Source organism: Bacillus mobilis, assembly GCF_001884045.1.
Taxonomy (GTDB): Bacteria; Bacillota; Bacilli; order Bacillales; family Bacillaceae_G; genus Bacillus_A; species Bacillus_A mobilis.
In genome coordinates this window covers 115343-230364 of record NZ_MACF01000071.1, presented here as the reverse complement: position 1 = coordinate 230364, position 115022 = coordinate 115343, and the positions used below count along the sequence as shown (strand labels likewise).

Sequence of the window (115022 nt, the reverse complement as noted above, 5' to 3'; positions counted from 1 at the left end):
TCAATTCCGCTTGGATTCCTTGCAGCATATTTAGGAACCGTGTTATCTAGTAAGAAAGAAGATGCAGCGAAATTTGATGAGATTCTTGTGAAATCTAATACTGGTCATGGTATTAGTGATGCATCTTCCCATTAAAAAGAGAAGGGCTTTTCGATATATAAGAAAAGCTCTTTTTTTCTTGTAAATATTACTGTATTGTAAGTAGGATTTTGTCTTAATTTTGTGGAATGAAAATAAGCAGGGAGAAAATTAAATCATCATGGCACCAGCGCAGCTTTTGTGAAAAATAAGTTGTTATGGAAGGTGGAAGAAATGATGAAAACGAAACAGACTGATGAATTGTTAGCAAAAGATGAGCAATATGTTTGGCACGGAATGCGTCCCTTTAGTCCAAGTAGTACAATGGTAGGGGCAAAAGCAGAAGGGTGCTGGGTTGAAGATATACAAGGGAAACGATATTTAGATGGTATGAGTGGCCTTTGGTGTGTGAATAGTGGATATGGCAGAAAAGAGCTTGCAGAGGCGGCTTATAAGCAATTACAGACATTATCATACTTTCCGATGTCACAATCGCATGAACCTGCTATAAAGCTTGCTGAAAAATTAAATGAGTGGCTTGGAGGAGAGTATGTTATTTTCTTCTCTAATAGTGGTTCGGAAGCGAACGAAACAGCTTTTAAAATAGCAAGGCAATACTATGCGCAAAAAGGTGAGCCGCATCGTTATAAATTTATGTCACGTTACCGTGGATATCATGGAAATACAATGGCTACGATGGCAGCGACGGGACAAGCGCAGCGTAGATATCAATATGAGCCATTTGCTTCAGGATTTTTACATGTAACACCGCCAGATTGTTATCGTATGCCTGGAATAGAAGCAGAGGACATTTATGATGTAGAATGTGTAAAAGAAGTAAATCGCGTTATGACATGGGAATTAAGTGAAACGATTGCAGCTTTTATTATGGAACCAATTATTACGGGCGGAGGCATTTTAATGCCACCACAAGACTATATGAAAGCCGTTCATGAGACGTGTCAAAAACACGGTGCACTACTCATTAGCGATGAAGTAATTTGCGGTTTCGGACGTACAGGGAAGGCATTTGGATTTATGAATTATGATGTGAAGCCAGATATTATTACGATGGCAAAAGGGATTACGAGCGCATATTTACCATTATCAGCGACAGCTGTGAAAAAAGAAATATATGAAGCATTTAAAGGGAATGGAGAATATGAATTCTTCCGTCATATTAATACATTTGGTGGAAATCCTGCAGCTTGTGCATTAGCACTTAAAAACTTAGAGATTATGGAAAATGAAAATTTAATTGAGCGTTCTGCACAAATGGGCTCGCTTTTATTAGAGCAATTAAAAGAAGAAATTGGAGAACATCCACTTGTTGGGAATATTAGAGGGAAAGGTCTACTAGTTGGAATCGAACTAGTAAATGATAAAGAGACGAAAGAGCCAATTGATAACGACAAAATTGCAAGTGTTGTAAATGCTTGTAAAGAAAAAGGTTTAATTATAGGACGAAACGGTATGACAACAGCAGGATATAATAATGTCTTAACATTGGCACCGCCGCTCGTTATATCAAGTGAAGAAATTGCTTTCGTTGTTGGTACGTTGAAGACAGCGATGGAACGTATTTAATGAATGAAGCGAGCTTGTAGATTACAGCTCGCTTTTGTTTAGTAGGAGGGGCTTTTATGGAGAAACATGATCTGAGTCAACATTATCACATCGGATATTATGAAGATGGATATGATTTAGAAGTGACGGCGTACAAAAGAATAAATGAACCAGTTTGGGATGCTTATATTCCGCATTATGAGGCAGAGGATTTTTATAAAAAAGTGGAGAAAATGAAGCTAGGTGAATATATAGATGATTACGGCATTATGGTGTATTCATTTAGTGATAATATTGACGATGAAGAAGCACGAATTATGTTTGAAAAATGGTTAAAAAAGAACGAGATTGTGTAAAGATAAATGTAAAAAGAGATTGCTATCTTATAAGATAGCAATCTCTTTTTATATATAAAATTTATTTACTTGCTTTCATTGCTTTATCTTTTGCACCAAAAGTGTATTTTAACATTGGTGGTGTAATCATTGTAGTTAAAATAACGACGATAACGATAGCTGTAAAGTAATCTTGTGCTAGTAGACCTGAAGAAAGTCCTGTTCCAGCGATGATAAGTGCAACTTCACCACGAGAAACCATGCCAGAACCGATAATGGCAGAAGACTTAGCGTCAAATCCAGTCATTCGTGCACCCAATCCACAACCAATTAGTTTCGTTAATACAGCGATTACTGTTAATGCTAGGATGAACCAAATTTGATTGCCAATACCGTCAAATGTAATATTCATACCGATACTAACGAAGAACACTGGAACGAACATAGCGTAAGCGATTGGTTCTACTTTCTTTTCTACTTCATGTTTGTAGTTCGTTTGAGAAATCGCGATACCAGCTGCGAAAGCACCGATAATACCAGCAATTCCTAATAATTCGCCGAAATATGCGAATGAGAAACAGATGATAAGAGCCGCGCTCACGATAGACTCAGATACGCGTAGTGGTGATAACCAGCGCATAATCGCAGGAACACCTTTCCATCCGATTAAAATAATAGAAGCGAAGAATACAACTTTCTTCAAGATAATCATTGTTAAGTTAACATCATCTGTACCTAAGAAGCTCATTGCAAATGCTAATAGAATAACGACAAGAATGTCATCAAATACAGCTGCGCCTAGCATAGTTGTACTTTCACGTGTTTTCATCTTTCCTAAATCGCGAAGTGTTTGTACGGAAATACTAACACTTGTCGCACATAGAAGTAATCCTAAAAATACAGCATTTCCTTGTTCCATTCCGATAACAAGACCAGAAACGTAACCACCTATGAATGGAAGAAGGATACCTCCAAGTGCAACTGCTAAAGAAGAATTACGATTTGCATTTAATTCCTCTAAGTCTGTTTCAAGTCCTGCCATAAACATTAAAAGAATAACACCGACATTACTTAATTGTGTTAGAAGCTCTGAATTTTCAATCCAACCTAATATAGCTGGACCGATAACGATACCGACAATTAATTTACCTAGTACAGAAGGTTGACCTAGTCTAACACTAAGATCACCAGCGAGCTTTGTACTTAATAAAATAAGTGCAATTTGAAAGAAAAATTCGAAATCCATCGGATCCTCTCCTCATCATTTTTATTTTTATCATACGATTTCTCGGAATTTGCCTAATGAAAATATGTAAAACCCATTAAACAAAGGGTCTGATTACAAGTTCTTTTGAACTCGTAATTTGAACCTGTAATTAATATATAATAAAATGTATGAAAAATCAATGAAAAAATAGCAGATTTTCATGATAGGATTCGATTTAGGTATGGAGAGAATCACTATATAATAAGAAGAAATAAGGATATATTTTTTATGAATTGGAGAAGGGAATATGTTATTAAATAAACGTTTTACAATTGGAGAAATGGCAAAAATGCATAATATAGCAGAATCTACATTACGTTATTATGATGAAAAAGGTATTTTTCATCCGTCTACTGTAGATCCGCAAACGAATTATCGTTATTACACAATCGATCAATTTTCACTATTAGATACGATTAAGTTTTTACGCCAATTAAATATTCCATTAAAGGAAATTAAGAAATATATTGATGAAAGAAATCCAGCATACGCACTCAATTTACTGGAGAAACAACAAGAAATGATGTTGAAAAAACAAAGAGAAATTGAGTATGCTTTGGCGAAAATGGAGCATAGAATTCATTTAATTAAGGAAGCAACAAAAGTAAAAGCTGAACAAATGGTAATTAAAGAGATCCCGCAGCGAAAGATAACAGCCATTGCTGTTGCTCCGAATACGACGGATGATATGTTTGAGTACTACATCCATTCGTTGCAAAAAAATATGAGGCAAATGGATGATAGCTTATTTTCTGGAGATATCGGTGTAACAGTTGCGAAAAAAGGATTAATGCAAAATGAGTTTCAAGCATATAGTAGTGTTTTTATTCTTTTAGATTACATGCCTTTTCAAGTACATAGCTCAGATGAAATTAAAGAAGGTATGTTTGCCTGTGTATATCATCACGGCCCATATGAAGAAACGGATGAAACATATAAGAAATTAATGAAATATATTGATCAAGAGGGATACGAAGTAAGTGGAGATGCGATTGAGATTGCATTAATTGATTGGTCTGTAACAGAAAATCCAGAGGAGCAAGTAACTGAAATTCAAATTCCTATCATGAAAAAACAAAGCAATAAGATGTAGAACTCGTATCATTACAAATTGACATCAAACAGAATAATTAAGTTACCTATTTTTCAAATTCTCTATTGACCTTCAAGTAACTTTAAGGTTTAAACTGTGAACAGAGCATTGAAAAAAGGAGCATTTATATGATGGAAACAACAGAGAAGTTAAGAGAAAAACCGATAAAAAGTTTATTTATTTCATATTTAATACCGGCCGTTCTTGGAATGGTATTAATGTCAGTTAATATTGTGATTGATGCGGTTATGATTAGTAGAGGAGTTGGTGCAAACGGTTTAGCAGGAGTAAATGTGGCTATTCCAGCCTTTTCAATTTTCTTCTCTATTTCATTATGGATTGGAATGGGTGGGGCAACTTTATACTCCATTGCACTAGGTGAAAATAAAGTAGAAAGAGCAAGGTCTATTTTTACGCAATCCATGACGGTAGCAGTAATGATCGTAGGTGTGTTAGCAGCGATTTGCTTATGGAGAATAGAAGATATAGCATACTTATTCGGTGCAAACGAAGTGATTTTACCGTATGCGTTAGACTATTTACACGTATTATTAACGTTTGGAATGATATACGTGTTAGAAAATATTTTAAGTACATTTATACGAAATGATGGAAATCCTAATTTAGCGATGGCAGGTCTAGTTGTAACGGCTGTATTAAATATAGTGTTTGACTATATCTTTATTTTTATCTTTGGATGGGGCGTAACAGGTGCTGCTTCAGCGACTATTCTTTCGGCAGCTATCGGTTTCCTTGTATTATTAACGCACTTCTTTAGAAAAAGTAGTATTTTAAAGTGGACGAAATTCCATTTTGAATGGGATACAGTTAAACAAATTATGATAATCGGTTTCCCGAGCTTTACAGCAGAAAGTACAGTAGCGATTGTAACGATTGGTTTTAATATCGCATTCGTTCAATATGCTGGAGAAGTAGGAGTCGCTTCTTATGCGATGGTAAATAGTATTCATGCGATGACATTACTATTATTCTTCGGTGTTGGAGCAGCATTACAACCAATCGCTAGTTTCCATTATGGCGCAAATTTATCAGAGAGATTGCGCGAAGGATTAAAGTTCGCTGTAAAAATTGCGGTAGTACTCGGTGGTATTGCAATAATTGTCGGATTATTCTTCGGGAAATATATTATTGGTCTATTTGATGTCCAATCTCCAGAGTTGTTGGAGTTAACATTAACGGGTATTAGCTTGTTCTTTATCCAATATGTATTTTTAGGCTATAACATTGTGTATGGAGAGTACTTCCAATCCGTGCGACAAACGAGAAAATCAGTGCTGATTATAATGAGCCGAGGGTTACTATTTATTATTCCATTATTATGGATTATGCCAAAATTATTTGGGATAAATGGAATTTGGCTCGTTATGCCAGTAGCTGAAGTATTGACAGCGATTATCGTATTTACGATGAATCGTATGAAGCATCCTGTTCCATTAAATATGGCGGGAGAGAAAGAAGCGATATAATGAAGAAAGTCCCCTTGAGCAAGTAAGGGGACTTTTTTTATGCTTTTAAACTAATCGCAAAAGATCCATCTGTTTCTTGAACAGACGCGAAAGCAACGCTTTTAATATTAGTGATGCCCTTTTCTTTTAATTCTTTATATAACCATTCTTCGTCCTTATGAATTAACTTTAAGTTATCGTATTGAATTTGCGAATCAACGATAAGGGCAATTGGTAATCCGGCATACGTAACATCTATGTTCAAATCTTTTGGAGTTAATGGTACAAGCTCACGCTTTGGTAAAATACTAATGGCTCCGTTTGCTTCTAAAATAGCGTATTCAATTTCGTGAACACTTGGATATCCTGCGACGCGAAGGTTAGAAAGTAGTTCAGCAATTGGATATCTACTTTTTTGTAAGTTCTCAAAAATAATGTCACCATGTTTAATTAAAATGATAGGATGTCCGAGAATGAAACGATTTAGTTTGTTTAGTAAGCTTAATTTTGTAAGAAGTAAATGCAAACATGTAATAACGACCATACCGAGAAAGGCTTGCAAAGCACCAGAGACTGGTATGGCCTGAAAAGCTAAATAAGATAAAAAGATAATAGCACCAAAATCATGAGGAGTTAGTTGGGCTAAAGCTGATTTACCGAGCATCTTAAGTGATAGTAAAAATAAGATAAAAAAGAACGATACGTTACATAAAAAGAGAAGCAATAGAGACACTCCTTCGTGCAAAGTTGTACTTACTTTTCCCGAAAGGAATATAAATATTACTTCCCAGAGGATAAATTAGGGTGAACTGGAATTTGTCTGTATACAAACAAATAAATGGATATTATCATGAAAGAAGCAAAGAACTTAGGAGAATATGGATATGAAAAAGAAGAAAATAATTAAGTATATGATAGGAATTATAATGGTTTGCGCCGTTTATGCGGGATTTTTACAATATAACATTTATAAGCATGGGCAAATGAATGCCACCTACGATGCGGATTATATAATTGTATTAGGATCGAAAGTCAACGGAACGAAACCATCATACTCATTGCAATATCGTATTGATAAAGCAGCTGAATATTTACAATCACATGAGAAGACAACTGCGATTGTATCTGGAGGGAAAGGAAAAGGGGAAGATATTTCAGAAGCATTAGCAATGAAAAATGGATTAATGAAACTAAAAATTGCAGAAGACCGCATTATAATGGAAGATAAATCAACGAGTACAGATGAGAATATTAAATTCTCAAAACCGTTAATTCCGAGCGATATGAAAAAAGGAATGATCGTAACAAACGATTTTCATATGTTCAGAGCGAAAAAAATAGCAGCAAAACAAGGGTTACAATTAGAAGGTCTTCCGGCCGAAACACCGAAGCGAATTGTCATTCCATCGAATATACGAGAGTATTTAGCCATTACGCAATATTGGTTTATGAATCGAATATAGAGAAAGTAATCCCGCCTGGAAATCTAGGCGGGATTATTTTTGATGAAAATCTTACAAAAGTGTCATGTTTGTGAAAGGTAAAGCGATAGTTTCTAGAATGGATTCCTGACATAATGAAGATAACAAAAACAATAGAGGTGAATCGGATGAAAGGAAATAATATATTATCTTCACTATGTTACTTTAGTATCTTTTTTGCACCATTTTTACTGCCAATTATCGTGTACTTCGTTGCGGAGGATGAAGTGAAATACCACGCGAAAAAAGCATTTTGGTCCCATATTTTCCCGTATGCGATTTTATTTGGTGGCTTAGCAGTATTCGGCATATATGGCTTAAGCTTCAATCAATCTGATGGTGCTGGAATTGGCATGATGATCACATATGCGGTGTTCATTCTTGTAGGGATTTATTACTTCATTTGGAATATCGTAAAAGGTATTAAAGTTTTGAAAACAGCGTAGTAAAATAAGAAATAATTCGATGTGAGTTTGTCGTTATTTGTCGATAAGTCGATATTCCTTGTCGAATCGTCGATATATTTGAAAAATCGCCGATATAATTTCATTTACCGTATTAATAGACGTTTTAAAAAGAGCAATTCAAAAAGAATTGCTCTTTTTGTGCTTATAAGTTGTGAATATTGAAAAAGATATGTTAATTTTTCATTATGAAGAGAAAAAAGGAGTGTTTTTCATGAATGAGATTATACATAAAATGGAGCAACACGTTTCAGTTCGTAAATATAAAGAAGAATCAATTCCGAAAGATGTAGTAGACAGAATGGTACAAGCTGCGCAGCATGCCGCTTCCTCGCATTTTGTACAGGCCTATTCTGTTATATATGTAACAGATCAAGACTTAAAGGCTAAACTAGCAGAGTTATCCGGAAATCGTCACGTGAAAGACTGCGCAGCATTCTTTGTTTGTTGTGCAGATTTAAAGCGACTTGAAATAGCGTGTGAACAGCATAGTACAGAGATAAAGCATGAAGGAGTGGAAGACTTTATCGTTGCAACGGTAGATGCTTCGCTTTTCGCACAAAACTTAGCGTTAGCAGCAGAATCGTTAGGATACGGCATTTGTTATATTGGTGGTATTCGTAATAATCCGAGAGAAGTAAGTGAATTGCTTCATTTACCAGATAAAGTATATCCTGTATTCGGAATGACAGTTGGTGTACCAGATGAAGATCATGGAGTGAAACCACGTTTACCAGTAGCAGCAATCCTTCATGAAAATGGATATGATGAAAAGAAATATGATGAATTATTAAACGAATACGATGAAACGATGAGTTCGTATTACAAAGAAAGATCATCAAATAAGAAGAACGTAACATGGACGGAATCAATGAGTTCGTTTATGGCTAAAGAAAAAAGAATGCATATGAAAGAATTTTTAAGTGAAAAAGGATTTAATAAGAAATGAGTAAAAGGCAGACCTGTATGCAGGTCTGCCTTTTTTGGAGGAGAAATATGATTGTCTTCGAATAAGTATAGGGGGAGGAGATAATATGAAAAAAGCATTAATCTTTTTATTTGATGGATTTGCAGAATTTGAAGTGAATATAGCGAGTTTATTTTTAATAAGTAAGGAATTCGAAATAATAACAGCAACAATAGACGGCAAAACAGTTACAGGAGAAGGTGGTTTTTTGTGTCAACCACATGTCTCTATCGAGCTTATTGAAGTAGCGGACTATGAAGTGCTTATCGTACCAGGAGGACATATTTTTGACCATTTAGAAAATGAAAAGTTGTTATCTATCGTGAACGAATTACATAAGCAAAATAAATGGATAGCGGGTATTTGTGCAGGGACATCTTTACTACATGCAGCAGGAGTACTTAATAAGAAGAAATTCTCAACATCATTAACACCAGATGAAAAACAATTAGCGCATTTACATGAATGGGAATATAAACAAAATAAAGATGTAACCGTTGATGGGAAAATCATAACAGCGGTAGGATCTGCGTACGTGGAATTTGCTGCTGAAATAATGAAGCAGCTCAATTTATTTAATGAAGCTGAAGCGAAGGAGAACTTGCAATACTTTAAAAATGTAACAGAGCTGTGTGATGAAACGTTAGTATAAGTGAATAGTTTGATTGTTAATACCTAAGTTCAGAATGTAGATTCCACTTTCTGAACTTAGGTATTTTATTTGCTATTATATATGTAGAAATAAAAATTAAGAATTTTTTACAAAAGTGATAGAAAATGAGAATGAAATAACAATAGTAAGTAAAGGCAGCTGCTAAAGGGGAATTGAGGAAGGAAGATGCTTATGATTTTCAATTCTGAAGAGGATTTAATTATAGCTATGAAAAAACATGATCAAGATGCTTTGAAAGAAGTGATTGATCAGTATGGAAAATTAATTTTGTACATTATTCATAAATCATTAAGTACTCCTATTGAAAAACAATTTGTGGATGATTGTTATAATGATGTATTTACTGTCATTTGGTTTAATATCGACCAATTTGATATAGAAAAGGGAAACTTAAAATCTTGGATGATTGGTATTACTAAATTAAAGGCATTGGAATATAAAAAGAAAGTATATAAAGAGAATAAAATCGCTCAAGACGTAGAAATAGATACAGGTATTCATGATAGGTATGAAATAGAAAAAGAAGAAGAGATTATGGAAATCGTCCAAGATGTAAATAAGAAAGATCGATATATCTTTTTAAAGAGGTATGTTGATGGATATTCCATTGACGATATTGCGAAAGAATTAAAAGTAACGGCGGATTATATATACAATAGAATTTCTCGTGGGAAGAAAAAGCTTCAAAAATTGTGGAAAGGGAGTGTGTAATATGGATAAAAGATTATTGTCTATGTTAAATGAGCTCCAATATTCAGAGGAAGAAATTACACGTTTAGAGAAAGAAGCGAATGAGTCTATAAATATAGATAAGTATTATGTGAAAAACGGGGAATTATTGAAGAAATTAACGATGCAAATATTGGAAGAATCAGTTCGGAAAGAGTTACAAGAAGGAGAAGAAATCGAATGTGAAATATTAGTGGATGAGGGGAGCCTTGTAAATTCTAAAGTTATACCGAATATATTCACTGCAGGTGCTACTTTTTATTATTACATTGTTTTAACAAATACAAGATTACGAATTATATCGTTAGATTGCTACTTTAAAAAAATAAATGAGTACAATGTGCTAATAAGCTCAATTCAAGCAGTTTCGCGACATAAAAAAATGAAGAATGTATATGGAATTAATATAAATAATAATTTTATACAATTAGGAAGTAAAGAGTATAATCAAGAATTAACAATTTTAATTGAAAAACTAAAACAATGTGGAGTGAAAGAAGAGAGATATAAAGAATTTGAAAAACGTTGGATGATTTTTTTCAATGTCTTTGTAATAGCAATGGGTGGTCTTTTAGTTTTAAAATATTTAATGTGAAAATAAAGGGCGGCATAATAGCCGCTTTTTATCGTTTAAGTCTATATGTTTTTGTACAATCTAAAGCATCTTTTATCTTGAAAAGCTTACTTATAACAAATGTAAACTCTCAATAAGAAGATACATACCCGTACAACTTAAAAGGATATACGTAAATATTTTGAAAATCCGTTGATTAAGCCATTTGAAAATAATTTGACCTATATACAAACCTAGAAATACGATTGGAATAGCATAAAAACTTGATTCCCAAATTGTTTTGTTTGTGCCAGTAAAGAGTATTTGAGTTAGTAGACTAATGAAATATATAAACAGATAAAAGGCTAATGTAGTTGCTCGTAACTTCTCCTTTTTCGTATCAGTTCCTGTAAAATAAAGTAACAGGGGTGGTCCTGGCATACCGATACTTGTCGTTAAAAGACCAGATAATCCGCCAACTATAAAATCTCTAGATTTTGTTGATTTAATCTTAAAGTTGCATATTAGCATCAACGTTAATAGTAAGAGCAGGATGCTAATTGCTAATTTAAATGTGTTGATGTTAATAGAAGTGAAAATTAAAATACCAAAAGGAACACCAACTATACTTCCGAAAATTAATCTTTTCAGTAGAATAAAATCAATGTCTGTTCTTATTTTCCAAATGAGTGATATGGAAATAATTAATGATAAAATAATATTTATTTGTATAGCTTCTTGTGGTAGAAATAGCATGAGTAAGAAAGGTGTTGCCATAATAGAAAAGCCAAAACCGGTACTTGTTTGTAAAATAGAAGCTACTAATATAATACATATGAAAGTGAATATAATCTCCAAAATAACCCTCCTACATAATCAAATCCAATACATATTTTAACATAAAGTGAAACTTAAATCAGTGGGGGCTTACTGTCCTTTAAAACGGGAAAAAAGCGGCTAAATAACCGCTTTTTATGATGCATTTAATATTCCAATGATGACCCTGTAGCCTTAAAATATTTTTCTCGTGAAGGCGTCATTACCCGGATTGCTAATAAACAGGAAAGGAGAAGAATGAGTAATGAACTAATGATTACAGTAATTTGAACGGAAAGAAATTGTGCGGATGCCCCAATTGCTAAAATGAAAAAGATTTGGATGAAATTTTTTATAGAATCAAATACGCTATCAATGCGTCCTATCATATGAACTGGGATGTTATTTTGATAAAATGTGATAAAGCCAGTACCAGCAAATGATGAAGAAATGCCCAGTAAAATGAAACCGCCTGCCGCAATTATAAATGAATTTGAAAAGGCGAAAATTACATAGCCTATTGCTGTAAAAATCATACCGAATCCGATGCAATATTGAATCGGTAATCGTTTAGCAAAGAGAGAAACAAGAAATGAACCAAAAATATATGCAGCACCAGTTATACTAACAAGCATGCTATATTCCATGTCGGATAAAAACAGTACTTGTTTTGTGAATACAACTTCTTGTGAATCGAGCGCCATAGAAACAAGCATAGTGGCTTGAAATAAAACGAATATGAGAATGATGTAAGTTTCCGTTCGAGCGAATGAAAAAACTTGTTTCCAATCACTTCGTAATGTTTGTACGAAAGTATTTGCAACTTCTTCGTTTTGCTTTGTTTGTAGTGTAATGTTTGGTAAGAAATAAATGAGAATAGTAGAAAGTAGAAAGGAAAGTGAGTTGCAGTAAATTACAAAGGATGCTGAGTACGTGGTGAGAAGTATTCCAGCAAGGGCTGGACCGATAATAAAAGCCCCGCTTGTACAAAAGTTATTCCAAGCGTTGAATTGAGCGCGTTCTTCAGCTCGTATGAGCATTGTTCTATAAGAAAATGATGCTGGATCGAAAAATGATGTAGCGATGCGAGTTAAAAAGATAAAAATATAAATGGCCCAAATAGAATCAAATAGTGGAATACAGCCAATGAGAGCTGCCCGAATTATATCTGTGATGAGCATAATGGACCGTTTGTTTAATCGATCTACTATGCTACCAGACCATATTTTTGTAACAACGGTCGCAATTGGACCTACAATCCATAATCCTGCTACAGCAGCAGGGGAGTTTGTGCTATTTAACACCATTACGTTTAGGGCGATGAGATACATAAAATCACCTAAACGAGAAATTCCTGTTCCCGACAATAATAATAATTTATTTTTCATGAGCAGCTGGACCTTTCTTTCATTGTTTTTTAATCTTGCAGGAAATAGCGTATTCCTCTTCGGAGTTTGATTGACGAGCGGTTTTGTTTTCCCAGCGTAATAAAACTTGTGAAACTTCCCACGTAAGCTGCTGTAATTCCTCTGGAGTTAAAAATAAATGAGATACAATATGACTACCTGTATTCGTTCCTTCTGTGCCGCTTTCTTCAATATAGAAATGAGCGGCTTTTGCTTTATAATATTTTTCAATAATTCCCCGTTTTTCTTTCGTTTCTACTAATTCAAGTAACCCTCCATCATATAAAATTTGAACGTGATAATGTACGCTACCAGCAGATTTATTTAGTTTAGTAGCTACTTGTTTTGCAGTGAGTGCTTCGTCTTTTAACAGGTGAAGAATTTGAATGCGGGTTGCATTAGAAATGAGCTTCTGCTGCTCAGCTGAAATGGTAAGTCTATCGTCAAACATTACGACATCTCCTTTCTTATAATCTAAATTTATTTTACGTTCTAAAAAATTAGAACGTAAGGAAAATAAATCGCCTTTTTCCTTTATATTTCGACATAAATAAAAATAGCATGTACATAAACATGCTATTAAGTGATAGTGGATTCTTTATTCAGTTTCCCGCGATAAAATAAGTAAAGCCATATAAAACTAACAAAAATACAGCATATAGCCAACAAGGTACCGATAACTTGCGGAGAAAGAACTTCTAGAAGCACTCCTGTAAAAAACATAGATAACTGAATAAGAGATCCATAAATGGAATAATGGAATGAAAAAACTTTACCCATCATATTTTCCTTCGTGTAAGTTTGAAGTAATGTCGTATCAAGTGGAACGATGACTCCTCCTGCTATGCGCATACAGAGCAATGTAATAATACCGACAATAAGCTGATCGGATAAAATGAATGCGAGAAAGAAAATTCCTTGTAGGAAGTAGGCCCAGCCAAATGCTTTTTTTATTCTTTCTTTATTATGATATATATATATAGATTAACGAGGAGACTACCCATCATAAGCCCAGCCCCTTGAACCGTATATAAAATTCCGATATTCGTGTGAAAAATTTTTTCGGCATAGATTGTTAGAAGTAGCTGATAAGCACCTCCAATCATGCCCCATGAAATGCCGACAAGAATTAAGGTTAAAATAATTTTAGTTTGTAATATGTATGTATAACCATCTTTTATATCAGTAAAAAATGCTTTTTTTGTGTTACAAGTATCATGAGAAGGGACGCTCATATTATAAATAAAATAGGCTGAAATAAAGTATGACAGGCTATTTACTAAAAAAGCGAACTCAATATGTAAAGATTGTGCAAGGATTCCGCCTAAAGAAGCCCCCATAATAGACATAAAACCATTCATTATACTAGAAAGAGAGTTAGCAGTTACGAAATGATCTTGGTGTACGATATTTTTTAAGGTTACTTGTTTAGCCGGCTCAAATAAACAAGAAAGTACAGCTAAACATATATTAGAAATGAAAATAATCTCAATTTTATATAGTGCAAATAAATAAGTGAGGACGATTATGCCTCGTAAAATATCGGTAAAAATCAGAATCTTCTTTTTAGAAAAACGATCTACAACGCCGCCAATGAAAGGGCTAAGAAGAAGTTGAGGTAAACCTTTACTTATAAAAGTTAGTGCGATCATAAACGGAGATTTCGTTATGCTATAGACGAAGGTTACTAAAGCTACAGTATGAAACCAATCTCCAAGTACATTTAACGTTTGACCGTAAAATAGTTTTTTGAAGTTATTATTTGTTTTTAGAAGTGCGGAATAAGAAACTGACATAAAAAGATTAATCTTTATGTAATAAGGATGCCTGAACTTGTTTTTTCCACTCACTTACATACACTTTCTCCGCTGTAGGAAGTCCAACAGGTAATTGTGCAATCAATTCTAAACTATTTCCGTCAGGATCGTTAAAGTATACGGCGGCATGCGCTAATTCTGGAAAAACAATCGGTTCAATTGGTTCTATTCCGAAATCTTTTCGTGCTGAAATGCCTTTTTGATTTAGCCAATGAATCGCATTTTCTAAATTATGTAAGCTTACTTGAAAGGCGATGTGTCGTAAAGAGGGATGATAATTAACTTTGTATTCTGTGCCTTCCCAAAGGCCGAGCCAACTTTCATTTTCTTTAATCCAAAAGAAAGCAATATCATCTCCTCTTTTGTATAATTTCAGTCCAAGTGATTCATAAAAAGGTATTGATATCTCTAGGTTGCGGACAGGTAAATGTGCTTCGTAAAGACCTTTAATCATTGTAATCCTCCTTAGTAAAGTATTTCTTAATTTCATAGTAAACGTTTTTTTATTAGTTGAAATCGCAAAAAAGAGGGATATTCATTCATACGAAAGTATGAAAAAACAGCTCAAATATGAGCTGTTTTCGTATAGTTTTTCGTTCATTTGTTAAGGATAGGATATATTAGTATCCGTATCCGCCGCCACCCCAACAGCTACATCCGATGATGATTAGAAGGATGAATAGTACGATAAGCAAAGCAAATCCACCGCCGAAACCAGCGCAACTTCCACCATAGCTCATATGTTTTCCTCCTTTTGAGTAAGTTAATCTATATAATTCATGGACTACTATATACAATATGTTTTTTGTATGGAAAAGGAGCCAGTCTCTTTTGGAATTAGACAAACGCCTGTATGGTTATTTTGATTGTATGTTGGGCTAGTGATATGTGAATGAATTATTATATAATTTGCGATTTGTTCATAAAAAATATAAAAATTGTAAAAAAAACCATTTTTATATTTTTTTATGAGAGGATTTGTACTATAATTTTACAAGTAATATTATGGGAAAAGGGAGTTTTAGTAAAGAGATGGAGATGGGAAAATTATACAATAAAATAGAAAACAAAAAGAAAGAGCTAATTCAACTTGTTGCCAGGCATGGATTGGAACATGATAAAGTTTTGTTATTTAGCCGAGATTTAGATATACTTATTAATAAGTTTATGAATGTAAAAGATAAAGTACATAAATAAATAATTTATAGTTTTTTATATTAAGATATTTTGCGAAAAAGGAGAGAACAGTATTTGGAACACTTACAAGAAGAGTTATATAAGCAAATAAAAGAAGAAAAAGGTATCGTTACAATATTTTTAAAGAGTGGCGTTAGAATAGTAGGAGAAGTTGTTGCGATAGATAAATTCACTATTTTAATGTTAGTTGATGGAAAACAACAACTGATTTATAAGCAGGCTGTATCAACGATAATGAAATAAGACACTCAAATTGAGTGTCTTTTCATTATCGTTTGCAAGCTTCCACGTCAATGCCGGCAGCGAGTAGTTTCTTTTCTCCATCTTGTTCAATCATTTTTTGTAATTTAGATAGGAAAGAATCAAAGTTTGTATGCTTTGCTACTTGGAATGTCATTTTATGCTCAATTGGAAGCCACGTATCAATATCAGCTTCGTTATGTTGAATTTTCACCTCAAGCTTATCAAGTGCGTTAGCTACTTTTGCTTCGTACGTTTCTTTCGCTTCAAACTCCATCCATAAATCATATAATTCCTGACCGAGAGAACCTTCTAATGTTCGTTTAATATTTAAAATGGCTTCTTGCTCATTTTTTTGTTTTTGTAATTGTAATTCATGACTATTCATTGTATCAAAAGCAGGAATATCACCAGCTTCAGCTTCGACTAGGTCGTGAATAATAACCATTTTAAGTAATTTTTCAATGCTTACTTTTTGATCTAAATAAGGCTCAACTAAAATGGCCATTAGAGACATGCGCCACGTATGTTCAGCAACGCTTTCTTGACGTCCGTTAGAAAGCCAGCTATGTCGCATTTCATATTTTAGTTTTTCTGCTAGTGCAATGACTTGTAAAATGTTATGTTCCATCGTGATCCTCCTCATATTTCCATACTATAATTCTAATATGGAAATGAAATGTGTCAATTTTATGAGTATATTGCGATAAATAGATGATAAGCGTATAATAAACATTATATGTGAAAACGCATTATTAAAATAAAAAAATGTTTTATAAAAATGAAAAGGGAAGGGCAGGAATATGGGAGACGAAAATCAAGGATTTGCTAGACCACAAAGAAGAAAAAGGAAGTTTGACATTTCTAGCCCAGTTGGCATTATAGTAGGTTTTGCCATAGTAATAGCGGCAATTATGATTGGCGGCGGCGGAATAAAAGCTTTTAAAAACTTTTTAGATGTTTCATCTATTTTAATTGTCATAGGGGGAACTACAGCGACAATTGTTGTGGCGTATCGATTTGGAGAAATAAAAAAATATACGAAAAGTATTTTTACTGTTTTACATAGAAAAGAAGAAGATTTAGAACAGTTAACGGATTTGTTTGTTGATTTTTCGAAAAAGTCTAAAAAACACGGATTACTTTCTTTGGAAGTTGATGGAGAGCAAGTAGACAATCCTTTTATTCAAAAAGGAATTCAACTTATGTTAAGTGGTTATGATGAAGAGGAATTAAAAGAAGTATTAATGAAAGATGTTGAAACAGAAGTGTATGAGTTAAGAAAGGGAGCGACATTATTAGATAAAATTGGTGATTTTGCTCCAGCTTGGGGCATGATAGGGACTTTAATAGGTCTTATTATTATGCTTCAAAACTTGCAAGACACATCGCAAATTGGTACAGGGATGGCAGTTGCGATGTTAACGACATTGTATGGATCAGTACTTGCAAATATGATTGCAATCCCTCTTGCTGAAAAAGTGTATCGTGGTATTGAAGATTTATATACAGAGAAGAAGTTTGTTATTGAAGCAATTTCAGAATTGTATCGTGGACAAATTCCTTCTAAATTAAAGTTGAAACTAGATACATATGTATATGAAACAAAGATGAAAAAAGTAAAACGAGCAGCCTAATATTGCAAGGAGTGTTATGGTTATGATGAAACGACCGCAAAAGGGATCGCCTCGTTGGATGACGACTTTTACAGATTTAACGATGTTATTATTAACTTTCTTTGTATTACTAGTTGCTACATCAAAGCAAGATACAGTAAAATTATCAAAGATGCTTGAAAAGTTTAGTGACGTGGAGCAAGTTGATGCAAAAGTAATGGGAAATACAATACCAGATATTTCACATGAAAAAAATGATGAAAAAATGATCTCAAAAAAGCGAATGGATGACTTGTACAAAAAGTTAAAAGCATATGTAGATAGTAACGGTATTAGTCAAGTGAATGTATACCGAGAAGATACGGGAGTGAGCGTCGTTATAGTAGATAATTTAATATTTGATACGGGTGATGCGAACGTTAAACCTGAAGCAAAAGAGATCATTAGTCAATTAGTCGGATTTTTTCAATCTGTACCAAACCCGATTGTTGTGGAAGGGCATACAGATAGTAGACCGATCCATAACGAGAAGTTCCCTTCTAATTGGGAATTATCTTCAGCGAGGGCGGCTAATATGATTCACCACTTAATTGAAGTGTATAATGTGGAGGATAAAAGGTTAGCTGCGGTAGGATATGCAGACACAAAACCAGTCGTACCAAATGATTCACCGCAAAATTGGGAGAAAAACCGTCGCGTTGTCATTTATATTAAAGAATAGTATATTTTTATTTTAGTAATAAAATAATAAAAATACAGAAATTCTTTTAAAAAAATATTAAATTTTATCGTTTTATTTTGTATAATGAGTGAGAATGATAAGGTGAAATATTAAGATATATTTATACATAGAAGGAGAGAACCAAATAGAATGGCACATAAAATTTTAGTTGTAGACGATGCAATGTTTATGCGAACGATGATTAAAAACTTATTAAAAAGTAATTCTGAATTTGAGGTTATCGGAGAAGCAGAGAATGGAGTAGAAGCGATTCAAAAATATAAAGAACTTCAACCTGATATTGTAACATTAGATATTACTATGCCAGAAATGGACGGACTTGAAGCGTTAAAAGAAATTATGAAAATTGATTCAAGTGCAAAGGTTGTTATTTGTTCAGCAATGGGACAACAAGGTATGGTATTAGATGCAATTAAGGGTGGAGCAAAAGACTTTATTGTAAAGCCATTCCAAGCAGATCGTGTAATCGAAGCTTTAACAAAAGTAGCAAACAGCTAATATAAAAGGGGCGCCACAAGGAATCAAAACAGTGATAACGGATAGATGTGTGGCCCCCTTTTTTCTCGTTTTAAAACACTAAATTGTTATACATAAATGAAATGTTTGTTAGACAGGTAGGGGATGAAAATGCAAACAGATCTGTTAAATATATTTTTTGAAGAATCGGAAGAACATTTGCAGTCGCTAAATGAAAATGTGCTAATTTTAGAACAGAATCCTGCTGATATGGGTGTAGTAGGGGAGATATTCCGCTCAGCTCACACATTCAAAGGTATGTCTGCGAGTATGGAATTTACGGAAATGGCGGATTTAACGCATAAAATGGAAAACGTTTTAGATGAAATTCGTCATGGGAATATAGTAGTACATGCGAATATTATTGATGTGATTTTTGAGTGTATTGATAATTTAGAGAAAATGGTTGCAGATGTGCAACAAGGCGGAATGGGTAATATTGATGTAGTTTCAACGAAACAAAAATTAGAAGCGCTATTGAACGGAAATGTAGAAACTAGTGCGGAACATGTAGAGCAAGAGTCTATAAGCATAGATGATACAGTTTCGCATGAAGTGCATATAACCGTTGAACAGCAAGCTATTTTAAAAGCAGTACGTGCCATTATGTGTATTGAAGCACTGCAAAATATAGGTGATATACAAAAAACGGTTCCTAGTATTGAAGAAATCGAAGCAGATGCTTTCGGATTTGAGTTCACAGTATTTATGAATACGGATCGTAGTGTAGAAGAATTGAAACAGGTAGTCCTTCACGTTTCTGAAATTGAAAAAGTAGTAGTGAAACAAGGAGAATCTTTACAGGAAGTAGATTCGAAGTTTGCTACAGAAGAAGTTGTGCAAGTAGAAGAAATGATCCAATCGGATGTAGTTACGCAGGTCGAAGCCCCTATGGAGGCAGCGAAGCAACCAGCAAGTGCTACACCAACGAAAAGCGCTGCAAAAACGAAAAATGCTAAAGGTGAGAATCGTTCCATTCGTGTTCAATTAGAGAAAATCGAACGATTAATGAACATGTTTGAAGAAAGTGTAATTGAACGTGGGCGTATTGATGAATTGGCACAAACGATTCAAAACAAGGAGTTAATTGAGCATTTAAATCGATTAGGTGATATTTCGAAAGATATTCAAAATGTACTATTAAATATGCGTATGGTACCGATAGAAACTGTTTTCAATCGATTCCCTCGTATGGTACGTATGTTAGCGAAAGATTTAGGAAAAAAAATCGATTTACAAATTACAGGTGAAGACACTGAAGTAGATAAAATTGTAATTGATGAAATCGGTGATCCGCTTGTTCATTTAATTCGTAATGCGATTGATCATGGGGTTGAAACTGTTGAACAACGTCGTGATGCAGGAAAAAATGAGACAGGTACGATTAAATTAGAAGCTTTTCATAGTGGAAATCATGTCGTTATTCAAATTACGGATGACGGAAATGGTATTCATAAAGGAAAAGTATTAGAAAAAGCGATTAAAAATGGCGTTGTAACAGAATCTGAGGCAAATAAATTAACGGATCGTGAAGTGTATGACCTCATTTTCCAACCAGGATTTAGTACAGCTGAAGTAGTATCGGATCTTTCAGGACGTGGCGTTGGATTAGATGTTGTAAAACATACAATTCATAGTCTAGGTGGGCATTTGATTATTGATTCAGAGGAAGGAAAAGGAAGTACATTTAGAATTGAACTTCCGTTAACGTTATCTATTATTCAATCCATGCTTGTTCAAACAAATGACACGCGCTATGCTCTACCTCTTGGTAACATTGTCGAAGCGATTCGAATTAAGAGAGAAGACATCCAATCCGTACAAGGAAAAGACGTGTTAAACTATCGTGATCAAATTATTGAAGTGAAGCATTTAAGTACTGTATTTGGTGAAAAAACAGTAGATGAGGCGTTTGGGTCATATGATAGTCAAATGGTTCCTGTGTTAATTGTTCGTAATACACATCGTAGCTATGGACTAATTGTAAACACAATTATCGGTCAAAGAGAAATAGTCTTAAAGTCATTAGGCGACTTCTTTGCAGATAGTTCGAACTATTTCTCTGGCGCGACGATTCTCGGCGATGGACGAGTGGTCCTCATTTTAAACCCAGAAGGTTTATAATAGGAATGAAGGAAAGCTCCCCACTTGTAAACAATTGGGGAGCTTTTTGTTAACTATGCAAATATAAGAAAATTAATATATAAATGGAAATAAATACATATTCACGATTAGTGTAGGAAGTTTGCTAAAATAGAATGAGTTAAAGTGTATTCATTTGATAGAAAAACAAAAATGAGGAGGCAGGGAAAATGCCTGAGCAACACACAAAAGGGGATACGAGCACAATTGTGCTAGATAAAGAAAAGGAGCTTTTAACGCCTCAAGAATGTGATATTCTTGGCGAAATCGCAAATATATCATTTGGCTCAGCTTCGACAGTATTATCAACAATTTTAAATAGGCAAGTAAGTATAACTGCTCCTCATGTAGAGTTAGTGGATTTATATGATACAAGTGATGTTGAGGTTCCTCATGTTGTATTAAACATTCATTTTACAAAAGGGTTAGATATGGAGAATTTACTTGTCCTTCAGCAAGATGTTGCTTTATCGATTGCTGATTTAATGATGATGGGGACAGGTGAAGTGGAAGAAGGGAAAGAACTTGGCGAATTAGAGCTAAGTGCTGTACAAGAAGCGATGAACCAAATGATGGGATTCGCAGCGACGTCTATGTCGGAATTCTTCCAAGATACAGTAGACATGTCTCCGCCGACAATTAAAGTTGTAAAGCTATCAGAAGAGATGGAGAAAATCTCTGGAATAACTGGAAATAATACGATTGTTAAAGTGTCATTTGACCTTAAAATAGATAATCTAGTAAACTCTAAACTTGTACAAATTGTTCCAGTTGAACATACGAAACAGATGATAAATAAATTACTACAATTGTCTGGTGAAGAGCAAGACGAGCCGGCAGAAGTAGTGGAAGCTGAGATTGTAGAAGAACATGTTGAAAAAGAGCAGTTAACGCAAGAAGAGAAAGATGTACTTGGGGAAATTGCGAACATTTCTATCGGTTCAGCCTCAACTGTATTATCAACGCTTTTAAATCAACCGGTTACGATTAGTACACCAAATGTAGAAGCGATTAATGTGCGTCATTATGACGGAGTACCAGTTCCTTTTGTTATTTTAAATGTCGATTTTGTTGAAGGCTTAAAAAATGAGAACGTGTTCGTATTTACGAAAGATGTTGCTTTGACAATGGTAGATTTAATGATGATGGGAACAGGGGAGATCGACCCTGAGAAAGAGCTTAGCGAATTAGAACTGAGCGGTATTAAAGAAATCATGAACCAAATGATGGGGCATGCTGCAACAGCAATGTCAGAAATGTTTAAAGAGAAAATGGACATGACGCCGCCAGACGTTAAATTTGTTACATTAAAAGAAGAGATGGAATATTTGGGAGAAGCAATGGAAGTGGATGAGCTTGTCCAAATAACGTTTAATCTTGAAATCGGCGACTTGCTTCAATCAAAAATGTATCAAATTTTACCAATTTCAGAAGCGAAAGAAATGGTAAGACGACTGCTATATCCAATGGTGGAAGCAGAAGAAGAGATTGTTGAGGAAGAAATAGAAGAAGAGGTTGTAGAACCTGTTGTACAACCGATTGAATTTAAAGAAGTGAAACAAATTGAGCCAGTGTATATGGATACATCCATTCTACAAAATGTAGAAATGAACGTGAAATTTGTATTTGGAAGTACAGTGAAAACAATTCAAGATATATTAAGTTTACAAGAAAATGAAGCCGTTGTTTTAGATGAAGATATTGATGAACCAATTCGAATTTATGTAAATGATGTATTGGTGGCATATGGTGAACTTGTAAATGTAGATGGATTTTTCGGAGTGAAAGTGACGAAATCACTATAAGGCATTGAAATAGGAGTTTGAACAGGCGGATGAAAAACGTAAAGTTTTTTCTAATTTGCTGGCTATGCATACATGTGTGCTTGCTCTTCCCGCTGCAAAGTCAGGCGGAAGAGCAAAATGTGCCAGAGAAAAATATAAATGAAGTGAATGTGCAAGAAGAAAATAAGGAAGTTCAAGATCAGCCAGAGCAAGTGGAAATGAAGCAAGATAAAGAGGAACAACAAGAAGAAAAAAATGAACAAGAAACCGAAAAAAAGATAGAGACGGATCAAGTGGTTATTACAGTAAATAAGCAAGAATTACAGGTTGGCGAAGAAGTGCAGATTATTGTAGAGCCAAAAGAGCAAAATGTTCAAAGTATAAAAGGTATGTTACAGTTACCAAAAAACAGCAATCCATATGAGCAAGAAAGAATGATATCTTTTAACTATGAAGAAGAAACGAAGCGATGGGTTGCTAATTATAAGGTCGGGATTTTTGATTTGCAAGGTGATTGGAACCTGCAGCTCGTTCAAAGTTATAAAGAAAATGAAAAAGAAGAGCTCTTAGAAAATGAAGTGAAAGTTCCTCTTATTCGTATAAATAATGAAACACCAACAATAGATAAAGAGTTGCCGAAGTTGCATAAAGTTACTGTTGACGAGGCGAAGGATAACGTAATTGAACGAAAACAAGGCGATCCTATACGTGTACGGGTGAAGGCGGCAGATGCAGAATCGGTTGTGAAAGAAGTTCGTGTTACATTAAAAGGGACAGATAATAAAGAGATTACAATTTTATTAGATTACAATAAGCGTGATATGGAATGGCAAAAAGTATTTGAAATAACGGATGCATTGCCAATTGGCACATACGAACTAGTTGTAGAGGTAGTGGATGCGGCCGGCAATAAACTGGTCGAGGCAAGTGAGTATATCGTTTCTGTTTTGGAGAAAAAAACAGAAGAGGATAAAAAAGTAGAAGAACGAGAGAATGAAGATAAATTAGAAGAGAAGAAAGAACCTGAGAAGCAGGAAGACTCAAAAGAAGAGGTTCCGCTACAGGAAGAAAAACCGCCAGTTGTCCAAATTCCGAAGCAAGAAGAGAAAATAAATGATTTTATAAAAGAGCCGCTGAAAGAGAAAGAAGATATTACTTACTTTATAAAAGAGCCACTGAAGGATCATAAGGAAGTAAGTAATGGAAAGGCTCAAAAAGAGAAAATAAGTAGAAATGACAATGGAGTCGTTTCGAAAAAGAAAGAACAAATAGAAGAACCGCAAAAGAAAAAGGAAGAAAATAGTGAACAAGGGGTACAAGCTTCTAATGTGTTTGCGATTATGTCAGGTTTATTCGTACTGTTTTTAGTTTTAAAGAGTAATAAAGAATGGGGCTAATTATTTCACCGTAGTGGAGGCGCTTAAATGGAAATTAAACGTACGACAATTGAAAATAAGACGCTACAACCATTAAAACAGCCTGCAGCTATTTCAGAACATGAGATTCAGAAAGAACGAAAACGTAGTAACCTAGTGTTTACTGGGCATTCCAAAATCATTATGAAAAATAATGAAATCGGAATTTTACTTGCTAGCTTAGGTGACGGAAAGATTGTGAAAGAAATGCTTTCTAAAGAGATGGATACAGTGTTACAGCTTTTTAAAAAGTTACACGTGTTATCTGGAGAAGGAAAGCAAACTGAAAAAGTATATGAACAAATAATGAGAAGCTTGCAAGGGCTTGTGAAACAGGCACATATAAAAGAACTGCCTTTATTAGATGGAACGTATGATTTCGCTGAAGTACAACTATCATTTGGTAGAAAGGTACATATTCCGTTACTAGATGTAAGTGCACTCCTTTCTAACGTGGAGAGTGATTCGTCGGAAGGCAATATAAATTTAATGGTAACGGTTATTACTGCGTATATAACGAAATTATCTAATGAAACCATTTTAATTAGTGTCACGGATCGCACGGCTAAAGAGCGGGATGCAAGTGTATGGCGAGCACTTGCAGAAATGAATATGACACAATTATCACAGGCGTTGAAACAAACGATGCAAGAACATAAATGGTCCATGACGTTTCTGTTCCTCTTTATATGGATTGTTTGTATTATTTTAATTCGAGTTATATAAAAAAATGAATGGAACCCCCGAATCATGGACATGATTCGGGGGTTTGTATGTTTATAAGAGCGTCAACAAGGGAAAGGTATTTGCTAATTTTTCCGACAATAGTGTAAAATTACACTATTGTCGGAATATAATCAAAAAAGGGGGCGAAACTGTGAGGAAGTTAATCGTTATGATTCTAATAGTTTGTTTATACTGCTTTCCTTTTGTCTATTTTTCGATGTATCAAGACTTTGCTAACGGATCTATGATTGGGTATGTAATCATGGTGATAGGAACTTCGATTCTTGCTTTTTTCTCTAAACTTTTTAGCAATACAATTCCTTTTATTATAGGCAATATACTATCTATAATTATTTCATTTTATTTTCTATACAAGATGGAGATTGAGTTAGGGGTAAGCTGGCATCGGGGTTATTTTAAACCGTTTACGCCGTATCAATTATTACTATTAGTTAGTTTTTTGAATGTAATCCCGCAATTCTTCGTTATGATTTTGGTGAAAAAATACAAAAAAACAGGATGAATTTACCCTGTTTTTTCTATATTTTTTCGTAAAAGAATGTATCAAAGCGCTGAAGATTGAATCGTTCGGGTGTTAAAATTTGTTCTGTGCTACCAACAAATAGCACCCCGCCTTTTCGTAAAGAACGACTAAACTTTTCGTAAAGCTTAGTTCTTGCTTCTTCTGTGAAGTAAATCATTACGTTACGACAAATAATCAAATCGTAATTTGTATCGAACGACTGCATTAACAGGTCATGTTGTTTGAACGTGACGTTTTGCTTTATGTTTTGATGCAATGAATATATATCATCCTCTTTTGTGAAATGACGCTCTTTCAAATCGCTAGGTAATTCTTTTAAAGAACGTTCCGTATATTGGCCGCGTTTTGCAGTCTCTAAAATATGAAAATCAAGATCTGTTGCTAGTATTTCATAGCGAAATGGAGATAGATGTTTCGATAAAATTAAAGAGAGTGTATATGGCTCTTCACCGGCAGCGCAAGCGGCACTCCATACTTTTAATTTTCCATTATTTTGTTCGAGTAATTTTGGCAGTGCTTTCGATTCTAGTGTTTGCCAACGTTCTTTATTTCTAAAAAACTCTGAAACGTTAATTGTAATATAGTCAATGAAACTTAAAAATAAGCTTTGATCGACACGTAAAGTATTTAAGAAAGTAGTGTAGTTTTCAAAGCCTTTTCTTGAAATGAAAGCATCGATTCTACGTCGCATTCTATCTTGTTTATACGAAGCGATATCCATATTGAATTGTTGTTTAAAACTCGCGATAAAATGATCATAATCTTGTTCAATTATCATATTTACAATGGGCACAATAACGATATTGTGCCGCCCCCTTTACATCATACGAATTTTTTGTTCAAAGCTTTTTTTCATTTGCTTTTCATGTAAACCTGGTAAATCGTAAATGACAGCATCAATCCCAGCTTCTTTTGCAATATCAACGGGAATGACAGATGTATGTTTGTCTCCGTTATAAAAACAGAGAACTAAATCGGTATCTTCAATAATTTGTTTAACAAAAAACATATAATCTGATCGGTAAATAGAGTCGGAAGGATGATCAAAAGCAACATACTCGGCTCCGTGTTTTTTTAAATAATCAACGATTTCTTGAAATTCATCTGTTACTGCTTGTAACGGTTGTAGCGTGTAAAGGCATAAATTTTGAGCGAGTCTTTCGTTTTCGACGAAAAAACGAAGTACCTCATTTTCAATAGATTTATAACATAATATGTAAATTTTATGTTTGTGAGCATAGTCAGTTAAAAATTTTTTAATCTCTTCTTGATCTAATGCTGTTAATTGATTTGAACCACAAAGAAAAATATTCATAGAATTGTGCCACCTCATGCTAAATTGTAACATATCTTCTATAAAAAATAACTGCAAAATATTAGTGTTCAGAGTATAATTATAAATAACTAGATTTTACGATTAACTTTAGGAAGAAATAAAAAAATAAATAGGTGATATATATGCTGCGTTCTATCTCGCATAATCCAATTTTATCGCATATACCGCCTGCTACTCAAATGCCGAAAGAAGCAAATGTCAGGACAGGACTTGCATTTTCGGATAATTTGCATGCAGATCCGAAAAAAGATAAATTGTTAGAACAAATGGAAGCGTTTGTTGATAATATTGGAGAAATTAAAGAGAAAATTGAAATGGAATTAACACTTGATAACGTAATGGAATACAAAAATACAGTAAAATCATTTTTGAATTTTTACGTTGATAATGTATTGCAATATAAAGATGTCATGTCTCGTCATCCGCGTTATGGATATTCACAAAAAATGACGATTGTGAAGCAGGCGGAAATGGGATTAAATGAGTTAGAAGATGTTATGAATTTAATTAATACAAAAACGGGACATTTAGAAATGTTAAATCAAATTGGAGAAATCCACGGTTTAATTGTAAATTTAGTCTTGTAAAAGGGAAGGAAGCTATATGTATATACAATTATATGAAAAGCTCGTTATTATTCAAAAAGCATATGAAAACATTCAAGCGCTTGGAGAACAAATATATGAGAATTTAAAACATAAAAATGTAAATGCGGTTCAAAAACTGCAAGTAGAGCAATTGCAATACATTGATGGTTTAAAAAAGTTATCAAATTCATTTGAAGAAATGGTTGTTCAATTTTGTAAAGAACAAGGAGTGGAATCATTTCGCGTAAGTGCGTTATTTTTGTATTTTTCTCAAGAAGAAATTGAAAAAATAGAAAAATTACAAAAAAACTTAACTGAATTAGAAGAGAATGTAAAAATGATTCTTTTGAAAAATCAATATTACTTAAACGTACTATTAAAAACTACAGAAAGTATTGTGGATTCTGTTTCTGAATATAACTTAGAACGAAACAATAATTCGCAAATCTTTATGAACGAACTATTGTAAAGGGGAAGTGAAGCATTATGAGATTATCTGATTATAATACCCCGTTATCGGGCATGTTAGCGGCACAAATGGGATTACAAACGACGAAACAAAACTTGTCTAACATTCATACACCTGGATATGTACGTCAAGCGGTAAATTTCGGTTCTGTTGGAGCAAGTAATGGGCATACGCCGGAACAAAGAATAGGATACGGTGTACAAACGTTAGGTGTTGATCGTATTACAGATGAAGTGAAAACGAAACAGTTTAACGACCAATTATCTCAGCTTGCTTACTATAATTATAAGAATTCTGTTTTATCACGAGTAGAGTCTATGGTAGGAACGACAGGGAAAAATTCAATATCTAGTTTAATGGATGGATTCTTTAATGCTTTTCGGGAAGTTGCAAAAAATCCGGATCAATCAAACTATTATGATACGCTAATTTCTGAAACTGGAAAGTTTACAAGTCAGGTAAATAAACTTGCGAAAAACTTAGATTCAGTAGAAGCGCAGACGACAGAAGATATTGAAGCACATGTTAATGAATTTAATCGTCTTGCTGCTAGTTTAGCAGAGGCAAATAAAAAAATTGGGCAAGCTGGTACACAAGTACCGAATCAACTTTTAGACGAACGTGACCGCATCGTTACAGAAATGTCAAAGTACGCCAATATAGAAGTATCTTATGAATCTATGAATCCTAATATCGCAAGTGTTAGAATGAATGGCGTTTTAACAGTAAATGGACAAGATACATATCCGCTCCAATTAAATAAAACGAAAGAGCCAATGTCAGTTGAAATATATGGTTCGGAAATCCCTTTAACTAGTGGTGCAATAAAATCAGCGGTTGATACGAAAGGGCAGATTGCTAGTTATAAGAAAAATCTTGAAGACTTAATGAGTTCAATGAAAAATGAAGTAAATACAGTGATGGGAAAAGAATTCTTCGTTGGGGATTATGCGAAAGAGTTGAAGCTAAATCCAGAATTTGTGAATGATTTTTCGAAAATGAAAATATCTGCTGAAACTGCAAATAAACTGGCAGGAATTACAGATGACAATTATAAAGAAGGTCTTTCCTATAAAAAAGCATTGGACCAATTCATCGTCAAGGTAGCATCTGATAAAAGTGAAGTGAATGGTTATCAAAAAATTCATGGAGATTTATTAGAAGGTATTCAGCAAGAAAAGATGAGTGTCGAAGGCGTGAACATGGAAGAGGAAATGGTAAATTTAATGGCCTTCCAAAAATACTTCGTAGCAAACTCTAAAGCTATTTCTACGATGAATGAAGTGTTTGATAGTCTGTTTTCGATTATCCGATAGGGAATAGTAATTGATTCAAAATAAGTAAGGAGGAGATAGAAATGAGAGTATCTACATTTCAAAATGCAAATTGGGCAAAGAATCAGCTAATGGATTTAAATGTGCAGCAGCAATATCATCGAAATCAAGTAACTTCAGGGAAGAAAAATCTTCTTATGAGCGAAGATCCACTTGCAGCAAGTAAATCATTCGCGATTCAACATTCGTTGGCGAATATTGAACAAATGCAAAAAGATATAGCGGATTCTAAAAATGTACTAAGTCAGACAGAAACTACATTATCAGGTATTGTGAAATCTTTAACGAGAGCAGATCAATTAACAATACAAGCGTTAAATGGACCAAATGGTGAAAAAGAATTAAAGGCAATCGGTGCCGAAATCGATCAAATTTTAAAACAAGTTGTATATTTAGCGAATACGAAAGAGCAAGGTCGCTATCTGTTTGGTGGAGATAGTGCAGAGAAACCTCCATTTGCAGATGATGGAACATACCAGGGCGGCGAAAAAGATGTAATGTGGAAGCTGAATGATGGTTATGAAATTAAAGCGTTTCGTAATGGCGAGAACTTACTAACCCCTGTTATTCAAACGTTAGTAAAGATGAAAGACGCGATGCAAAGTGGTGATCAAAAGGCGTTACAGCCGTTTTTAGCGGAAAATAAGAAAAACTTGGATGGTGTTATTAATCGTACAACAGAAGTAGGAGCAACGATGAACACTGTAGATACGTTTAAGACAATTTTAAGCGAGCAAAATCTAGCGCTTCAAGAAAATCGTAAAGAAATTGAAGATGTTGATTTAGCTGTAGCAATTTCTGATTTGGCGTATATTAATGCGACGTATGAAGCGACGCTTAAAGCGGTTAGCACGATGAGTAAAACGAGTATTTTAGACTACATGTAAAAAAATAAGGAGTGAGAAATATGGCAGGAACGTTAACAGGTATTGGCGGTAGACAACAGATTTGGAACCTCGGAAATAACATGATTGATACTTCTAATTTCGTTGAATTAGAAATGAATGCGCTAGATATGAGGAAAACGCCGTATACAAATGAAAAGAATAGCCTTTCACAAGATAAACTTTTATATACAAGTTTAAAATCGGAATTTAGTTCTTTCACGCAAACATTTAAAAATTTAGCAGCCTTTAAAGGAAATGAAAAAAAGGTAACAACATCACAAGACGGATATATTAATGTAAAAGCAGATGGCGGGGCTATTGCGGGAACTTTTAACATAAAAATTAATCAACTTGCACAGCGTCATCAGATTGCATCTAATGAAATAACGGATATAAATGCGAAGCTTCCAAGAAATGAAACGATAAAACTAGGTGAAAAAGAAATAAAAGTAACAACTGATATGACATATAAAGATTTAATTAATAAAATTAATGATGGAGATTATGGTGTATCAGCATATACACTTGGTAAGAAAATTTTTATGTCCTCTACGAAAGAAGGGGCAGCGAATAATATTAAATTGGAACAAACACCGTCAAATGTGCTTACAGATTTGTTTTATTCGAAAGTGGAAGGTTCTACGGAAGTGAAATTAAACACGATTAATGAAGCGTTAGATGCAATATATAGTATCAATGGTGTCGAAGAACAAAGCGCAAGCAACACAATTGAAACACTTCCTGGTGTGAAGGTTGAGCTTTTAAAAGTAACAGATCCGATAGTTGAAAATAAGTCTAGTGGTGGAGCGGATTCAGATGTAAAAGCTGCAGATCAAAAAGGACTAGAACTGAAGTTTACAGTAAGTGACTCAAACGTAACCGATGCATCAAATATTATTAAAAAGATGGTAGCGGATTATAATAAAGCTGTTTCTACAATAGATATCTTTGCTGGAAAAGGCGGAGCTTTCCAAGGGCAAACGATTATGCAAAGTGTACGCCAAGCGATGAATAATGTCGTAACATTTTCTCAAGATGGTAATTATTTATTCTCATTTGGTATTCAATTAAAACAAGATGGAACGATGGAAGTTAATGATGAAGCATTAACGAAAGCGTTAAAAGAAAAGCCAGATGCAGCGAAGCAATTTTTCTTTAGTTCTAACGGTTTAGGAAAAATGATGGAAGAACCACTTGATAAATTATTCGGTGATAAAGGTATAGTTGGCGAACGTGTAAAAAACATTGATTCACGTGTAAGTGATTTAGATAAGAAGATAAAAGACATTGAGTCACAAAACTTACAAAAGCAAGATGAAATCGTGAAGAAGTATCAAAAGTTAGAAAGTACATTAGCGGCGTTAGATAGCCAATTAAAAACAATTAAAGCAATGACAAAACAAAAAAGTGATGATTAATGAAAGTTGAGGAAGTGATCGTATGCAAGCATGGCAACGTTATATGCAAAATGATATTATGACGAGTAATCCGATTAAAAATACAATTTTTATTTATGAAAGATGTATTGTAGAGTTTCGTAATTTAGAAGAACTTTTACATACTTTTAAACTACAAGAAGGGGATGCACTTCTTGAAAAGTTGGAACGTATTTTTGAAGAATTAAAGCTTCAATTAAATCCTGAGATTACGAAAGATTTATATGATAGTCTTTATGGTTTATATGACTGGATTAGCGTTCAAATTCAAACGATGAAAGTAACACGTGAAGCGAAAGATATTGATGCGATTGTGAAAGTGTTACAAGATTTAATAGACGGTTACCGCGGAGCGCTTGAAAATGAACAATGATATTTATCGAGCATTTGTCGGCTGTTTTAATGAAATCGGTGAATTGCAAGTGTCAGATGGAGAGTTTGCTGAGAAGAGCGCGATGTTAAATCGTTGGATGATGACATTGGATGAAGAAACGCGCTCGAAAGTTGCGGCAGAAGTAAGCCCATTCATCATTAAGGCAGCACAGCATATTCGTGATAAGCAAAAGATTTTGGAAGAAATGATTATGACAAATGATGGGCGAATGAAAGCAAATTCATTTTACGGTAAATATTAATACTAATGTGCGGGAACGGATTCCTCTTTTTGAAAGGGGGTCCATTCCTTCATGTAAATAAAGAATTCCGCTGGTTGAGGTTTCATTTTATGGCTGTAAAAAATAGAAGTAATCTAAATAATATAAAAATAGGGTTCAGTTCGTCGTAAATATATTGAAATGTTATATAGATTCCTACGCGTATACAGTTTTTTTATATTCTTTTTATATTTTTGTATTTTTCTAAAGACAACAATGTAAAAATGGAATAAAATATGTAAGGGTACATAATAGTAAATATTTTAATAAATACATATAGGAAATTAAATAATGAAGTGAAACTTCCATCAGTGGATCATTATGTTCAAAATGATAAGTTAAAAAGGAAGGGTGTGGAGTATGCCAGATTTAGTGAGTGATGTAAGCCATTATATGAATTATTTAGTGACGAAACGAAATACCGTTTCTAGTAATATTGCAAATGCGAATACACCTGGCTATAAAGCACAAGACGTTACATTTGCTGAGCAAATGAATAAAAGTAGTGCATTATATAAGCGTAATGCTGCAGATTTAAACAGCAATCCAGATTTATATCAAACGAATAAAATGCACTTACCGACAGTAAATGCGAAAAATACGTATGCAAAGATTCAAACGAAATCAATGCAAACGAATAAAGATGGAAATAGTGTGGATGTAACGACGGAAATGCTAGATTTAATGAAAGCAAACCAATTATATGGTGTTTCAATTAACGCGATTAATACACAATACGCAATTAACCAAGCAGCGCGTGGACGTTAATAGTAGAAGGAGAGACAACGATGTTTCAGGCAATTAATGCAAGTGGATCAGGGCTGACAACAGCGAGAAAATGGATGGAAGTTACTTCAAATAATATTGTAAATGCAAATACAACGGCAGCTCCGGGGGCAGATTTGTATGAGCGCCGTAGTGTAGTACTTGAATCAAATAATAGCTTTGCAAATATGTTAAACAGTGCACCTACTAACGGAGTGAAAATAAAAAGTATTGAAGCGGACAAAACTGAAAACTTAGTGTATGATCCGACGCATCCGCATGCTAATGAAGAAGGATATGTACGTTATCCGAATGTAGATGTGACTGCTGAAATGACGAATGTAATGGTTGCTCAAAAAATGTACGAAGCAAATACAAGTGTATTAAATGCGAATAAAAAAATGCTTGATAAAGATTTAGAAATCGGCCGAGGATAAAGGGGGAATAGGGGAAGATGAAAATCCAACCAATGTTACATACACAGCCATTTGGCGCGATTCAGTCAATTGGTGCACCGAAAACTTCAGAAACACCTGTAGTCGAGGGGAAAAAGTTTATCGATTTATTGGAAGATATGAATCAAACGCAAAACAATGCGCAAACAGCGGTATATGATTTATTAACAAAAGGGGTAGGAGAAACACATGACGTTTTAATTCAGCAAAAGAAAGCTGAGTCTCAAATGAAAACGGCTGCTCTTGTACGTGATAATCTTATTGAAAATTATAAGTCACTAATTAATATGCAAATTTAGGAAAATGGACGGGTGTGTTTAAATGGAAAAGTTAAAAAATGTTTTCCAATCGTTAAAGACGTGGCATAAGTTAGTCATTGGTGCTGCGCTTTTAGCAATTGTAACAGGAGCACTTTTATACTTCACCTTGCCAGATAAATATGTTGTTGTATATCAAAATTTAAATGATGCAGACAAGCAAGAGATTACAGCAGAATTATCGAAGCTAGGTGTCGATTACCAATTAGCAGCCGATGGTTCGATTCGTGTGCAAAAGAATGATGCTCCATGGGTTCGAAAAGAAATGAATGGAATGGGATTACCGTTTAATTCAAAAAGCGGTGAGGAAATTTTATTAGAAAGCTCGCTCGGTTCAAGTGAGCAAGATAAAAAAATGAAGCAAATTGTCGGTACGAAAAAGCAATTAGAGCAAGATATTGTAAGAAACTTTGCGGCAATAGAAACGGCAAATGTTCAAATTACATTACCTGAAAAAGAGACAATTTTTGATGAAGAAAAAGCAAAGGGGACAGCGGCGATTACAGTTGGTGTGAAACGTGGTCAACTATTAACGGCTGATCAAGTTGCGGGTGTACAGCAAATGATTAGTGCGGCAGTTCCTGGTGTAAAAGCCGAAGAAGTGAGTGTTATAGATAGCAAAAAAGGTGTGATCTCAAAAGGGGCAGATGAAGCGCATTCTAGTAGTTCTTCTTCTTATGAGAAAGAAGTAGAGATGCAACACCAAATTGAAGGTAAATTAAAGCAAGATATCGATGCAACGTTAATGACGATGTTTAAGCCGAATGAATATAAAGTGAATACGAAAGTATCTGTGAACTACGACGAAGTTACACGTCAGTCTGAAAAATATGGTGATAAAGGTGTACTTCGTAGTAAACAAGAGCAAGAGGAAAGTTCTACTGCGCAAGAAGGAGCAGATGCGAAGCAAGGTGCTGGCATTACGGCAAACGGCGAAGTGCCAAACTACGGTACGAACAATAATCAAAATGGCAAAATCGTCTACGATAATAAAAATGGTAACAAAATCGAAAACTATGAAATAGATAAAACAGTTGAAACGATTAAGAAACATCCAGAATTAACGAAAACAAATGTTGTTGTATGGGTAGATAATGATACGTTAGTAAAACGAAGAATTGATATGACAACTTTCAAAGAAGCAATTGGTACAGCAGCTGGACTTCAAGCTGATCAAAATGGAAACTTTACAAATGGTCAAGTTAATGTGGTAACAGTTCAGTTTGATCAACCGAAAGAAGAGAAGAAGAAAGAGCCAGAAGCAAGTGGTATGAACTGGTGGTTAATCGGTGGAATTACAGGAGGCGTGTTAGCGCTCGTTGGTCTATTATGGTTCTTCTTAGCAAGACGTAAGAGAAAGAAAGAAGAAGAGGAATATGAAGAATACTTAGCAGAAGAGGAAGTTGCTGCAAGTAGTGAAAGTATTATGGAAATTCCTGAAGAGAAAATAGTACCAGAGCCAAAAGCAAGACCTGAACCAGAAGAACCGAAAGAACCGACGTTAGATGAACAAGTACAGGATGCTACGAAGGAACATGTAGAAGGTACTGCAAAAGTAATTAAAAAATGGTTAAACGGACAGTAAGGGAGGAACAACGATGTTAGATGAAATCTCCTCCAAAGAAAAAGCTGCCATCCTCATTCGTACATTAAATGAAGAGGTGGCAGCGAAAGTCATTGAATATATGACGGCTGAGGAAAAAGAAGTGTTACTTCGTGAAATCGCGAAGTTTCGTGTATATAAACCAGAAACGTTAGAGAATGTACTAGGGGAATTCTTATATGAACTTAATGTAAAAGAATTGAACTTAATCACTCCAGATAAAGAGTACATTCGACGCATATTTAAAAATATGCCAGAAGATGAGCTTGAAAAATTATTGGAAGACCTTTGGTATAACAAAGATAATCCATTTGAATTCTTAAATTCGCTTACAGATTTAGAGCCACTTCTTACAGTGCTTAATGATGAATCACCACAAACAATTGCAATTATTGCTTCTTATATTAAACCACAACTTGCTTCGCAGTTAATTGAGAGATTGCCAGATCATAAGCGAGTAGAAACGGTAATGGGTATTGCGAAACTAGAGCAAGTTGACGGTGAACTCATTAATCAAATTGGTGAGTTATTAAAAGCAAAATTAAATAATATGGCATTTAGTGCAATTAATAAAACAGATGGCTTAAAAACAATCGTGAACATTTTAAATAACGTTTCACGAGGCGTTGAAAAAACAGTCTTTCAAAAGCTGGATGAAGTTGATTATGAGTTATCTGAAAAAATTAAAGAAAATATGTTTGTCTTTGAAGACTTACTTGGTCTTGAAGATCTTGCACTTCGCCGTGTATTAGAGGAAATTACAGATAACGGTGTCATTGCGAAAGCACTTAAAATTGCAAAAGAAGAAATTAAAGAGAAATTATTTACATGTATGTCTTCAAACCGTAAAGAGATGATTCTAGAAGAATTAGATGGCTTAGGACCGCTTAAGATGACGGATGCTGAGAAAGCGCAGCAAACAATTACAGGTACGGTGAAAAAGCTAGAGAAAGAAGGAAGAATTATCGTTCAAAGAGGTGAAGATGATGTCCTTATTTAAAAACAGAATTCCGAAGAATTCTGTTTCTTTTTCTGAAGAAACGTATGAATTACAATTTCCAAAACCAAAAGTAGCTCACGTAGAAGAAGAAATCCAAGTGGATCATGAAGAACTTCTTGCGCAGCAACAATCGTTACATACGGAAATGACTCAGCTAAGGAAAGAACAACAAATGTTAGAACAAGAGCGTCAGCAGTTATTACAGGATCAGGAAGAATTTCAAATGCATGTTCAGCAGCAGATGAAAGAGATAGAATCGGCACATATGCAGTTTCAAAAAGATCAACAAGAAACAGCATACGAATGGACGGAATTGTTATGGGATCAATCTTTTCAACTAGCAGAAAAAATTGTGAATCAAGCAGTAGATGCTAGATTACTTGATGTGTTACCTATATTAACGGGCATCGTTCAAACATTGCCTACTTCGTTTGAAAAACTAGTTATTACCGTACATCCAGAAACTTTTGAACGTATTCAAGAAGAGAAGGAAAATACGAAAGAGTATTGGTTACTACAATTAGTAGAATGGAAATACGATTTCTCCTTACAGTTCGGTGAATTTGTTCTAGAAGAAGAGAAAGAGTTCTTTGAATTTAAATTTGCACCTATATTTGCGAAGCTTCGCCAGAAATGGGAAGAAGAGAAGTTGTTTGAGGAGCAAAATGTATGAATCGACTGTTAATGAATGAAAACCAAAAATGGAATACATTTATTGAAACGCCGTTTTATACGAAAGTCGGTAAAGTTCATAGTGTACAAGAGCAGTTTTTCGTAGCAAAAGGGCCAAAGGCGAAAATCGGAGATGTTTGTCTCGTTGGAGAACATAGCGTTTTATGTGAAGTAATTGCGATTGAAAAAGAAAACAATATGTTACTCCCATTTGAACAGACAGAAAAGGTATGTTACGGAGATTCCGTTACATTAATTGATGAAGATGTTGTTATCCCTCGTGGAAATCATTTACTCGGAAAAGTGTTAAGTGCAAATGGCGAAGTATTAAATGAGAACGCTGAAAACATTCCATTGCAAAAAATAAAGTTAGATGCTCCGCCTATTCATGCATTTGAACGGGAAGAGATTACAGATGTATTTGAAACCGGAATTAAATCCATTGATTCTATGCTAACAATTGGCATCGGTCAAAAGATTGGTATTTTCGCTGGATCAGGTGTTGGTAAATCTACTTTACTCGGAATGATTGCCAAAAATGCAAAAGCTGATATAAACGTTATTAGTTTAGTAGGAGAGCGTGGCCGAGAAGTAAAAGACTTTATTCGAAAAGAATTAGGTGAGGAAGGCATGAAAAAAAGCGTCGTTGTCGTAGCGACTTCAGATGAAAGTCACCTTATGCAACTTCGCGCAGCTAAGCTTGCAACATCCATCGCTGAATACTTCCGAGACCAAGGCAATAACGTATTACTTATGATGGACTCTGTTACTCGTTTTGCTGATGCACGTAGAAGTGTTGATATTGCCGTTAAAGAGTTACCGATTGGTGGTAAAACACTCTTAATGGAAAGTTATATGAAGAAGCTGTTAGAGCGATCCGGGAAAACGCAAAAGGGGTCTATAACAGGTATTTATACTGTGCTCGTTGATGGAGACGATTTAAACGGTCCTGTACCAGATTTAGCACGTGGTATTTTAGATGGACATATTGTATTAAAACGTGAGCTTGCAACACTCAGTCATTACCCTGCTATTTCAGTGCTAGATTCAGTTAGTAGGATTATGGAAGAAATCGTTTCGCCAACTCATTGGCAACTGGCAAATGAAATGAGAAAAATTTTATCTATTTATAAAGAAAATGAATTATATTTCAAATTAGGAACGATTCAAGAAAATGAAGAAAATGCTTATGTTTTTGAATGCAAAAATAAAGTAGAAGGTATAAATTCATTTTTAAAACAAGGTCGATCAGATCGTTTCCAATTTGATGATATCGTTCAAGCAGTGCACCACATTGTATAAGACCTCGCGCCCTGCAGGTCTTATTTTTTTGTTTTTTAATATTTCACAGATTTTTTTGTAAAAAAACTATATAATAGAAAAAGAGAGCGTTATAATAGGAAGGGGCTATGAAAACAGGTGGATAAGCAGCAGTACGACACGATAAAATTGCAAATAAATCAAGAAAAAGAACAGATTTTGAAAGAAGTGTATGAATTAACAGCTGAAAAAAGAAAAATAGAACAAAAAAAAGAATATGATTTATATGTTGTGAAGTCGCGTAGTAAAGTCGTACAAACTGGGCAACGTATTATGGCTGGTATGCTTTCCTCACATACGTTTTCACCTGAAAGAATAGAAGAATGGAATCGGAAAATTAAAAAAACAGAAGATTTTATTCGAAAAAATGAAAGCCTTTTAGAACAAGTAAAAGAAAAAGAACGTGTCATTGATGAGATGTATCAAGAAGATTGTAGAAAGCTTGCAAAAGTAAGAGAAAAGCAGGAAGAAAAAATGCTTCTTGATTTGAAAATGTGTATGAATGGATGAGGTGAATGTAGTGATACAGTCTGTATTACCGGTGCAACAGAGTTTACCTCCGCAAAAAGAAAAAGGGCTAGAAGTACAATCCAAAAGTGAAGATTCTTCATTCGATCGTGCGATGAGGATGGAAAATAAACAGCAGCCGAAAACGGAGAAAACAAAGCGAGAAGATGCACCAGAAGATAGAAAAGAAAACATTCTTTCTAAAAAAACGGCAACGAAAGAAGAGCCTAATGTAAAGAAAGAAGAAAAAAAAGAGACAGAACAGTTATTATTAGCTGTATCTGAGCAAATGGTTGCAATTGAACAATTACGTGTGCAGCCAGAATTGTTATATCAATACATACAAAAAATACAAGAGCTATATAAAGAATATGGAAATATAAAACTTAACGAATTACCCGCAGGTGAATTACAACAATTACAAGAGCTTCTTTCCAATATGAATATCAAAAATGCTATATGTTTAGAAGATACAATGCAAATGGTATTAGATAAAGTGACGATGCCGGAGCAAACGATGCAAGTATTGAAAGTTGTAGAAACAGAGACTTGTAATATTGCAAAGAAACATGAAGAGTCTAAAGATGTAGATCTTCCGACAGCTGAGAGCGATGATGTAAAGATAGAGCTGCCAGAAGGTGATGTATTAAACGATTCAAATTCTGCGGGTGCGGAGTTATTAAATAAATCAACGAGTACCGATCAAATAGGAAAATCCAATAGCGGCGCTGAGAAAGTTTCATTGCCTGACTTAGGAAAGAAAATGGAAGCACAAGTAGAGGCACTACAAAAGTTTGTAGTGAAACAAGAACGTGTTTTATTTCAGTTAAATCCAGAAAAACTTGGTACTTTAACAGTGTTTATGAAAAAACATGGAGATCAAATTGATGTTCACGTAGAAATGGAAAAACACGATGCGAAAAAACGTGTGGAAATCATTTTTGATGAATTGAGACTAAAGTTAAAAGAAAAAGAAATTAATATTCAAATTAGCTATTCAGATAAAGATGAGAATCGTAAAGAACAGCGAGAACAAGAGCAAAGGCAAAAGCAGCAATTAACAAGTACGAAACATGAGAAACAAGAATCAAAAGAATTTGCGGGATTATTGGAGGAATAAAGCGTGCCAACAGTTGGATTAAATACAACGAGTACAAATCATATTCCGTTGCAAGCAGGAGCACAGAATAGGAACGCATCTGTTAATGGTGCACAACCGGCAGTAGGGCAAGCAAATGCAGTTTCAGCAGGAGAACAAAAGACTCCTGGTGTAATGGGGAAAGATGATTTTCTAAAATTGTTTTTAGCGAGTTTTCAACATCAAGATCCATTTAATGCGATGGACATGAATCAAATGATGAACCAAACAGCACAATTATCTCTTATGGAACAAGTACAGAATATGACGAAAGCAGTAGACTCTTTAAAAACGACAATGTATTCGACAGCGCTTGATGGTGGAATGAAGTTTTTAGGGAAGTATGTAAGAGGTGTTGACGGTGATGGCAAAAAAGTCACTGGCCAAGTAGAGACAGTTCGCCTCGCAGAAAATAATGAGGTACAGCTCGTTATTGATAATAAAGTTGTATCTCTTCGTTTCGTTGAGAGAGTGTCTGATAAGCCAATTGGAGAAACAAATCCAGAAGATGCAAAGAAGGATGATCCAAAAGTAACTGAAGAAGAAAAAACTACAAATTTATAAGGAGTGTCCATACGTTATGATTAAAGCGTTATATACAAGTATTACAGGAATGAATGCAACACAAAATGCATTAAGTGTAACTTCAAATAATATTGCCAATGCACAAACGGTTGGTTATAAAAAACAAAAAGCTATGTTTGATGATTTACTATATAACAATTCTATCGGTTCAAAAGGTGACAATAAATATGCTGGAACGAATCCGAAAAGTATCGGTAACGGTGTAAAAATGAGCGGAACGGTTACAGACTATAGTGATGGAACGATTACGTTAACTGGTGGTAAAACACAAGCGGCAATGGAAGGGAATGGTTTCTTCGTAGTAGGTGATTCGGCAGGCGGAAATATGGAATTTACTCGTAAAGGTACGTTTGGAATATCTTCAGATTACTATATTACGAACACAGAAGGTCAATACGTATTTGCGTACCCTGCAAACCAAGCAACAGGTGAAGTTGATTTATCTGGCATTCCAGGACCGTTACAAATCCCGATGGGAACTGCAATTGGTGGTATTCAAACAACGAAGGGTACAATTAAAGGGAATATCCCGGTGAATGAAAGTAAAATTACGCAAGATTTACCGTTTTATGATGATGCCGGTAATACATGGACGATGCGTGTAGAATTTACGAAAACGAATGACCACGAGTATACGTATAAAGTGCAAAGACGTAATGACTCGGCAAAAGATCCTAAGTTTGAAGAAGTTACAGGGGCAGGTTCAACAGGTACTTTGAAATTTAATAAAGTTGGAAATCCAGATCCGGTACAACAAGGAGCAGCTATCCCGTTTAACGGCGGAACGATAAATTTAGATTTTAGTCAATTAACAAACCATCCGACAGATAAAACATTATCAGTAACAGATGTAGACGGTAGAGCAGCAGCAACTGTTAAAGATTGCTTTATTGCTGACGGTGGATACGTAATGGTAAAATACTCTGATGGAAGTATGAAGTCAGCTGGCCAATTAGCTGTTGCGATGTTCCCGAACGAAGGTGGACTAATGAAAACGGGTAATGGTAACTATACAGCGACGAATACAACAGGTATTTTAGCACTTGGCGCATCTGGTCAAAATGGCGCAGGTAAAGTACGTGGTGGTGCACAAGAAGGTGCAAACGTAGATTTATCTGTAGAATTCGTTGACTTAATGTTATACCAACGCGGATTCCAAGGAAATGCGAAAGTAATTAAAGTATCAGATGAAGTATTAAATGAAGTTGTAAACTTAATTCGATAATATATAATAAAGAAAAATTGTAAAGTAGTAGAAAGGGTTTTTTATTCGTATGACAAGACAAGAGCGGATTTTACAATTGCCTTTTTTCGAAAATAAACGTGAACTTGCCGAGCAAGTGTTAAAAATGGAACGAGAAGAGCATGTATATTTACCAGATCAATTTGAAATTAAGCAAGTCCCTCCGTACTCATTTGGTGAAAAACAAGCAATCATCGGCCGTATTCACGAATTTTATTTCGTAAGTGTTGGTAGCGATGAGGTTTGGAAGTATCAACTGTTTAAAGATGAAATGAAGTGTCGTGAGTTTTTTGTTACGTTGCCGGATATTGCGGATCAGCAGATAGCGTTTTGGTTCAATAACATCGAGTTACTAAAAAGTACTTAAAAGACTTTAAAAGCTCTTTTTAGGTTTTGAGAGAGGGCCTGACATTGTGTGGTAGCGGTCAGTGCCTAATAGAGTCTCGACCGGTGTGTAAGACCAGAGATATGGAGAGTTGCTAGGATAGTTGAAGAAGAGGTAAGCGAAGTGTAGTGGCGCTTAGTACTTAATAGATTCTTGACTGGTATGTAAGGCCGGAGATATCGAGTGGTTCTAAAGCGGTTGACGATAGGATTTATCCTAGTCTAGAAGCAGTGGTATAAAATACGTTTATATACAATTAGACTGAATTTCTATAAAAGGAGAGGTGAGGAGGATGGCGCAGAATAAGTATCGCGTTACATTCATTTCGCCGAGTGAGGTTGAGCAGCGGACTGTAATGGCGGCGAGTAGTTTGCCGGATTTAATTCGTAAAGTAGAGAGTATTATTGCAGATTCGAACGGTTATTTTGTAAATGATAAAAAAAATAATTGCTATTTTAAAGTGATTAAAGAAAATGTTACGTTTATTCAATATGAGTTACTATTTTCGGATAAAGAAATTCATATTGAAAAATTAAAACATATAGCACCGGCAGTATTAAAACGATTATTTGAAAAAATAAATGATCCGGAACTATATGCTCTTGCGCTACTGGATGTTGATATAGCGACGAAAGAATATGTGCTAGAAGTAATGAACGCAGAGTTAAGAATAAGAGTAGAAACAGAGCTTTCGAAAAAATGGGAAGCGATGCCGACAGAAATTGTAGGAGCCCAAGAAGTGTTATTAGAGGCACTTGCTTCGTTTATACAAGATTAATTGCTAGAAATGAATCGTTCGACTATCTATATTTTTCAGATAGGTAGTTGACTTTTTCGTTTTAATAAAGCTTAATAATTAGATATACGGAAATAATGAAAGGGGAGCGACACCTTTATGTCACAAGCACAAAGTATTTTATTAGAAAGCGGAACAAATGAATTAGAGATTGTTACATATACTGTTGGTGAAAACCTATTTAGTATTAACGTAATGAAAGTACGTGAAATCATTAATCCATTCCCTGTTACAACTGTGCCAGAATCTCATCATGCAGTTGAAGGTGTTGTTCAAGTCCGCGGTGAAATTTTACCTGTTATTAACTTAGCGACAGCTCTTAATTTAAAATCGACAAAGCCACTTGATCAAACGAAATTTATCATTTCAGAGTTAAACCAAATGAAAGTTATTTTCCGTGTGGATGAAGTGCATCGTATTCAACGTATTTCATGGGAACAAATTGATGAGCCAGCATCATTGTCTATGGGATTAGAAGAAACGACATCTGGTATTGTAAAACTAGATGGAAAAATCATCTTACTATTAGATTATGAAAAGATTGTTTGCGAAATTAGCAACACTGGTTATGATAATAAATCACTTGCAGGATTAGAGCAAAAAACAGATCGTGCTGAAAAAGTGATTTATATTGCGGAAGATTCAGCAATGCTTCGTCAAATTTTAGAAGAAACATTATCATCAGCTGGATATACGAAAATGAACTTCTTCAGCAATGGTGCAGAAGCGTTAGCGCAAATTGAGAAGTTAGCGAAAGAGCAAGGGGAAAAAATGTTTGAACATATTCACTTGCTCATTACGGATATTGAAATGCCAAAAATGGATGGACACCATTTAACGAAAGTAATTAAAGATGGTGAAGTAACGCATCGTTTACCAATCGTTATTTTCTCTTCATTAATTACAAATGAATTATTCCATAAAGGCGAAGCGGTAGGGGCAAATGCTCAAGTAAGTAAGCCAGATATTCAAGAGTTAATCGGCTTAGTAGATAAGTTAGTGCTTTAAAAGCTTCTTTTTAGCTGGAATAGAGTAACTAGCCATGCGTGGTGGCGGTCGGTGCTTAATAGAGCCCCATCCGATGTCAAGACCAGAGATATGGAGCTGGTTTTAGGCAAATGGGACAAGAGAGCGGCCAAGATAGTTTTAGAAGAGTTGGAGTATAACTCTACTCTGTTTATAGGAATAGAGTAACTAGCCATGTATGTAGCGGTCAGTGCTTAATAGGGTCCCATACGATGTGAGACCAGAGATATGGAGTAGTTTTAGGTAAGTGGAAGAAGTGAGACTTTGATTGAGGATTTGCAGATTCTATTTACAACTCTATTCTTTTAGTGGAGAGAAGGGAACTAGCCATGTGTAGTATTGGTTAGTTCCTTTTTATTGTTCTATACTCTGTATAGGTAAAAAGATGGAATGTTTTTGGAGTGTTTGTGGTTGTATGTATGAAAAATCTTCATTTGAAGATTTTTGATTTGAAAATATAAGAAAACGTATCTTTGGATTATTTTAGTAATATTTCGTGGTAACGCAAACTTTTTCGGTGAAAATATATTCGAAATACCATATAATATAATTAAATGTGATTAATATGCAATTATACATATTAATTGAAAAATCCTTTTTTCTATTACTATACTTTCTATACGTTTTTGTATGTTTATTATTTGACAGATAATTTCGAAATGTTATAATATGGATATGTAAAAATTGCTATTTTCTGAAAAGACATGGGAGTCAGATGAGAATTGCGAAAGGATGAGGGGGAGTGGCACAGATTATGTATCACCACACAGCAATCAATGTATTAAGTCTCTTACAAAACATGTCAAATAATAAAATGAACGATACACAACTAGAAGCGGAATTTAAAAAAATAGAAAAACAATTCCAAGTAAAGTATGAAGAACTAGTTGATTTACATAATAGAATGGTATTATTTCAAATAGATATAGAAAAACATGGCGGGATACGAGCGTATGAAAAATCAGCGATTACATGGCTGAAGTCAGAGCTAGAGTTACTGTATGAAGTGTATCAATTTTGCCAACGTCACGGTTTAAACATTATCAATATTTCAAAATACGTTAGTAAAAATGAACTAAATCTGTTCCCGAAAACAGAAAGTCAATTACAAAATACGTATTACAAATTGAAAAAACATGAAATACCGTTTGAAAATGTTGAAAAACAAAAACCTGGACGAAAGCGAAAATATACACCTGTAAAAGAAACGATCGTTGAAATGAAAAAAGAAAACAATCACGTATTAATAGAGGAAGTACAGTATAAAGAAAATGAAAAAAGTCTTGTAACAGTTATATCTGGTATCGTTGATAACTTTGAAACAATTAGTCAACATAGTGAAAGAAAAGAAGATGAATTACATCAGTTTATGGAAGGGATTTATAAGCTTTCTAGCATGGCTGCAGGGCATTTCAAAGAAGAGTCTAATAGAAGTAGTCTAGAAAGTGAATTGCGAGCGCTACAATTGGAAAACGAAAGGTTAAAACGAGAAAAAGAAGAACTTGTGCAAGATGTGAAAGACATGACGCAACATTTAACTAATTTTATTAAAAGTTCGGATGTCAATCAAATTCGTAAATTACCAACCTTCGTACAAGAATGCAAACTAGAATTACATAAATTAGGACTATATAACGCACAAGACGGAAAAATGAAAATAAGGATCGACCGTAGAGGACAAGTTATGACGGTAGCGCCATAGAAGTATTAAGTGAAAAATAAAAGGGAAGTACATAGTTTATATGTATTTCCCTTTTGTTTTGTGTGGAATCGTTTCAAAGAGTGAAATGACAATTATGATTGTAGTAATTTATATACCATTTGCGGAATTTGATTTGCTTGTGAAACCATGCTAAGTGCAACCTCAGTTAACAATTTAAATTTTAAAAAGTCACTCATCTCCTGCGCCATATCCGCATCCTCAATTCGGGAAGTAGTATCTGTTAGGGCCATACTTTGGCTGTTTAAATTTTCAATATTAAATTGTAAACGATTCATCATAGCTCCAAGATCAGCACGATGAAGTGATACATTATGTAGAGCTTCTTCAATTTTACGAATCGCCGCTCTTGCTTCTTGTTCTGTTGAAATCTTGATGTCATGTTGTGTAGGGGAAGGGGGGATGTGTTTCATTATATTTACTGTATGACCAATATCATCTAACGTAACAGGACGGTTTTGTCCATCAAATACGGATAAATCATTAAACTCAGTCGTTTCATCAATATAGCCAATTTGTTCTGTTAAAGACTGAAACTCTTTATTCAGTGAATCACGGTTTTTATTTGAATTTGTGCCACTTGCAGATTGAACAGCTAAATCACGCATACGCTGTAAAATATTTGTCACAGTTTGAAGGGCAGCTTCCGCAGTACGTAGCATCGATATCGCATCCTCATTATTACGAATCGCAACACGCATACCACTCGCTCTCGCATGCATACGAGTCACAATCGCAATATTAGCGGGATTATCAGAAGCGTTATTTAACTTCTTACCAGTCGCCAAATGCTCCATCGCAACATTCATACGCTTCTCATTCTCATACAACGACTGCCTAGCATTCATACTTAAAACATTCGTACCAATACGCATTATAGACACTCCTTATCTTATACTTTCATATATGATCTTAAAGTCAATAAATGGCCATGAAAAAAGGACTTATGCTTATTTTTTGTAGATATTTTAACGCGGGAGGGGATCAAAATAAGCACTGACCGCTTCTACTACATATGGTTGGAGCTTCTCTCCAAGCTAAAAAGAAAGCTTTTAATCTATCTATATAGAAAAAATAAACCTCTCCGCTTGCGGAGAGGTTTATTAATCTCAAATGGATTATTGTAATAATTTAGAAACCATTTGTGGAGTTTGGTTTGCTTGAGAAAGCATGCTGATTCCAGCTTCGTTCAAGATTTTGAACTTAGTCATCTCAGACATTTCTTTCGCCATGTCAGCGTCTTCTACTTGAGAAGCAGCAGATGCCATGCTAGATTGTTGGCTCTTTAAGTTGTTAACGTTAAAGTCAAGACGGTTTAATGTAGCACCTAGAGTTGCACGATTGTCAGCAACCTTTGTAAGGGCAGCATCAATTTTACTTACTGCATCTAATGGAGTACCAGCAGATGTAGCAGCTTTAGCATCTTCAAAAGCTGTAACTAATGTTTGTGCTCCCTGGCTACCTTCTAAAGCACTTTTAGCAGCTTCAAAGGCAGCTTTAGCAGATGGATCTTTTTCGAAATTAGATTTAGCAGTAACGTATTCTTTTGCGATAAGTCTTGTTGCTTTAGCTGGTTCTAATTCACCATCAGGTGCTTTCATAATTGCATTTTTAGCATTTTGATACGCAGTGACGATTTCTCGCTCAGATTTTGTATCAGCAGGGCTGCCAGCAGGTGCTGCATCTGCCGTTGCATTAAATGCTTTACCATATGCTTCTGTTTTAAGGTTAACGTCATGCAATTTGTTTTCATAGTCTTCAACTAATTTTTTTGCATCAGGAGTTAACGCTCTAGTAGCTGCACCTAAGTCAGCATCTTTTGAAGAATCATCAGGATCAGCTGCTATAGCTCCTGCTTGTGCTTCTTTAGCTTCAATATAAGCTTTTGCAAGTCCTGCCGGAGTACTTGCAGTAGTACCATCTGTGAAAATTTTAGCTCTAGTAGCTGTAGCTGTTTCAGTAGCAGCATCTAAAGCATCCTTAGCATCAATTGCAGTTTGTACATTTGGAGCTGTTGCTGTACCAATTGTTAATTTATCAATTCCAAGTGCCGCTAAAGTAGTAGCTTTTAAATCGATACCGATTTGTTGACCAGGTTCTGAAGAATCTAATGTTTGGATTTTAACTGTAGAATTCTCATTTAATAGGTTTTTATCATTGAATTGTGTGTTGTCAGCGATATAAGTAATTTGTTTTTGTAATTCACCAAATTCCTTTTGTAGTGCAGCTTGGTTGTCTTTTGTATTCGTACCGTTCGCAGATTGGTTAGCGATGTCACGCATACGAAGTAAAATGTTAGATACTGAGTTCATTGCTGAGTCAGCTGTACGGATTAAAGACATACCGTTTTGTGTGTTATCAGCAGCTACACCTAATCCGCTTTCACGTGCACGCATACGAGTTGCGATTGCAAGACCTGCTGCATCGTCAGAAGCGTTGTTGATACGTTTACCGCTTGATAAACGGTCCATAGAGTTGCTCATTTTAGCTTGGTTTTGACGCATGTATTCTTGCGTACGCATGCTATTAATGTTTGTATTAATTCTCATGTAAAAGAACCCCCATTTTTTTATATTGACTTTTCTGCAAATTGAAAAACGGTAATATGCGAAAAAATCGATTTCGAATTTATTGTAAGCCTTGCTATAATGGGTGTCAACTGAAAATTTGAATTAATAAATATAAAAAAATAACAGTTTAACAATTTAGTCGTTTTTTTATTACAATATAATTGCAAAGGATTATTGCAAACTTTACGAAAAAACTCTAATATTAGATTATCTTTGTTTACCGAAAAGGTGATATTATGGTAGTTGGAAATATAGTAAAAGAAGTACTTGCATATAAAAAAGGACAGTTTCAGCAAAAGTTAAGTAGTCCGCAGGCGTTTGTTAGTAGTAGGTTTCAGGAGAAGCTGCAGAGCGAGCCTATGAAGGAAACGAAGGCTACTACACAGCCGGCAAAAGTAGAGGATATGAGTCAGCCGGTACAATCTACGAAAATAGAAACGCTCGTTAATAAAGGTGATTCTAGTAAAGTAGAGGAAGTAAGTAAGCCGGAGGAAAAGCCTGAAACGAAGAAAGTCGATGAAGTGCAAGTTGCACAAAAAGAGTTTGAACGACGTTTCCCGGAAACGAAAAATGAGGCTGTTGATACGTGGGGATTAACGAAGAAGTATAATATTCAAAAAATACGTTCTTCAAATGAAGGGAAGTATGAGGATATTATTGATCGGGTGAGCCGTTCATACGGAATTCCGAAAACGTTAATTCAAAAAATGATTGAAGTAGAGTCTAATTTTAATCCGAAAACGGTGTCACATGCAGGTGCGATGGGGCTTATGCAGCTTATGCCGGCGAATGTGAAAGAGATGGGTATAAAAAATCCATTTTCACCAGCTGAAAGTATTGAAGGCGGCGTGAAAGAGTTAAGCGGTTATTTAAAGAAAAATAATGGCGATTTAGTATTAGCGCTTGCTTCTTATAATGCTGGTCCTGGTAATGTGAGAAAGTACGGAGGCGTACCTCCATTTAAAGAAACGCAAGGATATATTAAAAAAATATTAAATATCGACGTTTCAAAATAAGAGATTTCATTATATAGAGAGAACATGAAATTTTCGTGAACATGATATGGGAGTTGTATAGATTTGAAATTACAAGATGATATTCCGTTAACAATTTATTTTGAAATCGGAAATACGAAAAAGAAGATTGAAGATCTGCTTCATATTACGAAAGGTACATTGTATCGTCTTGAAAATTCAACGAAAAATACGGTGCGTCTTATGCTTGAGAATGAAGAGATTGGAACCGGAAAGATTTTGACGAAGAATGGAAAGATGTACGTTGAAATCGTTGAATTGAAAAGGTAGGGAAGGGGATTTTCATGAGTGGCGATAAATTAAGCCAAGAGCAAATTGATGCCCTGCTGAAGGCGGTAAATGAAGGCGAGGAAATGCCAGCTTTCGCACAAGAAGCAGGGAAGCAAGATAAATTTCAAGAGTATGATTTTAATAGACCGGAGAAGTTCGGTGTTGAACATTTACGTAGTTTGCAAGCGATTGCGTCTACGTTTGGTAAACAGACGTCACAGACGTTATCTGCGCGTATACGTATTCCGATTGAGTTAGATCCTTCGACAGTGGAGCAAGTTCCATTTACGAGTGAGTATGTGGAGAAAATGCCGAAAGATTATTATTTATATTGCGTCATTGATCTCGGACTTCCAGAGCTTGGAGAAATTGTTATTGAGATTGATTTAGCATTTGTTATTTACATTCATGAGTGTTGGCTTGGCGGAGATAGTAAACGTAATTTTACGATGCGTAGACCGTTAACTGCATTCGAGTTTTTAACGCTTGATAATATTTTTGCACTTCTATGTAAAAATTTAGAACAATCATTTGAAAGTGTTGTGGCAATTAAACCGAAATTTGTAACGACAGAGACAGATCCGAATGCATTAAAGATTACGACAGCGAGCGATATCATTTCATTACTGAACGTAAATATGAAAACAGATTTTTGGAATACGACGGTGCGTATCGGTATTCCGTTCTTATCTGTTGAAGAAATTATGGATAAGTTAACGTCTGAAAATATTGTCGAACATTCTTCGGATAAGCGTAAAAAGTACACGTCTGAAGTGGAAGTGAAAGTAAATCAAGTGTTTAAACCTGTTCATGTTGCGATTGGTGAGCAGAAGATGACAATGGGTGACATTGAACAAATTGAAGAAGGCGATATTATTCCGCTTCATACGAAAGTTTCAGATGAATTACTCGGTTTTGTAGATGGAAAACATAAATTTAATTGTTTTATTGGTAAAGATGGAACGCGTAAGGCGCTCCTATTTAAAAGTTTTGTAGAGTAGGAGGATCCATATGAAGCATGAAGTATCTCCTGTGTCATTAATGGGATTAGAAGAATTTGCAGGAAAGCGAAATGAAGCGGGTAAAGCACATATTGATACTGTTTCGGATATTTCGATTGAACTTGGTGTAAAGCTTGGGAAATCATCTATTACGCTCGGTGATGTGAAAGAGTTAAAAGTGGGCGATGTTCTTGAAGTAGAGAAAAACTTAGGACATAAAGTAGATGTGTATTTAAGTAATATGAAAGTTGGCATTGGTGAAGCGATTGTAATGGACGAGAAGTTCGGTATTATCATTTCTGAAATTGAAGCTGATAAGAAGCAAGCTGCGCTTATGAAAGCGCAAAGTCAAATGCTAGATAAAGAGTAGAGGAGGAGTCATATGTCGTATATGACGACCTTATTTCAAGTCGTTTTACTGTTTGGTGCGCTCGGATACGGTGCATATTATATGACGAAAAAGACGCGCAAGCAGCAGTTTTTTAAACAAGGTGAAAATGGCCATATTCAAGTGAAGGACGGCGTTTATTTAAATCATCAAACGAGTGCCTTTTTATTTGAAGTAGATGGCAAGCAAGTGTTCACTGTTATTAGTAATAACGGTGTCCAATCTGTGCAATTAACAGGAACAGGAAATCAGTTTCAACAAGCGCTAGAAGATGCGGTGAAGAGTGAAACGAAAAAAGTAGAGGATCCATCATGAGAATAAAGAAACAGTTATCATTATTAGCCGTTATTTTCGTATTTTCTATCGTTTTTTCAATTATTTTTGTAAATCCAGCGTATGCGGCCCAAAACGGTTTTATTAATTTCGAAAATGGAAAAGAGTTTACGAGTAATTCCAGTGTACAGCTATTTGTGCTCGTTACCCTTTTATCATTATCTTCTTCTATCGTTCTATTATTTACACATTTTACTTATTTTATGATCGTTCTTGGGATTACACGTCAAGGACTTGGGGTAATGAATTTACCACCGAACCAAGTACTCGTTGGACTTGCCTTATTTTTATCACTCTTTACGATGCAGCCTGTACTTGGGCAGCTGAAGAGTGATGTGTGGGATCCGATGACGAAAGAGAAAATAACAGTAAGTCAAGCTGCGGAGACGACAGCTCCGATTATGAAAGAGTATATGTCAAAGCATACGTATAAGCATGATTTAAAGATGATGCTGAAAGTGCGCGGAGAAGAGTTACCGAAAGATTTGAAAGATCTTTCTTTATTTACGCTCGTACCATCCTTCACGTTAACGCAAATTCAAAAAGGATTGTTAACAGGGATGTTCATTTATTTAGCGTTTGTATTTATAGATTTAATTATTAGTACACTTTTAATGTACCTCGGGATGATGATGGTACCGCCGATGATTTTAAGTTTACCATTTAAAATACTCGTTTTCGTATATTTGGGTGGATATACAAAAATCGTCGATATTATGTTTAAAACGGTCGCCTGAAGAGTTTGATGCTATGTGATAGGAGTCATATAAATGAATACGTCACCAATTATAGATATTTTTCAAACCTTTTTTTATAAAGGGGTTATGATTTTAATGCCGATTGCCGTTGTAAGTTTGATTGTCGTTATTATTATCGCGGTTATTATGGCGATGATGCAAATTCAAGAGCAAACGCTGACGTTTTTACCGAAAATGGCGAGTATTGTGCTCGTTATTATCATTTTAGGTCCGTGGATGTTTCAAGAGTTAACGATGCTTATTTTAGATTTATTTGATAAAATCCCATCGCTATTGCGTTCGTACTAAGATAGGTGAACTGAAATGAATATGGAATTATGGGCGGCGACGTTTTTTGCGTTTTGCCGCATTACTTCATTTTTATATTTTTTACCGTTTTTCTCAGGTCGATCGATTCCAGCGATGGCGAAGGTTACAGTAGGACTTGCTCTTTCGATTACAGTTGCCGATCAAGTTGATGTCTCTCACATAAAGACAACTTGGGACGTGGCAGCTTATGCAGGAACGCAAATTGTGATTGGATTATCGCTTTCAAAAATTGTAGAAATGCTGTGGAATATTCCAAAAATGGCAGGGCATATTTTAGACTTTGATATCGGTTTATCACAGGCAAGTTTGTTTGATGTAAATGCAGGTTCACAGTCTACTTTACTTTCAACCATTTTTGATATATTTTTTCTCATTATTTTTATTTCACTTGGCGGCATTAATTATTTCGTTGCCACGATTTTAAAGTCGTTTCAATATACAGAGGCGATTTCAAAATTGCTGACGACTAGTTTTCTAGATAGTCTACTCGCAACGTTATTATTTGCGATTACATCAGCGGTTGAAATTGCTCTTCCGCTTATGGGAAGTTTGTTTATCATTAACTTTGTTTTAATTTTAATCGCAAAAAACGCTCCGCAATTAAACGTTTTTATGAATGCGTATGTCATTAAAATCACATGTGGTATTTTGTTTATTGCGATGAGTGTACCAATGCTCGGTTATGTGTTTAAAAATATGACGGACGTATTGCTTGAGGAATATACGAAACTATTTAACTTTTTCTTAACGAAGTAGGGGGACGCGCATGGCAAAGGATAATAAAACAGAAAAGGCCACCCCGCAGAAGCGTAAGAAATCGCGTGAAGAAGGGAATATTGCCCGGAGTAAAGATTTAAATAATTTATTTTCCATACTTGTATTAGCAGTTGTCGTTTACTTTTTCGGAGATTGGCTCGGATATGAGATTGCAAATTCTGTAGCGGTACTGTTTGATCAAATTGGAAAAAATACAGATTCAACACAGTATTTTTATTTAATGGGTATTTTATTACTAAAAGTATCAGCGCCGATATTAATACTCGTATACGCTTTTCATTTATTTAATTATATGATTCAAGTCGGTTTCTTATTTTCTTCTAAAGTCATTAAGCCGAAAGCGTCACGTATTAATCCAAAAAACTATTTTACGAGATTGTTTAGTCGTAAAAGTTTAGTAGATATTTTGAAATCACTATTTTATATGGGGTTAATTGGTTACGTCGCTTACGTTCTCTTTAAAAAGAATTTAGAGAAAATCGTGAGTATGATTGGATTTAACTGGACTGCGTCACTTTCTGAAATTATAAGGCAAATTAAATTTATCTTTTTAGCTATTTTAATTATTTTAATCGTTCTTTCTATTATTGATTTTATTTATCAAAAGTGGGAATACGAACAAGATATTAAGATGAAAAAAGAAGAAGTAAAACAAGAGCATAAAGATAATGAAGGGGACCCGCAAGTAAAGGGGAAACGAAAAAACTTTATGCATGCCATCTTGCAAGGGACAATTGCGAAGAAAATGGATGGCGCAACGTTTATTGTAAACAACCCGACTCATATTTCGGTCGTACTTCGGTACAATAAACAGGTTGATGCGGCGCCAATTGTCGTTGCAAAAGGGGAAGATGAGCTCGCATTATATATACGAACGCTTGCCCGTGAACAAGAAATACCAATGGTGGAAAACCGTCCGCTTGCTCGTTCTTTATATTATCAAGTCGAGGAAGATGAGACGATTCCAGAAGATTTATACGTAGCTGTAATTGAAGTTATGCGCTATTTAATTCAAACGAATGAACTTGAAGTATAATAGCGCGGTTGGAGGAGATCTCTTGTGTTTAAGATAGATTCTGCAAGAACCTATTTTTCTATCTTTTTAGCAGCGTCATTCGTAGTGGCGCTCTTAATTCCACTTCCACCATTTATACTTGATATCGTTATCGTTTTTTTACTAAGTATGTCAGTGCTTATTTATATGCGAGCAACAAGTATTAACGAGTGGGATGAATTAAAGTCATTTCCAACGATGTTGTTATTAATCGGGATTTTCCGCGTATCGATTAACGTATCGACGACGCGAGCGATTTTGACAGACGGAAATGCTGGGCATGTTATTGAAGAGTTCGGTCAGTTCGTAATTGGCGGGAACTTATTAATTGGTATCGTTATTTTTATAGTATTAATCATATTCCAGTTTATCGTTGCAAACGGTGCGTCTCGTACAGCTGAAGTTGCAGCTCGTTTTACACTTGATTCTTTACCTGGGAAACAAATGTCAATCGATGCGGATTTAAACCAGCGTATTATTACTGAAAAAGATGCACAGGCAAAACGAAAAAAGTTAAATATGGAAACAGAGTTTTACGGGGCGATGGATGGTGCCGGGAAGTTCATTAAAGGGGACGTTATTTTCGGGATCGTCATTTTATTCGTAAACATTATTTTCGGTTTAATTGTCGGCATGATGCAGCAGGGCATGAGTTTTGCTGAAGCAGCTATTCACTATACACAGTTAACTGTCGGTGACGGAATTGTAAACCAAATCGGTTCGTTAATGCTTGCGATTTCAACGGGTATTATCGTAACGCGTGTATTTGACGGTTCACCTGATACAGTAACTGAAGGTATCTTTAAAGAGTTATTAGCACATGAAGTTGTTGTATATGCGCTTGGTGGTTTATTTATTGCGATGGGTATTTTCACTCCGCTACCATTTCTACCATTCGCACTCGTTGGCGGAACAATTATTTTCTTAGGAATTCGTAATAAAAACCGAATAAAGAAAGAAAAAGAAGACGAGCTTCAAAAAGAATTAGAAATGATTCAAGGCGAAGATGAACAACTGCAACAAGTGGAAGATTCATTCGGAGTATTTACAGATAAATATCCAATTATAGTAGAACTCGGTTTAGATTTAGCGGCACTTGTAAAGCAGAAAATTAACGGGGAAACAGCTCGAGATAAAGTTGTTCTAATGAGGAAGTCGATTATTACCGACCTTGGTATTAACGTTCCTGGCATTAACTTTAAAGATAATACGAGTTTTAGACCACGGGGACGTTACATTATTCGTATTAAAGGTGCGAAGGCAGCTGAAGGAGTATTAAAATCAGGTTACTTATTAGCACTGAAAACACCGAATGTAATGGCCGATTTAGATGCAGAACCAGCGAAAGATCCGATTTTCGGTGAAGATGGATATTGGATTTTAGAGCATATGGTACAAGATGCACAAATGAAAGGCTATCAAGTATTAGAGCCACTTAGCATATTAATTACGCATTTAGATGTTATCGTTAGACGTAATCTTCATGAGTTAATTCAGCGTCAACATGTAAAAGACTTAATTAACTCGCTTGAAAATGATAACGGTGTTTTATTAGAAGAGATTAAGAAGAAAGAAATCGACTTATCACTCGTTCAAAATGTTATTAAACAACTTTTAAAAGAAGGCATTTCTATTCGTGATTTACCAACCATTATTGAAGGTATTATTGACGGAAAAGAAATTTATCAAAACCACGTTGACGGTGTAACGTCATTCGTCCGTGAATGTATTTCAAAAGTTATTTGTGAAAATGCGAAAAATCCTGACGGTAAAATTTACGCGGCGCTCTTCTCAGATTCAATCGAGTTAGATGCGGACGTTGTGAACAATTCCTATCAAGGCTATTTATTAAACTGGGATTTAGATTTAGAATCGCGAGTTGTTGAGCAAGTACAACGCGTATTTAAACAAGCCCGCTTAATGGGAAGAGAACCAGTATTATTAACGCGTAGAAAAGATTTCAGATTTGCGATTGTAAGACTGCTAGAGCGTTATCAAATAGAAGCACAAGTACTTTGTATTAGTGAATTAGCTCCAGAAATTGTTGTAGATCAAATTGCTTACATTGAATAGTAGGGGGTGAAGTAATGGAAAATACAGAAAAGAAAGAAGCATTAATGCGAATAAAAGCAGCTTCGAAAAATGAATTGTATCGAAAGTTATTTGACCAATATGGTACAGATTATTATTACGTTGTCGATGAAAGTGTAAAACGAAATATCCCGTTTTTTTGGAAAAAGAATTATGAAATGTTAGTTGCTTTTCCAGAGGATAAACAAGAGGAAGTGAATGAAGGCACGGCTCAATTTCATGAAAAATTAATGGAAGTTGTGAATGATCCTTCAGAACAAATTGTGAAGTCGAACGGAATTCAATCGGTACTGCACAATTTAGAAAACGTGACGACTTCTATGTCATATGCGGCGATGCAAACAGGAAATAGTGAAGAATGGACAAGAAAGAAAGAGAAACTATTAAAGTTGTTTGAAAAAGGTATCGTCGTTGTGAAACAGACGGAAGAAACGAAAGTAACGAAAAAGCAAAAACCTGTGAAAAAAGTCGTTCCTGTCAAGAAAGAAGAAGTGGTTGTAAAGAAAGAAAAGCACGAATCTGTACCGTTTATTATTCAAAAAGTAATTCGCATGCTAGAACAAAATGATGTAGAACAATACTTCATTCATGCATATGCTGAAAAGTTAAAAGTGAAGTTTGAGAATGCGACGATGATTACAGAAGAAGAAGTGATCGGATATATATTAGAAGATATGAGATCTCATTTCAACACAGAAAACGTATTTGAAAAAGAAGTACAAACAATTGCATTAATCGGTCCAACTGGAGTTGGAAAAACGACGACACTTGCGAAAATGGCATGGCAGTTTCACGGTAAGAAAAAAACGGTTGGTTTTATTACGACAGACCATTCACGCATTGGAACAGTACAACAGCTGCAAGATTACGTAAAAACAATGGGATTTGAAGTAATCGCTGTACGTGATGAAGCTGCAATGACAAGGGCGCTTACGTATTTTAAAGAAGAAGCGTGCGTCGATTATATTTTAATTGATACAGCCGGAAAAAATTATCGTGCGTCAGAAACAGTGGAAGAGATGATTGAAACGATGGGACAAGTAGAGCCAGATTATATTTGTTTAACGTTATCAGCGTCGATGAAAAGTAAAGACATGATTGAAATCATTACGAATTTTAAAGATATTCATATTGATGGTATCGTATTTACGAAATTTGATGAAACAGCTAGTAGTGGTGAATTGTTGAAAATTCCAGCAGTATCATCAGCTCCAATTGTATTAATGACAGACGGACAAGACGTGAAGCAACATATACATATCGCTACAGCTGAACATTTAGCGAAACAAATGTTGCAAACATCATAGAAAAGAGGTGAAGGATAAGGCAACTGCCTTATTCAAACGAGTATGAACGGTCTTTATATAGGTTCTATGGGTATGATGAATTACATGCAGCGTATTAATGTTCATTCGAATAACGTTGCAAATGCTCAAACGACAGGATTTAAAGCAGAAAATATGACTTCTAAAGTATTTGATGTACAAGACACATATCGCCGCGGAGATGGGGCTGTGACAAATATTGGTTCGACTGATTACGCTGTAGTACCAGCCGCAACGCATGTGAACTTAGTACAAGGAAATATACAAATGACAAATAGTGCTACAGATTTCTTTTTAGATGACGGTGCGGCCGGCACATCATCATTTTTCGTGACATCTAAAAATGATGAAACGTTTTTGACGAGAGACGGTAGTTTTACATTAAATAGTGATCGTTATTTACAAACATCTTCAGGTGCTTTTGTAATGGGAGAGAATAATGAACGTATTCGTATTCCAGAAGGAGCAAAGGTCGCTGTACAAGCAGATGGTACATTATATGATGAAGTGACACAAAATAATATTGCCCGCTTGCAAACGAAGACAGTAGACACAGAAACGAATGCCCGTCTAATGCAAAGAGAGAACAAAAGCTTTGCACTAGCAGAAGGGAACATTGCTGATTTACCGAATGGAACAGGATTAGTAAAAAACCATATGCTAGAAAATTCAAATGTAGATATGACGAAAGAGATGGCTGATCTTATGACGGATCAAAAAATGATTTCAGCATCACAACGTGTTATGACTTCATTTGATAAAATTTATGAAAAAGAAGCGAATGAAATATTGAGATAGGAGACTTCCCATAGTGGAAGTCTTTTTTTATTATTGCTTTTATTTCAGTTACATCATAAAATGATAATGATTATCAATATCATTTCATCTATTTTCATAAGAATGGAGTTTCATAATGACAGCAACATTGTTTAACTAGGTAAATTAAAAACAAGGGGATGGTGTGTATGTCTACAAAAAAACAACTTTGCATTGGATTATGTTTAATTTCTAGAAAGAAAGAGCAAGAGAGTGAGTTTAATTCGGGAATTGATGAGCAAGTAGAGTTAGCGAAACAGGCAGAAAAATCGAAGTTAGATTTTGTTTTTAAAGCAGATTATTTAGTGGCGCACCCAGATTTAATTGCTCGTAATAAGGGAAATGTCATTTTAGATCCGACGTTACTGTTTACTGCTATTGCGTATGCAACAGAAAAAATTGGAGTCGTTACGACTGCTTCAACTTCGTTTTATCCACCGTATATATTAGCGAGGCAATTACAATCTTTACACTGGATTAGTAACGGCCGAGTAGGATGGAATATTGTCACATCCATTGACGGTGCTGAAAACTTTGGTGAGGAAGGAATGCCATCATCAGAGCAGCGATACGCGAAAGCGGCGGAATGTACAGCGTTAGTAAGAAAGCTTTGGAGAAGTCACCCTAATGAAGTATTGAAGGTAGATAATCCTGATGTGATTAGAGAGATGGTAAAGCCTATTGAGCATAATGGTGAATACTTTAAGGTGAGAGGTCCTCTTAATATTCCGCAGCATATTTCAGGGGAAATACCATTATTTCAAGCTGGTGCTTCAGAGTCAGGGCGGAATTTCGCTGCTTCTGTTGCGGATGCAATTTTTGCTGCAACGCCAGATGTAGAGTCAGGAATGGAATTGTGTCAAGATTTAAGAAGAAGAGCAGAACAGCATGGCCGTAACCAAGATGATATACGCGTATTACCGGGATTATATTTCTTTATCGGTGATACATATGAAGAAGCGTTAGAGATGCATAGGCAAGCACATCAACATCTCACAAAAGAAAAGAGATATGCGTTACTCGAAATGGTTCTCGGATTAGACGCGAGAGAAATTCCGCTAGAAAGCAAGATTACGGAAGAAATGTTGCCAAGTCGTAATCAAACTGTTCGTAGTAAAACACACGCTGAATTATTACGGCACTACATTATTAAAAATGAACCAACTGTTGAACAAATACTAGAACGACCAGAAGTTGTTGGATCGGCTCATTGGGTTGCGGTTGGTACAGCGCAAGACGTTGCGAAACAAATTATGGATAGGCTTGAGGCAGGAGCGTTAGATGGATTTATTGCTATCCCAGGAGGACCTCCAAAGTCACTAGATCTATTCTTTAGTGAAGTTATTCCTTTATTCGTGAAGGCCGGTGTATTTAGAGATGAATATACAGGTTCTACTTTACGGGAGCATTTAGGGGGAAAGTTATCAAAACCTTTGCAGTTAAAATAACAGAAAGATTACGTATAAAAAGCCTTTCATAAGAAGGCTTTTTATTTTTTGTTAAAATTTCAGAATTATCAATTGACTTTGCGGATCTGTTTTTTTATATTAGTAGGTATACTAATAACTACTAATATATATGTATCGTTTTGAGATGAGAGTTATATAGAATGTGAGGGATTGTTGATGGATGAAATTATAAAGGAATTACAAAAGTTAGGTTTTTCCCAGTATGAATGTAAAGCGTATATTGGACTACTAAAACATTCCCCAGTAACAGGGTATGAAGTGAGTAAGCAAACAGGGGTACCTCGTTCGATGATTTATGAAGTACTCGGTAAATTGATGGATAAAGGAGCAGTGCATATCGTTCCTACTGAACCAGTAAAATATGTACCAGTACCAGCTACGGAGTTAATGAATCGAATGCGAAAAGATTTTGAAAAGTCCTTTGAATTTTTAGACCAGAAATTAAATGGTTTAGAACAAGAGCGACAAATAGATGTAATTTCGCATATTCGTTCAAATGATCGTGTTGTAAAAGAAATATGCAATATAATTAATAGAGCGAAGGAAGAGTTATGGATTTCTGTATGGGAAGATCAAGTGCATGAAATTGAACCATATATTCATCAAAAGGAAGAGGAAGGCGTACATATATTTTCAATCTTATTTGGTGCTCCCCATACAAAAATAGGCGCAACGTTTCACCATAATTATATGATGCCCCATGTTGTTGAAAAGAGAATGGGTGGTCATTTAACTGTTATTGCTCGTGATGGAGAGGAAGTATTAATTGCGAACTTCTCAAATGATAGTACTTCATGGGCCGTTACAACTCATGACCCAGCACTAGTTCTCGTTGCTACAGAGTACGTGCGGCACGATATTATGATTGAAGAAATCACGAAGGAATTCGGAGCGGATAAGTTAGATACGTTATGGCGTGAAAATATAGATTTAGTTCATGTCGTAACAGGAAAACGAACGATGAAGGGAATGGAGGATGATACGGATGAGTAAAGCTCAGGCACATGTAGCTTTGCAGAGCGATGATACATTTCAGCAAGGAGTAAAAGATTGTTTACCGACTGTATTTGGTTATTTGAGCATCGGTATAGCAGCTGGTGTAATTGCAAAAACAGCAGGTTTCTCCATCATTGAAATTGCGTTTATGTCCACTTTAATTTATGCAGGTTCTGCCCAATTTATATTAGCTGGTATGTATGCAGCGGGTGCTCCTGCTTCAGCAATCATTTTTACCGTCTTTTTTGTTAATTTACGCCACCTTCTAATGAGTGCTGCGCTCGCGCCGTACTTTACGAAACTGCCACTATTAAAAAACGTAATGATCGGTTCTCAAATTACAGATGAAACGTTCGGGGTTGCAGTGCAGCATGCAGCGCAAAAAGGATATGTAGGTGACAGGTGGATGATGGGGTTAAATGTCACAGCGTATTTAAATTGGATTCTTGCTACTATTATTGGCGGGTTGTTTGGTGAGTGGATACCCGATCCGCATACGTACGGGATGGATTATGCATTACCAGCAATGTTTATCGGGTTATTTGTCCTGCAGCTCATAAGTAGTAAACCGAAACTAGCAATTCATCTTACTGTTGCAATTGTAGCGATTATGATTGCATACGTTTCACACTTATTTATGCCAGATAGTATAGCGGTTATTATCGCAACATTACTAGCGGCGACGATTGGAGTTGTGATTGAAAAATGGAAATGAGATTGGACGTACTATTACTTTTACTAGCAGCTGGAGCTGTCACACTCGTGCCACGTATTTTACCTCTACTCGTATTTAGCAAACTACAAATTCCAGACTGGGGTTTAAAATGGTTAAATTACATACCAATTGCGATATTAGCAGCACTTTTAGCACAAGTATTATTTATGCATGAGACGATGCAGTGGGATTATCTTATCGCAGCAATCCCAACATTTCTTGTAGCGATATATACTCGTAGTTTATTAGGTACAGTATTAATCGGAGTGATTGTGATTATTTTGTTACGTTTCTTTTTCTAAAAAGGATTACGCTCATATAATAGCGAAAAGTGTAATAACATGAACGATATAGGGGTGGTGTTATGATACTTTTAACGATAGGAGCAATTTTGTTAACGCTGTTTATTTTCTTTATTATCGGCTTCATTACGTTTATGATGTTTGTTGATAAGGCGACACCTCAAATATATTACACACCTTGTGAATCAGTGACAGTGAAAACTAAAGGTAAACATAGAAGGAAGAAAAGTTGATTGTTGGCTTTTCTTCCTTTTCTATTACATCCCCGAAAGAACTAACAACAATAACCCAAATAGAAAACTAATAAAAGAAAGAAAACCGATACATATGGAGAACACACGATTGTTTCTCCATTCGCGCCAGAAAACGATAAATCCTAAAATACAAAGAAAAAACCATATGGGCAGGAATATGAATTCGCTAACTTTCTCAGGAAGTAACGTATAAAAAGTTGTTACATATAAGATCCAATTTGTAAAAAATAAAATGCAAACGATAATAGATTGTAAGTGGGGGCGTTTGAAAAACTCCCCTTTTTTTACGGTTATAAAAATGATAGTTAGCGCTGCGAAAAAGGCAATGAATATGAAAAGAAATAAGAGTAATGTAAGTGTCATTTACATCTCCTTTATCAGATTGTTTTTGCAAGAAATGAATCTATTATAGTGTATGCCTGTTTTGTACAGTTCTCGCTATATTTTTCAGTGTACGGATTTAGAAATCCATGTTCACCGTGTAGTTGTTGTATTTCAAGTAAAGGATTGTTTTGTTGCTGCAATGTTTGAATGAAAGAAGGTACTGAAAAACTAGCTTCTTTTTCAGGGAAAATAAGTAAGGTAGCACATGTTGGTTTTATATGAATATAGTCACGTATACGGGAACCATAACATCCAATAATAAAATCTATTTTCGGATTGTTACTGCATAGCCATGAGATGGTAGCACCAACACTAAAGCCGATAAGTCCAATATGTGTGTAACGACTAGAAAGACGAGTAATAAATTCTTCAATTTTCTCTTTTCCATCATCAAATCCAATATGATTCATAAAAAAATGATATGCTTTTTCTTCATCACTGTAATGAAATGCATGTTGAGATTGTAGAAGGTTAGGACAGAATACATCTATATGAGATGAAGTGAAGTGTTGGGTAACGTGATGCATATGGTCGTTCACACCATATATTTCATGAACAGCAACGAGAGCTAATTTTTTCTTCATAGTTATCATGTACCTCTATGAAACTTAAACTCTTTCTCAACACGGCATATACGCAGATGGAAGTTTTCATACCATTGCTCACGGCCTCTTTTTTTCGCTTCTTTATGTAAGGTGTTTTGTTTCCAATTTTCAATTGCCTCAAGTGACTCCCAATAAGAAATTGTGATACCGAGTCCTGAATGGTCTCTTGCACTTTCTACACCTAGAAATCCAGGTTGCTGCTTTGCAAGTTCCTCCATTTTGTCAGCAACGCTACTATAATCTGTCGTATCATTTGATAAATTAGAAGTGAATATAACTGCATAATACTGGCTTGTTTTTTGTGGAGCATGTTTCATATGATTTCCCCCTTTTATACATATTTTAGCATATGAAAAAAGAAAAGAAGCACGAGGCTTCTTTTCTTTTTTTACGCTGTAAATTTTAATCCAGCATATATTTTACGACCCTTTTTTTGAATCCAACATACTTGGGCTTTTTTCTTTTGAATATTACGCTCATTCATTGTTACTTGTATAACTTGATCAATGGCGAGTGGGGTGTTGGTTTGTACTTGGCATCCACCGGAACTATAGTCGATAATGGTCGCTTCAATTGGCATCCCGTTCATATGCAATGTTCCAGGAGCCATAAGTTCTTCACGTATATGTTGCCTGCGAAATTGCCTTGGTGCTTTCTTTGTGTTTTTTACGAAAGATGCAATTGCAAGGATAAGATACGCTTTATCGTACACCTTTTCAACACGGTCATTAACCGGCTTACTAAATAGATGAAGAACGAGTTTACAATATTGTTCATGAGATACATCATCAAATGATACACCAACTTGCACGGAATTTGCTTGTATCCGAATCCATTTTTTTGTACTATGAATCTTTTCTACTTCTCCAAAAGATAATGTATAGGAAGATAGGCTTGATAAAGTTTCAAATGGAATGGATGAATCTATTTCAAAACGTGCACCAGTTTCACTAATATCAAGAACGCGGCAAGAAATGGTCATATCTTCTGCATATAAAGCACCTGATAAATTAACAAAAAATCGTTCAGAGTTTCGGAAACGCGGTCTTTCAAACGCTACAAATAATGAAGTGACAATAGCTACCCCATTGTATAGTACCCAGAAAATATTAATATATAAACTTTCTCTTTCAATATGATATTGTTCAGGGTATAAGAGCATAAGTGTAGCTCTTATAAGTGCAATTACTGTTAAAATGAGTAATACGAGGTGAGGGACACTTGCAATCCATAAAAAATGTCTCGTATTATTTTGGACGCCTTTTCTCGTTACATGAAATTGAAACTTTTTCCGTAAGAACGTCTCTGATAAAATAGCAAATCCCATATAAGGAGCCATTGCAACTTCATATACATGACTCCACGTAGTTGTTCGTTTTTTATTAGAAACAGCTTTAAAAATAAGCTGTGACGTTAAAAAGGCGGGAGCCCAAAACATAAATAATTGCATAAAGTTAATTTCTAAACTATAAATATCAAATACTAAAAATAATAGTGGAGCTAGTAAAAATACCATTTTATAAATGCCGAAAAACCAATAATGGATTCCATCTGCATATAAAATTCGTTGCATAATAGACAATCCTTTTAAAGTGAAAGGATTCCATTTTTTCACGACTTGAATATTCCCTCGGCACCAGCGATCCCTTTGTTTTAATAAATCGCTAAAAGTTTCTGGGGATAATCCAACTGCTAATGTTTCATTGACAAATACAGTTTCCCATTTGTTCGCTTGTAGGAGCATACCAGTTGCCATGTCCTCAGTAATAACACCAGTAGCAAATCCTCCAATTTCTTCTAGCGCAGTACGGCGAAATAGAGCATTACTACCAACATACATCGTAGCGTTAAAACGATCTTTTCCTTCCTCTAATTGACGCATAAAGAAATCTTGTTCATTGGCGATATTATCTTCAAAAAATAAATTATATTGGAATGGATCAGCATTATAAAACACTTGTGGTGCTTGAACAAATACAACATTATTTTTAGAAAAATAACCAATCGTTCGCTCTAAGAAGTTAGCTCTTGGTACCATATCAGCATCCATTGTAACGATAATATCACCTGTCGAATGGGTCATGGCATGATTTAAGTTTCCTGCTTTTGCATGTTTGTTTTCAGTACGAGTAATATAGTGAACAGAAAATTCACTAGCAAGAGTTTTAACACTTTCCCGCCTGCCATCATCACAAATGTAAATATTGAGTAACTCTTTCGGATAAGTAATCATTGTACAACCTGCGACCGTTCGTTTTAATAAATCGAGTGGTTCATTGTAAGTTGCGATAAAAATGTCGACAGTAGGCAATTCCTCTAAAGTTGATAACGGTACTTCTTTCCGTTTATACGGTTTCCATGAAATAATGCTAAAAACGATAGATTGTAAATACCCAGCCCACTCTGTAAGTAACAATATAATACCGGCAATAATACTTATAAGATTAATAGTTGGTAACGAATAAAAAGTTCGCCAAATAAGATAAATGGCATTACTAACGAGAAATAGAATAATAAGTAGTTTTTTTGACCATAAATATTTGTGGGCGAGAGCGTATGTAATAATGATTATGAAAAAAATAATACATAAACCTTCGTATATAGAAAGGTTCATAAAATTCCTCCTTCATGCATAAAGTGGGAAATGAAAGATTTATAAGTATTCGATATTTATCTATAAAGATTTAACCATTTCCAAATTATACGATATCACAAAATATAGAATAAGAGTATAAAATTTACATCTTCTTATTATAAGATGGAGAAATGATAGTGGCATCTGTGTTTCATAAGAAAAATGCCACTTCAAAAAAATGAAGTGGCATTTTTTATATTTCCTCTAAGCTATTAACTGGAACAGTTAATTCGCGTCCTGGATTTTTTACTTCATATATGCGGGCGGTTTCGTTGTTTTCATCGACGTGTTGAATGGTAACAGGCATGCCTTGAAAACTGACATTCGCTTGTTCTGATGACACAGAAAGCTCTTTTGCACGTTGAATATTCATTTATATTCCTCCCATCATTATTATCTTTGCTAAAAAGGAGGAATAATATACCATTTCGAGACATTCTTAAAGTTTTTGTATTATTTGTAATGTTTCTTTAATAAATGCAGAGAAAATAGAATCTGGATACGATTGTAACATTTCATTTGCTTTTGTTGCTTCTTCAAGAGCTCTTTTTTTATCATTCAGTTTGACGTAACAAAGTGCACGATATGCACCTGCTGTTGTAAGCCACGATTGATCAAGCGGATGGTTCATATAATCTGGTATAATAGCATGTTGCAATGCTTGTAAAGCTTCTTCGTAACGTTTTAATCCGTATAAAGCTTTTCCTTTTTCAAGATAATACAATCCGTCGTCTTGAAAAATTGGCTGATCTTTTAGTTTTTCTCGAAATTGTTCTACATGTTTTAATGCGATTGTATATTCATTAGTAATCGTGTTGTAGTAGTAAGCTTTTAAAATATCGATCATCGCAATGGATAGAGTGTCTTCTGTAAAAATGGCAAATTGCTCAGATTTTTTTATGTAATATAAATATTGTTCTTTATCAACTGTAATGACTTTTTGGTAAGATAAAATCCGGTAAAATACATCTGTTTTATAATACACTTGATGTTTTTTTGAAAATGCGAGTGTCTCTAATATCGTTTCTTCACATTTTTTGTAATCGCCACATGCTAGTAATATGATGGCTTCATATAAACATAAATCAATATGTATAATAAGATCCATTTCTAAATGTTTCTCTTCATAATCATTTCTAATATTAGATATAAGTTGTAAACATTCTGCATACTTTTTACGTGTGAATATTGCAAAAGATAATTTTAATTTTGTTTCCGTACTGTCGCGGTATAACTTATATTTTTCAAAAATAGAAACAGCTTTTTCTACGTAAGATTCAATGTTGTAATCTTTTATAATCACTGCGGCAGTTACGAATTGTTTGTATATACGAGCCGTATTTAAAGTAGAAGGGAGTTCTTTTTGAACGATAGGTAGTAGGGTCTTATATACTTCATCACATTTATTTTCCTTTATGAGTTGCTCCATTTTTGTAATGAGTTCTGCAATTTCTCTATCATCTTCTTCTAGTAAAAAACTTGTTTCACATCCTAGTTTTTCAGCGATATATTGTAATGTTTTCATGGAAGGTGTAGCTTTTCCATTTTCAATTTGACTAAGCATACTTTTTGTAAGTTCCGAACCTGCCAGCTCTGTTTGTGTAAGTTTTTTTTCTTTACGTAGCGCTTTAATTTTTTCACCGAGAGTTGCCATATTATAGCTCCTTTATCATTGGGAAAGTTAAATTGTATTTAACTTTTTGTTGTAAAAATTGGAAAGTCGATTATATAATAAGTTTAACACAATTTAACTTTTAAGGGGAGAGAGTCATTATGGGAGATGTAAGTATAGGACAACATGATACAAGAATGAAGATTGCAACGAGAAATATTATTTTAATGATGATTGGAAAGATGACGTCTTTATTAGGGGCAGGAATTTATACATTTGCGATGGGGTTATACGTTTTAAAGACAACTGGTTCAGGAATGGGTTTTGCAATTACGCTCGTTTGCGGATCACTTCCAAGGATGATTTGCGGTCCGATTGCGGGTGCTGTAGCTGACCGTGTGAATCGAAAATGGCTTGTCATTGGCACTGATTTATTAAGTAGCTTAACGATGCTTATTATGTTTATTCTTGCTACTATATTTGGCCCATCACTTCTTTTTATTTATGTTTCAGCAGCATTATTATCAATTTGTGCCAGTTTTTATTCTGTTGCATTAACTTCGTCTATTCCGAGTTTAGTAGATGAAGGGCGTATTCAAAAAGCGAGTGCTTTAAATCAAACAGCAGCTTCTTTATCAAATATATTAGGGCCGATTATTGGCGGAGTTGTATTTGGTTTCTTTTCCATTAAGTCGTTCTTTTTGTTAAATAGTATTACTTTCTTTTTAGCCGTTATTTTGCAATTATTTATTGTATTTGATTTGTACAAAAAAGAAGTGGCTGAGAGTAAAGAGCGTTTCTTGACGAGTATAAAAGAAGGATTTTCATATGTAAAACGACAGCATGAAATATATGGTTTAATGAAAATAGCGCTGTGGGTAAACTTTTTTGCATGTGGGCTAACCGTAGCACTTCCATATATTATCGTCCATACATTGCATCTATCTTCAAAGCAACTCGGTACTGTAGAGGGAATGTTAGCAGTCGGGATGCTAATGGGTGCGATTGCTTTATCAGTGCGTAAAGAAGTGAAGAATCCGTTTCGTTCTATTTATACTGGACTGTTTTTATTTGCGGGTGTAAGTTTATGTACAGTCTTCCCATTATTAGTTACCATTCCAAAAGTGGCAAGTTTTATTTACTATATTGCTTTTATGATGTTAACGGGTATTTCAATTATGATTGTAAATATTCCGATGCAAGTACATATGCAAAAAACGACAGATCCAAGCTATTTAGGGCGTGTGTTTGGCCTACTTGAAACAATTGCTACTGCAATCGCACCACTCGGTATGATTGTGTATGGATTATTATTAGATATGTTGCCTACTAGCATTGTTATGATGACATTAGGCGGAGGTTTATTGTTAGTTGTATTAGTTGGGGTAAAGCAACATATGGCAAAAAAACAAGTGGACGTGTCGGTTTAAAAATAAGAAAATAATAAAAATTTGACTTATCATTATAAAAATGACTAAATTAGTATTTTAGTTTTTGAAACTCCTTTTCATGTGTGTTACAGTATAGTGAGCAGACAAAGAAAAGGAGAAAACATCATGAAAAAATTAAGTTTTGTTATGCTTTTTCTGTTAGTTGTAATGGCTGGATGCAGTAATTATGACACGTATATTGAAACTGGTATGCAATCATTGAAAAATGAAAAATATAGTGATGCGATTATGTGGTTTGAAAAAGCGGAAAAAGAGAAAACAGGAAATGAAGCGAAGACATATAAAGAAGTCGCGCAGTTATTGGATCGCGGTGCGACAGCATTAAAAGATGGTAAGTATTTAGAAACGAAAGATATTGCAAATGAAGTGCTACAAAAGAAAAAAGACGATGCACTTGAAAAAGCTGTAACATCAAATGCAGAGGATATGCTTCAAAAAGCAAAAGATGTGGAAAAGAAAGTAAATGAAAGAGTGGCAAAACGGAGAAAAGTAGAAGAAGAAGGAATCGATAAACTCATTAAAGCTGTCGACAGTATCGATGATGTAAAAGAAAAAGAGAAGAAAGTTTCAGAAGCATTAGATAAGGCTGAAGAGGCACAAGCAAAAATTGAAGCGAAGAAAAATAAATAGAGTAATAGTTTAAAAGGCTGTCGTGTATAACGACAGCCTTTTAATTTTTTGCTGCATAAGAAGTGATGCTATGTAGTAAAAAAGAAATAATTTTAGAATTCCACCTGTCCTCATGATGAATCGTATAAATGTTACGTTTAAATTCAAATCCAGGGATGGGTATGTAGCATAGTTCATTTCGGTTTACTTCTTGTTCAATAGCGAGTTTAGAAATAAAAGCAACTCCATTCCCATATTTTAAAATTTGTTTCATCGTTTCTAATGAATCTAACTCAATTTCAGATTGGAACGTAATGTTATGTTCTAACATCCATTGCGTAAGTAAATCTCTCGTTGTAGATGGGTTACGATGCAATAGTATACGTTCTTTTTCGATATCTTGTAATGATACATTTTCTTTTTTTGAAAAATGATGTTCTTTTGAGAAAGCAAGAACAAGTGTATCAGGTATTATTTTTGTTTCTTTTAAAAGTGATTCATCAAACGGTGCCGCAGAAATTACACCGAGATCAATTTCATGATTTTGTAGCATCGTTCGAATTTCAGGAGCTGTTTTTACCATAATTGTTATTTTTATATTTGGGAATTCGCATTGAAATTGGTGAATAATTTCTGGTAAAAGATAAGTTGCTGGTACATAACTAGCACCAATTGTTATAGCACCTTTATGAAAATCTTTAAACTCTTGTGTGACCCGCCTAGCTTCTTTCATAAGTGCATCTATTTTACAAGCATAATGATGCAATGCCTCACCAGCCTCTGTTAAGAAATATCTTCCAGAACGTAATTCAAATAAAGGCACACCGAGTTCTTCTTCTAAGCTTTTTATATGGAATGTAATAGTAGGTTGTTTAACACCAAGTTTTTCTGCAACTATCGTAAGTTTTTTATATTTCTTAATAAGCACTACAATTTCTAACTTTAAAAGATTCATTATGAGTTGCCGCCTTTTTTATTTTAACTATAGAAAAAATCTATAGAAATAAATAGTTTATTAGAAGTTTTTTAATTTAATCTTTACAGTACATTAACATTCAGTATAAATCTTCCAGATAGAATGAAAGCAGGTTAAGAGTGAGGGGAGAGAGGTGAAACGATGGATATTAAAATTCATGGATTAGAAAAGACGTTTGGAAAAACACAGGCGTTAAAACCGTTACAAATTGTCATGAAACAAGGTGAATTCACTACACTTTTAGGGCCTTCGGGATGCGGGAAAACGACTTTACTTAGAATGATTGCAGGACTTGAAGAGCCAGATAAAGGTGAAATATATTTTGGAGATAAGTGCATGTATTCTGGTGCAAAAAAAATCAAAACATCTCCTCATGAACGTAATATCGGTATGGTATTTCAAGATTTTGCTTTATGGCCGCATATGACAGTATTTGAAAATGTTGCATTTGGTTTAAGGGCTACAAAGCAAACGAATCAATTACGGGAAAAAGTAGAAGATGCAATAAAGCGAGTTCGCCTGCAAGGGATGGAGAAAAGGTATCCGCATGAACTCTCTGGTGGACAGCAGCAACGCGTCGCATTTGCAAGAGCGATTGTAACAAAACCGCATTTTATTTTGTTTGATGAACCGCTGAGTGCACTCGATGCAATTTTGCGAGAAGAAATGCGATTAGAGCTTATGGATATCGTTCATTCAATCGGTTTAACGGCATTGTATGTCACGCACGATCAAACAGAAGCAATGTCAATGTCAGACCAAATTATTGTTATGAAACAAGGAGAAGTATTACAAAAAGGAACTCCAGAAGACATTTATGTGAAGCCATCTCATGAATTTGTTGCAAAATTTGTTGGTAAAGCAAATTGGCTTGTAGAGGGGAAACAAATGGTTCGTCCAGAACATGTAAGCTGGACGAGAAATGAAGTGAGTGAAATGTATACAGGTAAAATTCAGCACGTTACATATGTAGGAGAACGGTATGAAATGAAAGTAAACATGGGGGCACTCGGAATATGGACAGCTTATCACAATAGTAAATTAAGCATCGGTAAGCCAGTATCGTTATATGTGCCAAAAAAATGTATTCATCATATAGGGGGAGAATCGTATGAAGAAATTCAGTTCGCTTAAGTCTTTATTTGTATGTACTTTATTATTTTCGGCTGTAGTAACAGGGTGTAGTTCAAAGACAGGCAATGCAGATGCAAAGAGTAAAGCTACGAATGAAAAGAAAATTGTTGTATATAGTGCAGGACCAAAAGGATTAGCAGAAAAGATTCAAAAGGACTTTGAAAAGAAAACAGGTATAAAAGTAGAAATGTTTCAAGGAACAACAGGTAAAATTTTAGCGAGAATGGAAGCTGAAAAGAAAAATCCAGTCGTTGATGTAGTCGTACTTGCATCATTACCAGCGATGGAAGGATTAAAAAAGGATGGGCAAACGTTAGCTTATAAAGAAGCGAAACAAGCTGATAAGCTTCGTTCTGAATGGTCGGACGATAAAGGACATTATTTCGGATATAGTGCTTCAGCGTTAGGAATTGTGTATAACACAAAAAATGTGAAGACAGCGCCTGAAGATTGGAGTGATATAACGAAAGCGGAATGGAAAGGAAAAGTGAATCTTCCAGATCCAGCACTTTCAGGTTCAGCTTTAGACTTTGTAACAGGATATGTGAAAAAGAATGGAAAAGATGGGTGGAATTTATTTGAACAGCTTAAGAAAAATGAAGTTACAGTAGCAGGAGCAAATCAAGAAGCGTTAGATCCTGTAGTAACAGGTGCGAAAGACATGGTCATTGCTGGTGTTGATTATATGACGTACAGTGCAAAAGCAAAGGGTGAACCGGTTGATATTGTTTATCCAAAAAGCGGAACAGTTATTAGCCCACGAGCAGCCGGGATTATGAAGGATAGTAAAAATGTAGAAGGTGCAAAAGAGTTTATTGATTATTTATTATCAGATGATGTGCAAAAACAAGTTGCTAAAGCGTATTTATTGCCAGGTAGAACAGATATAAAAGCTGAAAATAGACCGAATGTAGAAGAAATTCCGGTATTAAATATTGATTGGAAAACAGTTGAGAAAGAACAAGATGAAATAGGAAAACAATTTAAGAAAGTATTTCAATAAGATGGTGATTACATGGTAAATCGATTCATATCAGTAAGACAAGTTGGGATGACGGTAGCGTTGTTACTTGTGGCGATGTTAATCGTCATTCCGCTTTTCCTCATTTTATTTTCTAGTGTATATGAAAATAGTAGTTGGGATTTTTTAAAGCCTTTTGAAGTGATACAGAGTGGTGGATTAGCGAGGATCTTTCTAAACTCGATGCTTTTAGGTGTACTCGTAGTAATAGGAGCGACCATATTTGCATTTCCATTAGCGTTTATTATGAGTAAAACAGATGTTGGAAAGTATAGTAAGTTGGATATTGTTTTTATGATTCCATTTATGACTCCACCGTATATTGGATCGATGGGCTGGATATTGTTCATGCAGCCGAATGGCTATTTCGAGCAGTTCTTTCCGATGCTAAAGACGATTTCATCTTCGTTTTTTAGTTTAGGAGGTATGGTTTTAATAATGAGTCTGCATTTATTTCCATTCCTTTATTTTATGTTGAAAAATACGTTACTTCAAATTGGAAGTAGTAAAGAAGAAGCTGCAGCGGTTCATGGTGGAAGATTTTTCTATCGTTTAAGAAAGATCATATTGCCGTTATTAGTATCAAGTTATGTAATGGGTGCTTTACTTATTTTCGTAAAGACGATTGCTGAATTTGGAACACCGGCTACATTCGGACGTAGAATAGGATTTCATGTATTAACATCAGAGATTCATAAATTTATTTCGAGTTGGCCGATTGATTTTAGTAGTGCAACAGCATTATCTTCTTTATTACTTAGTGCATGTATGCTCATTTGGTATATGCAAAATGTATTGAATCGAAAGTACTCATATGCAATGGTTAGTGGGAAAGGTGTGAAATCTAAAAGGTATACATTGTCTAAATTTACACGGGTTGTAGCATGGGTTTATGTAATTGGTTTATTAATTGTATCAATTGGAATCCCGTATTTTTCTATACTGATTGCTTCATTATCAAAATTAAGAGGCGGCGGCTTGCATGTAAACAACTTTACAACGAGCCATTATGAAGCATTGTTTACAATTGGATCTCCAGGATTAGAGGCTTTATGGAACAGTTTTCTATTTTCACTTATAACAGCGATTATTGCTGCTACTATTGGAGTCTTTTTGGCGCTTATGATTCGAAAGGGGAAAAAGTCCTCTGAAAAATGGCTTGATATGTGCGGTATGTTACCGAATATGGTACCAGGAATCGTGATGGTTGTAGGGCTTATTTTATTCTGGAATTCACCCTATATGCCCCTGTCAATTTACAATACACCAGTCATGGTTATCGTAACGTACGTCGTTCTTTTTTTACCTTATACGGTACAGTATGTAAAAGCATCACTCGGACAAATTGATGATTCTCTAGTACAGGCAGGAAGTATTTTTTCTGGAAATTATATTTATATTTTTAGAAAGATAATTTTACCCCTTATTATCCCTGGTATTCTTGCCGGATGGGCGATGACATTTACAATCTCGATAAGAGAGTTAGTAGCATCGCTTCTCGTACTACCTCCATCAGTAGAAACGTCAGCAACATTTATTTTCGCTCAATTTGAACAAGGAGAAGTATCTATTGGAATGGCGATGGCTGTCGTTTCAGTTGGACTTACAACAGTATGTTTATTACTTCTGCAACATATGGAGCAAAAGCGAAAAGGGGTAGCAGGATGAGGGTAGAAGTATGGGGAGGAGCGGGGGAATACGGTCGTTCCTGCTACTTCGTAAAAAAGAAAGAGACGAAAATAGTACTTGACTGTGGTATTAATCGGTCATATGAGGATAGTTACCCAAAAATAGAGAGGGAAGTTGTACCATTTTTAGATGCAGTATTTTTATCACATATTCACGAAGATCATACGATGGGCTTACCTTTATTAGCAAAGTATGGATATAAGAAAAAAATTTGGACGACTCGTTATACGAAGGAGCAACTTCCCGCTTATTATGAAAAATGGAGAAACTACAATTTAGCGCAGGGATGGAATGTACCTTATAACGACCAAAATGTTAAAGATTTAAATTATGTTTGTATTGATGAGATTAGTAATCCGAATGAATGGATACAGGTTACTCCTACATTACGGTTTCAGTGGGGATATAGTGGGCATGTATTAGGGGCTGTTTGGTTTTTAGTAGATATGAGTCATACATATGTATTTTATTCTGGCGATTATTCAGCAGAGTCTAACATATTGCGAGCTAATTTACCGGAGAAATTGCGCGGGGGGATAAAAGTTGCAATCGTAGATGCTGCTTATCATACTGACGATGTTTCGCAACATGAACGAATAAACGAACTGTGTGCAGAAATTGAACGAGTTGCGCAAAATAAAGGAATAGCGTTACTACCATTGCCACCGCTTGGTAGGGCACAAGATATTGTATTGTATTTATATGAAAAATATAAAGAACTTCCCATTAGGGTAGATCAAGAAATTTTGGATGGATTCCAAGAGATGTTCGTATATAAAGATTGGCTTAAAAATAATGAAGAACTTGAGGGGCTTATGGAGAGTTTAAAAAGAAACATAATCGTTATGGATCATGACATCGGTACGCAAAATAGTTATGGAATAGTTGTCATGAGTGATGCGAATATGCAAACGAAACGAGCCCAGTTATACTATGAACAACTTCGGCATGAAGAACGAAATTCTATTATCTTTACTGGGCATATTGCTAAAGGGAGTTTTGCAGAAAAGGTTATGAAAGAACGTTTAGGTAAAGGATGTAGGGTGAAGCGAGTTCCTTATAAAGTTCATCAAAGTATAAGTGACGTTAAGGCAATGTTAAATACATTATTACCAGAACATACGGTGTTGGTACACGCTTTGAAAGAAGATACGGATCGATTGCAGGAAAATCTTAGCGTGGCAGGGTATGAAAATGTGTATTCACTTACTATGGAACGTATAGAAGTTATTTAAAATGTAAAGGGGATCGGTATATGAAAAAGGTATTTGTATTCGCAAGCATTTTCTTTTGTTGTTTCCTTTATAACGTTAAGGAAGGCTTTGCCGCCAGTCCAATGAAACCTAGTTTTGAAGTGAAATTATTATTAAAGCCAGAACAAGTATTAGGTTATAACAAAGAGATAAATCAAGAGGTACTAGAATATTTCCATGCTGGTACAAATTATGAAAGAATACAAGTGCAATTTTTAGATACGGCAAATAAAGATTTAAGTAAGGAAGGTTGGTTTGCAAGAATTCGAAAGAAAGAATTTAGTAAAGATTTTGAGCTAACATATAAAAAAAGATATCCCATTCAAAATGGTGTAATACAAGATGCACTAGAAGTAGCTAAAAAAGATGGATTTGATAATAAAGCTGATAGTTATGGGGCAGAAGTAGATTGGGGATTTGAGAAGAAAACGTTAAGTATTTCAAATAAAAAAAGTTACAGTGCTAAAGGATATGGAGTACTTGATTTACCAAACGAACGAGCCGCTCAAAACATGTTAATAGAAAAATTACCAGGGAAAATGAACAAATGGTTGTATACGAATTGGGGAGAAGGAATGCTCAAGAACTCTCGTATTTACGGTCCTGTATTAATGAAAAGGTATACAGGGGAGTTTGAAAATATAAAAACGAATATTGAAGTTTGGGCACTAAGTAATACAGGGAAAATAGAAGATGATTTCGTAATAGAAGTGTCGTTTAAAACAAATGAGGAAAGTATTGCAACAAAACAAAGAGAATTATTAATGAAGATTGCAGAACAAAAAGGATGGTTGTTGCCGAAAGATAGTTTGAAGACAGAGCTTATTTTTCAGTGAATAGTAAAAAAGGAATCCATATGCTATGGATTCCTTTTTCTAATATACGAGTATTAAGCTAAATCAGCTGACACGAACATAGCATTATTTTGAAGGTTTTTAGAGCGTAAACTATAAGCAACTACCTTCTTTTTATATTGCTTTACAACATCAACATGTTCTTCATGACTATAAATGTAAAAGACAAAATCTTTTTTACCACGTTTTGCATTGATAATTAAAGGTGTGCCCTCATTGTATGGTGGTGCATAATAGCGATCTAAAAATAATCCTTCGTTAAAATCATGAATAATTTTGGATTTCTGTTCGCCTTCTAAGTTATTTCCATTGATTGTAACAGTCGCATTCTCTTCTTCAAGTTGTGGATGTGTTTCGTACTTGCTAATGATGGATTCAATAACAGAGTTAGGAAGACTAGAAACGATAATTTTAAATGCCCCAAATACAACTAACATAACAATAAACCAAGTCGTCATAGTATATCATCCCCTTTATTCTATTAAATAATATAACTCATATGGTAATAGTACATATGGTGAAGTTTTGTATAATTTGTGAAAAATATGCCATTTTCACGAACGAAATGTTAGAAAAATCAATTTTGTTACAAAAAGTTGAAATCGAAGTATTTTAAAAGAAAAAGGTTTATAATAAAAACATAACTAATAACAACATTACTAATTATAAGGAAGTGTAACTATGAGTACTGTAACAATCGTATATGGTATTATTCTTTCTACAATTATTGGTTTATTTATTGTCGGGGTATCACGTTATATTCATAAATGGAAAGAAGGCGTTGCGAAATTAAATCACATTGAAGAAGAACTTAGTGATTTAATGTTACATCATGGTAAGTAAAAAGTTTGTTTTTTAACTAAATAATGTGAATAATATCACAAAACATGCTCTCCTTATGAAGGCATGTTTTTTTGTTATGTTAATGCTTAGGCACATTCATACATTTTTTCCATACGATACAGTGTGAAAGTAGAAATGTTCGGAGTGGAAAAGAGGGATAAAATGAGTAGTTCAGGTTATGTTCCAGATAATAAAAACTTAAAGAAAAGCTCAGGAACTCCAAACCTTTTCTTTGATTCGAGAAAAAATATCTTTTTTAAAAGGGATGAGAAAAACGTTGCATATGAAGTTACGTCAACTCAGTTACCAGCGATGATAGGTGGAGCATTTGTTGATTTATTTATGACGAAAGGGCATATGCGAGAACCGCATTGGCATCCGAATGCGTGGGAGTTGGATGTTGTAGTATCAGGAGAAGCAGTTACATCCATTTTAAATCCCGAAACGAATCAATTACAAAATTATCATGTAAAAGCGGGGCAAACTGTCTTTATTCCAATGGGATGGTGGCATTGGATCACAGCGGTAACAGAAGAAGTACAATTACATTTGTTCTTCAATAACGATCAGTTTGAAACAGCAGAAGGATCAGACATACTTAGATTAACACCACCAGAAGTATTTCAAGCTGCATACGGTGTAAGTGCAGAAAAATTAGGCAAGGACCTTTCGCCAATTAAGGAGTCAGTTGTAATTGGTCCTCCTAACTCCAATCGACTAAAAGATAGTAAAGAAAGTGATGACTCAAAAATAATCGTTACGTTAAATGGACAAATAACATCATGTGAAATAGAGTAACTCTTTCTTTTACAACATATTTGTTAGATAGGCTTGGAATAGAAAGAGTAAATGATAGTTTAACAGAGTTAGAGCTTACTAGTCATGACAAGTTCACATCGTATACTACAGATAAAAAAGGCAATAAGGTAGAAGCTGTCATTATGTTTAACGATATAGAAGATTAAGTTGCATACCAAAAGCTGAGAAATAATATAGCTTATTTTATTCAAGATGCTATAAAAGATGAAGAGTTTAGAAAGAAATTATAATGAAATAATTTTATTATGTAAACAAGGGCGCTTTTTAGAAAGTGTCCTTTTCTTTTTATGATACAGGATTTCTTATTTGCTTCATTGAATATAGATTGAAAATAAGAAAGGAAGTTGAAAAATGACGACAATATATTTCGTTGGCCATGCCCATTCTACCTATACAAAAGAAGAACGGGAACGGCCGTTATCTGAAAAAGGGCATTGTGATGCAGAGAATGTAACACAATTATTAAAAGATAAACATATTGATGTTGTTTTCTCTAGCCCGTATAAAAGAGCAATTCAAACTGTGCAAGGAATTGCGAATACATATAATGTATTGATACAAATAGAAGAAGATTTGCGTGAAAGATTATTAAGTACAGAGCCGGTACAGGATTTTAATGATGCTATGGAGAAAGTGTGGGGAGATTGGAATTATGCATACGAAGGCGGAGAATCAAATGATGTAGCACAAAGACGCGTTGTAACATGTATGCAAAGTATATTAAAAAAATATAAAGGTAAGAATATTGTAATAGGTACTCATGGGAATATTATGGTATTACTAATGAATTATTTTGACTCGAAATATGATTTTCAGTTTTGGAAAACCCTTCATATGCCTGACGTGTATAAATTAACTTTTAATAATAATTGTTTCAGTTCTGCTGAAAGAATACAGTCTACAGATTATCAGATAAAGTGAAACTTTAATCAGTGGGGGTTTTGTTCATCCCCCACTGATTATTAGCCTTCACCAATCGGGCTTTTACGGGCAGTTGATCCCCATCTAACTTCTTTGCTTTCGCTGAATTTTGAGGTGGGGGTCTTACTGCCCGTTAATGCGGGGTAAATAATTTGTAAAAGTTTATCAAAAAAAGAGGAAAGAGAGAAGTTATTGTAGAAGTATGACTTTGTAACATAAAAATTATGTGTTAAAGGAGGCTGTTTACATGTTTGAGAAAGAGAAAGAAGGGCTTATTGAAGTTCACAACGTATATGAAATTGCACCAGCAGATGGAACAATTATTGGTATGGCAACGGAAGAAGAAATGGAAATTGCTGCTGAACTTGAGCTGCAGTACTATGCCCATTCTCGTTTGCTAGAAGCAAATATTCAGTTAGACGGTTCCTCCTACAAAGAGTTACTTCAGGAGTTCCAGGAGTACGAAAGAAAATCAATGAGCTTTTGGCGAGCAATACATAAGCGTTTAGCTGTGCCATGGGCATGGGTATTACGTATTGACGTTGCGAATGGCCCTATTTATGTAAGTAATGGGAATTCGTATTACGAAGAAATCGATGATGAAGAAGATTATGAATAGATAAGTAAGGAAGCAGCGTTAGTTGCTTCCTTTTTTTATAGAGATTGAATTACTTCAATAATAATATCTGACCGATCAATTTCGATTCCGTGACCAGCATGTTCGGCAAGTATATATTGGCTATGTATTGAGAGCTGTAATTGTTCATGAATTAGTTCTTGCCACATTGCTTCTAGTTGTATCGCTTCCTCTTTTGGCATACCGCCTTCAGTCAACTGAGTAATAGAATATTGAGGGTCTCTACCGATAACGATTAAAGGTGTTTCTAATGTTTTATGTAGCTCTTTTATTGAGCGAGCACAATTTTTCCACTCACATAGTTCAGAAGCTGTCGCTTTATATAATAGAGGCGAGGTAGAAAATTCAATGTATTGTCTTGGTTGATTAACGAGTATAGATTTTAGTTCATTATAAAGCATGTCTACATTCATTTTGGAGTACGTATTATATTTTTGAAGCCACATGTCATCCGAGTCAGTCTGATCAGAAATTGGTAAATGAAGTTCATCTAGTCGGTGTAAGTTCATGGAAGTAGAATCAACTAAAATAAGTGCCTCTAGCTTATCTTCATGTAGCATCGCAAAATGTTGTGCGCATAAGCCGCCATAGGAATGACCGATTAGAATGATTGGCTCGTGAATATCCAATTTTTGTAGCAACAAATGAAGTTCTTTTGTTACTTGTAACGTAGTACGTGAATAATTCCCTAGTTCACTTTTTCCGTAACCAGGGCGATGATATGAAACGACTGTAAAGTGCCGTGAAAGCTTTTCTATAATAGGAAGCCAATCGTAAAATGAGCAAGTCATTCCGGTTTGAATGACTACCGTTTGTTTACTACTTCCTTTTATATATACTTCTATAGTTTGCCCCAATACCTCTACAAGTTTATAAATAATAAAACCTCCTAACTAAGCTTGAAATAATTTTTGACAAGCAAAAACAATACACCAAACCCCTATACCCATTAGGACAGATGTACTAAGTGAAAATGAGTTTTTTAAACCAATATAGACGATAAATAATAGTAGTGCGGATGCGGGAAATCCATATAATACGCCTATAGCAAATTGACTTAATTCTTGTTTGTTCCCGCCTTCAAAAGAAATCCAAAATAGACTTAGTAAACTAACGAGTGGAAGGGCAGCAATAAAGCCGCCTATCGCACTGTAATGTTTAGCGACTTCAGTAATAACGCCGATAATAAGTGCCGAGACGATTACTTTAACGAGGAAATGCATATTTTGCCTCCTTCGCTAATAACGAAAAGGCTTTTTCGATTAATTGTTGTTCTTCTTTTGATAACTGAGATTCTAATATTTTTATCTTTTCTTTATCTAGTAAAGTATGCTTTTCTAATACTTCAATGCCTTCTATCGTTAATGTAAGGTTTACAACTCTTTCATCTTGTTTGTTTCTTTCTTTTATAATAAATCCTTTTTGAATAAGGCGCTTTACGTGTTCAGATGCTGTGTTATGAGAGAGACTAAGCTCAGTAGCGACTTTTCCAATTGTTATATCTTTCTCACGAGAAACGATTTGTAAAATACGAATAGCTTGGTGGGAAAGGTTGTCTTCATATTCATATCGTAAGTGATAATAAATACTCTCCCAATGTTGATTGATGTCTTTCATAATGATAAAGCCCCCTGTTTTTTATATCGTATAATAAGATATATTCGTTAGTATAGAAATAAAACCCTTTTATTTGGATAAAAAATGTTGAAAAAGTTTATTTTTATTGAAATATAAGGTAATCTATGTGTAAAGGTATACATTTAGCAAGAGAGAGGATGATAGCTGTGAATACATTCAAATGGATGAGTCATGAACAGATGTATGTAGATGAAATACATGTTGAAAAATGTGGTCCTCTTTCAGTCGGCGTATATGGGGGAAATCAAGAAAGTGATGCATATGAACGAGGAGATGCGGTACTTGCTTGGTGGGATCCTGAATTACAATTTGAATTTGTTATGATTTTTGATACACACCATAAAACAAAAAATATTGATTATATAATAGAAGCAATTTCAGAAAGAAAAGAGAAACTAAAAGAGTTATTTTCCTACCCGATACATTTAGCTTTTCATCATACACATATGTACTTATTAGCGTTATTTACAGATGAATTGTTTATTGAAAAATGTGATCAAGATGATGAGGAACTTGCATGCTTAATTTGTTTACGAAAAGGCGAATTTTTATATTGGCTATCAGTTGGTGATTGTTTCGCATATTTATTCCATTCTGAGAAAACGAAGAATGGTAAAGGGCGATTAAATAAACGAAAGAATTACGAATATATCGGTAGGAAAAATATTTTTGCGGCAAATACACCTTGCTTTACGTCAGGTGTAAGAGGATTAGAAAAAGGAATGAATCATATTGTAATGGCAACGGACGGTATTTTAGAATGTGATAAACAAAGGTTTGATGATGATCAATCATTAGTAGAAATATTGCACGACGGAAGTTGTTTACAGATTGAACCAGTATTAACAAATGTACTGCAGTGGAAAGGTAGAGATTGTGCCACTATTATTGGATGGTCTATTGATACTGAAAATAAACGATGCGCTAATTAATATAAAAGGAGTTCAAGGTTTTTTATCCTTGAACTCCTTTTTGTTAAGCGATATGGATGTGATACGTTTTTAACCATTCATTTACTTGAAGCATGTATTCCATAGCACTTCTTGCTTCAAAATTGTTAATTTCTTTATTGCTTTCATCGGCAATGGCAAGTAATGTAGAATGATTAATAAGTGAGAAAATAGGATTGTTTTTATTACTGCACATGTCGAGTGATAAATGACGGATTGTTTGCAGATAATGTGGATCTTGTGAAGTTGGATAAGCACTTTTTCTTCTATTACGTACATCGTCAGGTAAAGCAGGTTGCAGTGCTCTACGTAAAATGCCTTTTTCAATATTATCAATGCTTTTTATGTTGAAAGGAACGTTCCATAAATATTCAACTAATCGATAATCGCAAAACGGTACACGAACTTCAAACCCTACAGCCATGCTCATACGGTCTTTACGGTCAAGTAAGAAAGGGAGAAATCTCGTTAAAAATAAATAAAACATTTGACGTTGTTTTGCGGATTTTTTACTTTCGCCTTCAAGAGTAGGTACTTCAAGTATCGCTTCTTGGAATCGTGCATCAATATAGTTTTCTAGGTTGCATTGGTTATTTACGTCATTTAGTAGAAGAGGAGAAGTATTCTTCCAATTTGTTAGCCAGGGAAACTTATCTACATATAGTAATTCTTCTTGGTGAAACCAAGGATACCCGCCGAATACTTCATCAGCAGATTCTCCAGATAAAGCTACAGTTGCATCTTTTTTCATTTCGCAAAATAGTAAATATAGTGAAGTTTCCATTTCACCGGCACTCGGTAAATCTTTTGCACGAAGGGGAACGAATAAGTGATTTGCTAATTCTTCAGCATTCACAATAATGTCATGATGCGATGTCCCTACATGTTCAGAAACGCGTTTTACCCAAGGAGCGTCTAAACCAGTGCGAGCAAATGTCAGCTCGAAATCTTTTGCGCTATTTACAAAGTCAACGGAATACGTATGAAGTGTTTTATTTTCAGTAGCAAATTCTTTCCCCGCTAGTGCAGTAATTCCGCTAGAATCTAATCCTCCTGATAACATACAAACGAGAGGAACATCGGCAATTAATTGTCTTTTTACTGTATCTTGTAAAATAGATAAAATATGTGATGATGTATCTTCAGTACAGTCTGTATGAACCTTACTTTCTAAATTCCAATACTTCTTAACTACTTTTTTATCACGTGTAAACGTTATAGAATGTCCAGCACGCACTTCTTGAATATGTTTAAAGACGCCACATCCTGGAGTTCGAAATAAGCCTAATCCAAATATTTCGTTTATGCCATCCGAATCAATTTCAGCAGGAACAGATGGATGAGCCAATAGCGCTTTTATTTCAGATCCGAAAATAATGCTGTCATTTCTTTCTGTATAAAAAAGTGGCTTTACGCCTAAGTGGTCACGTGCTAAAAATAATTGTTGCTTCTGATCATCCCATAAGGCGAAAGCGAAAATTCCGTTTAAATGTTGTACGCAATCTTCTTTCCATTCTAAATAAGCATGTAGTAACACTTCTGTATCTGAATGCGTTTCAAATGCATGACCACATTTTCGAAGTTGTTCTCTCAGTTCACGGAAATTATAAATTTCTCCATTATAAGTAAGAGCATACGTATAATCACCAGAACGAAATGTCTTCGGCTGTGTCCCACCTTCTGGATCAATAACAATTAAACGCCGGTGTGCAAAGGCCGCACGAGGTGAAAACCAAAATCCTTCAGCATCAGGACCACGATGCTGAATACTATTTGCCATCTTTTCTAAAATAACATGTTGATTTGAAAGATCTTCCTTCCAATCTACCCAACCTGTAATTCCACACATACACATCTCATCTCCTAATTTAAAATGTTGAAAAGTAGATTAATGAAATAAAGTGAAACTTTAATCAGTGGGGGGCCAGCCCCCACTGATTATTAGTTGAACCAATCGGGCTTTTACGGGCAGTTATCTCCCACCTAACATCCTCGTATTCGCACAATTTTGAGGTGGGATTTACTGCCCGTTAATGCGGGGTAAAATGTACACTAAGTTAAAGAGTGACTATATAAATAGTGTACTACATGAATTAAAAGGCAGACTTGAGAAAATTTTCTTGTAATACATAGTTATGTGAGACAATGGCTTAGGGAAAGTATTCCATAACATACAAAAAATAAAAAAAGATGAGAGAAATTTTTTTGTAAGACGTTATATAGGGTGTAAAAGCTTTTACAAAAAAATAAGGGGAATCGCTACATGAAATCAAATGAGAAAAATTTTATAAAAAGATTACAACGGCAAAAAGAAGATGCGCTGGAATTCGTTGTTGATACATACTTACCACTCATAAAAGGAATCACGCACAAAGTTCTTCTTCCAGTTCAAAATGACGGACTCATTGAGGAATGTGTAAACGATATATTTCTTTCCATTTGGAATAACGCAAATAAATTTCATGGAGAGCCAAGTGACTTTAAAAAATGGATTGCGGCAATTGCGAAATTTAAAGCGATTGATTATTACCGGAAAGCGACTAGAAAAGTAGAAATTATTTCAGATGAGTTTCATATTAGTACGGAAAAGTCAGCTGAAGATGAATTAATCGTTATGGAAGATAGGGAAGAGTTATTGAAGCTTATTAATCAATTAGAACCGTTAGATCAAAAGGTGTTCATTATGAAATATCTTCTCGGTATGAAGACAGAAGAAATAGGAGACAAGTTAGGGTTAACTCGGGCAGCGATCGATAATCGTGTGTACCGTGGGAAAAAGAAACTACAACAAAATGCTACGAATATTAGTTTTGGAGGTAGTGCAATATGAAAGACATTTATGAACTATTAAATGATATTGATATAGATGAAAAAGAACTTGAGGAAATTGAGGCTTCTGAAATTGAAAAAGAAAAAGTAAAACGGAGTGTAAAACAATCGCTACGTACGAAGAAAAAGATGAAAAGTTGGAAAAAAGGTGTCGCTGCTGCATCTATTTTAGTAGGATTATCAGTTGCAACACTGGGCATTGGATTTCCTACGTATGCCGGGGGATTGCCAATTGTAGGTGATATATTCCGATTTTTAGATAATGGTAGAACAGGGGTACATGAAAATTATAAAGAGTTTTCGACTGAATTGAATATGACGAAAGAGAGTAATGGGGTTAAAGTTACACTCAATGATGCTGTATTTAACGGAAGAACTGTAACAGTAACGTATTCTATTGAAAGTGATAAAGATTTAGGAGAAAATCCAAACATCCTTGAATCCTTACAGGTTGTAGGTTTTAATGGTATGACTGGTAGCTCTAAAATTACAAAAATAGGGGATAAAAAGTATGTGGGTATGAGTACAGCAAGTGATGTTGATGGTAAAAAAATGAATGTTGCAAATATCAAGTGGGAGATAGACAAAATAGAAACAATAGATGGAAAGCAATCAATAAAAGGGGATTGGAATTTTGCGTTGTCTTTAAATGCTATGGAAAGTAAAGAAATGAAACTTAAAGGAAGTACTGAAAATGAATTAATAAAAGTAAATATAGACAAAATGGAAGTAACCTCGATGTCCTTTATCGTTTTTTATAATCAAGAAGAATCTAAGGCATTACGAAGTATATGGGATAGTGCTGATGTGGAATTAGAAATAAAAGATGATTTAGGAAATAAATATGCGGGTGAAGGAAATGGTGGAAGCAGTACAGTAGCGGAGCCACATAAAAGTAGTTGGAGTACTACATTCCAAAAGTTGAACGAAAATGCAACAAAGCTTATCGTTACACCGCATGTGAACTTACGAGTGCATACACCAGAAAACTTTGGTGGAGTGGAATTTATAAATGGAATTGAGAAGAAAATTGAAGTACCAAATAAAGAAGCGAAAAAGAAAGATATAATATTAGATGATATTGTTATTGATTTGAAAAAATAAGAGAGACTGCCTAAAACCATTAGGCAGTCTCTTTTCGTTAAGAACTAGTTACGAGTAACGCATGAGGATGCTGCGTTTTATACTCATCTTTCCACGGAATGTTTAGTTGTTCCCACGATTCGCCGCTATCATTGGATTGAAACAGGCCGTTGTTATTTAAAGTGTAAAATGTATGTGGTTCTGCAGGATTTGTCGCAAACATCGAAATGACTGTACCAATTGCTGATGGTAGACCTTGTTGTACTTGCTGGAAAGGAGTATCTTTCGTTTTACGATAAATATAAGATTCATAAGGAATACGGTGATGAGCGAGGTCAGCACTTGGTGCGGCAGAAACGAGAATTGTATCGCAATCGGCCGGATCGATAGCCATGCTGTATAAATAATGATGTTCAAGTCCTTCACTGCATGAGATCCAGCTGTTTCCACTGTTATAACTTTCGAGGTATGCGCGATCAGGTCCGCCCATAAATCCGTCACCGCATGATGCATAAAGGCGATTTGGAGCGTCAGGATGCATAAGCAATTGATGAGCATCGATAGGAGCACCAAATTTTTTATCAATCCATGTATGCCCTCTATCATTACTTTGAATAACAGCACCTGCTTCAATTGAAACATGGATTGTATTTGGAGTGTTTGGATCTACTGTAATCCAGCGAACGTGATGGGTGAAAGGTCTAGGCGGAAAAGCCCACGTATAAGAAGATAATAATGATTTCATATTTTTAAGTTCAGTCCACGTTTCACCGCCATTTTCTGAACGGAATAAAGCGCTCGGTTCTGTGCCGACATAAACGACGCCATATCCATTAACTTGTTCATTTGAGCTTATCGTTATGGAAGTGATAGAGGAGTGCAGAATACCATCCTCTTTAGGGAAATCAAAGTAACGATAGGAATCTCCAATCGGTCTCCACGAATCCCCGCCATCGTCGCTTAACCATAAACCTCGTCCAAATGTTCCGCAATATACACGATTTTGTTGGAATGGATCAACTGCAATACAGGTAGGTTGCATATTTTGTAAGTGATAGGATGCTTCATAGTTACCATATCGTTCTTTTACAACAATAAGTTCACGCTCCATACAGAGAAACAGTCTTTTCAATTTCGTCTCCTCCTTAAAAATTCTTTCTTTAGTAAACAATATGAAAATAAAAAAGAAGTAGTCTTGTTTTTATTTGAGAAAAAGGACTTGTTTGAAAAAGAGCGAAGTGTGTATACAGAGGAAGCGGGATAAAGCGGAATTTTAATCAGTGTGTGGGGCACCGTTACTGATTATGAGCCTTCACCAATCGGGCGTTAATTCGGGATAAAGATGGGGAGTTTGTTTCATACTAACATACAGATATTGCACTTAAAGGAGCATTCGTATGGGACATTCACATGATCACGGTCATTCTAACAATAAAAAGGCGTTACTGATTGCTTTCGTACTAACAACAAGTTTTATGATTGCTGAAGTAATTGGAGGATTTGTAACAAATAGTTTAGCACTACTATCTGACGCGGGGCATATGTTAAGTGATGCGGTATCTTTAGCTTTAAGTTTACTTGCGTTTAAGCTTGGAGAAAAAACAGCAACAGCTGCGAAAACATATGGGTACAAGCGAGTCGAAATGTTAGCAGCATTATGTAACGGTGTCGTTCTTATTGTCATTTCAGTATACATTTTTATTGAAGCAATACGCCGTTTTAAAGAACCGGTTGAGATTGCTAGTAATGGGATGCTCATTATTGCCGTACTTGGTCTATTTATTAATATTTTATCAGCTTGGATATTAATGAGAGGCGGAGATGTGAAGGGCAATTTGAATTTAAGAAGTGCTTTCTTACACGTATTAGGCGATCTATTAGGATCAGTCGGAGCGATTATTGCAGCGCTATGTATTAAATTTTTCGGATGGACTGCTGCAGATGCGATTGCTAGTATTCTTGTGTCTATTTTAGTCATTATTAGTGGATGGCGTGTAACACGTGATACGGTCCATATATTAATGGAAGGTGCACCACAGTACATAAATGTTGAAGAGGTAAAAAGTACATTATTAAATATTACGGTTGTAAAAGAAGTTCATGATTTGCATATATGGTCTGTCACATCTGATTTTCAAGTATTAACTTGCCATTTGATTATTAAAGATAATGAAACGCAAAGTGTATTAAAAGAGGCTACGAATGTATTAAAGGAAAAATTTCATGTAGAACATGTCACCATTCAAGTAGAAATAGATGGTGAGTTTAATCATGGTGAGACAACTTGCAAAGTATGAAAGAAAAAGGATAAGAAAATGTGTCATAACATTTTTCGCACGGCATACATATATATAATGTGGCCACAAATACTTTGTAAGGTAAATATTTCATGAAATTACTTTACTTATAAAGAGTCATCTTTTATAATCAAAAGTGGTAATTGATAAAGATTATCATTTTCAATGATCGTAGAAAGGAGTTTTTTAAAAGATGAGTAGTCAACTCCGTTTTGCTGTTGAAAATCGTAAGAGGCATTTAATCGATGAGTTAATTGGAGCAGGTGTGTTTAAAATTCGCGACCGACAATTATACGAGCTGTCTTTAGAGGAATTGGAAAAAGAGTACGAAGATATGGAAGATTATGCAGATATTCAAGCATAGCTATATAGATTAGTAAAAGGTGAGCTGGTTACGATTGTATGTAACCAGCTCTATTATTATTTCATAGAAATTATTTTTGATATTTCTTTCATTGGACGAAGCCAGTTTTGAGACATCATTAGTTCCATTTGTTTTTCGTCCTGCTTCTGCAGTGCTTGAATGATAGAATGATGTTCTTCAATAGATTGACTTGCTGGAACGAAGTTTTGGAAAAACAAATATTCAAGACGTAAAACGTGAAGTTGCATATTTTCCAGAAATGGTTCAATATATTGGTTTTTAGCAATAGAAGAAATTGTATTGTGAAATTGTATATCTAGTTGTAAAGCTTGTTTTGCATTTTTGTTCTCTATAGAGCGCTGAAAGTCATCATTTATTTCAGAAAGTAGTTTCAAATCAACGTCTGTAATGTTTTGAAGTGCTTGCTTTCCTATAATAGAGTGAAGACCAGCCATCGTTTCATAAATGATAGGTATGTCGTCTAACTTAATAGGAGCAATTTTTGTTTTTTGCCCAGGTACCATTTCCACTAATCCAGAAAGTTCTAATATTTGAAGTGCTTCTCTTACAGGTGTTCTGCTTACTCCTAGTGCTTCAGCCAATTCCCCATCATTAATTTTTTCATCAGGCTGCAGTACACCTTCAATAATCCAATCTTGTAGTTGATTTAAAACGAGTGATTTTGCCGAAACTCTTCCTTGTTTTTTATAATTTTGAGGGATAGGCATAGTGAATTCAATCCTTTCATTGTATATTTTCCTTTTTCTCATGAACAAGCTTTAATTCGGGTTTCCCTTCATCTGGCTTTTGGCTTAAAATAAGCACCATTACAATTACACAAAGAGCCCCTAATAACTGAAAAGATTGAAACGGTACGTGTAATATAAGTACAGAAGAAATAATAGCTGCGAGTGGCTCTGTACAACCGAATAATGTCGTTTCTTTCGGAGTCAAGTATCGTATGCTGTCTAAGTATAAATAAAATGCAATAAGTGTCCCGAAAATGACGACAAATGTGATAAGCGGTAGGGTAGTTAGTTTTACATATTTCATAGTTGATAATAAAATGAATTCTTTTGTAGAAATAAAGTGTAGGATTGTTACACCCATCCCCCCAATAATCATGCCCCATCCAACGATAACAGAGGAAGACCATCTTTCTAGTAATCCCTTTGAATATAAACTATAAAAAGCAAGAGATAATCCAGATAAAATGCCCCAAATAATAGCTGGTGTAGAAACGGCCAAGTTATGAACAGATCCGTTTGTTAGTAAAAGAAAAGTTCCTACTAATGAAAGGGCAATTGAAATAAAATCAATTTTTGATGGACGAACGTTCCATTTGAAAAGTAAGTATACAGTGATAAATATAGGAGCTAAATATTGCAATAATGTTGCGACGGCAGCATTCCCTTCTTTAATAGACGCAAAATACGTGTACTGTACAGCAAGCATACCGAATAGGCCAAACAAAATCATTTTAATAGCATCCGATTTTTGTTTCCATATGCCGAATATTTCTTTTTTTCTCGTTCCGAATGACGAAATAATGAGCAAGATAACGCCGGATATAAGCAATCGAATTGTAACTAACCATTCAGTAGAAACGTGTTCATATTGGAAAAGTTGTTGTGCAGCTGTCCCGGACAATCCCCATAAACAAGCACCAATTACAACCATAATGATTCCTTTTAAACGATTTGGATCCATATAGTTTTATTTCCTTTCTCTAAAAATAAATTTTGAATACAATATGCAATATATCACGAAATGCATAAAATTTAAACTGAAATTTCTGTTTTGTGAGACGGGGATTTTAGTAGTTCCAGTTATCTTTACGATATAAGTGATTAGGTTAAATAAAACGAGGCGAAATTATAAAATTAAATCATAATCAAGAAGATAAAAAAATAAAGATAAGAGTAATTTGGTTTGTTAAAAATATGTGTAGAAGGAGAAATGTGATGAGCTGGGTTACTCATAAACCAATATTTGAATTTGATCAATATAGTCCATATATTCGAATGAATTCGGCGTGGGTGGGACACTTAAACTTTGCTTATGATTTAGTACGATTTGAAAAGCCAGAAATATTAGTTGAGTTAGGTACACATTTAGGAGCTTCTTTTTTCAGTTTTTGCCAAGGCGTAAAAGATGGAGGATTATCTACAAAATGCTTTGCTGTAGATACTTGGGAAGGGGATGAGCATACAGGTCCATATGGAGAAGGTGTTTTTCAAATAGTGAGTAAATATACGGACATGAGTTATCCTCAAATAGGGAATTTAATTCGATCTACTTTTGACGAGGCGGTGGATCAGTTTCAAGATGGAACGATAAATTTGTTGCATATTGATGGTTATCATACGTATGAAGCAGTTTCTCATGATTATAAAACATGGTTACCGAAACTTGCGAATAACGGTATTGTTTTATTTCATGATATTGAGGTGAAAGGTCGAGACTTCGGCGTGTATAAATTTTGGGATGAGGTCAAAGCGAAGTACCCTCATTTTCAGTTTGAGCATTCATACGGACTCGGAGTGTTGTTTCCGAAAGGTTGTAGCGATAAGTTTGTGGAAATACTAAAAAATAAAGAAGAAATACAAAATATGTATAAATAAAAGTGGAGCATGCATCATTTTAATGATGTGTGCTTTTTTGCGTGGGGAAAAATGGTAGTCCTTAAAAGATGGGGAATAGTAAAAAGGTTATTTTTGGGTTGTTCTATATAAAAAATGTAACATTTTTTATATTTTCCATTGCGAAAAGTAACATCTACTTTTACAATAGAAAAGGTGTCCAATATATTATACTGGAAAAATAAATCGAAATAATATGAAAATTTTGTTTTGTCTTCGCTAATTGTATATTACATACATGTAAGACGACATATGTCATGTTATCGACTTGTAAGGAGAGAAAAAAATGAAAAGTGTAAGATTACCATCGATGCTAGAAATCATAGTTCTTTTATTACTATTTCTTGCTGTTGTCTTTTCCTTCCAAACGATTTTTGATCTCCCAATTCAATTAGCGCTATTTATTTCATGGTTTTTAGTAATTGCGCTTGGATTAAGATTAGGATTTCGTTATCAAGAATTGCAAGATGCAATTACGAAAGGGATTTCTAACGGATTAGAAGCAATACTGATTTTAGTTGCAGTAGGTGCTTTAATTGGAACATGGATTGCTGGTGGCGTTGTCCCAACATTAATCTATTATGGATTAGAGTTTATTCACCCTAGCATATTCTTACTGGCAACATTAATTATTTGTTCGATAACTTCTATCGCGACAGGAACATCATGGGGAACAGTAGGAACAGCAGGTATTGCTATGATGGCAATTGGTGAGGGACTTGGATTACCACTTCCGCTTGTTGCTGGTGCAGTTCTTTCGGGAGCTTATTTCGGCGATAAATTATCACCACTTTCTGATAGTACAGTTCTTGCAGCGTCTATGGCAAAAGTAGATGTTATTGCTCACGTTCGAGCTATGCTCGTATTAGATGTTCCGGCTTATATTATTACTAGCATTATGTTTACAGTTGCTGGTTGGATGTATGGCGGCGATAATGTAGATTTGAATCGAGTAGAGTTTTTAAAAGAAGCTTTATTAAAGGAATTTGATATTAAAATATGGATGCTTGTTCCGGCGGTCATTGTTATCGCACTATTAGCGATGAAGAAACCATCTATGCCAACAATTGCAATGGGAGCTTTAATTGGTGCAATTTGGGCAACTCTTTTCCAAGGCATGAACTTTGGAGAGGCTATTGGAACAGCGTATAACGGATTCTCAATTCAATCTGGTGTTGAGTTTGTTGACAAGTTATTAAACCGTGGTGGAATTAACGGTATGCTTGGATCAGTAGCCGTTATTATTTTCGGTTTAGGATTTGGTGGATTACTTGAAAAACTAGGTGTTTTAAAAGTAATCGTATCAAAATTTGAGAAGAAATTAAATTCTGCAGGTAATGTAACATTGTCTACATTAATCGTGGCATTCTTAGCAAATATATTTGGTTGTGCGATGTACGTATCACTAATTTTAACACCGAAAATTATGGAAGATAGCTATGATAAATTAAAAATAGACCGACGTGTATTAGCACGTAACTCGGAAGTAGGTGGAACGTTAACTTCTGGTATGGTTCCGTGGTCGGATAATGGTATTTTTATGGCTGGTATTTTAGGTGTAGCAACGTTCTCATACGTTCCGTTTATGTGGTTAAGCTTTGTATCGTTAATTTTAGCAGTTATTTACGGATATACAGGCAAATTCATCTGGTATGTAGATGACGTTGAAAAAGGAAAGCAAGTATCATAAAAAATACCTTCTGCGATGGCAGGAGGTATTTTTTTATATATATAAGTGAGAATTCTTATCATCTGGGTGAAAGTCTGTTAATATAAGAAATGTAGGTATTTTATTTTCAAGGGGATGAAAAAATGGAGTACAGAATTGAAAGAGATACAATAGGAGAAATAAAAGTTCCAGCTGATAAATTATGGGCAGCACAAACGCAACGTAGTAAAGAAAACTTCCCGATTGGAACAGAGCAAATGCCGCTTGAAATTGTAAAAGCGTTTGCGATTTTAAAAAAGAGTGCAGCACTTAGCAATCAAAAATTAGGAAAGCTATCAGAAGAAAAAGCAAAAGCAATTGTGGCAGCAGCTGACGAAGTGATTGCAGGGAAATGGAATGAACATTTTCCACTTGTCGTATGGCAAACGGGTAGTGGTACTCAGTCAAACATGAATGTGAATGAAGTAATTGCAAATCGTGGGAATCAAATTTTGAAAGATAAGGGATCTGACGTACATATTCATCCGAATGATGACGTGAACATGTCTCAAAGTTCAAATGATACGTTCCCAACAGCGCTTCATGTAGCATGTGTAATCGCAGTAGAAAATCACGTCTTACCAGCAATTACGAAATTAAAAGAAACGTTAGCAGAAAAAGTAACTGCATTTGAACATATTATAAAAATTGGTCGTACACACTTACAAGATGCAACGCCTTTAACATTAGGACAAGAAATTAGCGGATGGCATCGTATGCTTGAAAAAACAGAGCGTATGATTGCAGAGAGTAATACATATATGAAAGAGCTTGCAATTGGTGGTACTGCAGTTGGAACAGGTATTAATGCTCATCCTAAATTTGGTGAGATGGTGTCAGAGGAAATTAGCCAATTTACAGGTAAGCAATTTATTTCTGCACCAAATAAATTCCATGCATTAACGAGCCATGATGAAGTTGTATATACGCATGGTGCATTAAAGGCATTAGCTGCTGATTTAATGAAGATTGCTAACGATGTACGCTGGCTGGCAAGCGGTCCACGTAGTGGTCTAGGCGAAATTATTATTCCGGCAAATGAGCCAGGAAGCTCTATTATGCCAGGGAAAGTAAATCCAACGCAAAGTGAAGCGTTAACGATGGTAGTAGCGCAAGTGATGGGAAATGATGCAACTATCGGATTTGCTGCGAGCCAAGGTAATTTTGAGTTAAACGTATTTAAACCTGTTATTGCATATAACTTCTTACAATCTGCTCACTTATTAGCTGATGCAATTATTTCATTTAATGATAATTGTGCAGTGGGTATTGAAGCAGATGAAGAAGTAATTAAAGAGAATGTGAATCGTTCATTAATGCTCGTTACAGCATTAAACCCGCATATCGGATATGAAAATGCAGCGAAAATTGCGAAGCATGCTCATAAAGAGGGGTTAACGTTAAAAGAGGCAGCATTGCAATCTGGACTACTAACAGAAGAGCAGTTTGATGAAATTGTAGACCCGAAAAAAATGATTGCTCCGAAAGAGTAATAAAAAAGCCAAGATTCTTTGTTTAGAATCTTGGCTTTTTTGATATATATTTGTATGTCTTCTGTTTGTATTACTGCAATTGCCAAAATATATTATTTGTTAGCAGGACTATTCAATACTTTCATTTGTGGACAGTTTTCTTTTAAGAGTTCAATGAATTTTTCTTCTTCTTTGGGTACGAAAGTTGTCACAGAGTCAAATAAATTGTAATGGATTTCTAATTGCTGCCTAGTCCACTTTTCAGAGTGAAGTGTTTTGCCAGAGAATTTAACGTGACGAATATCTTCAAATGGAATTTCAGTATGAAATGCAAAACCATGTTTTACGATAAGGGATGCTTCCGTTACGTTGTAGTGAGAGAAATAGAAAGAAGAAAGGTTCACGATATTTAAAAGCATCATGAGAGTGAAAAAAATAGAACTTTCATTTTGGAAGAATAGTGAAACGAGAAAAATACTGATAAATAATGTAATGAAAATGACGTGAAATGGATTCTTTTTCGCTTTAAATTTCAAGTTAGTCACCTCGGTATACGTGTACTGTAATTAAATTAAATCATAACATCGTAATAAAACGCGTGAATATGCAGAATTGCATATTCACGCGTTTTATTATTCATGTAAAATTTCTTGATGGGATAAATTCAAAGGAAGTCTTTTAATAGTGGAGTGACATGAAGTGACTTACAAGAATAGAAAGTTAGTGTTAGTTATAATTAGTTGTATGATGATTCTGGGTAGTTGTGCTAATAAATTTGTTGAAGATCGAAACCTAAAGCATATATTTGTACAGGCAAGTAAAGTTTTACTAGAGATTGCAAATAGAATATATAATGGATAAAAGGTGTTTTCGTATACGGAAGCACCTTTTTTTGTAGTTAAAACTGAATGCTAAAGTTTTGGAATGATTGAGTACCGGTTCCATGTTGAACGAGGTTGTTATCATTTAAATATGGAATAACGTATTTTACTTCTTTCAATTAGAAATTCACTTATTAAATACATTCTCTTTTCATTGCTTTAAGTCCTTCTATAGGATTATCTAGTAGACGTTTTAATAAAAGTTTATAAAATGGGTAAACGAAACATTGAAATGTTTATTTGTTGTATGTTAAGATGATGAAGTGATAGTAAACGTTATTGGGAAATGTCTGTTTTTAGATAAACATTTTAAAGGAGTGTTTAGTGTGAGTGATATTTCAGAGAAGTTTTGGGATGCTTCGGTTGAGGAATTGAAGAAAGGGTATGTATTTGAAGCTGAAGCAGAGGAATATATTTGTTTAGCTTGTGGAGAAGCATTTATTAAGGGAGTTATTTATCAAGATAATCAAGTTTTGTATGAAGCTGAGAAGTTTGTACAAGTGCATGTGCAAAATGAACATACGTCTATGTTTGATTATTTATTAAATCTTGATAAGAAGTATACTGGTTTAACTGATTTGCAAAAGAAAATGGTTCAGTTTTTCCATATGGGGCTGAATGATAAAGAGATTGTAAAAGAGATGGATGGTGGAAGTACTTCAACCATTCGCAATCATCGATTTACACTTCGAGAGAAAATGAAGCAAGCGAAAGTGTTTTTAGCTTTAATGGAACTGTCAGAAGAAAAATCAAAAGTACAAACGAAATTTGTACCTATTCATAGAACAGCGACGATGGTAGATGATCGCTACAATATTACGGAAGAAGAAAATGATGAAGTATTAAAAGCACATTTTACAGAAGGATTAGATGGACCGCTTTCTAAATTTCCGAAAAAGCAAAAGCGTAAATTAATTATATTACGCCATTTAGTGACGAAGTTTGATAGTAATAAAAAGTACACTGAGAAAGAAGTAAATGTTGTCATAGAAAGTGTATATCCGGATTTTGTAACGTTAAGAAGATATTTAATCGAATATGGGTTTTTAGATAGAACAGCTGATGGAAGCAAATATTGGGTGAAGTTATAATCATACGGAAAAGAAAGTGAATAGAAGCACATTATTATAACAACTATACAAAGAGATAGAAGTTGAAAAATAGATTTTTAATAAAAGGAGAAATGAAATTTGAAACCACCTACAGATAACAATAAAGAAGGTGCGGAGTCACATAAGTTAGAAAGTGAGAGTAAACCGATTTGGAAGTCGATGTCCATGTTTTTAGTACCGTTACTATTAAGTAATGTATTACAATCGATTGGACAATTATTCGGTATGGTAGTAGTAGGAAGATGGCTTGGAGTTAATGATTTAGCAGCCATATCAGCATTCTTCCCTCTATTTTTCTTACTCGTTTCCTTTGTAATTGGTATTGGTTCAGGTAGTTCTATTTTAATTGGTCAGGCGTTTGGCGCTAAAAACGAAGATCGTTTAAAAGCTATCGTTGGTACGACGCTGACATTTACATTTATTATTGGAGTTGTGTTGGCGATAGTAGGCAGTATTTTTGCAATGGATATTATGCGCCTTATGGGAACGCCAGAAAATATTATTGAAATAAGTGTACATTATGCACGTATATTATTTATATCGATGCCAGTATTATTTTTATATTTCGCATATACAACATTTATGAGAGGTACAGGAGATTCTAAAACGCCATTTTACTTTTTAATTGTAAGTACAGCACTAAATATGATTTTATTACCAATTCTTATTTTTGGATGGTTAGGAGCTCCAAAATTAGATGTGTATGGAGCAGCGTATGCTTCTGTTATATCTACAGTTATTACGTTTATTGTCATGTTGGTGTATTTAAAGAAGAAAAATCACCCACTACAATTAGATAGTACGGTAAGGAAATATCTTCGCATGGATGGGGAGTTATTGAAGCTATTGCTACGACTTGGTATTCCAGCAAGTATTAATATGATATTAGTTTCATTATCTGAAATTGCGGTCATCGCGTTTGTAAATCGTTACGGTTCGGATGCAACGGCAGCATATGGCGTCGTGAATCAAGTTGCAAGTTATGTACAAATGCCAGCAGTTAGCCTCGGTATTACAGTTTCTATTTTTGCAGCACAATCAATTGGTGCGAATCAATTTGATCGATTGCAGAAAGTTGTGAAGGCCGGAATTATTATGAACTACGTCATCGGTGGTGTGCTAATATCTCTTATTTACTTGTTCGCAAGAGACATTTTATCACTATTTTTAACGAGTCAAACTACAATTGAAATTGCTCATAGCCTAGTTATGATTACACTATGGAGTTATTTAATTTTCGGTCATGCGCAAATTATTAGTGCGACAATGCGAGCAAGTGGTACAGTATTATGGCCAACTGTTATCGGCGTTGTATCAATTTGGCTTGTTGAAGTACCCGTAGCGTATTACCTTTCTTACCATACAAGTCTCGGGATAGAAGGGATATGGATTGGGTACCCAGCAGCCTTTATTGTCAGCTTAATTTTACAGTATGCATATTATAAGCTTTCATGGCAGAAGAAACGAATTACACGATTAGTGAGCTAAATCATGCAAATGTCCCTAAGTTATTATACTTAGGGACATTTTGGGTAAGTGTAGGTTTATAAATAGCTTTTTAAAGTGATATCAAAATGTTGTCTAATGAGTTTGTTATCACTCATATAAAACTCCCACGCTTTTTCAGGTTCGCCGATAATTTCAAAAGACTCTTCTGTAATATATAAAGCGCAATTATCCTCTAGTGCAATTCCTTCTATATTACCTTGATGATTTTGTAAAAAGGTATGGAAGGCATTCATTCTATTTAATTGATTATAATGTGGACAAAATCTTTTGTTCACAATCCCCCAGCCATTGCTCTCTATATAACCAGAATCTTCATAATCTGAGCGGATACTAGATGTGAACCAACACATAGCGCCGGCGCTACATCCTGCAATGAGCGTTCCTTGTTGCAAAGCAAATAATAATTTTTCATCTAGTTTAAGTTCTTTCCATTGTGTAAGCATGTGAATATAGTTTCCGCCACCGAGATAAATTAAATCAGCCGATTGAATCATTTCGTCTATTTCATATTTAGAAGGTGTATCGGCTATAGTACGTAAAATTTGTACTTCACAGTGTAATTGTTTTTCGAACGTATCTAAAAATAGTTTTATATAGCTTTCATCATCATGACTTGCTGTAGGAATGAATAATACTTTTGGATACTGTTTATTTGTTAATGCTATAAGTCGTTCATTAATAGGCGAGTGATTTGAATCTTGTAAGTCACCGCCACCAATGACAGCTAATTTCATAGTAAAGCACCACCTAATCATTTTCGTTATATAAAAATTCGATAGAAGAGACGTACATTCCTTCTCTATGTAATGAATAAGTAGAAAATGTAGTTTCAGTATATCGGAATAGTAAAGGTGGCGAGGGTTGATAAAAGTTTCACTTTATCGATATATAATACTTCATACTATTGTTTCAAAATATGGAAACAATATGTTTAAATAGATATAATAAAGCATGAATTCATATTGAATTAGTGCTTATACTTTAAAAAAGAATCGGAAATAATAGAGATTTTACAAATGAGTTTTTACTTTTAATAGGAACTTGTATTACAATATGGTAAAGTTATTTCAATATATTTATTTAATATAAAAATACAAAGAGGGAGCGTGAAAAAAGTGGATTTTCGATTTGAATTTACAACGAAGGTGAAAGAATACTTAGATGATGAGAAGGATGAAAAAATAATAAAAGATGGACATAGAGATATCATTTTTCAGTATTTATACCCATTAGAGAGTGAAATTGGCATTTATAAAAATCCTAACTTTACTTTTTTGGCATCAGGAAGACGCTCGCATATCGTATTAGAAAACATTGAATTTAAAACAGAGGTAAATGTAAAAAGTAACATCATTGAAATTACAAAAATAGTGGATAATGTCGTTATTCCGTTAGATACGATTGTAGTAAAAGATCGGGAATTATTTGCACTTGGACGTAATGAGAAGTTTAGTGTGCAAATATTAGAGCAGTATCTCTTTGATACATTTGGAGAGAAATTAGGTTTACGATGAATAGAACGGGGTACTGATTTATAGGTAGTGAATTTTAGTGCAAATCATTCGTGTTTGACCTTTCATTTAATTTATACTACAATTCGTAGTGTGAAAGGAGCCGTACTATGTTTACTCAAAACTATAAGTTAAATGAGCAAGGGTTAAATCATTTCTTTGGACCGCTTGAAGCGAAAATTATGGAGATTGTCTGGTCTACCGAGGGTATTACGATTAAAGAAGTGCAGCAGAAATTAGGTGAAGAATCACCTGTGAATTTTAATACGGTCATGACAGTTATGAACAGGTTAGTAGAGAAATTCCACTTAGAAAAACAGACTGTGAAAAGAAGTGGTATATATCGTGCTGTGCAAACAAAAGAAGAATTCTTATCCAATCAAACGAAGAAAATGACACAGGAATTGATGGGGGAATTTGGAGATTTAGTTGTAAATCATATGCTTGATGAGTTAGAGCAGGCTGATCCGACTTTAATAAAAAAATTAGAAGACAAATTGAATCAGTTAAAAAAAGAGGATCAATGAAATGAAATGGCAAATGCGTAAAATCATCTTGTTAGCAGTAATTGTTAGTACTCTCTTTTTCAGTTTGTTAGTGTATTACGTTACATATCCATTTCTATTTCAAAATAAGGCGTTCTTTCTTTCAAAGTTTTGCTTGTTTCAGTTAGAACAACATATGAAGGAATTATCGCTCATTCGTATTATAATTGCTGGATTACTATTACTTACTGTACTCATAGTATGCAAAAGAATTTGGCGACAGTTTTTCTATAGTAAAAAATTACAAAAAGTACTTATCCCTTTCATTCGAAAAGGAAAACAAATATATATATTGCCGACCTCGGAAGTTGCGGCATTTACAATTGGGTTATTTCGTCCGAAAGTTGTCATGTCAGAAGGGATGCTTCAAACATTCTCAGATGAAGAAATGGATGCAATTATTTTTCATGAAGAATATCATCAAAATAATCGAGATCCGTTAAAATTATTTTGTTTTACGTTATTAGCAGAAGGAATGATATACATCCCGATATTAAAAGGGCTATTGCAACGCTATCATGTGTATCAGGAGTTAGCTGCAGATAAATATGCAATGCGAAAAATGAAATCTAAATTCGAGTTAGGTAGCGCATTATTAAAAATAATTAAAATAAAGACAATCGAAAATCGATGTGTGACAGCTTCATTTGCAAAAACAGCAATAAATTTACGAATCGAGCAACTGTTAAATGAAAAAGTCGTAAAGCTTAATATTCCATTACATACGAATTCGGTATATGTAACATTAGCTTTATTCTGTATATCGGTTGTACTTATTGTCGGAGAGTGCATATAGCCTCTTTTTTTAAGAGTTAACACTACTCATTGTAGTGTATTTAGGGGGAATAAAATGAATGCAGCAGATTTAACAATTTGGCTTGTAGCTGGGGCAGGGGTATTGTCATTTATATCACCATGTTCTTTACCGCTATATCCATCTTATTTATCATATATTACAGGTGTATCTATTCAAGATTTAAAAGATAATCGTGGAATGATGCAAAAATCAGCTATTATGCATACTGTATTTTTTATGATCGGATTTTCGGTTATATTTTATGCGTTAGGTTTATCGGTAAGTTGGATTGGAATAACATTTTCATCTAATCAAAAATTGATTCAACAAATTGGCGGGATTTTCATTGTTTTGATGGGGCTGTTTATGACGGGTTTGTTTCAGCCTAAGTGGCTTATGGCAGAGAAAAAGGTACAGTATAGAAGTAAATCGACTGGATATATTCGCTCGATTTTAGTCGGTATGACATATGCAGCCGGTTGGACGCCATGTGTTGGACCGATATTTTCAGCTGTACTCATGCTTGGGGCGACGAATCCTGAAGGTGCACTTCTTTATATTACAGCATATAATCTTGGGTTTGCGGTTCCGTTTTTCGTAATGGCATTCTTTATTGGAAAGGTAAAATGGATTGTTACATATGCCAATGTCATGATGAAAATTGGCGGAGGAATGATGATTATAACAGGTATTTTACTGTATACAAATCAAATGACGAAAATTACAGCATTCTTTATTCGCCTATTCGGTGGATTTACAGGTTTTTAATAATGAGGAGGAAGAAAAGTGAAGAAACTAATTGCGATTATACTAGCCGGGGCACTAATTTGGGCCGGAGTGAACTTTTATAATACAAAAAAAGAAGAAAAAGAAAGAAAAGCAAAACAAGCGGAGTTACAAGAAACAGAAGTATTACCACAAGTAGGGTTTAAAGCGCCAAACATAACATTAAAAGGATTAGACGGGAAGCTGCATTCGTTAAATGATGCAAAAGGAAAACCATATCTTATTAATTTTTGGGCATCATGGTGTGGCCCATGTGAAATGGAGGCACCTGACTTAGTTCATTTGTATGATAAATATAAAAAGGATGTTGAAATTTTTGCGGTAAATGCGACAATTGGAGATCCAGTACAAGAAGCGAGCGCATTTGCAGATCGTCACGGATTTAAGTTTCCTGTTTTACTAGATATGGACGGAGTAGCTGGATTAGATTATAAAGTATTTTCGTTACCAACGACATTTTTTGTTAATAAAGATGGAATTATTGTAGAGCAAGTACGAGGTGTATTACCTCCAGATCAATTAGAAGAGAAATTTAAGAAATTAATTGAGAGTTAAAGAGGGGATTTTGTATTGATGGAGTGGATCGTGAGGTTACAACCCGTATCTCTTATAATTGGAAGTCTGTTTGGATTTATGTTGATGAAACGAAAGATGAAGAACGAAAGTGTACCATATGAAAAAATGATGGATGCAGTAACAAATGCTTTTCTAATCATCGTATTTGTATGGAAATTTGCACCGGCAATTATAAATCCAGTATGGGCTTTTAAATCGCCATTGCAAGCATTACTAGCTATAGGAAGTATGAAGCATATTATAGCAGGCTGTATAATTGCGAGTGCATATATTGTTTGGAAAAGTAAAAAGGAGCAATTTTCGCTTCGTATTTTACTTGATGCATTGCCTATTGGGCTATGTATGAGTATTATTTTTTATTTTCTATTCCATCACAAAATAGGTGTACAAACGACACTGCCTTGGGGTGTGAAAATATATGAATCTAAATTTTTATATCATCCCATTTTCGTATATGAAATCATCCTCGGCCTTTGTATACTGGGCTTGTTATGGATGAAAAATGAAAGATTAGGAAATGGAAAGAATATAAGTGTTTTTCTAATAGTTGAGGGGTTTGCTCATATCATTATTTCGCTTGTTAGTGAACAAAGTTCGGTTTTATTTGGTTTATCAGCACAGCAAATAATGAGCTTCTTTGTTATTAGTTTAGGAATTTTGTTGGTGCCGAAAAAATAAAAAGATAGCCACGTATGGAGTGTGTCCGTACGTGGCTATCTTTTTTTATTGTGTATTAAAAAATCGGCGGAGTAACAGAAAATAAAACAATGGCATTTTTCTCGAATTGATTTACCCATTTATGCTTTAAATAAGCGGGTATTTTTACGCTATCACCCGTTTCTAAAGTGTACTCTTCTTCGTTTAAATGTAATGTAATTATCCCATCTAATACAAATGCTAATTCTTCACCTTTATGTTCTAGTACATTTTCTGATGAAGCTGTATTCGGTGGAACAGTCATAATTGCTGTTGCTAAATTCCCTGTAAAATCAGGTGATAACAATTCATATGATAAATTATCGATAATCATTTTTTTTCGTTTATGAGAACGTACAATTAAATCGTCTGTATTTGTATCTTCAAGTAAAAAGCTAAATGTTGGAACATCTAACGCTTTTGCGAGTACTTTTAATGTTTGGATAGAAGGGTTAGCAGACCCACGCTCAATTTGACTTAACATAGAAGGTGTAATACCTGCCATCGTTGCTAGTTCTTTACTCGTTAAACCTTTTTCTTTTCTTTGCTTTTCAATCTTTTTACCGATATCTATATTTTCCATGATTAAAGCTCCTTACCATTTATTTAATTATATTTAAATAAATTAAATTAAAATTAACTAAAGCGAATAATTTATGTTAAACTATATTAAAATTAATTTAATTATAATTTATTAAATCGTAAGCTACAAGGTGATGAGGAGGAAGAGAAATGAAGGAAATAGAGAAATTAAAAGAGGAATATCCACTCTTAAATAAATTAATCGCAACAGAAGAAGTGTTTTGGGTGAATCCGACCATGGAAAAGTATGAAACGGCAATAAAAGATTCGCCACTGAATGAAGAGAATGTAAAAGATGCGGAAGAGAGGTTAAAGCGTTTTGCACCATATATTGCAAAAGTTTTTCCTGAAACGAAAGAGACTAACGGCATAATTGAATCACCCTTACTAAAAATCCCTTCAATGAAACAAGCTTTAGAGAAACATTACGAGCAACCTATTTTAGGGGAATTATTATTAAAATGTGATAGTCATCTTCCGATATCAGGGTCAATTAAAGCTAGGGGCGGCATTTATGAAGTGTTGAAGCATGCTGAACGATTAGCTTTGCAGCATGGTATGTTAACAGAAGAAGCTGATTACTCTATTTTAGATAGTGATACATGTAGAGAGTTTTTTGCAAAATACTCAATTGCGGTAGGTTCTACAGGTAATTTAGGGCTAAGTATTGGAATTATGAGTGCAAAATTAGGTTTTAATGTAACTGTTCATATGTCAGCAGACGCAAAAGAATGGAAAAAAGATTTATTAAGAAGTAAAGGTGTAAACGTGATTGAGTATGAAGCTGATTATAGTAAAGCGGTAGAAGAGGGGCGTCAGCAAGCAGATGCAGATCCTAGCTGTTATTTCGTAGATGATGAAAACTCCCATGATTTATTTTTAGGATACGCAGTAGCGGCATCGCGATTACAAAAGCAATTAGAAGAGTTAGAGATTGTAGTAGATGAAGATCATCCTTTATTCGTTTACCTTCCGTGCGGAGTAGGAGGCGGACCTGGCGGCGTCGCATTTGGTTTAAAGTTACTATATAAAGATAACGTGCACTGCTTCTTTGCAGAGCCTACGCACTCTCCATGCATGTTACTCGGTTTAATGACAGGACTTCATGATAAAATTGCTGTTCAAGATATCGGGATTGATAATGTAACAGACGCGGACGGACTAGCGGTAGGAAGACCGTCTGGATTTGTCGGTAAAACGATGGAACCATTTTTGAGTGGAAATTACACAGTAAGTGATGAAGAGTTATATAGATTGTTGAAAGAACTAGCTGATACAGAAAATATTTATTTAGAGCCTTCAGCTTTAGCTGGTATGATAGGGCCAGTGAAAGTGTGTACAGAAGATGAGTATTTACAAAAACAACAGTTAACAGAGAAGATGAAGAAAGGTACTCATATTGTGTGGGGAACTGGTGGTAGTATGGTTCCAGAAGATGTGATGAATGGATATTATAAAACAGGTGAGGCATTAACAATATTAGAAAAATGAGGCTAATTGTGGCCTCATTTTTTATTTATATGACATATGTATTATTATAAATTCTTTGTTATTTTCGCATTAGTTCATTATAGTATAGATATAAAGAACGAATATCAAATCAATATAACAAAAAGCTTTATTTTACATAATAAGAGGATGTGTATACGATGTCATTACAGACTAAATATATAGCGGGTATTTCGCTTGGGGTTATGGGAGTAGGTTTTGCGGCTTCTATCCCGTTTCAAGGAACGGTAGCTGGAGAGATTATACAAGGGGGATTTGAAGCTGGGTTAGTTGGCGGACTTGCGGATTGGTTCGCAGTTACAGCATTATTCCGTCATCCGATGGGAATTCCAATTCCGCATACAGCGTTATTACCTAAAAATCGTAAACGAGTAACGAAGGGGCTCATTCATACGTTAGAAAATGAGTGGTTGACGAAAGAAAGTATTACGAATAAAGTAACAGAAATGCAGTTAGCGCAAATGGTACTACAAATTGCTGAGAGAGAAATGCAGTCTGACGCTGTGAAAAAAGGGATTGTAACGATTGCGGAGAAAGCGATTGTAACAATAGATACGGAAAAATTAGCGGTTATTATTGAAAAAGAATTAAAAACGTATTTGCATACAATCAATACAAGTAACATTTTACAAGTGCTTGTTGATCAATTAGTTGTGCAAGAATATGATGAAAAGACACTTGATTACATTTTAGTAAAAGTGAAAGATTGGACAGCGCAAGATGAAGCACGATACCAGCTCGGAAGCTTAGGTATGAAGGCGATGGAAAACATAAAAGTAGATGGATTTTTACAGTTTACTTTGAAATCGTTTATGAATATTGTAGATGAAGATAAAATTGGCGGTATTTTGCAGAAATTCATTATTAGCAATATTAACAGCTTACAAGATGCAGATAATAGCACAAGACAACTTATATTATCGAAAATTCGTCAAGAAATTATAAATGTAAAAGAAAATGAAGCGTTACTACAAGAATTAGAAAATTGGAAAGAAAAATGGATTGCCAATTGGAATGCTACTGACAAAATTAAAGAGATGCTGGAGCAAGTACAACAAAGGGCAATTACTTTTGTGAAAAATGCAGAATTTACGGATAAATATGTTATTCCATTTTTACAAACACAAATGAATAAAATAAAAGAAGATGAACAAACTGTTCAAAAAATAGAAGAGTGGTTACAAAAACAAGTTGTCACACTTGTTGAAAAGAATCATTCGAAAATCGGAAAACTTGTACAAGAAAACCTTGATAAGTTAGATGATAAAACGTTAATCGAAATGATTGAAAATAACGTCGGTAAAGATTTACAGTGGATCCGAGTAAACGGGGCTGTTTGCGGATTTATGATTGGATTAGTGTTAGAAGGAATTAAAGCGATTATATGAGAAAAACCTTCCACAATTGTGGAAGGTTTTTATTTTTCAATTATACTCATATTGATATTATAAGCTTTTTCAATATTTAACTTGTACGTCCCGCTGCCTGTTTTAATCGAATTTTTATACCAATGTTCTTGCTCGTTGAATTCTGGATTTTCTTCTGAAGAATTATTTTCTTTTTTCGTTAAATCTTCAACTTGTTCCCAAGGTGTGTTTCCGTGTGCTTCTTTTTTGTTTGTTACGGCGATTACAGATACATCGCTTTCTTTCGTTAAATGAACAGATACATGTGAACTTTCTTGTACAAACCAATTATTTTGTAATTGACCTGGATAAAGGGATAGTTCGTTATTTGAAGCACGAACTTCTACATTTTTATTTTGCGGAAGAACGAGTGTCGGTTTGACCTGTGGTGCTGAATTCCATAACGTATGTTGAACTGGTAAAGATTTTAAAGTAATATACATCGTTTCCCCTGCTGTTTGAACTGAAAGGAAATTTTCTTGTTTTAAATTGAGTTTTTCATTAGCTTTCGTTGTTATTTCATATGTTCCAAGAAGGTGAATTTGATTTGTATCATTTCCCTCTATTGTTAGAGGGTACTGTCCTGCATCCACTACAATTTTTTTGATAGATTCAGGTATATCAAGTTGTCCACTTGGAATATTACTCGTTTGGCGAGTGGTATGAATAGAATGACGAACTTCATCTAGTAATCCAGTTGATAATAAACAGTAAAAAGCAATTCCAACGCTTCCTAAAACGCCGATAAAGAAAATACTAAAAATATCATATTTAATAAAGGATTGTTCCTTCTTAGAAAATAGAAGGTATAGTAAAATTTCCACGCCAAGTATAATAAGTAAAACAGGCCACCATGCTGTTAAGGAATCTAATACCTCAGTCCCTTTTATAACTGAAAATAGTAAGAAGCAACCTAATGAAATAATAGAAAGCCCCATTGAAAATGTTCCAACGCGCCATGTTCTCATTCTTTTGTACCACCTTTGTTTTCTTTATTTCCAAGTAACAATTTAAAGCCGCCACCAATTAAGAGGAGTGCAACGATAGATGTTTGGAAATAGCGATAATATAGCTCGCTAAGATGAATGTTAAATATAGTTGCAAAGTAATCATTCAAAATAGGAAGGAGTGTTTGATCTAATAAATAATAACCACCGAGTGTAATTAACCCAATACCGATCCATCTTTGATGATTGATAAAATAATCAATGATAGGTTCGTCATGTACACGTTCTTTTCCATACTTTGCAGTTTGCTGTAAAGCGTCAAAGAAGCTGTAGAACCAAATGATTGGAACTAAAAATAAAAACGCAGAAAGTCTTAATAAATCGAGTAAATATATTGAAAGTAAAAAGGCTGCCATAAGCTGAAGGCCGCGGCGTTGTAAACCTAAATACATATGTCCTGCTCCGGGGAACATGGCTAAAATAGAAGCGAATGTTTTATTCTTCTTTCCTTGTTCACGATGTTCTTCAAACTCTTCGAAAATAGTACGATCATCTAGTTGCTCGCCACGTTCTTTTTTCTGGAGCTGCTGAACAACATCGAAGAAATTGTAAATCCATAAAACAGGTAATGTAATAAGGAAGATTAGGAAACTTTCTTGCGATGTTAAAAGTGCAACGAAAATAATCATACTTCCGATTCCTGTGCAAGCGACTAAAAATGTCAGTCCACGTTGCATAAGTCCTAATTGAAAATGTCCAAGTCCAGGGATGATTGATAGAAGAATGATATAAAATCGTTCGCTCTCTTTAGAGGACTCTGTAAATTCTCCGGTTGCTTGTTTTTTCGATTGATTAATAATAGTGATAACTAAATCTAATAAATTGATCGCCCATAACACGACTAGTAAAAATAGAGAAAGAAAAGCTATATCACGCGCTCCTAATGCTATTGTACAAAATGCTGCGAAGATAAATAGAAATACAGCCCCTCCGCTATATAAAATAAACCGTCCAAACTTCTTTAAATATAAATGTCCAAGCCCGGGAATTAGCCCTAATACAAGTGCTAAAAAGGGATTTTTATTCATGCTTTAAACCTCCGTCCTTTTTTGATGTGTCTACCGATTTGTTAACAATTTGTTGTGAGATAGAAGACTCGTTATGTTTTGAAGATTTCTCGAAATTTGATGTCGCTGTGAAAATATATTGGAATAAACCACTTACCATAAAAATAATTGTAGCTGCGGTCGCAATTATGTAGTGAATAATCGTTCGCTTTAGTGAGTTTGTTTTTATATTTTCACTAGGTTGTAGCGTTTCAAAATCAATTTGCGTCATAACTTCATTCGTAAATGAATCATCATTTATCATTGGAAGGTTTTCGTGTTGTTCATCGATACTTTCCATATAAAGCGCTAAACAATGATCACATTCATAAAGGTGTTCTTCCATAGATTCACGTTCATTGCTTTCTAAAAAATCTAAAGTATAATTGCGCCAATCTTCTTTTGAATAATGCGTCATAGAAACTCTTCCTCCTTCCAATGTTTTTTAATCCATTTTCTTGCCCGATACAATTTCATTTCGACTGTTTTCACTTCGATGTTTTCCTGTAAAGCAATTTCTTGATAGCTTTTTTCTTCTAAATAATGTGAGAGAACGACGTCGCGGTAATTTTCAGGAAGTTCTCTCAGTTTTTGAGCAATGAGTAATTTTTGCTCTTTCGTCAATAATAAAGCCTCAATATTCTGAGAGGATTTTATATTTTCCTCAGTTTCTTTACATAAGGAGAGTTCTTCGTTTTCTCTAGCTTTTTTTCTCTTATAATCAATAGCGTGATTGGTGGCAATACGCGCCATCCACGTTTTTAATCCGCGAAATTGATAATTTGGGAGAGAGGCGTGGATTTTTACGAATACTTCTTGTGTAACATCTTTCGCATCTTCTTCATGTCTTAAAATAGAAAAGATAACTTGGAAAATATAGTGACGATATGTTTGCACAAGGATACGAAAAGCATGTTCGCTTCCTTGCTGTGCCTTTTCAATTAATTGTTTTTCTTCAATGGGTCTCTCCCTCCTTTTTGACGCATTCTATTATATAGACGTAAGAAATGACTGGTCACCCTACACATGTTGTAAAAAAAGAATAATATATTTTTAGAAAGGAGGCTACATGAAAAAAGGTGTGAAAAAATGGTAAAAAGAAGTATATAATGAGCAAGTGGGAAATGTTAAGTGAAGAAAGGATGTGAATGTTAGTAGGGAAAGGTCCATACTAACAAACATGAAAATTAAAATATTAATAGCAGATGATAATTCTTTTATTAGAGAAGGCATGAAAATTATTTTAAATACATATGAAGAGTTCGAAGTGGTAGATACAGTAAATGATGGGAAAGAAGCAGTGGACTATTGCAAAAAGAACGACGTTGATATCGCTCTTTTAGATGTTCGTATGCCAAACATGAATGGGGTAGAGGCGACGAAATTCATTTGTGAAGAGACGAAAACGAAACCGCTAATTTTAACGACGTTCGATGATGATGAATATATTTTGGACGCAGTAAAAAACGGGGCGAAAGGTTATTTATTAAAAAATAATGATCCAGAGCGTATTCGTGATGCAATAAAAGGAGTATATAACGGTCAAACTGTTATGCAAGATGTAGTGCTTGATAAAATTAAGTGCAATTTAATGGAAAGCAAAGAGGACGAATGTAAAATAGATAAGAGTCTTTTTACAGAAAGGGAGCTTAGTATTATCGCATTAATTGCGAAAGGTTTCTCGAATAAAGAAATTTCAAAGCAACTTTTCATATCAGAAGGAACGATTGCAAATTATATTACATCAGTTTTAGGGAAAACTGGACTTGAACATCGTACACAAATTGCGATTTATTACTTAACAGGGAAAGTAGATTAGTGATATGGAATTTTGGTTAATTGTAAGTAAATTAATTGTCTTTATATATATTGTGTTTAGTTACATTTATTTAAATGTCGCGAACTTACCATGGATTATACTTACTTTGCTTTTATATCTTTCTGTAAACGTGCTTATTTCCATATTTAAAAAAGATACGTACAAAAACATATTAACTTCTCTGTCAATTGGCGTAGTTATGTTATTTGCATGGAAGGTTCATCCGTTTTTTATTTTGTTTTTACCATTGAACTTATATGAAATTATATTTCCTTATATAGAGAAGAAATGGCATCTCTTTATCATTATGATGATTCCTATTATCTTTACAGATGAAAGTATCCGAATGACATATGGATTAATTGTTGCATTTTCTTTCCTTGTATTAACTATGGCAGAACGGTATATATCGCGTGTGTTAAAGCTTGAATCACAAAATGATAAGATGCGAAAAGATATGCAGCGGCTGACGAAAAGCTTACATGAAAATAAAGAGTACATAAAGCAATCAGAGTACACATTTAAGTTAGAAGAGAGAAACCGGCTCTCTCAAGAAATTCATGATAAAATTGGCCACTCGATGACAGGGGCGTTAATTCAAATGGAAGCGGCAAAGAGATTAATGGGGATAGATAAAGAGAAATCTGCCGATTTATTACAAAATGCAATTCATATTTCGAAAGATGGAATTGAAAGTATTCGAGTTACATTAAAAAATATGAAGCCACCAACTGAGCAAATTGGTATTCATCGTATGAAATTATTCATAGAGGAATTTGCCGGTAAGCATGATATAAATATTCCTTTCGTATATAAAGGGAATTTAGATATGATTTCACCGATTCAGTGGAAGATTATCGGTGAAAATGTTATGGAGGCACTAACGAACGCGATGAAATATGCTGATGCGACAGTCATTTCAATCGATATTCATGTACTTAACAAGATGGTGAAAGTACAAGTGAAGGATAACGGAAAAGGTGAAACTCTCGTTAAGAAAGGTCTCGGGATTATGGGGATGGAGGAGCGAACAGCGTCAGTAAACGGGAAAATTATTGTAGATGGAACAAGTGGTTTTTCAGTAACAATGCTGTTGCCGATATAAGAGAATGGGACGAAGATGAATCATCTCATATGAAAAAAGTGAATAATCTCATGTGAAAAGAATGAACTTCTGCACTGAGCGGGTTCATTTTTTTTGTTTATAATAATAGCAGAGAAACCGAAATAGGGGTGAAATGATGAATACATTAGAAATTAAAAATTTAACGAAAAAATTTGGTGATTTCATCGCGGTAGATAATATGTCTTTATCTATTAAAGAAGGAGAGATATTTGGCTTTTTAGGATCAAATGGTGCTGGTAAAAGTACAACGATAAATATGATTGCTGGGTTGTTAAGAAGTAATGAAGGTGAAATTAGCATATTAGGAAAAAATATAAAGAAACATAATCGATTTGCGAAGATGAATATCGGTATCGTTCCGCAAGATATTGCGATTTATGAAGAGTTAACTGCCTATGAAAATGTGAAATTCTTTGCTGGATTGTACGGGTTAAGAGGTGCCGAGCTAAAAGCAAGAGTAGAGGAAGCACTTCAGTTTGTAGGGCTTAGTGATAAACATAAAAGTTACCCGAAAAACTTTTCTGGCGGGATGAAACGAAGACTGAATATCGCTTGTGCGATCGCTCATAGACCGAAGTTAATTATTATGGATGAGCCGACAGTTGGAATTGATCCACAGTCAAGAAACTATATTCTCCAGTCTGTTCGAAAATTAAATGAAATGGGAAGTACCATTATTTACACGAGCCACTACATGGAAGAAGTAGAAGAGATTTGTACGAAAATAGCAATTGTGGATCACGGTAAAGTAATTGCAGAAGGTACGAAAGAACAGTTAAAAGCGATTATTACTGATACGAAAGATATTTGGGTGGAAGTGAAGTCAGTAGAAAATTTAGATGTAGAACAGTTAAAAGTGATAAACGGTGTGAAAGCTGTTCAAATTGAAGAGAACGTAATTAAAGTAAACTCGGATGCAGGAGTAAACAATTTAAATAAAATTATTCAACACTTCATTAATCATGACATTGAAATCCGCTCGTTAGAGGAACAGGCTCCAAATTTAGAAACAGTATTCCTTACGTTGACTGGACGAAACTTACGAGATAAATAAAATGTAAATGAAGAAAAGGTAAAGGGAGGTTCATCAATTGAACATCTTCAATATTGCAGTTATGCATATTAAAAGAGATTTCAGAGACGTAAGAACTTTAGTTTTTATGTTAGCATTTCCGATTGTGCTTATGCTTGTATTAGGAACAGCGTTAACAAATGCATTTAATAGTGATAGTCAATCGATTAAGGATATACAAGTACTATATAAAGATGAAGCGAGTAGCTCACTTTCACAAGCGTTTGCAGCATTTACGAAAGAAGTCGATAAATCGGGTATTCATTTTAAAAAAGCTTCCGGCAGTATAGATGGGAAAGAAGAAGTGAAGCAAAATAAATATGCTGCTTATGTAGAGTTAAATAAAGATGGTGCAAAATTTTACGGAAGTGACAAAAGTAGTATTGAGGGAAGTATTGTGGAAGGCATGCTTACAACATTTGTTGATAAGTACAATGTAGCGGCCGAAGTTGCAAAAGTTGATCCTAGTAAGGTGAGCGCAGTTATTTCAAATGGAAATCATAATGATTATATAAAAGAAACATCTTTACAAGCTGCGAAAAAACCAGGTTCTATGGATTACTATGCGGTTGTAATGACAACGATGATTGCACTATATGCTGCGATGGGAGCAAGTTCTTTAATTCGAGGAGAACGAATACGTAAAACAGGAGATCGTCTCATTGCTGCACCTATAAGTAAGGCTGAAATATTCATTGGAAAAGTACTTGGTAGCCTAGTAGCAAATGCTCTGTGCATATTACTCGTCATGTTATTTAGTAAATTTGTTTTTCAAGCGAATTGGGGCGACCATCTTGGAATCATATTTATTATTTTATTAACACAAGTCTTCTTAGCAATTAGTTTCGGTTTAGGAATCGGATATATTACAAAAACACCGGAATCATCAAGAGCAATTATTATGGTAGTAGTGCAATTAGCTTCTATTTTTGGTGGTGCATATTTCGTAATAGAAGAAAATTTCGTTACGAATTTATCACCATTAACGTGGGCGAACACAGCTGTTATGAAAATTATTTATGCAAATGATGTAGGTGCAGCACTGCCAGTAATATGTTTAAACCTTGGCATTTCGGCACTCTTTTTATTAATTGCAATTATTGCATTACGTAGACGGGAGGGGCTATAGTATGAAAGATATTTTATGGCTCATACAAAAAACGTTATCTGTACTTTTGAAAAATAAAAAAGGGTTATTCATTATTATTAGTTTGCCGATAATCGGAACGCTAATCTCCTTTTCAATGTATGGGAATGTGGGGCAAGGAACGTTAAATATCGGGGTTATAAATAAAGAAAATCAATCTATAGCAAATGATACGGTGAAATTTTTAGAAGGATTAAATCATGTGAATGTGAGTAAGGTTAAGGAGTCTGAAGTAGAAGATAAACTCACTTCTAAAAAACTTGATGGAGTTATTACATTAGATTCTGGTTTTTCAAAAAGTGTTCGAGAAGGGAAACCAGCTCATATTGAAATTTCATCGATTAAAGGCGATCAAGTAACAGGTTTTATAAAATCATATTTATACAATTATATTGATAATGTAGCGGCTATTAGTAAAGTAGCAGGAACAGATCAAATTACATTTGATACTATGTACGCTGGGTATCAAAAAAGTGCATTTAAAATGAAAACTGAAACGCTAGAAGATACTTCGAAAAATAAAGATATGACAAACCAAACGATGGGTTACCTTATTATGTTTATGTTGTTTTCAGCAGCGAACTTATCTGGTCAGATTTTAAAAGAAAAAGAGAATAGAACGTATTTTAGACTCATATCAACGCCGATAGATGGGAAGAAGTTCATATTATCTAATGTCGGGGTAAATATGATGCTATTAACAGTACAAATTCTAATTACAATCTTATTCCTAACGAATGTTTTTCATATAAATATCAATATGCCTTTCATCGTGATGATTGGTGTACTCATGCTATTTGCTTTAATAGCGATTGGAATATCGTTAGTCCTTGTCGCTTTTTCGAAAAACTCAGCATCAGCAAATGCACTGCAAAATATGATTATTGTACCGACATGTTTACTAGCTGGATGTTATTTTCCGTATGACATTATGCCGAAAGCGGTACAAAAAGTAGCTGATTTTCTTCCGCAGAGATGGCTATTAGACACTGTATCAAAACTACAACAAGGAATTCCATTCTCTGAGTTGTATTTAAACATTTTAATTTTATTCGCCTTTGCGATTGCATTCTTCTTAATTGCTATTTATAAGTTTGGAAGAAATAATGATGCGAGAAACTTTGTTTAAATAAAAAAGGTG

General features: G+C 34.7%; 128 protein-coding genes and 4 pseudogenes (1 of these 132 cut by a window edge). 96 read left to right on the top strand and 36 right to left on the bottom strand.

Annotated features, from left to right (window positions below; all coding sequences use genetic code 11):
* The 3 genes from BAQ44_RS13140 to BAQ44_RS13130 form a co-directional block, all read left to right on the top strand.
* A protein-coding gene (locus BAQ44_RS13140) for a solute symporter family protein (RefSeq protein WP_071721936.1) crosses the window boundary here: on the top strand, positions 1–135 show its end. The gene continues 1416 nt to the left of window position 1, outside the view; 135 of the gene's 1551 nt are visible here — the last part of the coding sequence; its start codon lies off the left edge, out of view; it ends in the stop codon at positions 133–135.
* A gap of 180 nt (positions 136–315) precedes the next feature.
* Positions 316–1665, top strand: coding sequence for an aspartate aminotransferase family protein (locus BAQ44_RS13135; protein ID WP_116758364.1), 1350 nt, complete (start codon positions 316–318; stop codon positions 1663–1665).
* 56 nt (positions 1666–1721) lie between these two features.
* Positions 1722–2000, top strand: a complete 279-nt coding sequence (locus BAQ44_RS13130) for a DUF3986 family protein (RefSeq protein WP_071721934.1) — start codon at positions 1722–1724, stop codon at positions 1998–2000.
* A 61-nt stretch (positions 2001–2061) separates the two neighbouring features.
* Here BAQ44_RS13130 and BAQ44_RS13125 read toward each other — a convergent pair whose 3' ends face one another.
* Entirely contained in the window at positions 2062–3225 is a 1164-nt protein-coding gene (locus BAQ44_RS13125; protein WP_061680520.1) for a cation:proton antiporter, read from the bottom strand.
* Positions 3226–3493: 268 nt separating this feature from the next.
* Between BAQ44_RS13125 and BAQ44_RS13120 the strand changes: the two genes are divergently transcribed.
* Together BAQ44_RS13120 and BAQ44_RS13115 are read left to right on the top strand one after the other, a co-directional pair.
* Positions 3494–4339 carry a MerR family transcriptional regulator gene (locus BAQ44_RS13120; protein ID WP_071721933.1) on the top strand — a complete coding sequence of 282 codons (846 nt, stop codon included), beginning with the start codon at positions 3494–3496 and terminating at the stop codon, positions 4337–4339.
* A 131-nt stretch (positions 4340–4470) separates the two neighbouring features.
* A complete protein-coding gene (locus BAQ44_RS13115) occupies positions 4471–5826 on the top strand; it encodes an MATE family efflux transporter (RefSeq protein ID WP_071721949.1) in 1356 nt (451 codons plus the stop codon).
* Between the two features lie 37 nt (positions 5827–5863).
* Here BAQ44_RS13115 and BAQ44_RS13110 read toward each other — a convergent pair whose 3' ends face one another.
* Positions 5864–6529, bottom strand: a complete 666-nt coding sequence (locus tag BAQ44_RS13110; protein WP_061680522.1) for a DUF421 domain-containing protein — start codon at positions 6527–6529, stop codon at positions 5864–5866.
* Positions 6530–6689: 160 nt separating this feature from the next.
* Here BAQ44_RS13110 and BAQ44_RS13105 point away from each other — a divergent pair, with 160 nt between their 5' ends.
* From BAQ44_RS13105 to BAQ44_RS13080, 6 genes are all read left to right on the top strand, one after another.
* Positions 6690–7268: a YdcF family protein gene (locus BAQ44_RS13105; protein ID WP_063263711.1), complete on the top strand. Its 579-nt coding sequence runs from the start codon at positions 6690–6692 to the stop codon at positions 7266–7268.
* Positions 7269–7414: 146 nt separating this feature from the next.
* Entirely contained in the window at positions 7415–7732 is a 318-nt protein-coding gene (locus BAQ44_RS13100) for a magnetosome magnetite crystal formation protein family (RefSeq protein WP_071721932.1), read from the top strand.
* Between the two features lie 232 nt (positions 7733–7964).
* Positions 7965–8699, top strand: a complete 735-nt coding sequence (gene nfsA / locus BAQ44_RS13095) for an oxygen-insensitive NADPH nitroreductase (protein WP_071721931.1) — start codon at positions 7965–7967, stop codon at positions 8697–8699.
* An 85-nt stretch (positions 8700–8784) separates the two neighbouring features.
* The gene (locus tag BAQ44_RS13090) at positions 8785–9369 is read left to right on the top strand and encodes a type 1 glutamine amidotransferase family protein (protein WP_071721930.1); all 585 of its coding nucleotides are present in this window, start codon (positions 8785–8787) and stop codon (positions 9367–9369) included.
* A 186-nt stretch (positions 9370–9555) separates the two neighbouring features.
* Positions 9556–10101, top strand: a complete 546-nt coding sequence (locus tag BAQ44_RS13085) for a sigma-70 family RNA polymerase sigma factor (protein ID WP_071721929.1) — start codon at positions 9556–9558, stop codon at positions 10099–10101.
* A 1-nt stretch (position 10102) separates the two neighbouring features.
* On the top strand, positions 10103–10714 hold the full coding sequence (locus BAQ44_RS13080) for a flagellar motor switch protein FliG (RefSeq protein WP_063263707.1): 612 nt from the start codon (positions 10103–10105) through the stop codon (positions 10712–10714).
* Positions 10715–10804: 90 nt separating this feature from the next.
* On the opposite strand, the gene BAQ44_RS13075 is transcribed toward BAQ44_RS13080, so the two are convergent.
* The 6 genes and pseudogenes from BAQ44_RS13075 to BAQ44_RS30345 form a co-directional block, all read right to left on the bottom strand.
* On the bottom strand, positions 10805–11530 hold the full coding sequence (locus BAQ44_RS13075) for a sulfite exporter TauE/SafE family protein (RefSeq protein ID WP_061680528.1): 726 nt from the start codon (positions 11528–11530) through the stop codon (positions 10805–10807).
* A 125-nt stretch (positions 11531–11655) separates the two neighbouring features.
* Positions 11656–12876 carry an MFS transporter gene (locus BAQ44_RS13070; RefSeq protein ID WP_071721928.1) on the bottom strand — a complete coding sequence of 407 codons (1221 nt, stop codon included), beginning with the start codon at positions 12874–12876 and terminating at the stop codon, positions 11656–11658.
* A 19-nt stretch (positions 12877–12895) separates the two neighbouring features.
* Positions 12896–13345 (bottom strand): ArsR/SmtB family transcription factor, encoded by a 450-nt coding sequence (locus tag BAQ44_RS13065; protein ID WP_000459091.1) that lies wholly within the window; start codon positions 13343–13345, stop codon positions 12896–12898.
* Positions 13346–13473: 128 nt separating this feature from the next.
* Positions 13474–14690, bottom strand: a pseudogene (locus tag BAQ44_RS13060) (MFS transporter).
* Positions 14691–14697: 7 nt separating this feature from the next.
* On the bottom strand, positions 14698–15165 hold the full coding sequence (locus BAQ44_RS13055; protein ID WP_071721927.1) for a VOC family protein: 468 nt from the start codon (positions 15163–15165) through the stop codon (positions 14698–14700).
* A gap of 166 nt (positions 15166–15331) precedes the next feature.
* The gene (locus tag BAQ44_RS30345) at positions 15332–15451 is read right to left on the bottom strand and encodes a YjcZ family sporulation protein (RefSeq protein WP_000120179.1); all 120 of its coding nucleotides are present in this window, start codon (positions 15449–15451) and stop codon (positions 15332–15334) included.
* A 238-nt stretch (positions 15452–15689) separates the two neighbouring features.
* Here BAQ44_RS30345 and BAQ44_RS13045 point away from each other — a divergent pair, with 238 nt between their 5' ends.
* On the top strand, positions 15690–15908 hold the full coding sequence (locus tag BAQ44_RS13045) for an aspartyl-phosphate phosphatase Spo0E family protein (protein ID WP_063263701.1): 219 nt from the start codon (positions 15690–15692) through the stop codon (positions 15906–15908).
* A gap of 54 nt (positions 15909–15962) precedes the next feature.
* A complete protein-coding gene (hfq, locus tag BAQ44_RS13040) occupies positions 15963–16151 on the top strand; it encodes an RNA chaperone Hfq (RefSeq protein WP_000400659.1) in 189 nt (62 codons plus the stop codon).
* Positions 16152–16176: 25 nt separating this feature from the next.
* Here hfq and BAQ44_RS13035 read toward each other — a convergent pair whose 3' ends face one another.
* Positions 16177–16779 (bottom strand): HD domain-containing protein, encoded by a 603-nt coding sequence (locus BAQ44_RS13035; protein ID WP_061680533.1) that lies wholly within the window; start codon positions 16777–16779, stop codon positions 16177–16179.
* A 172-nt stretch (positions 16780–16951) separates the two neighbouring features.
* Between BAQ44_RS13035 and BAQ44_RS13030 the strand changes: the two genes are divergently transcribed.
* The 8 genes from BAQ44_RS13030 to BAQ44_RS12995 all read left to right on the top strand — a co-directional run bounded on the left by BAQ44_RS13030 (position 16952) and on the right by BAQ44_RS12995 (position 25612).
* Entirely contained in the window at positions 16952–17785 is an 834-nt protein-coding gene (locus BAQ44_RS13030) for a flagellar motor protein MotP (RefSeq protein WP_063263700.1), read from the top strand.
* Positions 17786–17807: 22 nt separating this feature from the next.
* Entirely contained in the window at positions 17808–18485 is a 678-nt protein-coding gene (locus tag BAQ44_RS13025; protein WP_071721926.1) for an OmpA family protein, read from the top strand.
* A gap of 150 nt (positions 18486–18635) precedes the next feature.
* Positions 18636–19004 carry a response regulator gene (locus tag BAQ44_RS13020; RefSeq protein WP_000940577.1) on the top strand — a complete coding sequence of 123 codons (369 nt, stop codon included), beginning with the start codon at positions 18636–18638 and terminating at the stop codon, positions 19002–19004.
* Positions 19005–19133: 129 nt separating this feature from the next.
* A complete protein-coding gene (locus BAQ44_RS13015; RefSeq protein WP_071721925.1) occupies positions 19134–21146 on the top strand; it encodes a chemotaxis protein CheA in 2013 nt (670 codons plus the stop codon).
* Positions 21147–21334: 188 nt separating this feature from the next.
* Complete coding sequence (locus tag BAQ44_RS13010) at positions 21335–22969, top strand: flagellar motor switch protein (RefSeq protein WP_071721924.1); 1635 nt, start codon at positions 21335–21337, stop codon at positions 22967–22969.
* Between the two features lie 29 nt (positions 22970–22998).
* Positions 22999–24345: an Ig-like domain-containing protein gene (locus tag BAQ44_RS13005; RefSeq protein ID WP_071721923.1), complete on the top strand. Its 1347-nt coding sequence runs from the start codon at positions 22999–23001 to the stop codon at positions 24343–24345.
* Between the two features lie 27 nt (positions 24346–24372).
* The gene (locus tag BAQ44_RS13000) at positions 24373–25089 is read left to right on the top strand and encodes a hypothetical protein (protein WP_071721922.1); all 717 of its coding nucleotides are present in this window, start codon (positions 24373–24375) and stop codon (positions 25087–25089) included.
* 151 nt (positions 25090–25240) lie between these two features.
* Positions 25241–25612 (top strand): hypothetical protein, encoded by a 372-nt coding sequence (locus BAQ44_RS12995; protein ID WP_071721921.1) that lies wholly within the window; start codon positions 25241–25243, stop codon positions 25610–25612.
* Positions 25613–25628: 16 nt separating this feature from the next.
* Here BAQ44_RS12995 and BAQ44_RS12990 read toward each other — a convergent pair whose 3' ends face one another.
* Both BAQ44_RS12990 and BAQ44_RS12985 read right to left on the bottom strand, forming a co-directional pair.
* Positions 25629–26411, bottom strand: a complete 783-nt coding sequence (locus BAQ44_RS12990) for a CheR family methyltransferase (RefSeq protein ID WP_071721920.1) — start codon at positions 26409–26411, stop codon at positions 25629–25631.
* A gap of 39 nt (positions 26412–26450) precedes the next feature.
* Entirely contained in the window at positions 26451–26948 is a 498-nt protein-coding gene (locus tag BAQ44_RS12985) for a hypothetical protein (RefSeq protein ID WP_063263693.1), read from the bottom strand.
* Between the two features lie 143 nt (positions 26949–27091).
* Here BAQ44_RS12985 and BAQ44_RS12980 point away from each other — a divergent pair, with 143 nt between their 5' ends.
* The 22 genes and pseudogenes from BAQ44_RS12980 (at position 27092) to BAQ44_RS12875 (ending at position 45849) form a co-directional block, all read left to right on the top strand.
* Positions 27092–27556 carry a YaaR family protein gene (locus BAQ44_RS12980; protein ID WP_000946323.1) on the top strand — a complete coding sequence of 155 codons (465 nt, stop codon included), beginning with the start codon at positions 27092–27094 and terminating at the stop codon, positions 27554–27556.
* 16 nt (positions 27557–27572) lie between these two features.
* On the top strand, positions 27573–28025 hold the full coding sequence (locus BAQ44_RS12975; RefSeq protein ID WP_071721919.1) for a hypothetical protein: 453 nt from the start codon (positions 27573–27575) through the stop codon (positions 28023–28025).
* Between the two features lie 17 nt (positions 28026–28042).
* Positions 28043–29341 carry a flagellar hook-associated protein FlgK gene (gene flgK / locus BAQ44_RS12970; protein WP_071721918.1) on the top strand — a complete coding sequence of 433 codons (1299 nt, stop codon included), beginning with the start codon at positions 28043–28045 and terminating at the stop codon, positions 29339–29341.
* Between the two features lie 41 nt (positions 29342–29382).
* A complete protein-coding gene (locus BAQ44_RS12965) occupies positions 29383–30246 on the top strand; it encodes a flagellar hook-associated protein 3 (RefSeq protein ID WP_001266399.1) in 864 nt (287 codons plus the stop codon).
* A 20-nt stretch (positions 30247–30266) separates the two neighbouring features.
* Positions 30267–31664: a flagellar hook-associated protein 2 gene (locus BAQ44_RS12960; RefSeq protein WP_071721917.1), complete on the top strand. Its 1398-nt coding sequence runs from the start codon at positions 30267–30269 to the stop codon at positions 31662–31664.
* A 22-nt stretch (positions 31665–31686) separates the two neighbouring features.
* The gene (locus BAQ44_RS12955) at positions 31687–32055 is read left to right on the top strand and encodes a flagellar export chaperone FliS (protein WP_001149522.1); all 369 of its coding nucleotides are present in this window, start codon (positions 31687–31689) and stop codon (positions 32053–32055) included.
* On the top strand, positions 32045–32317 hold the full coding sequence (locus tag BAQ44_RS12950) for a flagellar biosynthesis protein FlgG (RefSeq protein WP_071721916.1): 273 nt from the start codon (positions 32045–32047) through the stop codon (positions 32315–32317). The genes BAQ44_RS12955 and BAQ44_RS12950 overlap by 11 nt, the downstream gene beginning before the upstream one ends.
* 314 nt (positions 32318–32631) lie before the next feature.
* Positions 32632–33103: pseudogene (gene flgB / locus BAQ44_RS12945) on the top strand (flagellar basal body rod protein FlgB).
* Positions 33104–33123: 20 nt separating this feature from the next.
* Positions 33124–33537, top strand: a complete 414-nt coding sequence (gene flgC / locus BAQ44_RS12940) for a flagellar basal body rod protein FlgC (RefSeq protein WP_071721914.1) — start codon at positions 33124–33126, stop codon at positions 33535–33537.
* A gap of 17 nt (positions 33538–33554) precedes the next feature.
* Complete coding sequence (fliE, locus tag BAQ44_RS12935; RefSeq protein ID WP_063263686.1) at positions 33555–33854, top strand: flagellar hook-basal body complex protein FliE; 300 nt, start codon at positions 33555–33557, stop codon at positions 33852–33854.
* A 22-nt stretch (positions 33855–33876) separates the two neighbouring features.
* Positions 33877–35457 carry a flagellar M-ring protein FliF C-terminal domain-containing protein gene (locus BAQ44_RS12930; RefSeq protein WP_071721913.1) on the top strand — a complete coding sequence of 527 codons (1581 nt, stop codon included), beginning with the start codon at positions 33877–33879 and terminating at the stop codon, positions 35455–35457.
* Between the two features lie 13 nt (positions 35458–35470).
* A complete protein-coding gene (fliG, locus tag BAQ44_RS12925) occupies positions 35471–36475 on the top strand; it encodes a flagellar motor switch protein FliG (RefSeq protein WP_071721912.1) in 1005 nt (334 codons plus the stop codon).
* Entirely contained in the window at positions 36462–37148 is a 687-nt protein-coding gene (locus tag BAQ44_RS12920) for a FliH/SctL family protein (RefSeq protein ID WP_071721911.1), read from the top strand. Before fliG ends, BAQ44_RS12920 begins: the two co-directional genes overlap by 14 nt.
* On the top strand, positions 37145–38449 hold the full coding sequence (gene fliI, locus BAQ44_RS12915) for a flagellar protein export ATPase FliI (RefSeq protein ID WP_071721910.1): 1305 nt from the start codon (positions 37145–37147) through the stop codon (positions 38447–38449). Before BAQ44_RS12920 ends, fliI begins: the two co-directional genes overlap by 4 nt.
* Positions 38450–38566: 117 nt before the next feature.
* Entirely contained in the window at positions 38567–38977 is a 411-nt protein-coding gene (locus BAQ44_RS12910; protein WP_000360875.1) for a hypothetical protein, read from the top strand.
* A gap of 10 nt (positions 38978–38987) precedes the next feature.
* Positions 38988–40094, top strand: a complete 1107-nt coding sequence (locus BAQ44_RS12905) for a flagellar hook-length control protein FliK (protein WP_071721948.1) — start codon at positions 38988–38990, stop codon at positions 40092–40094.
* A gap of 3 nt (positions 40095–40097) precedes the next feature.
* Positions 40098–40676, top strand: coding sequence for a flagellar hook assembly protein FlgD (locus BAQ44_RS12900; RefSeq protein WP_071721909.1), 579 nt, complete (start codon positions 40098–40100; stop codon positions 40674–40676).
* A 16-nt stretch (positions 40677–40692) separates the two neighbouring features.
* Positions 40693–41922, top strand: a complete 1230-nt coding sequence (locus BAQ44_RS12895) for a flagellar hook protein FlgE (protein WP_071721908.1) — start codon at positions 40693–40695, stop codon at positions 41920–41922.
* A gap of 49 nt (positions 41923–41971) precedes the next feature.
* Positions 41972–42307: a DUF3964 family protein gene (locus BAQ44_RS12890; protein WP_071721907.1), complete on the top strand. Its 336-nt coding sequence runs from the start codon at positions 41972–41974 to the stop codon at positions 42305–42307.
* A 310-nt stretch (positions 42308–42617) separates the two neighbouring features.
* On the top strand, positions 42618–43103 hold the full coding sequence (locus tag BAQ44_RS12885; RefSeq protein WP_071721906.1) for a LysR family transcriptional regulator: 486 nt from the start codon (positions 42618–42620) through the stop codon (positions 43101–43103).
* Between the two features lie 117 nt (positions 43104–43220).
* Complete coding sequence (locus BAQ44_RS12880) at positions 43221–44129, top strand: chemotaxis protein (RefSeq protein WP_071721905.1); 909 nt, start codon at positions 43221–43223, stop codon at positions 44127–44129.
* Positions 44130–44901: 772 nt separating this feature from the next.
* The gene (locus tag BAQ44_RS12875) at positions 44902–45849 is read left to right on the top strand and encodes a DNA-binding domain-containing protein (RefSeq protein ID WP_071721904.1); all 948 of its coding nucleotides are present in this window, start codon (positions 44902–44904) and stop codon (positions 45847–45849) included.
* A gap of 92 nt (positions 45850–45941) precedes the next feature.
* Here BAQ44_RS12875 and BAQ44_RS12870 read toward each other — a convergent pair whose 3' ends face one another.
* Both BAQ44_RS12870 and BAQ44_RS12865 read right to left on the bottom strand, forming a co-directional pair.
* On the bottom strand, positions 45942–46742 hold the full coding sequence (locus tag BAQ44_RS12870) for a flagellin N-terminal helical domain-containing protein (RefSeq protein WP_071721903.1): 801 nt from the start codon (positions 46740–46742) through the stop codon (positions 45942–45944).
* 243 nt (positions 46743–46985) lie between these two features.
* Positions 46986–48416 carry a flagellin N-terminal helical domain-containing protein gene (locus BAQ44_RS12865; protein WP_071721902.1) on the bottom strand — a complete coding sequence of 477 codons (1431 nt, stop codon included), beginning with the start codon at positions 48414–48416 and terminating at the stop codon, positions 46986–46988.
* Between the two features lie 257 nt (positions 48417–48673).
* On the opposite strand from BAQ44_RS12865, the gene BAQ44_RS12860 reads away from it, so the two are divergent.
* From BAQ44_RS12860 to BAQ44_RS12780, 17 genes are all read left to right on the top strand, one after another.
* Positions 48674–49453, top strand: a complete 780-nt coding sequence (locus BAQ44_RS12860) for a lytic transglycosylase domain-containing protein (protein ID WP_071721901.1) — start codon at positions 48674–48676, stop codon at positions 49451–49453.
* A 63-nt stretch (positions 49454–49516) separates the two neighbouring features.
* Positions 49517–49741, top strand: coding sequence for a flagellar motor switch protein FliN (locus BAQ44_RS12855; protein WP_000775712.1), 225 nt, complete (start codon positions 49517–49519; stop codon positions 49739–49741).
* 14 nt (positions 49742–49755) lie between these two features.
* Positions 49756–50742, top strand: coding sequence for a flagellar motor switch protein FliM (fliM, locus tag BAQ44_RS12850; RefSeq protein ID WP_071721900.1), 987 nt, complete (start codon positions 49756–49758; stop codon positions 50740–50742).
* Positions 50743–50752: 10 nt separating this feature from the next.
* A complete protein-coding gene (fliN, locus tag BAQ44_RS12845; RefSeq protein ID WP_000680019.1) occupies positions 50753–51112 on the top strand; it encodes a flagellar motor switch protein FliN in 360 nt (119 codons plus the stop codon).
* 12 nt (positions 51113–51124) lie between these two features.
* Positions 51125–51445 (top strand): hypothetical protein, encoded by a 321-nt coding sequence (locus BAQ44_RS12840; protein WP_000121176.1) that lies wholly within the window; start codon positions 51125–51127, stop codon positions 51443–51445.
* Entirely contained in the window at positions 51442–52200 is a 759-nt protein-coding gene (locus BAQ44_RS12835; protein WP_071721899.1) for a flagellar type III secretion system pore protein FliP, read from the top strand. The genes BAQ44_RS12840 and BAQ44_RS12835 overlap by 4 nt, the downstream gene beginning before the upstream one ends.
* 33 nt (positions 52201–52233) lie before the next feature.
* Complete coding sequence (locus BAQ44_RS12830) at positions 52234–52509, top strand: flagellar biosynthetic protein FliQ (RefSeq protein ID WP_001098080.1); 276 nt, start codon at positions 52234–52236, stop codon at positions 52507–52509.
* A gap of 15 nt (positions 52510–52524) precedes the next feature.
* Entirely contained in the window at positions 52525–53286 is a 762-nt protein-coding gene (locus BAQ44_RS12825; RefSeq protein ID WP_001055716.1) for a flagellar biosynthetic protein FliR, read from the top strand.
* Between the two features lie 10 nt (positions 53287–53296).
* A complete protein-coding gene (gene flhB / locus BAQ44_RS12820) occupies positions 53297–54343 on the top strand; it encodes a flagellar type III secretion system protein FlhB (RefSeq protein ID WP_071721898.1) in 1047 nt (348 codons plus the stop codon).
* 24 nt (positions 54344–54367) lie between these two features.
* Entirely contained in the window at positions 54368–56434 is a 2067-nt protein-coding gene (gene flhA / locus BAQ44_RS12815) for a flagellar biosynthesis protein FlhA (protein ID WP_071721897.1), read from the top strand.
* Positions 56435–56448: 14 nt separating this feature from the next.
* On the top strand, positions 56449–57759 hold the full coding sequence (gene flhF, locus BAQ44_RS12810; RefSeq protein ID WP_071721896.1) for a flagellar biosynthesis GTPase FlhF: 1311 nt from the start codon (positions 56449–56451) through the stop codon (positions 57757–57759).
* A gap of 42 nt (positions 57760–57801) precedes the next feature.
* Positions 57802–58575 carry a flagellar basal-body rod protein FlgG gene (locus tag BAQ44_RS12805; RefSeq protein WP_071721895.1) on the top strand — a complete coding sequence of 258 codons (774 nt, stop codon included), beginning with the start codon at positions 57802–57804 and terminating at the stop codon, positions 58573–58575.
* Between the two features lie 167 nt (positions 58576–58742).
* On the top strand, positions 58743–60041 hold the full coding sequence (locus tag BAQ44_RS12800; protein WP_071721894.1) for an NtaA/DmoA family FMN-dependent monooxygenase: 1299 nt from the start codon (positions 58743–58745) through the stop codon (positions 60039–60041).
* A 177-nt stretch (positions 60042–60218) separates the two neighbouring features.
* Positions 60219–61055 (top strand): TrmB family transcriptional regulator, encoded by an 837-nt coding sequence (locus BAQ44_RS12795; RefSeq protein ID WP_071721893.1) that lies wholly within the window; start codon positions 60219–60221, stop codon positions 61053–61055.
* A complete protein-coding gene (locus BAQ44_RS12790; RefSeq protein WP_071721892.1) occupies positions 61048–61773 on the top strand; it encodes an AzlC family ABC transporter permease in 726 nt (241 codons plus the stop codon). Before BAQ44_RS12795 ends, BAQ44_RS12790 begins: the two co-directional genes overlap by 8 nt.
* A complete protein-coding gene (locus tag BAQ44_RS12785) occupies positions 61764–62075 on the top strand; it encodes an AzlD domain-containing protein (RefSeq protein WP_071721891.1) in 312 nt (103 codons plus the stop codon). The genes BAQ44_RS12790 and BAQ44_RS12785 overlap by 10 nt, the downstream gene beginning before the upstream one ends.
* Positions 62076–62137: 62 nt before the next feature.
* Entirely contained in the window at positions 62138–62308 is a 171-nt protein-coding gene (locus BAQ44_RS12780) for a DUF3951 domain-containing protein (RefSeq protein WP_000602236.1), read from the top strand.
* A gap of 24 nt (positions 62309–62332) precedes the next feature.
* Here the strand turns inward: BAQ44_RS12780 and BAQ44_RS12775 are convergent, their stop codons facing one another.
* From BAQ44_RS12775 to BAQ44_RS12750, 6 genes are all read right to left on the bottom strand, one after another.
* Positions 62333–62692 (bottom strand): hypothetical protein, encoded by a 360-nt coding sequence (locus tag BAQ44_RS12775; protein WP_061680566.1) that lies wholly within the window; start codon positions 62690–62692, stop codon positions 62333–62335.
* Between the two features lie 14 nt (positions 62693–62706).
* Positions 62707–63297, bottom strand: coding sequence for a dienelactone hydrolase family protein (locus BAQ44_RS12770; RefSeq protein ID WP_071721947.1), 591 nt, complete (start codon positions 63295–63297; stop codon positions 62707–62709).
* Between the two features lie 5 nt (positions 63298–63302).
* Complete coding sequence (locus BAQ44_RS12765) at positions 63303–63635, bottom strand: antibiotic biosynthesis monooxygenase family protein (RefSeq protein WP_071721890.1); 333 nt, start codon at positions 63633–63635, stop codon at positions 63303–63305.
* A 71-nt stretch (positions 63636–63706) separates the two neighbouring features.
* A complete protein-coding gene (locus tag BAQ44_RS12760) occupies positions 63707–65932 on the bottom strand; it encodes a glycosyltransferase (RefSeq protein WP_071721889.1) in 2226 nt (741 codons plus the stop codon).
* Between the two features lie 214 nt (positions 65933–66146).
* On the bottom strand, positions 66147–66326 hold the full coding sequence (locus BAQ44_RS12755) for an H-type small acid-soluble spore protein (protein WP_016088502.1): 180 nt from the start codon (positions 66324–66326) through the stop codon (positions 66147–66149).
* A 66-nt stretch (positions 66327–66392) separates the two neighbouring features.
* The gene (locus BAQ44_RS12750) at positions 66393–67607 is read right to left on the bottom strand and encodes a helix-turn-helix domain-containing protein (RefSeq protein WP_071721888.1); all 1215 of its coding nucleotides are present in this window, start codon (positions 67605–67607) and stop codon (positions 66393–66395) included.
* A gap of 119 nt (positions 67608–67726) precedes the next feature.
* On the opposite strand from BAQ44_RS12750, the gene BAQ44_RS12745 reads away from it, so the two are divergent.
* Both BAQ44_RS12745 and BAQ44_RS12740 read left to right on the top strand, forming a co-directional pair.
* Positions 67727–68995, top strand: coding sequence for an MFS transporter (locus tag BAQ44_RS12745; protein WP_071721887.1), 1269 nt, complete (start codon positions 67727–67729; stop codon positions 68993–68995).
* A gap of 126 nt (positions 68996–69121) precedes the next feature.
* Positions 69122–69646, top strand: coding sequence for a COG3014 family protein (locus BAQ44_RS12740; protein WP_071721886.1), 525 nt, complete (start codon positions 69122–69124; stop codon positions 69644–69646).
* 40 nt (positions 69647–69686) lie between these two features.
* Here the strand turns inward: BAQ44_RS12740 and BAQ44_RS12735 are convergent, their stop codons facing one another.
* Positions 69687–70580 (bottom strand): LysR substrate-binding domain-containing protein, encoded by an 894-nt coding sequence (locus BAQ44_RS12735; protein WP_071721885.1) that lies wholly within the window; start codon positions 70578–70580, stop codon positions 69687–69689.
* A gap of 162 nt (positions 70581–70742) precedes the next feature.
* On the opposite strand from BAQ44_RS12735, the gene BAQ44_RS12730 reads away from it, so the two are divergent.
* From BAQ44_RS12730 to BAQ44_RS12710, 5 genes are read left to right on the top strand one after another with little or no spacing between them, the layout of a single operon-like run.
* Positions 70743–71735 (top strand): ABC transporter ATP-binding protein, encoded by a 993-nt coding sequence (locus tag BAQ44_RS12730; RefSeq protein ID WP_071721884.1) that lies wholly within the window; start codon positions 70743–70745, stop codon positions 71733–71735.
* Positions 71713–72738 carry an ABC transporter substrate-binding protein gene (locus BAQ44_RS12725; protein WP_063263657.1) on the top strand — a complete coding sequence of 342 codons (1026 nt, stop codon included), beginning with the start codon at positions 71713–71715 and terminating at the stop codon, positions 72736–72738. Before BAQ44_RS12730 ends, BAQ44_RS12725 begins: the two co-directional genes overlap by 23 nt.
* Positions 72739–72750: 12 nt before the next feature.
* Positions 72751–74424, top strand: a complete 1674-nt coding sequence (locus BAQ44_RS12720; RefSeq protein WP_071721883.1) for an ABC transporter permease — start codon at positions 72751–72753, stop codon at positions 74422–74424.
* The gene (locus tag BAQ44_RS12715; RefSeq protein ID WP_071721882.1) at positions 74370–75680 is read left to right on the top strand and encodes an MBL fold metallo-hydrolase; all 1311 of its coding nucleotides are present in this window, start codon (positions 74370–74372) and stop codon (positions 75678–75680) included. The genes BAQ44_RS12720 and BAQ44_RS12715 overlap by 55 nt, the downstream gene beginning before the upstream one ends.
* 20 nt (positions 75681–75700) lie before the next feature.
* Entirely contained in the window at positions 75701–76534 is an 834-nt protein-coding gene (locus tag BAQ44_RS12710) for a hypothetical protein (RefSeq protein ID WP_071721881.1), read from the top strand.
* A 53-nt stretch (positions 76535–76587) separates the two neighbouring features.
* Here BAQ44_RS12710 and BAQ44_RS12705 read toward each other — a convergent pair whose 3' ends face one another.
* Positions 76588–77010, bottom strand: a complete 423-nt coding sequence (locus BAQ44_RS12705; RefSeq protein WP_061680579.1) for a YfmQ family protein — start codon at positions 77008–77010, stop codon at positions 76588–76590.
* Between the two features lie 41 nt (positions 77011–77051).
* Between BAQ44_RS12705 and BAQ44_RS12700 the strand changes: the two genes are divergently transcribed.
* The 6 genes and pseudogenes from BAQ44_RS12700 (at position 77052) to BAQ44_RS12670 (ending at position 79754) form a co-directional block, all read left to right on the top strand.
* Positions 77052–77168: a hypothetical protein gene (locus BAQ44_RS12700; RefSeq protein ID WP_001987133.1), complete on the top strand. Its 117-nt coding sequence runs from the start codon at positions 77052–77054 to the stop codon at positions 77166–77168.
* 65 nt (positions 77169–77233) lie between these two features.
* Positions 77234–77395 carry a hypothetical protein gene (locus BAQ44_RS12695; protein ID WP_061680580.1) on the top strand — a complete coding sequence of 54 codons (162 nt, stop codon included), beginning with the start codon at positions 77234–77236 and terminating at the stop codon, positions 77393–77395.
* Positions 77396–77557: 162 nt separating this feature from the next.
* Positions 77558–78193, top strand: a complete 636-nt coding sequence (locus tag BAQ44_RS12690) for a cupin domain-containing protein (protein WP_063263654.1) — start codon at positions 77558–77560, stop codon at positions 78191–78193.
* A 101-nt stretch (positions 78194–78294) separates the two neighbouring features.
* Positions 78295–78444: pseudogene (locus BAQ44_RS12685) on the top strand (serine hydrolase); the annotation flags it as partial.
* A 121-nt stretch (positions 78445–78565) separates the two neighbouring features.
* Positions 78566–79135 carry a histidine phosphatase family protein gene (locus BAQ44_RS12680; protein WP_071721880.1) on the top strand — a complete coding sequence of 190 codons (570 nt, stop codon included), beginning with the start codon at positions 78566–78568 and terminating at the stop codon, positions 79133–79135.
* A gap of 247 nt (positions 79136–79382) precedes the next feature.
* Positions 79383–79754: a hypothetical protein gene (locus BAQ44_RS12670; protein ID WP_000461767.1), complete on the top strand. Its 372-nt coding sequence runs from the start codon at positions 79383–79385 to the stop codon at positions 79752–79754.
* A gap of 35 nt (positions 79755–79789) precedes the next feature.
* Here the strand turns inward: BAQ44_RS12670 and BAQ44_RS12665 are convergent, their stop codons facing one another.
* From BAQ44_RS12665 to BAQ44_RS12655, 3 genes are read right to left on the bottom strand one after another with little or no spacing between them, the layout of a single operon-like run.
* On the bottom strand, positions 79790–80629 hold the full coding sequence (locus tag BAQ44_RS12665; RefSeq protein ID WP_071721879.1) for an alpha/beta hydrolase: 840 nt from the start codon (positions 80627–80629) through the stop codon (positions 79790–79792).
* Between the two features lie 36 nt (positions 80630–80665).
* The gene (locus BAQ44_RS12660; RefSeq protein ID WP_061680584.1) at positions 80666–80995 is read right to left on the bottom strand and encodes a DUF3147 family protein; all 330 of its coding nucleotides are present in this window, start codon (positions 80993–80995) and stop codon (positions 80666–80668) included.
* A complete protein-coding gene (locus BAQ44_RS12655) occupies positions 80979–81389 on the bottom strand; it encodes a MarR family winged helix-turn-helix transcriptional regulator (protein ID WP_061680585.1) in 411 nt (136 codons plus the stop codon). The genes BAQ44_RS12660 and BAQ44_RS12655 overlap by 17 nt, the downstream gene beginning before the upstream one ends.
* Positions 81390–81514: 125 nt before the next feature.
* Here BAQ44_RS12655 and BAQ44_RS12650 point away from each other — a divergent pair, with 125 nt between their 5' ends.
* Positions 81515–82342, top strand: a complete 828-nt coding sequence (locus BAQ44_RS12650; protein WP_063263650.1) for a PP2C family serine/threonine-protein phosphatase — start codon at positions 81515–81517, stop codon at positions 82340–82342.
* Between the two features lie 43 nt (positions 82343–82385).
* Here the strand turns inward: BAQ44_RS12650 and asnB are convergent, their stop codons facing one another.
* Complete coding sequence (asnB, locus tag BAQ44_RS12645; protein WP_071721878.1) at positions 82386–84209, bottom strand: asparagine synthase (glutamine-hydrolyzing); 1824 nt, start codon at positions 84207–84209, stop codon at positions 82386–82388.
* Positions 84210–84623: 414 nt separating this feature from the next.
* On the opposite strand from asnB, the gene BAQ44_RS12640 reads away from it, so the two are divergent.
* Positions 84624–85190, top strand: coding sequence for a sigma-70 family RNA polymerase sigma factor (locus BAQ44_RS12640; RefSeq protein WP_000840022.1), 567 nt, complete (start codon positions 84624–84626; stop codon positions 85188–85190).
* Positions 85187–86293: a DUF4179 domain-containing protein gene (locus BAQ44_RS12635; RefSeq protein WP_071721877.1), complete on the top strand. Its 1107-nt coding sequence runs from the start codon at positions 85187–85189 to the stop codon at positions 86291–86293. Before BAQ44_RS12640 ends, BAQ44_RS12635 begins: the two co-directional genes overlap by 4 nt.
* A 37-nt stretch (positions 86294–86330) precedes the next feature.
* Here the strand turns inward: BAQ44_RS12635 and BAQ44_RS12630 are convergent, their stop codons facing one another.
* Complete coding sequence (locus tag BAQ44_RS12630) at positions 86331–87404, bottom strand: beta propeller repeat protein (protein ID WP_071721876.1); 1074 nt, start codon at positions 87402–87404, stop codon at positions 86331–86333.
* A gap of 265 nt (positions 87405–87669) precedes the next feature.
* Here BAQ44_RS12630 and BAQ44_RS12625 point away from each other — a divergent pair, with 265 nt between their 5' ends.
* Entirely contained in the window at positions 87670–88569 is a 900-nt protein-coding gene (locus BAQ44_RS12625; RefSeq protein ID WP_071721875.1) for a cation diffusion facilitator family transporter, read from the top strand.
* A gap of 193 nt (positions 88570–88762) precedes the next feature.
* A complete protein-coding gene (fbpA, locus tag BAQ44_RS12620) occupies positions 88763–88933 on the top strand; it encodes a Fur-regulated basic protein FbpA (protein WP_000098301.1) in 171 nt (56 codons plus the stop codon).
* Between the two features lie 56 nt (positions 88934–88989).
* Here the strand turns inward: fbpA and BAQ44_RS12615 are convergent, their stop codons facing one another.
* Both BAQ44_RS12615 and BAQ44_RS12610 read right to left on the bottom strand, forming a co-directional pair.
* Entirely contained in the window at positions 88990–89661 is a 672-nt protein-coding gene (locus BAQ44_RS12615) for a GntR family transcriptional regulator (protein WP_071721874.1), read from the bottom strand.
* 16 nt (positions 89662–89677) lie between these two features.
* The gene (locus BAQ44_RS12610; RefSeq protein WP_071721873.1) at positions 89678–90643 is read right to left on the bottom strand and encodes a DMT family transporter; all 966 of its coding nucleotides are present in this window, start codon (positions 90641–90643) and stop codon (positions 89678–89680) included.
* Positions 90644–90897: 254 nt separating this feature from the next.
* Here BAQ44_RS12610 and BAQ44_RS12605 point away from each other — a divergent pair, with 254 nt between their 5' ends.
* The 3 genes from BAQ44_RS12605 (at position 90898) to fumC (ending at position 94776) form a co-directional block, all read left to right on the top strand.
* Positions 90898–91557 carry a class I SAM-dependent methyltransferase gene (locus BAQ44_RS12605; protein ID WP_061680593.1) on the top strand — a complete coding sequence of 220 codons (660 nt, stop codon included), beginning with the start codon at positions 90898–90900 and terminating at the stop codon, positions 91555–91557.
* A gap of 304 nt (positions 91558–91861) precedes the next feature.
* Complete coding sequence (nhaC, locus tag BAQ44_RS12600) at positions 91862–93265, top strand: Na+/H+ antiporter NhaC (RefSeq protein WP_061680595.1); 1404 nt, start codon at positions 91862–91864, stop codon at positions 93263–93265.
* Positions 93266–93387: 122 nt separating this feature from the next.
* Positions 93388–94776 carry a class II fumarate hydratase gene (fumC, locus tag BAQ44_RS12595; protein WP_071721872.1) on the top strand — a complete coding sequence of 463 codons (1389 nt, stop codon included), beginning with the start codon at positions 93388–93390 and terminating at the stop codon, positions 94774–94776.
* A 92-nt stretch (positions 94777–94868) separates the two neighbouring features.
* Here fumC and BAQ44_RS12590 read toward each other — a convergent pair whose 3' ends face one another.
* Both BAQ44_RS12590 and BAQ44_RS31405 read right to left on the bottom strand, forming a co-directional pair.
* On the bottom strand, positions 94869–95291 hold the full coding sequence (locus tag BAQ44_RS12590; protein ID WP_071721871.1) for a PH domain-containing protein: 423 nt from the start codon (positions 95289–95291) through the stop codon (positions 94869–94871).
* 362 nt (positions 95292–95653) lie between these two features.
* A pseudogene (locus tag BAQ44_RS31405) lies at positions 95654–95755 on the bottom strand (MBL fold metallo-hydrolase); the annotation flags it as partial.
* Between the two features lie 207 nt (positions 95756–95962).
* Here BAQ44_RS31405 and BAQ44_RS12585 point away from each other — a divergent pair.
* Positions 95963–96727 (top strand): DUF2087 domain-containing protein, encoded by a 765-nt coding sequence (locus tag BAQ44_RS12585; RefSeq protein ID WP_071721870.1) that lies wholly within the window; start codon positions 95963–95965, stop codon positions 96725–96727.
* A gap of 99 nt (positions 96728–96826) precedes the next feature.
* Entirely contained in the window at positions 96827–98236 is a 1410-nt protein-coding gene (locus BAQ44_RS12580) for an MATE family efflux transporter (protein WP_071721869.1), read from the top strand.
* Positions 98237–98292: 56 nt separating this feature from the next.
* Here the strand turns inward: BAQ44_RS12580 and BAQ44_RS12575 are convergent, their stop codons facing one another.
* Positions 98293–98991 (bottom strand): peptidase E, encoded by a 699-nt coding sequence (locus BAQ44_RS12575; protein ID WP_063263637.1) that lies wholly within the window; start codon positions 98989–98991, stop codon positions 98293–98295.
* Between the two features lie 381 nt (positions 98992–99372).
* Between BAQ44_RS12575 and BAQ44_RS12570 the strand changes: the two genes are divergently transcribed.
* The 6 genes from BAQ44_RS12570 to BAQ44_RS12545 all read left to right on the top strand — a co-directional run bounded on the left by BAQ44_RS12570 (position 99373) and on the right by BAQ44_RS12545 (position 103149).
* Positions 99373–99771, top strand: a complete 399-nt coding sequence (locus tag BAQ44_RS12570) for a DUF3942 family protein (protein ID WP_063263726.1) — start codon at positions 99373–99375, stop codon at positions 99769–99771.
* A gap of 107 nt (positions 99772–99878) precedes the next feature.
* Complete coding sequence (locus BAQ44_RS12565; protein ID WP_071721868.1) at positions 99879–100295, top strand: BlaI/MecI/CopY family transcriptional regulator; 417 nt, start codon at positions 99879–99881, stop codon at positions 100293–100295.
* A gap of 1 nt (position 100296) precedes the next feature.
* Positions 100297–101109 carry a M56 family metallopeptidase gene (locus tag BAQ44_RS12560; protein ID WP_071721867.1) on the top strand — a complete coding sequence of 271 codons (813 nt, stop codon included), beginning with the start codon at positions 100297–100299 and terminating at the stop codon, positions 101107–101109.
* Between the two features lie 54 nt (positions 101110–101163).
* Complete coding sequence (ccdA, locus tag BAQ44_RS12555) at positions 101164–101877, top strand: cytochrome c-type biogenesis protein CcdA (RefSeq protein ID WP_063263634.1); 714 nt, start codon at positions 101164–101166, stop codon at positions 101875–101877.
* A gap of 18 nt (positions 101878–101895) precedes the next feature.
* Positions 101896–102450, top strand: a complete 555-nt coding sequence (locus tag BAQ44_RS12550; protein WP_000733167.1) for a TlpA family protein disulfide reductase — start codon at positions 101896–101898, stop codon at positions 102448–102450.
* Positions 102451–102468: 18 nt separating this feature from the next.
* Complete coding sequence (locus tag BAQ44_RS12545; protein ID WP_071721866.1) at positions 102469–103149, top strand: prolipoprotein diacylglyceryl transferase family protein; 681 nt, start codon at positions 102469–102471, stop codon at positions 103147–103149.
* A gap of 55 nt (positions 103150–103204) precedes the next feature.
* Here BAQ44_RS12545 and BAQ44_RS12540 read toward each other — a convergent pair whose 3' ends face one another.
* Entirely contained in the window at positions 103205–103750 is a 546-nt protein-coding gene (locus tag BAQ44_RS12540) for a helix-turn-helix domain-containing protein (RefSeq protein ID WP_063263630.1), read from the bottom strand.
* A 149-nt stretch (positions 103751–103899) separates the two neighbouring features.
* Between BAQ44_RS12540 and dsdA the strand changes: the two genes are divergently transcribed.
* Together dsdA and BAQ44_RS12530 are read left to right on the top strand one after the other, a co-directional pair.
* Positions 103900–105240 carry a D-serine ammonia-lyase gene (gene dsdA, locus BAQ44_RS12535; protein ID WP_071721865.1) on the top strand — a complete coding sequence of 447 codons (1341 nt, stop codon included), beginning with the start codon at positions 103900–103902 and terminating at the stop codon, positions 105238–105240.
* Between the two features lie 158 nt (positions 105241–105398).
* Positions 105399–106646 (top strand): DUF445 domain-containing protein, encoded by a 1248-nt coding sequence (locus BAQ44_RS12530; RefSeq protein ID WP_071721864.1) that lies wholly within the window; start codon positions 105399–105401, stop codon positions 106644–106646.
* Between the two features lie 29 nt (positions 106647–106675).
* Here BAQ44_RS12530 and exsE read toward each other — a convergent pair whose 3' ends face one another.
* Genes exsE through BAQ44_RS12510 form a run of 4 tightly spaced genes read right to left on the bottom strand, consistent with a single transcriptional unit; the run spans position 106676 to position 109614 of the window.
* Complete coding sequence (exsE, locus tag BAQ44_RS12525; protein ID WP_071721863.1) at positions 106676–107632, bottom strand: exosporium protein ExsE; 957 nt, start codon at positions 107630–107632, stop codon at positions 106676–106678.
* Complete coding sequence (locus BAQ44_RS12520) at positions 107629–108699, bottom strand: hypothetical protein (protein ID WP_071721862.1); 1071 nt, start codon at positions 108697–108699, stop codon at positions 107629–107631. Before BAQ44_RS12520 ends, exsE begins: the two co-directional genes overlap by 4 nt.
* Positions 108692–109135: a hypothetical protein gene (locus BAQ44_RS12515; RefSeq protein WP_071721861.1), complete on the bottom strand. Its 444-nt coding sequence runs from the start codon at positions 109133–109135 to the stop codon at positions 108692–108694. Before BAQ44_RS12515 ends, BAQ44_RS12520 begins: the two co-directional genes overlap by 8 nt.
* Positions 109132–109614: an RNA polymerase sigma factor gene (locus BAQ44_RS12510; protein ID WP_235608063.1), complete on the bottom strand. Its 483-nt coding sequence runs from the start codon at positions 109612–109614 to the stop codon at positions 109132–109134. The genes BAQ44_RS12515 and BAQ44_RS12510 overlap by 4 nt, the downstream gene beginning before the upstream one ends.
* A gap of 283 nt (positions 109615–109897) precedes the next feature.
* Here BAQ44_RS12510 and BAQ44_RS12500 point away from each other — a divergent pair, with 283 nt between their 5' ends.
* The 5 genes from BAQ44_RS12500 to BAQ44_RS12480 all read left to right on the top strand — a co-directional run bounded on the left by BAQ44_RS12500 (position 109898) and on the right by BAQ44_RS12480 (position 115010).
* The gene (locus BAQ44_RS12500; protein WP_071721859.1) at positions 109898–110536 is read left to right on the top strand and encodes a response regulator transcription factor; all 639 of its coding nucleotides are present in this window, start codon (positions 109898–109900) and stop codon (positions 110534–110536) included.
* A 4-nt stretch (positions 110537–110540) separates the two neighbouring features.
* Positions 110541–111641 (top strand): sensor histidine kinase, encoded by a 1101-nt coding sequence (locus BAQ44_RS12495; protein WP_071721858.1) that lies wholly within the window; start codon positions 110541–110543, stop codon positions 111639–111641.
* A gap of 136 nt (positions 111642–111777) precedes the next feature.
* Positions 111778–112716, top strand: a complete 939-nt coding sequence (locus BAQ44_RS12490) for an ABC transporter ATP-binding protein (RefSeq protein ID WP_061676604.1) — start codon at positions 111778–111780, stop codon at positions 112714–112716.
* 37 nt (positions 112717–112753) lie between these two features.
* Positions 112754–113863 carry an ABC transporter permease gene (locus tag BAQ44_RS12485; protein ID WP_071721857.1) on the top strand — a complete coding sequence of 370 codons (1110 nt, stop codon included), beginning with the start codon at positions 112754–112756 and terminating at the stop codon, positions 113861–113863.
* A gap of 1 nt (position 113864) precedes the next feature.
* Complete coding sequence (locus tag BAQ44_RS12480; RefSeq protein WP_071721856.1) at positions 113865–115010, top strand: ABC transporter permease; 1146 nt, start codon at positions 113865–113867, stop codon at positions 115008–115010.
* The last annotated feature ends 12 nt before the right edge of the window (positions 115011–115022 follow it).

What these genes read in the sequence shown, in the direction of transcription:
- BAQ44_RS12490 (WP_061676604.1), top strand. Translation starts at nt 111,778, where the DNA reads ATGAATACATTAGAAATTAAAAATTTAACGAAAAAATTTGGTGATTTC.
- BAQ44_RS12980 (WP_000946323.1), top strand. Translation starts at nt 27,092, where the DNA reads ATGCTGCGTTCTATCTCGCATAATCCAATTTTATCGCATATACCGCCT.
- BAQ44_RS12690 (WP_063263654.1), top strand. Translation starts at nt 77,558, where the DNA reads ATGAGTAGTTCAGGTTATGTTCCAGATAATAAAAACTTAAAGAAAAGC.
- BAQ44_RS12760 (WP_071721889.1), bottom strand. Translation starts at nt 65,932, where the DNA reads ATGAACCTTTCTATATACGAAGGTTTATGTATTATTTTTTTCATAATC.
- BAQ44_RS12960 (WP_071721917.1), top strand. Translation starts at nt 30,267, where the DNA reads ATGGCAGGAACGTTAACAGGTATTGGCGGTAGACAACAGATTTGGAAC.
- BAQ44_RS12870 (WP_071721903.1), bottom strand. Translation starts at nt 46,742, where the DNA reads ATGCGTATTGGTACGAATGTTTTAAGTATGAATGCTAGGCAGTCGTTG.
- BAQ44_RS12710 (WP_071721881.1), top strand. Translation starts at nt 75,701, where the DNA reads ATGAAAAAGGTATTTGTATTCGCAAGCATTTTCTTTTGTTGTTTCCTT.
- fliM (WP_071721900.1), top strand. Translation starts at nt 49,756, where the DNA reads ATGAGTGGCGATAAATTAAGCCAAGAGCAAATTGATGCCCTGCTGAAG.
- BAQ44_RS13035 (WP_061680533.1), bottom strand. Translation starts at nt 16,779, where the DNA reads ATGGAACATAACATTTTACAAGTCATTGCACTAGCAGAAAAACTAAAA.
- BAQ44_RS12715 (WP_071721882.1), top strand. Translation starts at nt 74,370, where the DNA reads ATGTTTATTACTTCTGCAACATATGGAGCAAAAGCGAAAAGGGGTAGC.
- BAQ44_RS12955 (WP_001149522.1), top strand. Translation starts at nt 31,687, where the DNA reads ATGCAAGCATGGCAACGTTATATGCAAAATGATATTATGACGAGTAAT.
- BAQ44_RS12920 (WP_071721911.1), top strand. Translation starts at nt 36,462, where the DNA reads ATGTCCTTATTTAAAAACAGAATTCCGAAGAATTCTGTTTCTTTTTCT.
- BAQ44_RS12865 (WP_071721902.1), bottom strand. Translation starts at nt 48,416, where the DNA reads ATGAGAATTAATACAAACATTAATAGCATGCGTACGCAAGAATACATG.
- BAQ44_RS13065 (WP_000459091.1), bottom strand. Translation starts at nt 13,345, where the DNA reads ATGTTTGACGATAGACTTACCATTTCAGCTGAGCAGCAGAAGCTCATT.
- BAQ44_RS12975 (WP_071721919.1), top strand. Translation starts at nt 27,573, where the DNA reads ATGTATATACAATTATATGAAAAGCTCGTTATTATTCAAAAAGCATAT.
- BAQ44_RS12985 (WP_063263693.1), bottom strand. Translation starts at nt 26,948, where the DNA reads ATGAATATTTTTCTTTGTGGTTCAAATCAATTAACAGCATTAGATCAA.
- BAQ44_RS30345 (WP_000120179.1), bottom strand. Translation starts at nt 15,451, where the DNA reads ATGAGCTATGGTGGAAGTTGCGCTGGTTTCGGCGGTGGATTTGCTTTG.
- BAQ44_RS12745 (WP_071721887.1), top strand. Translation starts at nt 67,727, where the DNA reads ATGGGAGATGTAAGTATAGGACAACATGATACAAGAATGAAGATTGCA.
- BAQ44_RS12785 (WP_071721891.1), top strand. Translation starts at nt 61,764, where the DNA reads ATGGAAATGAGATTGGACGTACTATTACTTTTACTAGCAGCTGGAGCT.
- BAQ44_RS13080 (WP_063263707.1), top strand. Translation starts at nt 10,103, where the DNA reads ATGGATAAAAGATTATTGTCTATGTTAAATGAGCTCCAATATTCAGAG.
- BAQ44_RS12950 (WP_071721916.1), top strand. Translation starts at nt 32,045, where the DNA reads ATGAACAATGATATTTATCGAGCATTTGTCGGCTGTTTTAATGAAATC.
- BAQ44_RS13090 (WP_071721930.1), top strand. Translation starts at nt 8,785, where the DNA reads ATGAAAAAAGCATTAATCTTTTTATTTGATGGATTTGCAGAATTTGAA.
- asnB (WP_071721878.1), bottom strand. Translation starts at nt 84,209, where the DNA reads ATGTGTGGAATTACAGGTTGGGTAGATTGGAAGGAAGATCTTTCAAAT.
- fliN (WP_000680019.1), top strand. Translation starts at nt 50,753, where the DNA reads ATGAAGCATGAAGTATCTCCTGTGTCATTAATGGGATTAGAAGAATTT.
- nfsA (WP_071721931.1), top strand. Translation starts at nt 7,965, where the DNA reads ATGAATGAGATTATACATAAAATGGAGCAACACGTTTCAGTTCGTAAA.
- BAQ44_RS12965 (WP_001266399.1), top strand. Translation starts at nt 29,383, where the DNA reads ATGAGAGTATCTACATTTCAAAATGCAAATTGGGCAAAGAATCAGCTA.
- BAQ44_RS12730 (WP_071721884.1), top strand. Translation starts at nt 70,743, where the DNA reads ATGGATATTAAAATTCATGGATTAGAAAAGACGTTTGGAAAAACACAG.
- BAQ44_RS12515 (WP_071721861.1), bottom strand. Translation starts at nt 109,135, where the DNA reads ATGACGCATTATTCAAAAGAAGATTGGCGCAATTATACTTTAGATTTT.
- BAQ44_RS13005 (WP_071721923.1), top strand. Translation starts at nt 22,999, where the DNA reads ATGAAAAACGTAAAGTTTTTTCTAATTTGCTGGCTATGCATACATGTG.
- BAQ44_RS12615 (WP_071721874.1), bottom strand. Translation starts at nt 89,661, where the DNA reads ATGCCTATCCCTCAAAATTATAAAAAACAAGGAAGAGTTTCGGCAAAA.
- BAQ44_RS12680 (WP_071721880.1), top strand. Translation starts at nt 78,566, where the DNA reads ATGACGACAATATATTTCGTTGGCCATGCCCATTCTACCTATACAAAA.
- BAQ44_RS12530 (WP_071721864.1), top strand. Translation starts at nt 105,399, where the DNA reads ATGTCATTACAGACTAAATATATAGCGGGTATTTCGCTTGGGGTTATG.
- BAQ44_RS12735 (WP_071721885.1), bottom strand. Translation starts at nt 70,580, where the DNA reads ATGAATCTTTTAAAGTTAGAAATTGTAGTGCTTATTAAGAAATATAAA.
- BAQ44_RS12520 (WP_071721862.1), bottom strand. Translation starts at nt 108,699, where the DNA reads ATGAATAAAAATCCCTTTTTAGCACTTGTATTAGGGCTAATTCCCGGG.
- BAQ44_RS13105 (WP_063263711.1), top strand. Translation starts at nt 6,690, where the DNA reads ATGAAAAAGAAGAAAATAATTAAGTATATGATAGGAATTATAATGGTT.
- BAQ44_RS12755 (WP_016088502.1), bottom strand. Translation starts at nt 66,326, where the DNA reads ATGAATATTCAACGTGCAAAAGAGCTTTCTGTGTCATCAGAACAAGCG.
- BAQ44_RS12695 (WP_061680580.1), top strand. Translation starts at nt 77,234, where the DNA reads ATGAGTACTGTAACAATCGTATATGGTATTATTCTTTCTACAATTATT.
- BAQ44_RS12480 (WP_071721856.1), top strand. Translation starts at nt 113,865, where the DNA reads ATGAAAGATATTTTATGGCTCATACAAAAAACGTTATCTGTACTTTTG.
- BAQ44_RS12805 (WP_071721895.1), top strand. Translation starts at nt 57,802, where the DNA reads ATGAACGGTCTTTATATAGGTTCTATGGGTATGATGAATTACATGCAG.
- BAQ44_RS12495 (WP_071721858.1), top strand. Translation starts at nt 110,541, where the DNA reads ATGGAATTTTGGTTAATTGTAAGTAAATTAATTGTCTTTATATATATT.
- BAQ44_RS13130 (WP_071721934.1), top strand. Translation starts at nt 1,722, where the DNA reads ATGGAGAAACATGATCTGAGTCAACATTATCACATCGGATATTATGAA.
- BAQ44_RS13120 (WP_071721933.1), top strand. Translation starts at nt 3,494, where the DNA reads ATGTTATTAAATAAACGTTTTACAATTGGAGAAATGGCAAAAATGCAT.
- BAQ44_RS13000 (WP_071721922.1), top strand. Translation starts at nt 24,373, where the DNA reads ATGGAAATTAAACGTACGACAATTGAAAATAAGACGCTACAACCATTA.
- exsE (WP_071721863.1), bottom strand. Translation starts at nt 107,632, where the DNA reads ATGAGAACATGGCGCGTTGGAACATTTTCAATGGGGCTTTCTATTATT.
- nhaC (WP_061680595.1), top strand. Translation starts at nt 91,862, where the DNA reads ATGAAAAGTGTAAGATTACCATCGATGCTAGAAATCATAGTTCTTTTA.
- BAQ44_RS12720 (WP_071721883.1), top strand. Translation starts at nt 72,751, where the DNA reads ATGGTAAATCGATTCATATCAGTAAGACAAGTTGGGATGACGGTAGCG.
- BAQ44_RS12655 (WP_061680585.1), bottom strand. Translation starts at nt 81,389, where the DNA reads ATGAAAGACATCAATCAACATTGGGAGAGTATTTATTATCACTTACGA.
- BAQ44_RS13085 (WP_071721929.1), top strand. Translation starts at nt 9,556, where the DNA reads ATGCTTATGATTTTCAATTCTGAAGAGGATTTAATTATAGCTATGAAA.
- BAQ44_RS12660 (WP_061680584.1), bottom strand. Translation starts at nt 80,995, where the DNA reads ATGCATTTCCTCGTTAAAGTAATCGTCTCGGCACTTATTATCGGCGTT.
- BAQ44_RS12575 (WP_063263637.1), bottom strand. Translation starts at nt 98,991, where the DNA reads ATGAAATTAGCTGTCATTGGTGGCGGTGACTTACAAGATTCAAATCAC.
- BAQ44_RS12610 (WP_071721873.1), bottom strand. Translation starts at nt 90,643, where the DNA reads ATGGATCCAAATCGTTTAAAAGGAATCATTATGGTTGTAATTGGTGCT.
- BAQ44_RS12895 (WP_071721908.1), top strand. Translation starts at nt 40,693, where the DNA reads ATGATTAAAGCGTTATATACAAGTATTACAGGAATGAATGCAACACAA.
- flhF (WP_071721896.1), top strand. Translation starts at nt 56,449, where the DNA reads ATGGAAAATACAGAAAAGAAAGAAGCATTAATGCGAATAAAAGCAGCT.
- BAQ44_RS12640 (WP_000840022.1), top strand. Translation starts at nt 84,624, where the DNA reads ATGAAATCAAATGAGAAAAATTTTATAAAAAGATTACAACGGCAAAAA.
- fliE (WP_063263686.1), top strand. Translation starts at nt 33,555, where the DNA reads ATGAAAATCCAACCAATGTTACATACACAGCCATTTGGCGCGATTCAG.
- BAQ44_RS12750 (WP_071721888.1), bottom strand. Translation starts at nt 67,607, where the DNA reads ATGGCAACTCTCGGTGAAAAAATTAAAGCGCTACGTAAAGAAAAAAAA.
- BAQ44_RS12635 (WP_071721877.1), top strand. Translation starts at nt 85,187, where the DNA reads ATGAAAGACATTTATGAACTATTAAATGATATTGATATAGATGAAAAA.
- BAQ44_RS13020 (WP_000940577.1), top strand. Translation starts at nt 18,636, where the DNA reads ATGGCACATAAAATTTTAGTTGTAGACGATGCAATGTTTATGCGAACG.
- BAQ44_RS12840 (WP_000121176.1), top strand. Translation starts at nt 51,125, where the DNA reads ATGTCGTATATGACGACCTTATTTCAAGTCGTTTTACTGTTTGGTGCG.
- BAQ44_RS12765 (WP_071721890.1), bottom strand. Translation starts at nt 63,635, where the DNA reads ATGAAACATGCTCCACAAAAAACAAGCCAGTATTATGCAGTTATATTC.
- BAQ44_RS12860 (WP_071721901.1), top strand. Translation starts at nt 48,674, where the DNA reads ATGGTAGTTGGAAATATAGTAAAAGAAGTACTTGCATATAAAAAAGGA.
- BAQ44_RS12885 (WP_071721906.1), top strand. Translation starts at nt 42,618, where the DNA reads ATGGCGCAGAATAAGTATCGCGTTACATTCATTTCGCCGAGTGAGGTT.
- BAQ44_RS12560 (WP_071721867.1), top strand. Translation starts at nt 100,297, where the DNA reads ATGAAATGGCAAATGCGTAAAATCATCTTGTTAGCAGTAATTGTTAGT.
- fumC (WP_071721872.1), top strand. Translation starts at nt 93,388, where the DNA reads ATGGAGTACAGAATTGAAAGAGATACAATAGGAGAAATAAAAGTTCCA.
- BAQ44_RS13070 (WP_071721928.1), bottom strand. Translation starts at nt 12,876, where the DNA reads ATGAAAAATAAATTATTATTATTGTCGGGAACAGGAATTTCTCGTTTA.
- BAQ44_RS12705 (WP_061680579.1), bottom strand. Translation starts at nt 77,010, where the DNA reads ATGACGACTTGGTTTATTGTTATGTTAGTTGTATTTGGGGCATTTAAA.
- BAQ44_RS13125 (WP_061680520.1), bottom strand. Translation starts at nt 3,225, where the DNA reads ATGGATTTCGAATTTTTCTTTCAAATTGCACTTATTTTATTAAGTACA.
- BAQ44_RS12880 (WP_071721905.1), top strand. Translation starts at nt 43,221, where the DNA reads ATGTCACAAGCACAAAGTATTTTATTAGAAAGCGGAACAAATGAATTA.
- BAQ44_RS12875 (WP_071721904.1), top strand. Translation starts at nt 44,902, where the DNA reads ATGTATCACCACACAGCAATCAATGTATTAAGTCTCTTACAAAACATG.
- BAQ44_RS12605 (WP_061680593.1), top strand. Translation starts at nt 90,898, where the DNA reads ATGAGCTGGGTTACTCATAAACCAATATTTGAATTTGATCAATATAGT.
- BAQ44_RS13010 (WP_071721924.1), top strand. Translation starts at nt 21,335, where the DNA reads ATGCCTGAGCAACACACAAAAGGGGATACGAGCACAATTGTGCTAGAT.
- BAQ44_RS12740 (WP_071721886.1), top strand. Translation starts at nt 69,122, where the DNA reads ATGAAAAAATTAAGTTTTGTTATGCTTTTTCTGTTAGTTGTAATGGCT.
- BAQ44_RS12835 (WP_071721899.1), top strand. Translation starts at nt 51,442, where the DNA reads ATGAGAATAAAGAAACAGTTATCATTATTAGCCGTTATTTTCGTATTT.
- BAQ44_RS13115 (WP_071721949.1), top strand. Translation starts at nt 4,471, where the DNA reads ATGGAAACAACAGAGAAGTTAAGAGAAAAACCGATAAAAAGTTTATTT.
- BAQ44_RS13055 (WP_071721927.1), bottom strand. Translation starts at nt 15,165, where the DNA reads ATGATTAAAGGTCTTTACGAAGCACATTTACCTGTCCGCAACCTAGAG.
- BAQ44_RS12825 (WP_001055716.1), top strand. Translation starts at nt 52,525, where the DNA reads ATGAATATGGAATTATGGGCGGCGACGTTTTTTGCGTTTTGCCGCATT.
- BAQ44_RS12625 (WP_071721875.1), top strand. Translation starts at nt 87,670, where the DNA reads ATGGGACATTCACATGATCACGGTCATTCTAACAATAAAAAGGCGTTA.
- BAQ44_RS13100 (WP_071721932.1), top strand. Translation starts at nt 7,415, where the DNA reads ATGAAAGGAAATAATATATTATCTTCACTATGTTACTTTAGTATCTTT.
- BAQ44_RS12775 (WP_061680566.1), bottom strand. Translation starts at nt 62,692, where the DNA reads ATGACACTTACATTACTCTTATTTCTTTTCATATTCATTGCCTTTTTC.
- BAQ44_RS12780 (WP_000602236.1), top strand. Translation starts at nt 62,138, where the DNA reads ATGATACTTTTAACGATAGGAGCAATTTTGTTAACGCTGTTTATTTTC.
- flhB (WP_071721898.1), top strand. Translation starts at nt 53,297, where the DNA reads ATGGCAAAGGATAATAAAACAGAAAAGGCCACCCCGCAGAAGCGTAAG.
- BAQ44_RS12790 (WP_071721892.1), top strand. Translation starts at nt 61,048, where the DNA reads ATGAGTAAAGCTCAGGCACATGTAGCTTTGCAGAGCGATGATACATTT.
- BAQ44_RS12725 (WP_063263657.1), top strand. Translation starts at nt 71,713, where the DNA reads ATGAAGAAATTCAGTTCGCTTAAGTCTTTATTTGTATGTACTTTATTA.
- BAQ44_RS12565 (WP_071721868.1), top strand. Translation starts at nt 99,879, where the DNA reads ATGTTTACTCAAAACTATAAGTTAAATGAGCAAGGGTTAAATCATTTC.
- BAQ44_RS12670 (WP_000461767.1), top strand. Translation starts at nt 79,383, where the DNA reads ATGTTTGAGAAAGAGAAAGAAGGGCTTATTGAAGTTCACAACGTATAT.
- fliG (WP_071721912.1), top strand. Translation starts at nt 35,471, where the DNA reads ATGTTAGATGAAATCTCCTCCAAAGAAAAAGCTGCCATCCTCATTCGT.
- flgC (WP_071721914.1), top strand. Translation starts at nt 33,124, where the DNA reads ATGTTTCAGGCAATTAATGCAAGTGGATCAGGGCTGACAACAGCGAGA.
- BAQ44_RS13135 (WP_116758364.1), top strand. Translation starts at nt 316, where the DNA reads ATGAAAACGAAACAGACTGATGAATTGTTAGCAAAAGATGAGCAATAT.
- BAQ44_RS12990 (WP_071721920.1), bottom strand. Translation starts at nt 26,411, where the DNA reads ATGATAATTGAACAAGATTATGATCATTTTATCGCGAGTTTTAAACAA.
- ccdA (WP_063263634.1), top strand. Translation starts at nt 101,164, where the DNA reads ATGAATGCAGCAGATTTAACAATTTGGCTTGTAGCTGGGGCAGGGGTA.
- BAQ44_RS12800 (WP_071721894.1), top strand. Translation starts at nt 58,743, where the DNA reads ATGTCTACAAAAAAACAACTTTGCATTGGATTATGTTTAATTTCTAGA.
- BAQ44_RS12830 (WP_001098080.1), top strand. Translation starts at nt 52,234, where the DNA reads ATGAATACGTCACCAATTATAGATATTTTTCAAACCTTTTTTTATAAA.
- BAQ44_RS12930 (WP_071721913.1), top strand. Translation starts at nt 33,877, where the DNA reads ATGGAAAAGTTAAAAAATGTTTTCCAATCGTTAAAGACGTGGCATAAG.
- dsdA (WP_071721865.1), top strand. Translation starts at nt 103,900, where the DNA reads ATGAAGGAAATAGAGAAATTAAAAGAGGAATATCCACTCTTAAATAAA.
- BAQ44_RS13025 (WP_071721926.1), top strand. Translation starts at nt 17,808, where the DNA reads ATGATGAAACGACCGCAAAAGGGATCGCCTCGTTGGATGACGACTTTT.
- BAQ44_RS12890 (WP_071721907.1), top strand. Translation starts at nt 41,972, where the DNA reads ATGACAAGACAAGAGCGGATTTTACAATTGCCTTTTTTCGAAAATAAA.
- BAQ44_RS13030 (WP_063263700.1), top strand. Translation starts at nt 16,952, where the DNA reads ATGGGAGACGAAAATCAAGGATTTGCTAGACCACAAAGAAGAAAAAGG.
- BAQ44_RS12795 (WP_071721893.1), top strand. Translation starts at nt 60,219, where the DNA reads ATGGATGAAATTATAAAGGAATTACAAAAGTTAGGTTTTTCCCAGTAT.
- BAQ44_RS12540 (WP_063263630.1), bottom strand. Translation starts at nt 103,750, where the DNA reads ATGGAAAATATAGATATCGGTAAAAAGATTGAAAAGCAAAGAAAAGAA.
- BAQ44_RS12500 (WP_071721859.1), top strand. Translation starts at nt 109,898, where the DNA reads ATGAAAATTAAAATATTAATAGCAGATGATAATTCTTTTATTAGAGAA.
- BAQ44_RS13015 (WP_071721925.1), top strand. Translation starts at nt 19,134, where the DNA reads ATGCAAACAGATCTGTTAAATATATTTTTTGAAGAATCGGAAGAACAT.
- BAQ44_RS12650 (WP_063263650.1), top strand. Translation starts at nt 81,515, where the DNA reads ATGTGTAAAGGTATACATTTAGCAAGAGAGAGGATGATAGCTGTGAAT.
- fbpA (WP_000098301.1), top strand. Translation starts at nt 88,763, where the DNA reads ATGAGTAGTCAACTCCGTTTTGCTGTTGAAAATCGTAAGAGGCATTTA.
- BAQ44_RS12770 (WP_071721947.1), bottom strand. Translation starts at nt 63,297, where the DNA reads ATGAAGAAAAAATTAGCTCTCGTTGCTGTTCATGAAATATATGGTGTG.
- BAQ44_RS12545 (WP_071721866.1), top strand. Translation starts at nt 102,469, where the DNA reads ATGGAGTGGATCGTGAGGTTACAACCCGTATCTCTTATAATTGGAAGT.
- flgK (WP_071721918.1), top strand. Translation starts at nt 28,043, where the DNA reads ATGAGATTATCTGATTATAATACCCCGTTATCGGGCATGTTAGCGGCA.
- BAQ44_RS12700 (WP_001987133.1), top strand. Translation starts at nt 77,052, where the DNA reads ATGGTAATAGTACATATGGTGAAGTTTTGTATAATTTGTGAAAAATAT.
- fliI (WP_071721910.1), top strand. Translation starts at nt 37,145, where the DNA reads ATGAATCGACTGTTAATGAATGAAAACCAAAAATGGAATACATTTATT.